This is a genomic window from Pantoea sp. X-Soil-TKNS-1207 (genome assembly GCF_059730485.1).
In genome coordinates, this window is record NZ_AP035958.1 from 518,665 (window position 1) to 632,572 (window position 113,908).

The 113,908-nt window shown below is 56.2% G+C and carries 107 protein-coding genes and 2 tRNA genes (1 of these 109 cut by a window edge); 58 read left to right on the forward strand and 51 right to left on the reverse strand.

Going from position 1 to position 113,908, the window contains the following annotated elements:
* On the reverse strand, window positions 1–635 hold the beginning of the coding sequence (locus tag AC6I8V_RS02275) for an anaerobic C4-dicarboxylate transporter (RefSeq protein WP_497844330.1). 667 nt of this gene lie to the left of the window's left edge; only the first 635 of its 1,302 coding nucleotides appear in the window; it begins with the start codon at window positions 633–635; the stop codon falls past the left edge of the window.
* 120 nt (window positions 636–755) lie between these two features.
* On the reverse strand, window positions 756–2,192 hold the full coding sequence (aspA, locus tag AC6I8V_RS02280) for an aspartate ammonia-lyase (RefSeq protein WP_497844331.1): 1,437 nt from the start codon (window positions 2,190–2,192) through the stop codon (window positions 756–758).
* Between the two features lie 385 nt (window positions 2,193–2,577).
* Here aspA and AC6I8V_RS02285 point away from each other — a divergent pair, with 385 nt between their 5' ends.
* From AC6I8V_RS02285 to AC6I8V_RS02300, 4 genes are all read left to right on the forward strand, one after another.
* Window positions 2,578–3,033, forward strand: coding sequence for an FxsA family protein (locus AC6I8V_RS02285; RefSeq protein ID WP_497844332.1), 456 nt, complete (start codon window positions 2,578–2,580; stop codon window positions 3,031–3,033).
* 189 nt (window positions 3,034–3,222) lie between these two features.
* Window positions 3,223–3,516, forward strand: a complete 294-nt coding sequence (locus AC6I8V_RS02290) for a co-chaperone GroES (RefSeq protein WP_497844333.1) — start codon at window positions 3,223–3,225, stop codon at window positions 3,514–3,516.
* Between the two features lie 35 nt (window positions 3,517–3,551).
* On the forward strand, window positions 3,552–5,201 hold the full coding sequence (gene groL / locus AC6I8V_RS02295; RefSeq protein WP_497844334.1) for a chaperonin GroEL: 1,650 nt from the start codon (window positions 3,552–3,554) through the stop codon (window positions 5,199–5,201).
* 195 nt (window positions 5,202–5,396) lie between these two features.
* Complete coding sequence (locus AC6I8V_RS02300; RefSeq protein WP_497844335.1) at window positions 5,397–5,744, forward strand: DUF4156 domain-containing protein; 348 nt, start codon at window positions 5,397–5,399, stop codon at window positions 5,742–5,744.
* 42 nt (window positions 5,745–5,786) lie between these two features.
* On the opposite strand, the gene epmB is transcribed toward AC6I8V_RS02300, so the two are convergent.
* Entirely contained in the window at window positions 5,787–6,815 is a 1,029-nt protein-coding gene (epmB, locus tag AC6I8V_RS02305) for an EF-P beta-lysylation protein EpmB (RefSeq protein ID WP_497844336.1), read from the reverse strand.
* 41 nt (window positions 6,816–6,856) lie between these two features.
* Between epmB and efp the strand changes: the two genes are divergently transcribed.
* The 3 genes from efp (at window position 6,857) to AC6I8V_RS02320 (ending at window position 7,847) form a co-directional block, all read left to right on the forward strand.
* Window positions 6,857–7,423 (forward strand): elongation factor P, encoded by a 567-nt coding sequence (efp, locus tag AC6I8V_RS02310; RefSeq protein ID WP_084872120.1) that lies wholly within the window; start codon window positions 6,857–6,859, stop codon window positions 7,421–7,423.
* A gap of 54 nt (window positions 7,424–7,477) precedes the next feature.
* Window positions 7,478–7,609 carry an entericidin A/B family lipoprotein gene (locus AC6I8V_RS02315; RefSeq protein ID WP_497844337.1) on the forward strand — a complete coding sequence of 44 codons (132 nt, stop codon included), beginning with the start codon at window positions 7,478–7,480 and terminating at the stop codon, window positions 7,607–7,609.
* A gap of 103 nt (window positions 7,610–7,712) precedes the next feature.
* Window positions 7,713–7,847, forward strand: a complete 135-nt coding sequence (locus tag AC6I8V_RS02320; RefSeq protein WP_497844338.1) for an entericidin A/B family lipoprotein — start codon at window positions 7,713–7,715, stop codon at window positions 7,845–7,847.
* A gap of 43 nt (window positions 7,848–7,890) precedes the next feature.
* Here AC6I8V_RS02320 and AC6I8V_RS02325 read toward each other — a convergent pair whose 3' ends face one another.
* Entirely contained in the window at window positions 7,891–8,415 is a 525-nt protein-coding gene (locus AC6I8V_RS02325; RefSeq protein ID WP_497844339.1) for a lipocalin family protein, read from the reverse strand.
* Between the two features lie 127 nt (window positions 8,416–8,542).
* On the opposite strand from AC6I8V_RS02325, the gene epmA reads away from it, so the two are divergent.
* Window positions 8,543–9,520: an elongation factor P--(R)-beta-lysine ligase gene (gene epmA, locus AC6I8V_RS02330; protein WP_497844340.1), complete on the forward strand. Its 978-nt coding sequence runs from the start codon at window positions 8,543–8,545 to the stop codon at window positions 9,518–9,520.
* 146 nt (window positions 9,521–9,666) lie between these two features.
* Here the strand turns inward: epmA and degS are convergent, their stop codons facing one another.
* The 3 genes from degS to zapG all read right to left on the reverse strand — a co-directional run bounded on the left by degS (window position 9,667) and on the right by zapG (window position 12,696).
* Window positions 9,667–10,728: an outer membrane-stress sensor serine endopeptidase DegS gene (gene degS, locus AC6I8V_RS02335; RefSeq protein WP_497844341.1), complete on the reverse strand. Its 1,062-nt coding sequence runs from the start codon at window positions 10,726–10,728 to the stop codon at window positions 9,667–9,669.
* An 86-nt stretch (window positions 10,729–10,814) separates the two neighbouring features.
* The gene (degQ, locus tag AC6I8V_RS02340) at window positions 10,815–12,188 is read right to left on the reverse strand and encodes a serine endoprotease DegQ (RefSeq protein WP_497844342.1); all 1,374 of its coding nucleotides are present in this window, start codon (window positions 12,186–12,188) and stop codon (window positions 10,815–10,817) included.
* Window positions 12,189–12,294: 106 nt separating this feature from the next.
* Entirely contained in the window at window positions 12,295–12,696 is a 402-nt protein-coding gene (gene zapG, locus AC6I8V_RS02345; protein ID WP_497844343.1) for a Z-ring associated protein ZapG, read from the reverse strand.
* 184 nt (window positions 12,697–12,880) lie between these two features.
* Between zapG and zapE the strand changes: the two genes are divergently transcribed.
* The 5 genes from zapE (at window position 12,881) to sspB (ending at window position 16,539) form a co-directional block, all read left to right on the forward strand.
* Window positions 12,881–14,008: a cell division protein ZapE gene (zapE, locus tag AC6I8V_RS02350; protein ID WP_497844344.1), complete on the forward strand. Its 1,128-nt coding sequence runs from the start codon at window positions 12,881–12,883 to the stop codon at window positions 14,006–14,008.
* Between the two features lie 236 nt (window positions 14,009–14,244).
* Entirely contained in the window at window positions 14,245–14,673 is a 429-nt protein-coding gene (rplM, locus tag AC6I8V_RS02355; protein ID WP_013507644.1) for a 50S ribosomal protein L13, read from the forward strand.
* Between the two features lie 15 nt (window positions 14,674–14,688).
* Window positions 14,689–15,081, forward strand: a complete 393-nt coding sequence (gene rpsI / locus AC6I8V_RS02360) for a 30S ribosomal protein S9 (RefSeq protein ID WP_013507645.1) — start codon at window positions 14,689–14,691, stop codon at window positions 15,079–15,081.
* Window positions 15,082–15,408: 327 nt separating this feature from the next.
* Window positions 15,409–16,050, forward strand: coding sequence for a stringent starvation protein SspA (gene sspA / locus AC6I8V_RS02365; RefSeq protein WP_497844345.1), 642 nt, complete (start codon window positions 15,409–15,411; stop codon window positions 16,048–16,050).
* A 3-nt stretch (window positions 16,051–16,053) separates the two neighbouring features.
* The gene (sspB, locus tag AC6I8V_RS02370; protein ID WP_497844346.1) at window positions 16,054–16,539 is read left to right on the forward strand and encodes a ClpXP protease specificity-enhancing factor; all 486 of its coding nucleotides are present in this window, start codon (window positions 16,054–16,056) and stop codon (window positions 16,537–16,539) included.
* Between the two features lie 38 nt (window positions 16,540–16,577).
* Here sspB and AC6I8V_RS02375 read toward each other — a convergent pair whose 3' ends face one another.
* Window positions 16,578–18,335, reverse strand: a complete 1,758-nt coding sequence (locus tag AC6I8V_RS02375; RefSeq protein WP_497844347.1) for a sulfite reductase subunit alpha — start codon at window positions 18,333–18,335, stop codon at window positions 16,578–16,580.
* A 92-nt stretch (window positions 18,336–18,427) separates the two neighbouring features.
* Window positions 18,428–23,959 (reverse strand): glutamate synthase-related protein, encoded by a 5,532-nt coding sequence (locus AC6I8V_RS02380; protein ID WP_497844348.1) that lies wholly within the window; start codon window positions 23,957–23,959, stop codon window positions 18,428–18,430.
* A gap of 901 nt (window positions 23,960–24,860) precedes the next feature.
* Between AC6I8V_RS02380 and arcB the strand changes: the two genes are divergently transcribed.
* Both arcB and mtgA read left to right on the forward strand, forming a co-directional pair.
* Complete coding sequence (arcB, locus tag AC6I8V_RS02385) at window positions 24,861–27,194, forward strand: aerobic respiration two-component sensor histidine kinase ArcB (RefSeq protein WP_497844349.1); 2,334 nt, start codon at window positions 24,861–24,863, stop codon at window positions 27,192–27,194.
* Window positions 27,195–28,090: 896 nt separating this feature from the next.
* Window positions 28,091–28,813, forward strand: coding sequence for a monofunctional biosynthetic peptidoglycan transglycosylase (mtgA, locus tag AC6I8V_RS02390; protein WP_497844350.1), 723 nt, complete (start codon window positions 28,091–28,093; stop codon window positions 28,811–28,813).
* Between the two features lie 5 nt (window positions 28,814–28,818).
* Here mtgA and npr read toward each other — a convergent pair whose 3' ends face one another.
* The 11 genes from npr to AC6I8V_RS02445 form a co-directional block, all read right to left on the reverse strand.
* A complete protein-coding gene (gene npr / locus AC6I8V_RS02395) occupies window positions 28,819–29,091 on the reverse strand; it encodes a PTS phosphocarrier protein NPr (RefSeq protein ID WP_013507653.1) in 273 nt (90 codons plus the stop codon).
* Window positions 29,088–29,942 (reverse strand): RNase adapter RapZ, encoded by an 855-nt coding sequence (gene rapZ, locus AC6I8V_RS02400; protein WP_343554232.1) that lies wholly within the window; start codon window positions 29,940–29,942, stop codon window positions 29,088–29,090. Before rapZ ends, npr begins: the two co-directional genes overlap by 4 nt.
* A gap of 52 nt (window positions 29,943–29,994) precedes the next feature.
* Window positions 29,995–30,477, reverse strand: a complete 483-nt coding sequence (gene ptsN, locus AC6I8V_RS02405) for a PTS IIA-like nitrogen regulatory protein PtsN (RefSeq protein WP_200864665.1) — start codon at window positions 30,475–30,477, stop codon at window positions 29,995–29,997.
* 171 nt (window positions 30,478–30,648) lie between these two features.
* Entirely contained in the window at window positions 30,649–30,936 is a 288-nt protein-coding gene (hpf, locus tag AC6I8V_RS02410; protein WP_497844351.1) for a ribosome hibernation promoting factor, read from the reverse strand.
* A 21-nt stretch (window positions 30,937–30,957) separates the two neighbouring features.
* Window positions 30,958–32,391, reverse strand: a complete 1,434-nt coding sequence (rpoN, locus tag AC6I8V_RS02415; RefSeq protein WP_497844352.1) for an RNA polymerase factor sigma-54 — start codon at window positions 32,389–32,391, stop codon at window positions 30,958–30,960.
* A 48-nt stretch (window positions 32,392–32,439) separates the two neighbouring features.
* Window positions 32,440–33,165, reverse strand: coding sequence for an LPS export ABC transporter ATP-binding protein (lptB, locus tag AC6I8V_RS02420; RefSeq protein WP_497844353.1), 726 nt, complete (start codon window positions 33,163–33,165; stop codon window positions 32,440–32,442).
* Window positions 33,166–33,170: 5 nt separating this feature from the next.
* Window positions 33,171–33,725, reverse strand: coding sequence for a lipopolysaccharide ABC transporter substrate-binding protein LptA (gene lptA, locus AC6I8V_RS02425; protein ID WP_497844354.1), 555 nt, complete (start codon window positions 33,723–33,725; stop codon window positions 33,171–33,173).
* A complete protein-coding gene (lptC, locus tag AC6I8V_RS02430) occupies window positions 33,694–34,272 on the reverse strand; it encodes an LPS export ABC transporter periplasmic protein LptC (RefSeq protein ID WP_497844355.1) in 579 nt (192 codons plus the stop codon). The genes lptA and lptC overlap by 32 nt, the downstream gene beginning before the upstream one ends.
* Window positions 34,269–34,835 (reverse strand): 3-deoxy-manno-octulosonate-8-phosphatase KdsC, encoded by a 567-nt coding sequence (gene kdsC, locus AC6I8V_RS02435; RefSeq protein WP_497844356.1) that lies wholly within the window; start codon window positions 34,833–34,835, stop codon window positions 34,269–34,271. The genes lptC and kdsC overlap by 4 nt, the downstream gene beginning before the upstream one ends.
* 13 nt (window positions 34,836–34,848) lie before the next feature.
* The gene (gene kdsD, locus AC6I8V_RS02440; RefSeq protein WP_497844357.1) at window positions 34,849–35,829 is read right to left on the reverse strand and encodes an arabinose-5-phosphate isomerase KdsD; all 981 of its coding nucleotides are present in this window, start codon (window positions 35,827–35,829) and stop codon (window positions 34,849–34,851) included.
* Window positions 35,830–35,846: 17 nt separating this feature from the next.
* Window positions 35,847–36,827 carry a calcium/sodium antiporter gene (locus AC6I8V_RS02445; RefSeq protein ID WP_497844358.1) on the reverse strand — a complete coding sequence of 327 codons (981 nt, stop codon included), beginning with the start codon at window positions 36,825–36,827 and terminating at the stop codon, window positions 35,847–35,849.
* A 227-nt stretch (window positions 36,828–37,054) separates the two neighbouring features.
* Between AC6I8V_RS02445 and mlaF the strand changes: the two genes are divergently transcribed.
* From mlaF to murA, 7 genes are all read left to right on the forward strand, one after another.
* A complete protein-coding gene (mlaF, locus tag AC6I8V_RS02450) occupies window positions 37,055–37,870 on the forward strand; it encodes a phospholipid ABC transporter ATP-binding protein MlaF (RefSeq protein WP_497844359.1) in 816 nt (271 codons plus the stop codon).
* Between the two features lie 4 nt (window positions 37,871–37,874).
* Window positions 37,875–38,657 (forward strand): lipid asymmetry maintenance ABC transporter permease subunit MlaE, encoded by a 783-nt coding sequence (mlaE, locus tag AC6I8V_RS02455; protein WP_497844360.1) that lies wholly within the window; start codon window positions 37,875–37,877, stop codon window positions 38,655–38,657.
* A gap of 4 nt (window positions 38,658–38,661) precedes the next feature.
* On the forward strand, window positions 38,662–39,189 hold the full coding sequence (gene mlaD, locus AC6I8V_RS02460) for an outer membrane lipid asymmetry maintenance protein MlaD (protein WP_497844361.1): 528 nt from the start codon (window positions 38,662–38,664) through the stop codon (window positions 39,187–39,189).
* A 19-nt stretch (window positions 39,190–39,208) separates the two neighbouring features.
* Entirely contained in the window at window positions 39,209–39,841 is a 633-nt protein-coding gene (gene mlaC, locus AC6I8V_RS02465; protein WP_497844362.1) for a phospholipid-binding protein MlaC, read from the forward strand.
* Entirely contained in the window at window positions 39,841–40,146 is a 306-nt protein-coding gene (gene mlaB, locus AC6I8V_RS02470; RefSeq protein WP_497844363.1) for a lipid asymmetry maintenance protein MlaB, read from the forward strand. Before mlaC ends, mlaB begins: the two co-directional genes overlap by 1 nt.
* A gap of 115 nt (window positions 40,147–40,261) precedes the next feature.
* Window positions 40,262–40,519 (forward strand): BolA family iron metabolism protein IbaG, encoded by a 258-nt coding sequence (gene ibaG / locus AC6I8V_RS02475; RefSeq protein ID WP_497844364.1) that lies wholly within the window; start codon window positions 40,262–40,264, stop codon window positions 40,517–40,519.
* A gap of 62 nt (window positions 40,520–40,581) precedes the next feature.
* Window positions 40,582–41,841, forward strand: a complete 1,260-nt coding sequence (gene murA / locus AC6I8V_RS02480; RefSeq protein WP_497844365.1) for a UDP-N-acetylglucosamine 1-carboxyvinyltransferase — start codon at window positions 40,582–40,584, stop codon at window positions 41,839–41,841.
* Window positions 41,842–41,923: 82 nt separating this feature from the next.
* Here murA and AC6I8V_RS02485 read toward each other — a convergent pair whose 3' ends face one another.
* Complete coding sequence (locus tag AC6I8V_RS02485) at window positions 41,924–42,151, reverse strand: helix-turn-helix domain-containing protein (protein WP_497845745.1); 228 nt, start codon at window positions 42,149–42,151, stop codon at window positions 41,924–41,926.
* On the opposite strand from AC6I8V_RS02485, the gene AC6I8V_RS02490 reads away from it, so the two are divergent.
* Window positions 42,075–42,308 (forward strand): hypothetical protein, encoded by a 234-nt coding sequence (locus AC6I8V_RS02490; protein WP_497845901.1) that lies wholly within the window; start codon window positions 42,075–42,077, stop codon window positions 42,306–42,308. The two genes, AC6I8V_RS02485 and AC6I8V_RS02490, sit on opposite strands and share 77 nt — an antisense overlap.
* Before the next feature lie 124 nt (window positions 42,309–42,432).
* Here AC6I8V_RS02490 and ispB read toward each other — a convergent pair whose 3' ends face one another.
* Window positions 42,433–43,404, reverse strand: coding sequence for an octaprenyl diphosphate synthase (gene ispB, locus AC6I8V_RS02495; RefSeq protein WP_497844366.1), 972 nt, complete (start codon window positions 43,402–43,404; stop codon window positions 42,433–42,435).
* Between the two features lie 255 nt (window positions 43,405–43,659).
* Between ispB and rplU the strand changes: the two genes are divergently transcribed.
* The 4 genes from rplU (at window position 43,660) to AC6I8V_RS02515 (ending at window position 48,782) form a co-directional block, all read left to right on the forward strand.
* The gene (gene rplU, locus AC6I8V_RS02500; RefSeq protein ID WP_013507673.1) at window positions 43,660–43,971 is read left to right on the forward strand and encodes a 50S ribosomal protein L21; all 312 of its coding nucleotides are present in this window, start codon (window positions 43,660–43,662) and stop codon (window positions 43,969–43,971) included.
* Between the two features lie 15 nt (window positions 43,972–43,986).
* On the forward strand, window positions 43,987–44,244 hold the full coding sequence (gene rpmA / locus AC6I8V_RS02505; protein WP_006121751.1) for a 50S ribosomal protein L27: 258 nt from the start codon (window positions 43,987–43,989) through the stop codon (window positions 44,242–44,244).
* A gap of 245 nt (window positions 44,245–44,489) precedes the next feature.
* Entirely contained in the window at window positions 44,490–45,665 is a 1,176-nt protein-coding gene (gene cgtA / locus AC6I8V_RS02510; RefSeq protein WP_497844367.1) for an Obg family GTPase CgtA, read from the forward strand.
* 240 nt (window positions 45,666–45,905) lie between these two features.
* A complete protein-coding gene (locus tag AC6I8V_RS02515; protein WP_497844368.1) occupies window positions 45,906–48,782 on the forward strand; it encodes an SET domain-containing protein in 2,877 nt (958 codons plus the stop codon).
* A gap of 54 nt (window positions 48,783–48,836) precedes the next feature.
* Here the strand turns inward: AC6I8V_RS02515 and AC6I8V_RS02520 are convergent, their stop codons facing one another.
* The 5 genes from AC6I8V_RS02520 to AC6I8V_RS02540 are packed head-to-tail and all read right to left on the reverse strand — an operon-like array spanning window position 48,837 to window position 53,689.
* A complete protein-coding gene (locus tag AC6I8V_RS02520; protein WP_497844369.1) occupies window positions 48,837–49,253 on the reverse strand; it encodes a hotdog fold thioesterase in 417 nt (138 codons plus the stop codon).
* 3 nt (window positions 49,254–49,256) lie between these two features.
* Window positions 49,257–50,015, reverse strand: coding sequence for a 2,3-dihydro-2,3-dihydroxybenzoate dehydrogenase (gene dhbA, locus AC6I8V_RS02525; RefSeq protein WP_497844370.1), 759 nt, complete (start codon window positions 50,013–50,015; stop codon window positions 49,257–49,259).
* Entirely contained in the window at window positions 50,012–50,866 is an 855-nt protein-coding gene (locus AC6I8V_RS02530) for an isochorismatase family protein (protein WP_497844371.1), read from the reverse strand. Before AC6I8V_RS02530 ends, dhbA begins: the two co-directional genes overlap by 4 nt.
* A gap of 17 nt (window positions 50,867–50,883) precedes the next feature.
* Window positions 50,884–52,500 carry a (2,3-dihydroxybenzoyl)adenylate synthase gene (locus AC6I8V_RS02535; RefSeq protein WP_497844372.1) on the reverse strand — a complete coding sequence of 539 codons (1,617 nt, stop codon included), beginning with the start codon at window positions 52,498–52,500 and terminating at the stop codon, window positions 50,884–50,886.
* Between the two features lie 10 nt (window positions 52,501–52,510).
* The gene (locus AC6I8V_RS02540; protein WP_497844373.1) at window positions 52,511–53,689 is read right to left on the reverse strand and encodes an isochorismate synthase; all 1,179 of its coding nucleotides are present in this window, start codon (window positions 53,687–53,689) and stop codon (window positions 52,511–52,513) included.
* 176 nt (window positions 53,690–53,865) lie between these two features.
* On the opposite strand from AC6I8V_RS02540, the gene fepB reads away from it, so the two are divergent.
* Window positions 53,866–54,831, forward strand: a complete 966-nt coding sequence (fepB, locus tag AC6I8V_RS02545; RefSeq protein WP_497844374.1) for a Fe2+-enterobactin ABC transporter substrate-binding protein — start codon at window positions 53,866–53,868, stop codon at window positions 54,829–54,831.
* On the opposite strand, the gene entS is transcribed toward fepB, so the two are convergent.
* Window positions 54,826–56,076 carry an enterobactin transporter EntS gene (entS, locus tag AC6I8V_RS02550; RefSeq protein WP_497844375.1) on the reverse strand — a complete coding sequence of 417 codons (1,251 nt, stop codon included), beginning with the start codon at window positions 56,074–56,076 and terminating at the stop codon, window positions 54,826–54,828. The genes fepB and entS overlap by 6 nt on opposite strands.
* 148 nt (window positions 56,077–56,224) lie before the next feature.
* Here entS and fepD point away from each other — a divergent pair, with 148 nt between their 5' ends.
* From fepD to AC6I8V_RS02565, 3 genes are read left to right on the forward strand one after another with little or no spacing between them, the layout of a single operon-like run.
* Complete coding sequence (fepD, locus tag AC6I8V_RS02555; protein ID WP_497844376.1) at window positions 56,225–57,214, forward strand: Fe(3+)-siderophore ABC transporter permease; 990 nt, start codon at window positions 56,225–56,227, stop codon at window positions 57,212–57,214.
* Complete coding sequence (gene fepG / locus AC6I8V_RS02560) at window positions 57,211–58,194, forward strand: iron-enterobactin ABC transporter permease (protein WP_497844377.1); 984 nt, start codon at window positions 57,211–57,213, stop codon at window positions 58,192–58,194. The genes fepD and fepG overlap by 4 nt, the downstream gene beginning before the upstream one ends.
* Window positions 58,191–58,991, forward strand: coding sequence for an ATP-binding cassette domain-containing protein (locus AC6I8V_RS02565; RefSeq protein ID WP_497844378.1), 801 nt, complete (start codon window positions 58,191–58,193; stop codon window positions 58,989–58,991). Before fepG ends, AC6I8V_RS02565 begins: the two co-directional genes overlap by 4 nt.
* Before the next feature lie 101 nt (window positions 58,992–59,092).
* Here AC6I8V_RS02565 and AC6I8V_RS02570 read toward each other — a convergent pair whose 3' ends face one another.
* Genes AC6I8V_RS02570 through fes form a run of 3 tightly spaced genes read right to left on the reverse strand, consistent with a single transcriptional unit; the run spans window position 59,093 to window position 64,471 of the window.
* Window positions 59,093–63,010, reverse strand: a complete 3,918-nt coding sequence (locus AC6I8V_RS02570) for an enterobactin synthase subunit F (RefSeq protein ID WP_497844379.1) — start codon at window positions 63,008–63,010, stop codon at window positions 59,093–59,095.
* Window positions 63,003–63,224, reverse strand: a complete 222-nt coding sequence (locus tag AC6I8V_RS02575) for an MbtH family protein (RefSeq protein ID WP_497844380.1) — start codon at window positions 63,222–63,224, stop codon at window positions 63,003–63,005. Before AC6I8V_RS02575 ends, AC6I8V_RS02570 begins: the two co-directional genes overlap by 8 nt.
* Before the next feature lie 35 nt (window positions 63,225–63,259).
* Window positions 63,260–64,471 carry an enterochelin esterase gene (fes, locus tag AC6I8V_RS02580; RefSeq protein WP_497844381.1) on the reverse strand — a complete coding sequence of 404 codons (1,212 nt, stop codon included), beginning with the start codon at window positions 64,469–64,471 and terminating at the stop codon, window positions 63,260–63,262.
* A 252-nt stretch (window positions 64,472–64,723) separates the two neighbouring features.
* Between fes and AC6I8V_RS02585 the strand changes: the two genes are divergently transcribed.
* Window positions 64,724–66,976 carry a TonB-dependent siderophore receptor gene (locus AC6I8V_RS02585; RefSeq protein WP_497844382.1) on the forward strand — a complete coding sequence of 751 codons (2,253 nt, stop codon included), beginning with the start codon at window positions 64,724–64,726 and terminating at the stop codon, window positions 66,974–66,976.
* On the opposite strand, the gene pmrB is transcribed toward AC6I8V_RS02585, so the two are convergent.
* The 3 genes from pmrB to dacB are packed head-to-tail and all read right to left on the reverse strand — an operon-like array spanning window position 66,973 to window position 70,123.
* Window positions 66,973–68,031: a two-component system sensor histidine kinase PmrB gene (gene pmrB / locus AC6I8V_RS02590; protein WP_497844383.1), complete on the reverse strand. Its 1,059-nt coding sequence runs from the start codon at window positions 68,029–68,031 to the stop codon at window positions 66,973–66,975. The two genes, AC6I8V_RS02585 and pmrB, sit on opposite strands and share 4 nt — an antisense overlap.
* On the reverse strand, window positions 68,028–68,690 hold the full coding sequence (gene pmrA, locus AC6I8V_RS02595) for a two-component system response regulator PmrA (protein ID WP_497844384.1): 663 nt from the start codon (window positions 68,688–68,690) through the stop codon (window positions 68,028–68,030). Before pmrA ends, pmrB begins: the two co-directional genes overlap by 4 nt.
* Entirely contained in the window at window positions 68,690–70,123 is a 1,434-nt protein-coding gene (dacB, locus tag AC6I8V_RS02600) for a serine-type D-Ala-D-Ala carboxypeptidase (protein WP_497844385.1), read from the reverse strand. Before dacB ends, pmrA begins: the two co-directional genes overlap by 1 nt.
* Before the next feature lie 246 nt (window positions 70,124–70,369).
* On the opposite strand from dacB, the gene greA reads away from it, so the two are divergent.
* Window positions 70,370–70,846 carry a transcription elongation factor GreA gene (gene greA / locus AC6I8V_RS02605; protein ID WP_497844386.1) on the forward strand — a complete coding sequence of 159 codons (477 nt, stop codon included), beginning with the start codon at window positions 70,370–70,372 and terminating at the stop codon, window positions 70,844–70,846.
* 121 nt (window positions 70,847–70,967) lie between these two features.
* On the opposite strand, the gene yhbY is transcribed toward greA, so the two are convergent.
* Window positions 70,968–71,264: a ribosome assembly RNA-binding protein YhbY gene (gene yhbY / locus AC6I8V_RS02610; RefSeq protein ID WP_497845746.1), complete on the reverse strand. Its 297-nt coding sequence runs from the start codon at window positions 71,262–71,264 to the stop codon at window positions 70,968–70,970.
* Between the two features lie 126 nt (window positions 71,265–71,390).
* Between yhbY and rlmE the strand changes: the two genes are divergently transcribed.
* From rlmE to AC6I8V_RS02695, 17 genes are all read left to right on the forward strand, one after another.
* Window positions 71,391–72,020 (forward strand): 23S rRNA (uridine(2552)-2'-O)-methyltransferase RlmE, encoded by a 630-nt coding sequence (gene rlmE, locus AC6I8V_RS02615; protein ID WP_497845747.1) that lies wholly within the window; start codon window positions 71,391–71,393, stop codon window positions 72,018–72,020.
* 174 nt (window positions 72,021–72,194) lie between these two features.
* Window positions 72,195–74,123, forward strand: coding sequence for an ATP-dependent zinc metalloprotease FtsH (gene ftsH, locus AC6I8V_RS02620; RefSeq protein WP_497844387.1), 1,929 nt, complete (start codon window positions 72,195–72,197; stop codon window positions 74,121–74,123).
* Window positions 74,124–74,209: 86 nt separating this feature from the next.
* Window positions 74,210–75,043 (forward strand): dihydropteroate synthase, encoded by an 834-nt coding sequence (folP, locus tag AC6I8V_RS02625; RefSeq protein WP_497844388.1) that lies wholly within the window; start codon window positions 74,210–74,212, stop codon window positions 75,041–75,043.
* A 6-nt stretch (window positions 75,044–75,049) separates the two neighbouring features.
* A complete protein-coding gene (gene glmM, locus AC6I8V_RS02630) occupies window positions 75,050–76,384 on the forward strand; it encodes a phosphoglucosamine mutase (protein WP_497844389.1) in 1,335 nt (444 codons plus the stop codon).
* A 218-nt stretch (window positions 76,385–76,602) separates the two neighbouring features.
* On the forward strand, window positions 76,603–76,935 hold the full coding sequence (gene secG, locus AC6I8V_RS02635) for a preprotein translocase subunit SecG (RefSeq protein WP_013507698.1): 333 nt from the start codon (window positions 76,603–76,605) through the stop codon (window positions 76,933–76,935).
* A 57-nt stretch (window positions 76,936–76,992) separates the two neighbouring features.
* Window positions 76,993–77,079, forward strand: a tRNA-Leu gene (locus tag AC6I8V_RS02640).
* Between the two features lie 59 nt (window positions 77,080–77,138).
* Window positions 77,139–77,215 (forward strand) — tRNA-Met (locus AC6I8V_RS02645).
* 212 nt (window positions 77,216–77,427) lie between these two features.
* Window positions 77,428–77,880: a ribosome maturation factor RimP gene (gene rimP / locus AC6I8V_RS02650; RefSeq protein WP_497845748.1), complete on the forward strand. Its 453-nt coding sequence runs from the start codon at window positions 77,428–77,430 to the stop codon at window positions 77,878–77,880.
* A 24-nt stretch (window positions 77,881–77,904) separates the two neighbouring features.
* Complete coding sequence (nusA, locus tag AC6I8V_RS02655) at window positions 77,905–79,392, forward strand: transcription termination factor NusA (protein WP_497844390.1); 1,488 nt, start codon at window positions 77,905–77,907, stop codon at window positions 79,390–79,392.
* A 17-nt stretch (window positions 79,393–79,409) separates the two neighbouring features.
* Entirely contained in the window at window positions 79,410–82,103 is a 2,694-nt protein-coding gene (gene infB, locus AC6I8V_RS02660) for a translation initiation factor IF-2 (RefSeq protein WP_497844391.1), read from the forward strand.
* 65 nt (window positions 82,104–82,168) lie between these two features.
* Entirely contained in the window at window positions 82,169–82,576 is a 408-nt protein-coding gene (gene rbfA / locus AC6I8V_RS02665; RefSeq protein WP_208713854.1) for a 30S ribosome-binding factor RbfA, read from the forward strand.
* On the forward strand, window positions 82,576–83,520 hold the full coding sequence (truB, locus tag AC6I8V_RS02670) for a tRNA pseudouridine(55) synthase TruB (RefSeq protein ID WP_497844392.1): 945 nt from the start codon (window positions 82,576–82,578) through the stop codon (window positions 83,518–83,520). Before rbfA ends, truB begins: the two co-directional genes overlap by 1 nt.
* Before the next feature lie 122 nt (window positions 83,521–83,642).
* A complete protein-coding gene (rpsO, locus tag AC6I8V_RS02675) occupies window positions 83,643–83,912 on the forward strand; it encodes a 30S ribosomal protein S15 (RefSeq protein WP_013507704.1) in 270 nt (89 codons plus the stop codon).
* A 308-nt stretch (window positions 83,913–84,220) separates the two neighbouring features.
* Complete coding sequence (pnp, locus tag AC6I8V_RS02680) at window positions 84,221–86,362, forward strand: polyribonucleotide nucleotidyltransferase (protein ID WP_497844393.1); 2,142 nt, start codon at window positions 84,221–84,223, stop codon at window positions 86,360–86,362.
* 129 nt (window positions 86,363–86,491) lie between these two features.
* A complete protein-coding gene (nlpI, locus tag AC6I8V_RS02685) occupies window positions 86,492–87,376 on the forward strand; it encodes a lipoprotein NlpI (protein ID WP_497844394.1) in 885 nt (294 codons plus the stop codon).
* Between the two features lie 105 nt (window positions 87,377–87,481).
* A complete protein-coding gene (gene yrbN, locus AC6I8V_RS02690; RefSeq protein ID WP_100229640.1) occupies window positions 87,482–87,538 on the forward strand; it encodes a protein YrbN in 57 nt (18 codons plus the stop codon).
* 16 nt (window positions 87,539–87,554) lie between these two features.
* The gene (locus AC6I8V_RS02695) at window positions 87,555–89,492 is read left to right on the forward strand and encodes a DEAD/DEAH family ATP-dependent RNA helicase (RefSeq protein WP_497844395.1); all 1,938 of its coding nucleotides are present in this window, start codon (window positions 87,555–87,557) and stop codon (window positions 89,490–89,492) included.
* A 69-nt stretch (window positions 89,493–89,561) separates the two neighbouring features.
* Here the strand turns inward: AC6I8V_RS02695 and AC6I8V_RS02700 are convergent, their stop codons facing one another.
* Window positions 89,562–90,308, reverse strand: coding sequence for an SDR family NAD(P)-dependent oxidoreductase (locus AC6I8V_RS02700; RefSeq protein ID WP_497844396.1), 747 nt, complete (start codon window positions 90,306–90,308; stop codon window positions 89,562–89,564).
* 183 nt (window positions 90,309–90,491) lie between these two features.
* On the opposite strand from AC6I8V_RS02700, the gene AC6I8V_RS02705 reads away from it, so the two are divergent.
* The gene (locus tag AC6I8V_RS02705) at window positions 90,492–91,406 is read left to right on the forward strand and encodes an AraC family transcriptional regulator (protein ID WP_497844397.1); all 915 of its coding nucleotides are present in this window, start codon (window positions 90,492–90,494) and stop codon (window positions 91,404–91,406) included.
* A gap of 5 nt (window positions 91,407–91,411) precedes the next feature.
* Here AC6I8V_RS02705 and AC6I8V_RS02710 read toward each other — a convergent pair whose 3' ends face one another.
* From AC6I8V_RS02710 to ubiU, 3 genes are all read right to left on the reverse strand, one after another.
* Entirely contained in the window at window positions 91,412–92,422 is a 1,011-nt protein-coding gene (locus tag AC6I8V_RS02710) for a luciferase-like monooxygenase (protein ID WP_497844398.1), read from the reverse strand.
* 118 nt (window positions 92,423–92,540) lie between these two features.
* On the reverse strand, window positions 92,541–93,425 hold the full coding sequence (locus AC6I8V_RS02715) for a U32 family peptidase (protein ID WP_497844399.1): 885 nt from the start codon (window positions 93,423–93,425) through the stop codon (window positions 92,541–92,543).
* 9 nt (window positions 93,426–93,434) lie between these two features.
* Window positions 93,435–94,430: a ubiquinone anaerobic biosynthesis protein UbiU gene (gene ubiU / locus AC6I8V_RS02720; RefSeq protein WP_497844400.1), complete on the reverse strand. Its 996-nt coding sequence runs from the start codon at window positions 94,428–94,430 to the stop codon at window positions 93,435–93,437.
* Window positions 94,431–94,635: 205 nt separating this feature from the next.
* Between ubiU and ubiT the strand changes: the two genes are divergently transcribed.
* Window positions 94,636–95,160, forward strand: coding sequence for a ubiquinone anaerobic biosynthesis accessory factor UbiT (ubiT, locus tag AC6I8V_RS02725; RefSeq protein WP_497845749.1), 525 nt, complete (start codon window positions 94,636–94,638; stop codon window positions 95,158–95,160).
* Window positions 95,154–95,660, forward strand: coding sequence for a GNAT family N-acetyltransferase (locus tag AC6I8V_RS02730; protein WP_497844401.1), 507 nt, complete (start codon window positions 95,154–95,156; stop codon window positions 95,658–95,660). Before ubiT ends, AC6I8V_RS02730 begins: the two co-directional genes overlap by 7 nt.
* Here AC6I8V_RS02730 and AC6I8V_RS02735 read toward each other — a convergent pair.
* Window positions 95,644–95,931: a GIY-YIG nuclease family protein gene (locus AC6I8V_RS02735; protein ID WP_497845750.1), complete on the reverse strand. Its 288-nt coding sequence runs from the start codon at window positions 95,929–95,931 to the stop codon at window positions 95,644–95,646. The two genes, AC6I8V_RS02730 and AC6I8V_RS02735, sit on opposite strands and share 17 nt — an antisense overlap.
* Before the next feature lie 99 nt (window positions 95,932–96,030).
* Between AC6I8V_RS02735 and AC6I8V_RS02740 the strand changes: the two genes are divergently transcribed.
* Window positions 96,031–96,480, forward strand: a complete 450-nt coding sequence (locus AC6I8V_RS02740; protein ID WP_497844402.1) for a YhbP family protein — start codon at window positions 96,031–96,033, stop codon at window positions 96,478–96,480.
* Window positions 96,481–96,515: 35 nt separating this feature from the next.
* On the opposite strand, the gene AC6I8V_RS02745 is transcribed toward AC6I8V_RS02740, so the two are convergent.
* On the reverse strand, window positions 96,516–97,037 hold the full coding sequence (locus tag AC6I8V_RS02745; protein WP_497844403.1) for a type 1 glutamine amidotransferase domain-containing protein: 522 nt from the start codon (window positions 97,035–97,037) through the stop codon (window positions 96,516–96,518).
* Window positions 97,038–97,220: 183 nt separating this feature from the next.
* On the opposite strand from AC6I8V_RS02745, the gene AC6I8V_RS02750 reads away from it, so the two are divergent.
* The gene (locus AC6I8V_RS02750; RefSeq protein ID WP_497844404.1) at window positions 97,221–98,261 is read left to right on the forward strand and encodes a permease; all 1,041 of its coding nucleotides are present in this window, start codon (window positions 97,221–97,223) and stop codon (window positions 98,259–98,261) included.
* Here AC6I8V_RS02750 and nrdG read toward each other — a convergent pair.
* Window positions 98,154–98,720 (reverse strand): anaerobic ribonucleoside-triphosphate reductase-activating protein, encoded by a 567-nt coding sequence (gene nrdG, locus AC6I8V_RS02755; RefSeq protein WP_497844405.1) that lies wholly within the window; start codon window positions 98,718–98,720, stop codon window positions 98,154–98,156. The genes AC6I8V_RS02750 and nrdG overlap by 108 nt on opposite strands.
* Window positions 98,717–100,855 carry an anaerobic ribonucleoside-triphosphate reductase gene (nrdD, locus tag AC6I8V_RS02760; RefSeq protein ID WP_497844406.1) on the reverse strand — a complete coding sequence of 713 codons (2,139 nt, stop codon included), beginning with the start codon at window positions 100,853–100,855 and terminating at the stop codon, window positions 98,717–98,719. The genes nrdG and nrdD overlap by 4 nt, the downstream gene beginning before the upstream one ends.
* 271 nt (window positions 100,856–101,126) lie before the next feature.
* Between nrdD and AC6I8V_RS02765 the strand changes: the two genes are divergently transcribed.
* Complete coding sequence (locus tag AC6I8V_RS02765; RefSeq protein WP_497844407.1) at window positions 101,127–103,511, forward strand: beta-N-acetylhexosaminidase; 2,385 nt, start codon at window positions 101,127–101,129, stop codon at window positions 103,509–103,511.
* A gap of 48 nt (window positions 103,512–103,559) precedes the next feature.
* Here the strand turns inward: AC6I8V_RS02765 and ridA are convergent, their stop codons facing one another.
* From ridA to argF, 4 genes are all read right to left on the reverse strand, one after another.
* Window positions 103,560–103,946: a 2-iminobutanoate/2-iminopropanoate deaminase gene (gene ridA / locus AC6I8V_RS02770; RefSeq protein ID WP_497844408.1), complete on the reverse strand. Its 387-nt coding sequence runs from the start codon at window positions 103,944–103,946 to the stop codon at window positions 103,560–103,562.
* Window positions 103,947–104,028: 82 nt separating this feature from the next.
* The gene (gene pyrI, locus AC6I8V_RS02775; RefSeq protein WP_013507722.1) at window positions 104,029–104,493 is read right to left on the reverse strand and encodes an aspartate carbamoyltransferase regulatory subunit; all 465 of its coding nucleotides are present in this window, start codon (window positions 104,491–104,493) and stop codon (window positions 104,029–104,031) included.
* Window positions 104,494–104,506: 13 nt separating this feature from the next.
* Entirely contained in the window at window positions 104,507–105,442 is a 936-nt protein-coding gene (gene pyrB / locus AC6I8V_RS02780) for an aspartate carbamoyltransferase (RefSeq protein ID WP_497844409.1), read from the reverse strand.
* A 245-nt stretch (window positions 105,443–105,687) separates the two neighbouring features.
* Window positions 105,688–106,695, reverse strand: coding sequence for an ornithine carbamoyltransferase (gene argF / locus AC6I8V_RS02785; protein ID WP_497844410.1), 1,008 nt, complete (start codon window positions 106,693–106,695; stop codon window positions 105,688–105,690).
* Between the two features lie 164 nt (window positions 106,696–106,859).
* Here argF and rraB point away from each other — a divergent pair, with 164 nt between their 5' ends.
* Together rraB and miaE are read left to right on the forward strand one after the other, a co-directional pair.
* Window positions 106,860–107,279: a ribonuclease E inhibitor RraB gene (gene rraB / locus AC6I8V_RS02790; RefSeq protein ID WP_497844411.1), complete on the forward strand. Its 420-nt coding sequence runs from the start codon at window positions 106,860–106,862 to the stop codon at window positions 107,277–107,279.
* 61 nt (window positions 107,280–107,340) lie between these two features.
* A complete protein-coding gene (gene miaE, locus AC6I8V_RS02795) occupies window positions 107,341–108,102 on the forward strand; it encodes a tRNA isopentenyl-2-thiomethyl-A-37 hydroxylase MiaE (RefSeq protein WP_497844412.1) in 762 nt (253 codons plus the stop codon).
* Window positions 108,103–108,194: 92 nt separating this feature from the next.
* On the opposite strand, the gene AC6I8V_RS02800 is transcribed toward miaE, so the two are convergent.
* The 4 genes from AC6I8V_RS02800 to pepA all read right to left on the reverse strand — a co-directional run bounded on the left by AC6I8V_RS02800 (window position 108,195) and on the right by pepA (window position 113,830).
* Complete coding sequence (locus AC6I8V_RS02800; RefSeq protein ID WP_497844413.1) at window positions 108,195–108,698, reverse strand: GNAT family N-acetyltransferase; 504 nt, start codon at window positions 108,696–108,698, stop codon at window positions 108,195–108,197.
* 68 nt (window positions 108,699–108,766) lie between these two features.
* Complete coding sequence (locus tag AC6I8V_RS02805; protein WP_497844414.1) at window positions 108,767–111,622, reverse strand: valine--tRNA ligase; 2,856 nt, start codon at window positions 111,620–111,622, stop codon at window positions 108,767–108,769.
* A gap of 5 nt (window positions 111,623–111,627) precedes the next feature.
* Window positions 111,628–112,086 carry a DNA polymerase III subunit chi gene (locus tag AC6I8V_RS02810; RefSeq protein ID WP_084872332.1) on the reverse strand — a complete coding sequence of 153 codons (459 nt, stop codon included), beginning with the start codon at window positions 112,084–112,086 and terminating at the stop codon, window positions 111,628–111,630.
* 232 nt (window positions 112,087–112,318) lie between these two features.
* A complete protein-coding gene (gene pepA / locus AC6I8V_RS02815) occupies window positions 112,319–113,830 on the reverse strand; it encodes a leucyl aminopeptidase (RefSeq protein ID WP_497844415.1) in 1,512 nt (503 codons plus the stop codon).
* Window positions 113,831–113,908: the final 78 nt, after the last annotated feature.

The following is a 113,908-nucleotide window of genomic DNA, read 5'->3' on the forward strand; positions in this document are numbered from 1 at the left end:
CGCAGCCGGACTTCCCCCTTCGCCAGACGTGCCTGATAAACCTCATCATCCTGGAGTTCTTTACCGAGGAAGTTGGTGACGATGGCGGCGCAGAAGATGGCCAGCATCGTCGACGGCAGCGCCACGCCCAGCAGCGTCAGATAGCTGACGCCGCGCGGTTCCAGCAGCGAGGCGAAGAACACCACGGCGGCCGAGAGTGGTGACGCAGTGATAGCGATTTGCGAGGCCACCACGGCGATGGAGAGGGGACGCGAAGGGCGCACGCCCTGTTCTTTCGCAACTTCTGCAATCACCGGCAGGGTGGAAAACGCGGTGTGGCCGGTGCCAGCCAGCAACGTCATAACATAGGTAACCAGCGGCGCAAGGAAGGTGACGTAACGTGGATGGCGGCGCAGCAGACGCTCAGCCAGACTGACCAGATAATCCATGCCGCCCGCGACCTGCATAGCAGCAATCGCTGCGATCACCGCCATGATGATTTCAATCACATCAAAGGGAATCGCGCCCGGTTTCATGCCGCAAAACAGCGTCAGCACCAGCACCCCTAGCCCGCCCGCGAAACCAATGCCGATGCCGCCGAGACGCGCACCCAGCCAGATCGCCAGCAGAACGATCGCTAACTCCACCACCACCATTTGTTTTCACTCCCTGAAGTACGCTGCACCCAGCGGTTATTTAGTTGTAGTCGCCAAAACGAAAAAAGCACGCCCGCATTTTATACGGGCGTGCTTTCCACAACGTGATCTGAAAACGTATTACTGTTCGTTTTCGTCGGTGTAGCGTTTGGCTTTGTAGGCCGGGAACATCAGGTTCTGAATGGAGAAAATATCATCCAGCTCAGCTTCGGTTAGCAGGCCACGTTCCAGCACCACTTCACGGACGCTTTTCCCGGTTTCGGCACAGATTTTCCCGACGATGTCACCGTTGTGGTGGCCAATGTACGGGTTGAGGTAAGTGACGATGCCGATGGAGTTGAAGACATAGGCTTCACACACCGCTTTGTTGGCGGTGATGCCGTTGATGCATTTCTCCAGCAGGTTGTAGCAGGCGTTGGTCAGGATGCTGATGGATTCAAACAGCGCCTGGCCGATAACCGGCTCCATGACGTTGAGCTGCAACTGACCGGACTCGGCGGCCATGGTGACGGTGATGTCGTTACCGATCACTTTGAAGCACACCTGGTTCACGACCTCTGGCACCACCGGGTTCACCTTGGCAGGCATGATGGACGAACCAGCCTGCAATTCAGGCAGGTTGATTTCATTCAGGCCAGCGCGCGGGCCGGAGGAGAGCAGACGCAGGTCATTACAGATTTTCGACAGCTTCACCGCCAGACGTTTCAGCGAGGAGTGCACCATCACGTAAGCGCCGCAGTCAGAGGTGGCTTCAATCAGATCTTCCGCCGGGACGACCGGCAGGTTGCTGACTTCCGCCAGGCGCTGCACGGCCAGCTGCTGATAGCCATCCGGAGTGTTGAGACGCGTACCGATGGCGGTGGCGCCCAGGTTCACTTCCAGCAACAGTTCAGCGGTGCGCAGAATGCTGCGCGTCTCTTCGTTCAGCAGCACGTTAAACGCGTGGAACTCCTGGCCGAGAGTCATCGGTACTGCGTCCTGCAACTGGGTACGGCCCATTTTCAGGATGTTTTCGAATTCCACCGCTTTACGCTGGAAGCCTTCGCCCAGTTGGTTGATGGCGTCGATCAGTTTCAGGATGGAGGTGTAAACTGCAATACGGAAGCCGGTGGGGTAAGCGTCGTTGGTGGACTGACACTTATTCACATGATCGTTAGGATTGAGATACTGGTATTCACCTTTGTGATGGCCCATCAGCTCAAGGCCGATATTTGCCAGCACTTCATTGGTGTTCATGTTGACTGAGGTGCCCGCGCCGCCCTGATAGACGTCAACCGGGAATTGATCCATGCATTTGCCATTGTTCAGTACTTCATCGCAGGCCTGAATAATGGTGTTAGCGATATTGCGCGGAATGGTTTGCAGCTCTTTGTTGGCGAGCGCGGCTGCTTTCTTCACCATCACCATACCGCGAACGAATTCGGGTATGTCGCTGATTTTACTGTTACTAATATAGAAGTTCTCAATCGCACGCAGAGTATGAACACCGTAGTAGGCGTCTGCCGGAACTTCACGCATGCCTAACAGGTCTTCTTCGATACGAATGTTGTTCGCCATGATTACCTTCTTATTATTGCTGCTGAGTGGCTGTCGGGCGCATTCTGAGGCGATCAGAGACGGGCGACGAGTCACGTGCAGGTGATGCAATTATATTGTCGTGGAATACCAGCGCCGACATTTTATCCATCTTCGGTCTGGCGAGCACGATCATATTCTGTCATTACAGAAAAGCCTGTGCACAGATCACTTTACGGGTAATTGCTGCCGTACCGGTAATAACGATATGTGATGCTTGTCACAATTTTAGCTCACCCGGAAAAATTTGGCAGGATCGGTTGAAATCGCCGGTCTAAATGCCCATCTCTTTCTTTACGGCCTCTCGGGTCATCCCATTCTGCTGCCTGGCATGAAGCGAAGCAGCCTCAACTCACAGGAGATATCGGTGCGCTGGTTACCGTTTGTGATTTTTTTTGTTCTGGCCTGGATTGAGATCACGCTTTTCATCCAGGTTGCGCATGTGATGGGCGTCCTGCTCACCATGCTGCTGGTGATTTTCACCTCCTGTATCGGTGTGTCGCTGGTGAAAAATCAGGGTGTGAAAAACTTTATGCTGATGCAGGAGAAGCTGGCGCGTAACGAAAGCCCGGCGGCGGAGATGGTCAAAAGTGTTTCGCTGATCATTTCCGGCTTCCTGCTGCTGTTGCCCGGCTTTTTCACCGATTTCCTCGGCCTGCTGCTACTGTTGCCGCCGGTGCAGAAGCATCTGACGCTGAAGCTGATGCCGCACCTGCGCGTGTGGCGTGGCCCCGGCGCTGGCCCGGACAGCGGTTTCACCGTTGACGGTGAATACGAGCGCAAAGAGAGCGATCGTATCGGTCACGACAAAGATCAGCATTAATACAAGGCGGCGTAAGCCGCCTTTTTGCTGCCTTTTTCGCCATCTGTTACAGAAACGAAAATTTTTTCTGATTTCCCCCTTGAAACGCTCTTTATTAGCCCTAATCTCTTCCACCACGAGGCCGGAAGCCATGCAGCCCGGCGTTCAACCCAAAATGAATGATTGGACTTCTCAAAGGAGAGCTATCAAATGAAAATTCGTCCGTTGCACGATCGCGTTATCGTCAAGCGTAAAGAAGTTGAAGCTAAATCAGCTGGCGGCATCGTTCTGACCGGCTCCGCAGCAGGCAAGTCAACTCGCGGTGAAGTTCTGGCTGTCGGCAATGGCCGCATCCTGGAAAGTGGCGACGTGAAGCCGCTGGACGTGAAAGTGGGTGATCTGGTGATTTTCAACGAAGGTTATGGCGCGAAAACCGAGAAAATCGATAACGAAGAAGTGCTGATCATCTCTGAAAGCGACATTCTGGCGATTGTTGAAGCGTAATTCACTGAACGAAACGAATTTAAGGGATATTTGAAATGGCAGCTAAAGACGTAAAATTCGGTAATGACGCACGCGTAAAAATGCTGCGTGGCGTGAACGTACTGGCAGATGCAGTAAAAGTTACCCTGGGCCCGAAAGGCCGTAACGTGGTTCTGGATAAATCTTTTGGTGCACCGACCATCACTAAAGATGGTGTTTCTGTAGCGCGTGAAATCGAGCTGGAAGACAAGTTCGAAAACATGGGTGCACAGATGGTGAAAGAAGTTGCCTCTAAAGCGAACGACGCAGCAGGCGACGGCACCACCACTGCAACAGTACTGGCTCAGTCCATCGTTAACGAAGGCCTGAAAGCTGTTGCCGCTGGCATGAACCCGATGGACCTGAAGCGCGGTATCGACAAAGCGGTTATCGCTGCTGTTGAACAGCTGAAAGCGCTGTCAGTGCCATGCTCTGACTCTAAAGCTATTGCTCAGGTTGGTACCATTTCTGCCAACTCCGATGAAAGCGTCGGTACCCTGATCGCTCAGGCGATGGAAAAAGTGGGTAAAGAAGGCGTTATCACCGTTGAAGAAGGTACCGGTCTGCAAGACGAACTGGACGTGGTTGAAGGTATGCAGTTCGACCGCGGTTACCTGTCTCCGTACTTCATCAACAAACCGGAAACCGGTGCGATTGAACTGGAAAGCCCGTTCATTCTGCTGGCTGACAAAAAAATCTCTAACATCCGCGAAATGCTGCCGGTGCTGGAAGCCGTTGCCAAAGCTGGCAAACCGCTGCTGATCATCGCTGAAGACGTGGAAGGCGAAGCGCTGGCTACGCTGGTGGTGAACACCATGCGCGGTATCGTGAAAGTTGCCGCTGTGAAAGCGCCGGGCTTCGGCGACCGTCGTAAAGCCATGCTGCAGGATATCGCTATCCTGACTGGCGGTACCGTTATCTCTGAAGAGATCGGTATGGAGCTGGAAAAAGCAGCGCTGGAAGATCTGGGCCAGGCAAAACGCGTAGTCATCAACAAAGACACCACCACCATCATCGACGGTGTGGGTGATGAAGCGGCGATTACCGGTCGCGTAGCGCAGATTCGCCAGCAGGCTGAAGAAGCCACGTCTGACTACGACAAAGAAAAACTGCAGGAGCGCGTAGCGAAACTGGCAGGCGGCGTAGCCGTACTGAAAGTGGGCGCAGCAACTGAAGTTGAAATGAAAGAGAAGAAAGCTCGCGTTGAAGATGCCCTGCACGCAACCCGTGCTGCGGTTGAAGAAGGCGTGGTTGCAGGTGGTGGCGTGGCGCTGGTACGCGTTGCGGCACAGCTGGTTGACCTGAAAGGCGTGAACGAAGATCAGAACGTCGGTATCAAAGTTGCGCTGCGCGCGATGGAAGCTCCGCTGCGTCAGATCGTTTCTAACGCCGGTGAAGAACCGTCTGTGGTTGCCAACAACGTGAAAGCGGGCGACGGTAACTACGGTTACAACGCGCAGACTGAAGAATACGGCAACATGATCGACTTCGGTATTCTGGATCCGACCAAAGTAACCCGTTCTGCCCTGCAGTACGCGGCTTCTGTGGCTGGCCTGATGATCACCACCGAGTGCATGGTGACCGACCTGCCGAAAGGCGACGCACCTGATTTAGGCGGCGGCGCTGGCGGTATGGGTGGCATGGGCGGTATGGGCGGCATGATGTAATTGCCGTTGGCTGCTTAAGTCATCTGAGAACCCCTGATCGGCAACGGTCAGGGGTTTTTCTTTTGCTGGCGAAAGGGTATAAGTAAGGGCGCAATACTTCGGCTTTCCGGGTTTAGGGCAATGAATGTTCAGAAAAAAAGTGCGCTTTTCTGCTACGCTGCCGCCCGACACTGATGATAATAAATGGGGATTACAATGCGGATTAACCTCTTGCTCGGACTGGCAGTCGGTAGTTTACTGCTGGCGGGCTGCAGCAGCTCAACCCAATTGAGCGCCAGCGGCGAGCGCGTGACTTTCGTCGATCAGCAACCGGGCAGCCAATGCCAGCTTCTGGGAAATGTCACGGGTTCACAGAGTAACTGGCTGAGCGGTTCAGGCGGTGAGGGCAGTTCACTGCGTGGCGCAGCTAACGACCTGCGCAACCGCGCGGCGGAAATGGGTGGCAACACCATCTATGGCGCCACCAGCCCAACGCAGAATCTGCTGTCTGCGTTTGCCCCGCTCGACAGCAAAATGAGCGGCCAGGTATACAAATGCCCATAACGGCATAGATACACAAAGATGGCCGCCGATCAGCGGCCATTTTTATTCCTGCCGCAGCTGTAAATCCAGCGGCGTTTTGCTCGGCTCCCCGCCGATTTCGCGTGCCAGCTTCGGCACCATGTAACCCGATACCAGGGTCAGCAATTCACGCATCAGCGCCCGCGCTTCATCGTCCGGCACGAAGAAATGCGCCGCGCCCTGCACCTTATCCAGCACATGCAGGTAATACGGCAGAATGCCGGCATCAAACAGCGCATTGCTGAGATCGGCCAGCTGGTGGGCATTATCATTAACGCCGCGCAGCAGCACGCTCTGATTGAGCAGCGTGACGCCCGCTCGTTTCAGCATCTGCATCCCGTAGCGCAGTTCATCATCGATCTCCTGCGCGTGGTTGATATGGCTCACCATCAGCACCTGCAAACGCGTGTTGGACAGCAGCTGGCACAAGCCTTCGGTGATGCGTGCCGGGATCACCACCGGTAACCGGCTGTGAATGCGCAGACGCTTCAGATGCGGGATTCTCTCCAGCGCCGCAACCAGCCAGGCCAGCTCGTGATCCTTCGCCATCAGCGGATCGCCACCCGAGAAGATAATCTCATCCAGCTCCGGATGGGCGGCAATATAGTCGATGGCGGCCTGCCAGTTGCGTTTATTCCCCTGATTATCCTGATACGGAAAATGGCGGCGGAAGCAGTAGCGGCAGTTAACCGCACAGCCGCCTTTTACCAACAACAGCGCGCGGTTTCTATACTTATGCAGTAAACCCGGCACCACGCTGCTTTGCTCATCAAGCGGGTCGGTGCTGTAACCTGGCGCATCATTGAATTCCTGACGGCTGGTTAACACCTGCAACAGCAGCGGGTCCTGCGCATCGCCGATTTTCATGCGTTGAATGAACGATCGGGGGACGCGCAAGGCAAAAAGTCGCCGCGCCTCAGTGCCTTCGGCCAATTCCGGATGGCGATCGAGAGCTAAAAGTTGCAGTAATTCAGCAGGATCGGTGACAACATCAGCAAGTTGCTGCAACCAATCTTCTCTGGAAGGGGGATTTAGGGTTACAATGTGTGCCATTTTTTTGGCTATTACCAGTTCAATATTTACAGAGGGCCTTTATGGCGACTTATCTTAGCAACGATTTTCGTTCCGGTCTTAAAATCATGTTCGAAGGCGAGCCGTATTCCATCGAATCCAGTGAGTTCGTTAAGCCGGGTAAAGGCCAGGCATTCGCACGCGTAAAAATGCGTCGTCTGCTGACCGGTTCTCGCGTTGAGAAAACCTTCAAATCAACTGACTCTGCCGAAGGCGCAGACGTGGTTGATATGACGTTGCAGTACTCCTACAACGACGGTGACTTCTTCTACTTCATGCACCCGGAAAGCTTTGAGCAGTATCAGGTTGAATCCAAGGTGCTGGAAGACGTGCAGAAGTGGCTGCAGGACAACGCGGATTGTATCGTTACCCTGTGGAACAACAAAGCCATTGCCGTTCAGCCGCCGAACTTTATCGAAGCTGAAGTGATTGAAACCGATCCGGGCCTGAAGGGTGATACCGCAGGTACTGGCGGTAAGCCAGCCACGCTGGCAACCGGCGCTGTGGTTAAAGTGCCGTTGTTCGTGCAGATTGGCGAAGTAGTTAAAGTGGACACCCGCTCTGGCGAATACGTTTCTCGCGTAAAATAATCGTCACATCAGGCGCATCTTCGATGCGCCTTTTTTCTAAGTGAGTTCAGAATAATGAAAAAGTTGGCAAAATTCGTCGCCTTTGCGTTGCTGGTCTCTTCGGCATTAAGTGCCTGCAACACTTTTCACGGCTTCGGTGAAGATGTCTCCCATCTGGGTGGCGCGATTTCACACGCCGCTAAGTAATCGCCAGGACATTTCCTTTTTGCGCGGCTCCACGCCGCAGCGTTGCATATAACAGCTATGCTTTAGAGGCTGTACTTTTACTGCAACCAAAAAGGATATTGTTATGTTAAAGAAAAGTATTGTCGCGATTTTCTCGGTACTGCTGCTTTCCTCTCTGCTTTCTGCCTGTAACACCACCCGTGGTGTCGGAGAAGATGTTCAGGCTGGCGGCAAGGCGATTCAGCGCAGCGCGGAGTAATGTCCAACCGGTGCGAAACGCGGTTTCGTACCGGATTTTCCCTCTATCCCTGTTTTACCCAGATTAACTCCTCCACTGGAAACCCTGCCTGACGGGCCTGCTGCACCAGCTGCTGTTTGATGCTTTCATCCAGTTGCGGCGTGCGCGACAGAATCCACAGATAATGACGATTCGGACCGCACACCAGCGCCCAGCGATACTCTTTATCCAATGCAATAACGTTATAGCCGCCATAGAAGGGGCCAAAGAACGAGACTTTGAGCGCCGCGCGCTGCGGGTCGCCGGTAAAGAAGGCTTTACCTGTACTTTCCTGCCACTGCTGCTTTTGCGCATTGAAACCGCGATTGACCACTTTCAGACCGCCATCTTCGCGCGGGCTGTAGCTGGCGGTGACCTGCTCCAGACCGCGTTCAAAACGATGATCCAGCCGGGCGATTTCATACCACTGGCCGAGATAGCGCTGGCTGTCGAAACCTGTGACCACCGTGACATTTTTCGGCGGCGTGGTGGAACAGGCTACGGAGAGAAAGGCGCTGAGGCTGGCAAACAGGGTTTTCCATGGTGACATCGTGGGATTCCTTTGTGATATTAACTGCTTAAGTATAGACCCGTGCGACGTCAGGTTGCAGGCGCGTTGTTTGCCATCGTCATTACGGGTAGACTTCCACCCCTTATCTGTATAAGGAGTCATCAACATGAGCGAAACGGCAAGCTGGCAGCCGAGCGCACCCATTGCCAATTTGTTGAAACGTGCCGCTATCATGGCGGAAATTCGACGTTTCTTTGCCGATCGCGGCGTGCTGGAGGTTGATACCCCGGCGATGAGCCAGGCGACCATCACGGACATCCATCTGGTACCGTTCCAGACGCGCTTTGTTGGCCCCGGCGCCAGTGAAGGACGCGATCTCTGGCTGATGACCAGCCCGGAATACCATATGAAGCGCCTGCTGGCGGCTGGCAGCGGCCCGATTTATCAGCTGGGTCGCAGTTTCCGCAATGAAGAAGCGGGGCGTCATCACAACCCTGAATTCACCATGCTGGAGTGGTATCGCCCGCACTACGATATGTATCGTCTGATGAATGAAGTCGACGATTTGCTGCAACAGGTGCTGGAGTGCGACAGCGCGGAGTCCCTGTCGTATCAGCAGGCGTTTATCCGTCATCTCGAGCTGGACCCGTTATCTGCGGACAAAGCGCAGCTGCGCGAAGCGGCGGAAAAACTCGGTGATGGTGAGCTGGCGCGTGATGAAGACGATCGCGACACCTTATTGCAGCTGCTGTTTATGCTGGGCGTGGAGCCGAAAATCGGTATCGATAAACCGACCTTCGTCTACCATTTCCCGGCCAGCCAGGCTGCGCTGGCTGAGATCAGCACCGAAGATCACCGCGTGGCGGAGCGTTTTGAGGTTTATTACAAAGGGGTGGAGCTGGCGAACGGTTTCCGTGAGCTGACTGACAGCCGCGAGCAGCGCCAGCGTTTTGAGCAGGACAATCGCCGTCGTGCGGCGCGTGGTCTGCCGCAGCATCCTATCGACACCAATCTGCTGGATGCGCTGGCGCATGGGATGCCTGCCTGTTCTGGCGTGGCGCTGGGCGTGGATCGCTTGATTATGCTGGCGCTGAAAGCCAGCTCGTTGAGTGAAGTGATCGCCTTCCCGGTCGATCGCAGCTGAATCCCCGTCATACTTCAGGCGGCAGGTGCGTTGGCTGTGGCCGCTCACCCCAGTCACTTACCTGAGTAAGCGGCTGGGGATTTTCACCCTTGCCGCCTTCCGGCAGCCTGAATTATTTAGGGAATTAGAAAGAAGTTAATCCCCGCTTAGTTGCCGCTCTGCGGGAATTCCTCGATAGTCACCGGCAGATTCATTTTCTGCTCATTGCGCAGAACCTGCACATTGATGATTGAACCCGGACGAATCTCCGCCACCTGATCCATGGTTTCCTGCGCGGAAACCGCCGGTCTGCCGTTAACGCTCAGCAGCACATCGTTGGCCTGAATCCCGGCATGATCGGCAGGACCACCCGGCGTCACTTCGCTGACGATGATGCCCTGCACCCGATCAAGCGTACTGCCCTGACCATGCAACGGCGGCAGCTCGCGCCCGGTAATGCCGATATAGCCACGGATCACCCGGCCATCACGAATCAGCTTATCCATGATTTTGGTCGCCAGTACGGTCGGAATCGCGAAACCAATCCCTTCCGGCGTCTCGCCATCGTTGCTTTTATCAAACGTCAGGGTATTGATGCCCATCAGCTCGCCCAGCGAGTTGATCAGTGCTCCGCCGGAGTTACCCTGGTTGATGGAAGCATCGGTTTGCAGGAAATTCTGACGACCCGAGGAGCTGAGGCCCACGCGTCCGGTGGCGCTGATGATGCCTTGAGTGACGGTCTGACCAAGGTTGTAGGGGTTACCGATAGCCATCACCACATCGCCAATATGCGGGACGCGTTTCGGGTTAATCGGGATCACCGGCAGATTCGATGCGCTGATTTTCAGCACCGCCAGATCGGTCATGGCGTCGGAACCTACCAGCGTCGCTTCAAAGAAGCGGCCATCCTGCAACGCGACGATAATCTGGTCGGCATTATTGATGACGTGTTTGTTGGTAAGGATGTAGCCTTTTCCGTTCATGATCACGCCGGAACCCAGCGTGGTGATGCCGCGATTGTTGTTGCCATGGGCGCTGCGATTATAGACGTTGACTACCGCAGGCACAGCACGGCGCACACCCGGATTAAAACTGAAGGGTGCTTCATCATCAGAGCTGTCATGTTCAATCAGGGCACTGGTGCCCATGCGGAGTGTTGGGATTGCTGCCAGCAGAATGCCCGCAACAATCAGGCCCATCACCACAGAACGCAAAAGTTTAAGAAACATGGTGTTAGTTTAAGCCGGATAAGATCGCAGGGCAGAATAGCATGAGAAAGGCGGACAAACACCTGCTTGTCCGCCTGTTGCGAGGATTATCGCAATAGCAGGTAAATACTTTCGTCGCCACGCACCACATTCAGCGCCAGCACCGGCGGTTTTGCCTCCAGCACTTTGCGCATTTCCGCCAGGCTCTCCACCCGGTTGCGGTTCACGCCAATAATCACATCATCCTTTTGCAGACCCACCTGCTCAGCCGGTGTGCCTTTGGTGATGGCGTCGACTTTCACGCCTTTATCACCGGTTTTGGTGGCGCCATCGCTCAGGGTTGCGCCCTGCAAGGCCGGAGAGAGCAGCTGCGCACTGGCGGTGCTCTGCGCGCTTTGTTCCAGAGTGACGTCAACGGTGATCGGCTTGCCATCGCGCAGCAGGCCAAGTTTCACCTGCTGGCCCGGCGGTGTGGTACCGATTTTCACCCGCAGTTCGGCAAAGCTGGTGATCGGCTTGTCGTTAATCGAGGTGATGATATCGCCCGCTTTGATCCCGGCTTTTTCCGCCGCCGATTTTGGCAACACTTCAGAGACGAATGCGCCGCGTTGCGCATCCACGTTAAACGCTTTCGCCATATCGGCGGTCATCTCAGTGCCTTTGATGCCGAGCTGTCCGCGTTTGACTTCGCCAAACTGAATCAGCTGCTGCGCGAGATTCATCGCCATGTTGCTCGGGATAGCAAAACCGATACCGATATTGCCGCCGCTGGAGGCCAGAATCGCGGTGTTGATACCAATCAACTCGCCATTAAGGTTAACCAGCGCGCCGCCGGAGTTGCCGCGGTTGATGGCGGCATCGGTCTGAATAAAGTTTTCCAGCCCTTCGAGATTCAGGCCACTGCGACCCAGCGCCGAGATAATACCGGAGGTGGCAGTCTGACCCAGGCCAAACGGGTTGCCAATCGCCACGGCGAAGTCACCCACTTTGAGGGTATCGGAGTCGGCGATTTTCACCTGCGTCAGGTTTTTCGCCCCCTGCACCTGAATCAACGCGATATCGGTTTGCTCGTCATGACCAATCAGTTTTGCGTCATATTCGTTGCCGTCGCTCAGCTGAACGCTGATTTTGTCGGCGCCGTTGACCACATGGTTGTTGGTGAGGATATAACCTTTAGCGGCATCGATGATCACACCGGAACCGAGTCCTTCAAAAGGCTGCGGCTGCTGGTTTTGCCCCGGCATCTGACCAAAGAAGCGTTTCAGCGGCTCAGGCAGATCCTGCCCCTGCGCGTTGGTCTCGGTGCCTTCCACATGCACACTGACCACGGCGGGCAACACTTTTTCCAGCATCGGTGCCAGGCTCGGCAGTGCCTGCCCCTGGATTTGTGCCGGAAGAGTTGCCAGCGCGTTCGGTGCGGCGGCCAGACTCATCCCAATGCTCAAGGCTAATGCGCTTAACAGGCGTGCTGGTTTTTTCATTGCTACAACGCTCTCGCTGTGAAAAGGGGATTAAAAACGTGTGACAGTTGTTTGGGGCAAGGGTTCGGTAAACAAAAAGGGCACAGCGTCGCTGTGCCCCAAAAGATTAATTGCGCGGTGCGCGTTCGCCACGTAACAGGCCGGATGCGCCATCGGAGTAATCGCGCGGGATCTGAACCGGCGCCTGATCGTTATCCGCTTCCGCTTCCGTCAGCTGGTAGGCAAACGGGTTCTTCTCGCCAGGCAGATTAGGCAGCAGGTCGTTAGACCCTTTCGCCATATGCTGGTACAGCTGGCGGTAATCACGCGCCATGTTATCCAGCAGTTCCGCACTGCGTGCAAAATGGTTAGTCAGTTCTTCGCGGTAATCCGCCAGCTCTGCTTTGGATTTTTCCAGTTCATACTGCATGGTGCGCTGTTCGCGCAGTTTCTTGTTGCCAAAACGCATTGCGACCGCGCCGACAATAATGCCAATCACTAAACCAATCAGCCCGTATTCCCAGGTCATAATGACTCCCGTGTAATTTCCGTTGCTTCGTAGGGCATTGCTTCTGTTTCAACTTCAATAGTAGTCACTATACCCGTTAATCTATTGGAAGTGGAACTCTGGAGCGGCATCGCTTAGTGTAGAGCGGCCTAATTTTCGACAACCGACACGTGAATCGGACTTTTTCAGGGACTCTGAGAGAACAATGCAAACCTCATCTCCGCTTGCACGCTATGAGCAGGCGCTGTCGCAGGGCGAATTTCGCCCGGATGACGTACAACGGGAAGCGATTACCCGCTTAGATACCATTCAGCAAGGATTGCTGGCGCGCCAGCAACCGGCGGCGCCGGCCAGCAAAGGTCTGTTTGGCCGTATTTCTAAGCTGATGAATAAAGAGAAAAGCAGTAAAGAAGCGCCGGTGCGCGGCCTGTACATGTGGGGCGGGGTGGGGCGTGGCAAAACCTGGGTCATGGATCTGTTTTTTCAGTCTATTCCTGGCGACCGCAAATTACGTCTGCACTTTCACCGTTTTATGCTGCGCGTGCACGAAGAACTGACGCAGTTGCAGGGGCACAGTGACCCGCTGCTGATTGTCGCCGATCGCTTTAAAGCCGAAACTGACATTCTCTGCTTCGATGAGTTTTTTGTTTCCGATATCACCGACGCCATGTTGCTCGGCACTTTGATGGAAGCGCTGTTTGACCGCGGAATTACGCTGGTTGCCACCTCCAACATTCCGCCAGACGATCTTTATCGCAACGGTTTGCAGCGCCCGCGTTTTTTGCCCGCGATTGAGCAGATTAAGCGCCATTGCGATGTGATGAACGTTGATGCCGGGATTGATTACCGTCTGCGTACCCTGACCTCGGCGCACTTGTGGAATTTCCCGCTTAACGATGCCACCCATGCCGAGATGGAGCGCATGTTCCGTGCGTTGTCAGGTAAAGCGCGCGGCGAGGCGCCGGTGCTGGAGATTAACCATCGCAGTATGCCGACGCTGGGTGTGAATGATGGCGTGCTGGCGATTGATTTCCTCACGCTGTGCGGCGAAGGGCGCAGCCAGCATGATTATATTGAGCTGTCGCGTCGCTTCCACAGCGTGCTGCTGTATGATGTGCCGGTGATGATTTATAAGACGGAAGATCAGGCGCGTCGTTTCCTCGCGCTGGTCGATGAGTTTTACGAACGTCATGTGAAACTGGTGGTGGCAGCGGAGACCTCGCTGTTTGAGATCTACCAGGGCACGCGTCTGAAGTTTGAATATCAGCGCTGCCTGTCGCGTTTACAGGAGATGCAGAGCGAAGAGTATCTGCGTCTGCCGCACTTGCCCTGAGGGCAGTGCAAAAAACCTGACGTGGGGCGTAAAAAAGTTCGATCTTTTATAGCGACTTCTCTATAATCTTGCGACCCCACGTTACGGCAAAGGTTTTTCTTCCCAGGAACCTTTGTGATCCGGTAACTCTACCTGAGGGGGTGGGCTTGCTGGGCGAAATGGTCGTGTGAGCCTCAATCGTTAACATAGCGTTTGGGATTTCACCAACGTGTAACTTTATTTGGGTAAGCTTTTCAATGAAAACTTTTACAGCTAAACCAGAAACCGTCCAACGTGACTGGTATGTTGTTGACGCAACTGGCAAAACCTTGGGTCGCCTGGCGACTGAACTGGCGCGCCGTCTGCGTGGTAAGCATAAAGCGGAATACACTCCGCACGTTGATACCGGTGATTACATCATCGTTCTGAACGCAGAAAAAGTTGCTGTAACTGGCAACAAGCGTAACGACAAGATTTACTATCACCACACTGGTCACATCGGTGGTATCAAGCAGGCGACCTTCGAAGAGATGATTGCCCGCCGTCCTGAGCGTGTGATTGAAATCGCGGTTAAAGGCATGCTGCCGAAAGGCCCGCTGGGTCGTGCTATGTACCGTAAACTGAAAGTTTACGCAGGCAACGAGCACAACCATGCGGCGCAGCAACCGCAAGTTCTTGACATTTAATCGGGATTACAGGCAATGGCTGAAACTCAAAACTACGGCACTGGTCGCCGCAAAAGCTCATCCGCTCGCGTCTTTATCAAGCCGGGTAGCGGTAACATCGTAATTAACCAGCGCTCTCTGGAGCAGTATTTCGGTCGCGAGACTGCACGTATGGTCGTGCGTCAGCCGCTGGAACTGGTTGATCTGGTTGGTAAACTGGACCTGTACATCACCGTTAAAGGTGGTGGTATCTCTGGTCAGGCCGGCGCGATCCGTCATGGTATCACCCGCGCTCTGATGGAGTACGACGAGTCTCTGCGTTCAGAACTGCGTAAAGCGGGCTTCGTTACCCGTGATGCGCGTCAGGTTGAACGTAAGAAAGTCGGTCTGCGTAAAGCACGCCGTCGTCCGCAGTTCTCCAAACGTTAATTGTTGCTGCTTCGGCAGACACAGTTGGCACAGGAAACCCGCTTCGGCGGGTTTTTTGCTTTCTCAGGACAGGGATTGCCGCCACAAAAACGCGAGCTTTACCCGCATTTTGCCTGCAAATCACTTTCCTCGCCCCACAAGCTGCTTAAAATCTGGTAAACTGACTGTCACTTTGCGCCCGCAAGCCGGAGCGTTGTGGGGGTTATTTCTGCCAGGATGGCCGAAAAACGCCGCAAATGCTGGCTGTGTGCGAATCTGATGAGCAGGTGAGTCGCCGTGTGGTTGGCTATTCGCAGTAATTTTTTGTGAACAAACTTGGAGGTTTTCATGGCTGTCGCTGCCAACAAACGTTCGGTAATGACGCTGTTTTCTGGTCCGACTGACATTTTCAGCCATCAGGTACGTATTGTGCTGGCTGAGAAGGGCGTCAGCGTGGAGATCGAGCAGGTTGAAACGGATAACCTGCCGCAGGATCTGATTGACCTCAACCCGTACCGCACAGTGCCTACCCTGGTAGATCGTGAACTGACGCTGTATGAATCCCGCATCATCATGGAATACCTTGATGAGCGTTTCCCGCATCCGCCGCTGATGCCTGTCTATCCGGTTGCCCGTGGCGAAAGCCGTCTGATGATGCACCGCATTGAGCAGGACTGGTACAGCCTGATGCGTATCATTGAAACCCGCACCGGTGCAGAAGCCGATGCTGCGCGTAAACAACTGCGTGAAGAGTTGCTGGCCATTGCGCCGCTGTTCGCACGTACGCCGTTCTTTATGAGCGAAGAGTTCAGCCTGGTTGATTGCTACCTGGCGCCGCTGCTGTGGCGTTTGCCGTCTATGGGTGTTGAACTGGCTGGCGCAGGCTCAAAAGAGCTGAAAGGCTACATGACCCGCGTATTTGAACGTGACTCTTTCCTCGCTTCGCTGACCGAAGCAGAACGTGAAATGCGCCTTCAAGCCCGGGGCTAATCTATGGAAATGTCGCAATTAACCGCCCGTCGTCCCTATCTGCTGCGCGCGTTCTATGACTGGTTGCTGGACAACCAGCTGACGCCGCATCTGGTGGTCGATATCAATCTGCCTGGCGTACAGGTGCCGCTCGAATACGCGCGCGATGGTCAGATTGTGCTGAACATTGCGCCGCGTGCTGTCGGCAATCTTGAACTGGGTAACGATCACGTGCAATTCAACGCACGCTTCGGTGGTGTACCGCGTCAGGTTTCAGTACCGATGGCGGCAATCCTGGCGATCTACGCCCGTGAAAACGGCGCAGGCACCATGTTCGAACCGGAACCGGCTTACGAGCTGGCCGCCCAGGAAGAACTGGAAGGTCAGGAAGAGACCATGATGTCGGTGATTGATGGCGATCGTCCGGATGATGCTTCTGACGAAGACAACTCGCCTGATGACGATCCGCCGCCGCGTGGTGGTCGACCGTCGTTGCGGGTAGTGAAATAAAAAACGGGCCAGATGGCCCGTTTTTTTATGCCCGCGTCTTAGTAGACGTCGCGCAGATAGCGTTTGTCTTTCTTCAGCTGGTCGATGTAGGCCGCCGCGCGTTCGCTGGAAAGGCCACCGAACTGACGCACCACTTCATACAGCGCTGAGTCGACATCTTTCGCCATGCGTGATGCATCACCACACACGTAGAAGTAAGCCCCTTCCTGCAACCAGGCATACAGCTCCGCGCCTTTCTCCAGCATACGGTTCTGCACGTAAATCTTCTCTTCCTGATCGCGTGAGAAGGCCAGATCGAGGTGAGTCAGCAGGCCGCTTTGCTGCCACTCGTTCAGCTCATCCTGATAGATGTAATCGTGTTCCTGATGCTGGTCGCCGAAGAACAGCCAGTTTTTGCCTTCTGCGCCCGTAGACTTACGTTCCTGCAGGAAGGCGCGGAACGGAGCGATACCGGTACCCGGACCGACCATGATCAGCGGCGCATTGTTGTTAGCCGGTACGCGGAACGCTTTGTTCGGCGAAATGAAGATCGCAGGCTTCTCACCACGACGCACACGCTCAGCCAGATAGGTAGAGCACACGCCGTTGCGCGCACGGCCACCGCTGTGATAACGCACTGAGGCGATGGTCAGATGCACCTGATTCGGATGCGCCTTCGAACTGGACGAAATGGAGTAGGCGCGGTGCTGCAACGGACGCAGCATGGCAACCAGTTCCGGCACCGACAGGCTGCGCGTCAGTTCCAGCTGCAACAGATCGAGCGTGTCCTTGCCCCACAGCCACACGCCGAGTGTATCTTTATCGTCGTGCTGCAATACGTGGCGCAGCTCCTGGTTGGTGGTGTTCTGGCCCACCCACTCAATCAGTTTGCGCGACGGCTCGGAAATTTCGAACTGATAAGTCAGCAGATCGCCGAGATTACGGTCAAAGCCCGGCACCGGCGTTTCATAATCGGCATTCAGCTGGGTCAGCAGCAGCGTCACCAGCGCAGGATCATTCACCGGGATTACACCCAGCGCGTCGCCCGCTTCGTACTTTAGTCCGCTGTCCGTCAGGTCGAACTCAAAGTGACGGATATCTTTGCCCGACTGCTCGCCCGAGAGGCGCTTGTTGGTCACCAGCGCTGCGGCGTAGGGGTTCTGTTTGTTGCTGCCTGGGATAACCGGGGCTTCCGGTGCGCTTTCCAGCGCATTGCCGCTGCTGCCCGCGCTGGCGGCGAACTGTGGCATGGCGCCGCCAATCCACTCGCTGGAGGGTTCTTCGTAATCAATGTCGCAGTCGATACGGTCAACCACGCGTTTCGCACCCAGCTGCTCAAGGCGCATATCGATAAATTTACCGGCCTGGCAGAAGCCGTCGTAACCGGTATCGCCAATCGCCAGCACGGCGAAGTGCATCTGCTCCAGACGCGGCGCGGTGCTGGCAGAAATAGCCTGCCAGAACAGCTGGGCGTTATCCGGCATTTCGCCTTCGCCATAGGTCGAGGTGACGATCAACACATGACGCATGGTAGCGAACACATCAATATCCACTTCACCCAGCGCCTGAACTACCGGCACCAGACCTTTGGCACGCGCGGCTTTAGCGGCCGTCTGGGCCAGCGCCTCGGCGTTACCCGTCTGTGAACCGAACAGGATATGCAGCTGAGTGGTGGTGGCAGCACCGGCGCTCGGCGCCGCCTGCTGCTTGTCTTCTAACACCAACAGGCGTGAGTGGAGACCAGCGAGAAAGCCCGCCAGCCAGTATTTCTGCTCACCGTTAAAAGGTGCATCTTCAGGAATGTAAGGAATCTTCATGGGTACTTTTACTCAATCCCGTTCATGTCATGTTCAGCAGCAAGGGAGGCCGGACGGCCTCTCCCACAGTATTTAGGGTACAGATGCAGCTATCAGGATAATTTTCCGACAGCCGCTGCGATTTCCGGCAATGCAGCACGGGCAAACAACTCTTCGAAATCAGGCAGATGGCCCAGCACCTCGCGGTTGCAGGCGTCCTGATAGATGATCCAGCCGTAGGTCGCCAGGCTGTCCATCGAGCGGATGTTGCGTTGCGTCAGTGCAGCTTTGTAATCCGACATACGTTTCGATGCGATCAGGCTCGCCAGTTCGTCATCGTTGTAGTTCTCGATAGCGGCGCGTGCGTGACGTTGCAGCTTGCTCACCAGCGAGAAATCTTCCGTCATCAGCAGGTTACGTACCGCTTTCTCGACTGCCGGATCTTCCACCGAAGTGCCTTTCGGCAGCTTGCTCAGCGCCAGTTGCTGCGCGAAGCTCAGCACGGTGTAGTTATTCAGCAGAACGAACATCTCCAGCGTGTCGGTGGCACCATAAGCCGGTACTGCGCCGTCAGCAATGGTTTTGCCAGCACGCCAGGCGGATTTGAACTTCGCCACCTGATGCGCCGCCAGCGACGTTGACAGTTCTTCCAGCAGATCCTTACGCGATTTGGCCTTCAGAATCTCACCGCCGTCCTGATAAAGCAGCAGCGAACGCGGCATCACATACACGAAGTGCTGACACTCGGTTTCCCAGTTCGCCAGCAGCCAGGCGGCGCGCGGCGAGTTGGTCGCTTCCAGATGCCAGTTCAGCATGGTCAGCACCGCTTGTTTGTGCACTTTCGCCATTTCGTCTTCGTCAGCGATAGAACCAAACAGCACGGAGTCACCCGCCGCGTGTGCTGCCAGCGCACCGTACGGGTCGTACTGGTAGGCAAAACCGCCGCTCATGCCGTTGCCAAAGCCTTTGCCGAAGGTGCCGAGGTTCAGAATGGCACCGTTGGTCATATATTCACAGCAGAAGTCACCCACGCCTTCAACGACGGCGGTGGCGCCTGAGTTACGTACGGCGAAACGGTCACCGGCCTGGCCCTGCACAAACAGACGACCACCGGTTGCGCCAAACAGCGCAAAGTTACCGATTAGCACGTTGCCGTCGCTGTCCTGTGCGCCGCCGCCCGGTGACATCACCACCAGTTCGCCGCCACACTGACCTTTGCCGACGCCATCGTTACAGGTGCCGTAATGTTTCATCTGCATACCGTCGTTGCAGAATGCGCCAAACGACTGACCCGCAGAACCGGAGGTATGCACCAGAACCGTGGCCGGGGCCAGATAACGGCGGCCGCGATCGTCTTTCATCGCCGCCGGGATGGCTGCCAGCTGCTGCGCCGACAGCTCGTGGTTCAGCATACGTTCGATATCGATTGCCAGCTGACCGCCCACGCTCTTGTTACGGTTGTTCAGGGTGATGCCTGCGCCCAGCGCGATTTCACGGCTGCCTTTGGCTACCAGCTGATCTTTCAGCTGCTCAAGCCAGCCATCATCCAGTTCAAAATCTTTTTCCAGATAGACCGGTTTCGCGATCTTCTGCTCTGGCACCACGGTCAGCATGGCGCGCAGATCCAGCTTGCCGACTTCCAGCGGGTGATCCATCAGGTGCAGCAGGTCAGAGCGGCCACGCGCTTCGCGCAGTGAACGCAGACCGAGGCGGGCGAGGAATTCACGCACTTCCTGCGCCACGTTGATGAAATACTGCGCCAGCTGACGCGGGTCGCCATCAAAGGCTTCGGCATTGGTCGTCAGACCGGCCGGGCATTTGACGTTACAGTTTTTCGCCATCACGCATTTCAGCATCATCAGCGCGGTGGTGCCGAACTCGAAGCTATCGCCGCCGAGCAGAGCCGATTTGATTACGTCGCTGCCGGTCTGCTGCGCGCCGGAGCAGCGCAGCTGGACTTTGTCGCGCAGGCCATTGGCACACAGCGCCTGATGGACTTCAGCGATCCCGATTTCAGCCACGCGGCCGGTGTATTTCAGGCTGGTTACCGACGCTGCGCCGGTACCACCGGTGTTGCCGGCGACGTTGATCACGTCTGCGCCCGCTTTCGCCACGCCAACCGCGATGGTGCCGATACCTTCGGACGACACCAGCTTAACGATGACGCGTACGCGCGCGGCTTTACAGTCGTGGATCAGCTGCGCCAAATCCTCGATGGAGTAGGTATCGTGGTGCGGCGGCGGTGAAACCAGCTCAACACCCGGTGTACCGCCACGCGCTGCGGCGATCTCAACCGTCACTTTCGCTGCCGGTAACTGACCACCTTCGCCAGGTTTTGCTCCCTGGCCGATTTTGATTTCCAGTTCTTCCAGCATGGGATCGGCGAGGTATGCCGCCCAGACGCCAAAGCGACCGGATGCCAGCTGTTTGATACGTGACGCGCGGATGGTGCCGTGACGTGAATAGTGTTCGCCACCTTCACCACAGTTACTCATGCCGCCCACCATATTGGTGCCGTGGGCGACTGCCTCGTGCGCCGGGGCGACCAGCGCGCCGTGACTCATCGCACCGGAGGCGAAGGTACGGGTAATTTCGTGCGCAGGCTGAATCTCTTCCAGCGGCAGCGAAGGCAGGGCGGTGAAGATGCGGGACAGATACTCTGCCGCTTTGCCGTAGGCGGTGATATGCAGCGCGCCATTTGCCACGTCGCTGTTTTCGATATCGTCAGCAAAACGGGTTTTCAGCGCGCGCGCCAGCGCCGCCAGACGCTCGCTTTCCGGCTTCAGGCCAGCGATGGCATCAACCAGACGCAGGGTAAACTGGTTCAGGCTGCCTTCCACCGCTTCACATTGCAGACCACGCGTCGCGAAGCCGTTGTTCACCAGCGAATAACGCCCCAGCTTGCGGCCAAATTCGGCTTCGCTGTCAACGTGCGTCAAATCCGCCGGTAAGGCGAGGATGTCGCGCAGCGCGGCCGGACGACGTTTACGTTCGGCGTACATCAGGCTGGAGAACTGACGGTAATCCGGCGTGATGGCGAAGCTATCGATGACGTCGTTCGGGATACGCTCAAAGCTGCTGTCTTTAAAGGCTTCGGCTTTGATATTGAAGGCGTTATCCAGCTTGGCCAGCGTCATCAGACGGATAAAGTTGTCCTCTTCGCGTGCTTTATCAGCAAAACGAATCGGCTGCTCCGTCATATCAATAAAGGTACGCACCGCGATGGTGCCGTAGGAGTGACCGGCGCCTTCAGCACGTTCTTTAAACAGGCCGAGCAACGGCACTTCCGCTTCACCCTGGATTTTCAGCGAGCTTTGATGCCAGTCCACCGCCATTTGGGCGATAGCCGGGAAGCCTGCGCCGCCAACCGGGGTTTTGATATTCGGGAAATATTTTTTCAGCACCGGATCTTCGGTATCAAGGAAGTTCGGTTCGAAGAATTCACCGCAGCTGTAACTTTCTACGGTACACAGGCCCACTTTGCCCATGGTTTTCATCAGCGCTTTTTCTGCGGCTTTGGCATAGCGTTTAAAGGCTTTGTTACCTTCTTCGCCTTCACCAAACTTCTCTTCGGCACGCATCTGCACGCCGAGCGGATAGATGGCGGACGCGCCAAAGCCCAGCGCAGCTGCGATATGGTGTGAAGAGATGCTTTGTCCGCTTTCAACGACCAGCGAAACATCCAGGCGCAGACCTTCCTGCACCAGACGCTGGTTGATGGCGGAAACCATCAGCAGCATCGGGATTGCCGCATGAGTCGAGGAAATATGGCGGTCAGTCAGCACGGCGATGCCGCCCTGCTGGCGGGCAAAATCCACAACCTGTTGCGCCAGGTCGTCAATGGCTTTTTCCAGCGCCGCGGCGTTGGCGGCACGGCTGACGATGTCTTTGCCGATCACCGGCTCATACAGCATTTCGAAGCGCTGGTAGGGCGCGACTTTCTGCTCGCGCAGACGCAGCATATCAAGGTGCGTCAGGATCGGCGTAGGCACCACAATCTGCTGGCCTTTGCTGCGGCCCAGATGCGGTTTGGCACCCAGCGCCACGCGCAGCGTCATGCCGTCCGCTTCACGAATGGAATCGAGCGGCGGGTTGGTCACCTGCGCAAAGCGCTGTGAGAAGTAGTGCGCCATGCCGCCTTCATGATCGGACAGGCCGTTGATGGCGTTGCCGTAACCCATGGCCGAGATCTTCTCAGCGCCGGTTTGCAGCATCGGGTCCATCATGAATTTGAAGCTTTCCTGGTTGTAGTAGTAGGCCACAAAACGCTGATAGGTTTTGAGGTCGCCGCGGTAGCGCAGCGGTGAGCCGAGGATCTCCGCCGGGACTTCCGGCAGGTCCTGCAGGCTGATACGCGCAGCGCTCAGCAGGGCAGGGTAATCTTTCTCAGCGGCCAGTTTTTCCAGCGCTTCAACGGTGGTGTAGGAGCGTTTTTCTTTGTGATCGTAATACAGCATACCGCCCGCTTCGATACGACCGCGGCGCAGGACGCTCTCTGGCGGGAAAGCAATCTGACCCGCTTCTGACATGGCACCGATATATTCGGCGGTCTCGACGGAACGCAGCGGACGCAGACCGAGACGGTCCAGACGCGCGCCGATCACTTCGCCGTTACCAAAGATCAGGGCAGCCGGGCCATCGTTCTTCTCTTCATACAGGGAGAAGTATTCCAGCATGGCGCGCACCTCGGTGGAGAGCGAAGTATCGTTCTCCCAGGCGGGCGGCATCATGGAGACCACGGCGTTGATCAGGTCGAGATTATCTTCCATCAGACGGCTGTGGATGCTCTGGTCAAGACGTGAGCTGTCTGACTGACCTTTCGGACGCACGATTTTCTTACCGCGCGCCAGCGCCAGTGCCGATTCGGCAATGCGGTTTTTACGATCGGTGTTCAGTTCACCGTTGTGCGCCATCAGGCGGAACGGCTGCGCCATGGTGGTGTGCGGATCGGTGTTGGTGGAGAAACGGGTATGGAAGAACAGCCCGCGCACCTGATGATCCGCATCGGTCAGATCTTTGAAGTACGGGATCACTTCATTGGAGTTGAGACGGGCTTTAAACACCTGGGTGCGCGAGGAGAGCGACAGCGGATAGAGGCCGCCAAATTCGCTTTCAGTGAACGCCTGCGCCTCAATGTCCAGCAGCGCACGATAGATGCGTTGCTCAAATTCGTTTTGGCTGGTGATGTCCTGCGGGGCAGCAAACACCCATTGCACGATCGGCAACTGGAATTGCAGCGCGGCCGGGCGCGTTACGCTGCCGTCGAGCGGCATGTCGCGTTTCACCAGCACCGGGAAGTTATAGGCTGCCAGCGTCTCTTCAACCAGACGCTCCGCATTGGCGCGCAGTTCGGCATCTTTCGGTACAAAGAAGTTACCGACGCCGAAACGGCCTGCTTCCAGCGCCTGACCGGTGATTTTGCGGAAGAAGTGCAGGGAAAGGTCGACGTTTACGCCCGCGCCATCGCCCACGCCTTCTGCGGACATCCCGCCACGGTGCGGCACTGTGCACAGTGCGCTATGCGCCATCTGCAGGATCTCATGAGTCTGCTCGCCGTCCTTACGGGTAATGAAACCTACACCACAGCTATCACTGCCAGCTGATGGGTCATACAAGCCATAGGGATAAGGTTTTTGAGTGGACATTGAGGGTCTCCTTAAACTGCTTTTGACATTACCTGCATTATTTCAAGCACAGAGCACTCTGAGTCAGCTCACAGGCGCTGTATCAATTTCTACTCGCTCGGCAATGAGCGGGCGTCGCAACACCGAGCATTTCCTCTCAAGAAACAGTATGGACGTCCTTGATGAGCTGCTCTTAAATCCGGGTCTCTTAACTGGAGATAACTTGCATCTAGAGGGAGTCTTCTTGCTGCATAGATATGCCGAGACACTGGCCCGACAGGAAAGCTTCCAGCGGAATTCCAACTTATCGGGAAAGCGTACTCAGGTCAAATAGCCAGCTTTATTGAGGGTAATATGCTTTTTTGTGGGTTAATTATATGATTTTTATCGTTTATTTTCGCAAATAGTTGTCAGTGTGCACCCACACAAACCCGCAGGAAGTGTGAGCCGTCTCACTGTGGTGCAGCCATCATATTGCTGCACCATGCTGGGGATAGATAAGTTTTCAGCATAAAATGCTGTACGGACCACTTCATGCACAGGATGTATCTGTTTTTCTTATGGCGTCATATTTGAATCAGAAGGGGGGGTGTCATTAGTAAAATTAATCATGCCGGGCGTGCTTAAAACATCGCTTAAGTTGAATGGATATGCAAAAAGGAACAGCAACCATCGGACAATATGGCTGCCAGGGTATTGATTCGCACGGGGTGCTGAGAAATGGCCCGCAAAAGCGCGGCCCACCAGATTATTCAGTTGGCAGAATTAGTCAAGCGCTTTACGCATAAACGCATGAACGTCGGCGAAATCGTCGCGTCATGCACCATAACAGGGCAAAACCCCGCTGATATGGCGCGGCCAACGGGCGCGTATTGCAGATATTTACGCTATCATGAGCCAGATTTCGTTCAGGGAGCGTGTAATGAAACAGATTCGTCTTTTAGCGCAGTACTACGTTGATTTGATGGTCAAACTGGGGCTGGTGCGGTTCTCGCTGCTGCTGGCTTCGGCGCTGGTGGTGCTGGCGATGGTGGTGCAGATGGCTGTCACCATGGTATTGCGTGGTCATGTTGAGAGCATCGACGTGGTGCGCTCGGTATTCTTTGGTCTGCTGATTACCCCCTGGGCGGTCTATTTTCTGTCGGTGGTGGTTGATCAACTGGAAGAGTCGCGCCAGCGCCTGTCACGGCTGGTGGACAAGCTGGAGGAGATGCGCACGCGCGACCTCGAACTGAATCAGCAGATGAAAGAAACCATTACCCAGCTCAACCAGGAGATCACCGATCGTATTAAAGCCGAGCAGGCGCGCGAGCAGGTGATGGATAAGCTGCGTGAAGAGATGGCGCGTCGTGAGCAGGCGCAGATCGAACTGGAACAACAATCCTCCTTCCTGCGCTCCTTCCTTGATGCATCGCCAGATCTGGTGTTCTACCGCAATATCGACAAGCAATTCTCCGGCTGTAACCGCGCCATGGAACTGCTGACCGGCCTGAGCGAAAAACAGCTAATTGGCCTGACGCCGCGTGATATCTACGACGAAGATGCCGCCACCAAGGTGCTGGAAACGGATGAGAAGGTGTTCCGCCATAATGTGTCGCTGACGTATGAGCAGTGGCTGCAATATCCCGACGGTCGCAAAGCCTGTTTTGAAATCCGTAAGGTGCCGTATTACGACCGCGTAGGGAAACGCAGTGGCCTGATGGGCTTCGGACGCGATATTACCGAGCGTAAGCGCTATCAGGACGCGCTGGAGAACGCCAGCCGGGAGAAGACCACCTTTATCTCAACCATCAGCCACGAGCTGCGTACGCCGCTTAACGGCATCGTAGGGCTGAGCCGCATCCTGCTGGATACCGATCTCAACCAGGAGCAGCTCAAATACCTGAAAACCATCCATGTGTCGGCCATTACGCTGGGCAATATCTTTAATGACGTGATTGAAGTGGACAAAATCGAGCGCCGCAAAGTGCAGCTTGATAACCAGCCGCTCGATTTCACCGGTTTCCTCGCCGATCTGGAGAACCTCTCCGGTCTGCTGGCGCAGCCGAAAGGGCTGAAGTTTGTGATGGCGCCGGAGCTGCCGCTGCCGCATAAAATTTCTGCCGACGGCACGCGCCTGCGTCAGATCCTGTGGAACCTGATTGGCAACGCCGTGAAGTTTACCCAGCAGGGCGAAATCGTGGTGCGCGTGGCTTATCGTCAGGATGAAACCCTGCGCTTTGAAGTGGAAGACTCCGGGATGGGGATTCCGCAGGAGGAGCAGGACAAAATTTTCGCCATGTATTACCAGGTCAAAGATCAGAACGGCGGTAAGCCAGCCACCGGCACCGGTATCGGGCTGGCGGTGTCACGACGCCTGGCACAGGCCATGGGCGGCGATATCAGCGTACGTAGCGTCCAGGGGCAGGGTTCCTGCTTCATTGTGGAGATCAAGGCGCCTCGCGTTGCTGAGGAGGTTGAGGATGACAACCTCGACGACCATATGCCGCTGCCAGCGTTGCATGTGCTGCTGGTGGAGGATATTGAGCTGAACGTGATTGTGGCGCGTTCGGTGCTGGAGAAGCTCGGTTGCAGCGTGGAGGTGGCGATGACCGGCACCGCTGCGCTGGAGATGTTCGATCCGCAGGAGTTTGACCTGGTATTGCTGGATATCCAGCTGCCGGATATGACTGGCCTTGACGTGTCGCGCGCTATTCATCAGCGCCATACCGGCGAGATGCTGCCGCCGCTGGTGGCACTGACCGCCAACGTACTGAAGGACAAAAAAGAGTACCTCGACGCCGGGATGGATGATGTGCTGAGCAAGCCGCTGGCGGTTCCGGCTCTGACCGCAATGATTAAAAAGTTTTGGGATTATCAGGCTGACGCCGATGCGCCGGTTGCGATGCCGGCGGAAGAGAAAACCCTCGCGCTGCTCGATGTGCCGATGCTGGAGCAATACATCGAGCTGGTGGGGCCGGGGCTGATTACCCAAAGCCTGGCGATGTTTGAAAAGATGATGCCAGGTTATCTCGACGTGCTGGATTCCAACATGATGGCGCGTGACCAGAAAGGCATTGCCGAAGAGGGGCATAAAATTAAAGGTGCCGCCGGTTCGGTTGGTTTGCTGCATTTGCAAAAGCTGGCGAAACAGATTCAGTCGCCGGAACTGCCAGCGTGGTGGGACAACGTGCAGGAATGGATTGATGAGCTAAAACAGGAATGGCAGCACGACGTTAATGTTTTACGTGAGTGGGTAGCAGCGCGGGAAAAGTAACGGGATTTAGAAAAAAATGACCCCAGTCGAAACCGGGGTGCGCGAATACTGCGCCAACACCAGGGAAATGGGCACTGCTGCTATTATTTGAGGTCTATCCTGAGCAACAGCGTGGTATTGGTTAACGCTTCAAAACCACCTTAGCAAATTCATCACAACTTGTGACAAGATTCATTAAATTGTGTGATGTTGAGCAGCGTTTAAATACAGAAAACATTAATTTGCTGACACAGTCAAGCAAGGAATCAATTTCTTTGCTTCATTGCATTAATTTTGACCAAATGTTCTGTTTTCTGTGCGGATTTAACGTGTTGACGCGGCTGAAAAACCCGGCAACCACAATGAAAGTCTGTTTGCAGCAAAAAATCAGGCTTTTTTTATGGTAACCCCATGAAATATGGCGTGAATAGGGCTGAAATCATCAGGTTATCCAAAACGTTTTGGAAACCATCAGCAGAAAGTTCCAGATCAAGGTTTTAGTGTGAGATGTAAACCAAATGCTATGAGAAATGCTTAACCAGAAGCGGCCAGCAGAGCAGACTATCTGGTGCGAATTTACACATTTTTTTCAGAATACTCTCGCTTATCAATGAGCCAGTTCAAACACAATGAAATGTTAATGTTAAGCATCGTGAATCATTTCATGTGGGCCATATCACATTAGGTTAAGTGTTCATAAGGAAGTCTTCTGATGAGAATTCAGCCATGGAACCGATTCCTTTACGGCGGAAGTGCTTGATGTATTTGGCTCTATTAAAGGAACGTTGGTTGCGCAGGGAATGACTCTGTATGACAAACCAACGGGCCATTGGGTTAAATTTAGCGATCGAGGGCAGACGAGTGCTATCGTGACCTGAGTGATTGATTAATACAGGGAACAGGTAAGAGAAAATTTCATGAGTAAGAATAAAGGGAAACTGTGGCAACGCATTAAAGTCCTGATAGCGAAATGCCTGATTGCCTGGCTGGGTCTGTGGCTGGCGGGGATCCTGTTATTTTCCTTTCTCCCGGTCCCTTTTTCCGCGGTGATGGTGGAACGGCAGCTGGGCGCCTGGCTGACCGGACGCTTTGACTACGTCGCCCATTCGGATTGGGTCAGCATGGATGAGATCTCGCCGTGGATGGCGCTGGCGGTTATCGCTTCCGAAGATCAGAAGTTCCCGGTTCACTGGGGATTTGACGTTCAGGCCATTCAGTCGGTGCTGGATAATGATGGCGATGAACGGATGCGCGGCGCTTCCACGCTGTCGCAGCAAACCGCGAAGAACCTGTTCCTGTGGGACGGACGCAGCTGGATGCGTAAAGGGCTGGAAGCCGGGCTGACGGTGGGGATTGAAACCGTGTGGACGAAGCGACGGATTCTGACGGTTTATCTGAATATCGCCGAATTTGGCGACGGGGTGTTTGGTGTGGAAGAGGCGTCGCAGCGTTATTTTCACAAACCCGCCAGCCGTCTGACGATGTCAGAAGCGGCATTGCTGGCGGCGGTGCTGCCCAATCCGATTCGTTTCCGCGCCGACGCACCCTCAGGCTACATTCGTCAGCGCCAGCAGTGGATTTTGCGCCAGATGCGTCAACTGGGCGGGGAAGGTTTTCTTAACCGCTACAAATTGCACTGAAGCCGTCAGTCTTCATCGAAGCCCGCTTCAAATAACTCGATCACCGCCGCCAGCGCCTGGGTCTCTTCCGGGCCGCTGGCTTCAATCTCAATATGACCGCCTTTGGCTGAATCAAGCATCAGCAGCGCAATGACGCTGCTGGCTTCGGCTTCCGTACCCGCTTCATTACGCAGCAGCACTTCAGCGTCGAAACTCTGCACCAGTTCAAACAACTTCATGGCCGGGCGCGCGTGCATACCCAGCTTGTTACGAATCTCAACGGTTTGCTTCACGGTCATGATTTGCGTTTTTCCAGGGTGCGATGACGGGACTGCACATTTTTACCACGCGAGCGGAAGTAGTCGGCCAGCTGTTCGGCGATGTACACCGAACGGTGCTTACCACCGGTACAACCGATTGCTACGGTGAGATAGCTGCGGTTATTGGTCTCCAGCATCGGCAGCCACAGCTCAAGATAGCTGCGTGTCTGGTAGATAAAGTTATGCACCTCGGTATGCCGATCGAGAAAGGCCGCAACCGGACGATCGAGACCGGTCATGGGGCGCAGTTTAGGATCCCAGTGCGGGTTGGGCAGAAAACGCACGTCGAAGACGTAATCGGCATCAATCGGAATGCCATGTTTGAAGCCAAAGGATTCAAACACCATGGTCAGCTCGCGCTCACGTTTGCCCAGCAGGCGCGTGCGCAGCATTTCAGCCAGCTCATGCACTGACATTTCAGAGGTGTCGATGATCAGATCGGCACGCGAGCGCAGCGGCTCCAGCAGATCGCTCTCTTCATCGATTGCGCTCTCCAGTGACAGGTTTTTACTGGATAGCGGATGCAGGCGACGGGTGTCGCTGTAGCGGCGAATCAGGGTATTGCGATCGGCATCGAGAAACAGCAACTGCGGCGAAAAGGAGTCCGGCAGATTATTGAGAGCAGTTTCAAAAATCTCCGGCGATTCGGGCATGTTGCGCACGTCAATGCTGACGGCGGCAGAGATATTGCGTTCGGTTAACGTATTGGCCAGTTCCGGCAATAGCACTACTGGCAGGTTATCAACACAGTAAAAACCCATGTCCTCAAGTGCACGTAACGCGACTGATTTTCCTGAGCCTGACCGACCGCTGACGATCATCAGCACCATCACATTTCTCCCGTTTTAAACCGGCACTTAGGCCGGTAAAAGTGTCTCTCGCTTAAGGATGGTCTTCCTGAGCTTCTGTGATAATGGCATACAGTTCTTCATCGCTCTGCGCGGCGCGCAGACGACGGCAGACTGTTTTATCCGCCAGGCGTTTTGCCACCAGCGATAGCGTATGAAGATGGGTTTTGCACTGGTCTGCCGGCACCAATAGCGCAAACAGCAGGTCTACCGGTTGATTGTCGACCGCATCAAAGGCGATCGGCTGATCGAGGCTGATAAACACGCCTACGGCGCGCAGAGTATCTTCCTCCAGCTTGCCATGTGGAATGGCAATGCCGTTGCCAATACCGGTACTGCCCATGCGTTCACGGGTGAGGATTGCTTCGAAAAGCGTCTGGTGAGGCAGATTGAGCTGCTTCGCTGCCAGCTCGCTGATAATTTCCAGCGCACGTTTTTTACTCTGGCAGTGTACGCCGCTGCGGGTGCAGTCCAGCGTGAGGACCGAGCTCAATTCCAGTGTCAGATCGTTGTTCATCATCGTTTCACTTGCGAGTTCACATAGCCGCGAGGATCACCCACTTTACCCCGATGTCGGGAAAAATGCAGTCTCCTGTTGGCGCTTGCGCAGATGACAAAACGGGGCGGTCAGCCCGCCCCATTCTGTGCTCTGAGTGCCGAACCGGTCAGCACCCTGCAAGCGTGAAGGTTAGTGTTTTTTCAGTTTGTCTTTATGTTTAGTCAATTGACGGGCGAGCTTATCGATCAATCCGTCAATGGCCGCGTACATGTCTTCCGCTTCCGATGTCGCATGCAACTCTCCACCGTTCACATGTAACGTTGCATCAGCAATCTGCGTTACCTTCTCCACTTTCAGAACAATATAGACCTGATTGATACGATCAAAATAGTGTTCCAGTTTGGCAAATTTGCTATTTACAAACTCGCGCAGCGGTTCGGTAATCTCAACATTCAGTCCGGTAAGGTTTATCTGCATAGGTCTTCCTTCTCAATACGTTCAAACCAGCTGCTTGCGCTGATTCGAGGGCGGGATGGACAAAGACTCGCGATACTTAGCAACCGTACGGCGGGCCACCATGATGCCCTGTTCAGATAACATGGAGGTCAGTTTGCTGTCGCTCAAGGGTTTTGCGGGGTTTTCCGCAGAGATCAATTTTTTCACCAGTGCACGAATCGCCGTTGATGAGGCTTCGCCGCCACCTTCGGTATTAACATGGCTGGAGAAAAAATATTTCAGTTCAAAAATGCCACGCGGACTGTGTAAATACTTCTGCGTGGTAACGCGGGAAATGGTGGATTCATGCATATCCACGGCCTGAGCGATATCCGCCAGCACCATTGGACGCATGTACTCCTCACCCTGCTCAAAAAACGCCTGCTGCTGCTCGACGATACAACGTGTCACTTTCAGCAGCGTGTCGTTGCGGCTCTCCAGGCTCTTAATTAGCCACTTGGCTTCCTGTAAATTACTGCGGATAAACTGGCTGTCACTGTCATTACGCGCCGCACCGCCCATGGCCGCATAATGCTGATTGATTTTGAGTCGTGGCACGCTATCGGCATTCAGTTCCACCGTCCAGCGTATCCCGATTTTACGTACCAGCACATCGGGGATGACATATTCGGGTTCGCTGGTGTTAACCGACTGTCCCGGACGTGGATCGAGTGACTGAATCAGCAACATCGCGTCTTTCAGCACGTCTTCTTTCAGACGCGTCACACGCATCAGGCTGCGGAAATCGTGATTAGCCAGCAGGTCGAGATGCTCGCTGACGATTAAGCGCGCCTCAGCCAGCATCGGGGTCTCGGCCGCATATTGCGACAGCTGCACCAGCAGACAGTCGCGCAGATCGCGTGCGCCAACACCCACTGGATCGAAACGCTGTACGCGTTTCAGCACCGCTTCAACTTCTTCCAGCGTCAGTTCTTCATCGCCGATGCTGTCGCAAATATCCTGAACCGTGACGGTGAGATAACCGGTGTCGTCGATGGCATCGACAATCGACGTGGCAATGGCGCGGTCGGTATCGGTGAAAGGGGTCAGTTCAACCTGCCACATCAGGTAATCCTGGAGCGACTGTGTCGTTTCCCCCTGATATACCGGCAGTTCATCATCCTGATAATCCGTGCCGGTCCCGGAAGGCGTCCCGGCGGTGTAGATCTCATCCCAGGTCGCATCGAGCGGCAGTTCTTCCGGCATGTCCTTTTGCTCAAGCGCTTCACGGGTGTCGAGCGCTTCATTTTCCTGATATTCGCGAGCGTCTACTTCTTCATGTACATCTGATTGTTCAAGCAGCGGATTGCTTTCCAGCGCAAGCTGTAATTCCTGCTGGAGTTCAAGCGTAGAGAGTTGCAGCAAGCGGATTGCTTGCTGCAACTGGGGTGTCATCGCCAGCTGTTGGCTGAGCCTGAGTTGCAAACCTTGCTTCATAATCCGGATTGAATTTCCTAAGCAAACGTCGGGTGTTACGACACCTTATCAGAGTCTGAACTCTTCGCCCAAATAAACACGCTTAACCTGCTCATCTGCAAGTATTTCATCGGGCGTGCCGTGAGCGATCAAATGCCCCTGGCTGACGATGTAAGCGCGTTCACAAACGGCAAGGGTTTCGCGCACGTTGTGGTCGGTGATCAGAACGCCCAGCCCGCTATCGCGCAGATGCTCAATGATTTTTTTGATATCAATAACGGAGATGGGGTCCACACCAGCAAAAGGCTCATCCAGCAGGATGAATTTGGGGTTGGCGGCCAGTGCACGGGCAATTTCCACACGACGGCGTTCACCGCCGGAGAGCGCCTGGCCCATGCTGTCGCGCAGGTGCTCAATGTGAAACTCTTCCATCAGCTCGTTGGCGCGATCCTGACGCTGCTCCTCGGTGAGATCTTCACGGATTTGCAGTACCGCCATCAGGTTGTCATAGACGCTCAGACGGCGGAAGATCGACGCTTCCTGTGGCAGATAACCAATGCCACGGCGTGCACGGGCATGCAGCGGCAGAATGCTGATGTCTTCATCGTCAATCACGATACGGCCGGCATCGCGCGGCACAATGCCCACCACCATGTAGAAGGTGGTGGTTTTACCGGCCCCGTTTGGACCCAGCAGGCCGACGATCTCGCCGGATTTAACCTGCAGGCTAACGTCTTCTACCACGCGGCGGCCTTTGTAGGCTTTCGCCAGGTTTTCAGCGATCAGTGTGGCCATAGAAATCAGTTACTCTTTTTTTGGCTCTGGGACGAACCGTTTTTATCCTGCAACTGCGACGGCACCAGCACGGTGGTCACGCGTTTGTTCTGGCCCTGACTGTAGGCCTGCATTTTCTGCTCTTTCACCAGATAGGTGATGCGATCGCCTTTGATGTTGCTATCCAGCTGCTCAATGTAGGCGTTGCCGGTCAGCTCAACGAAGTCATTAGCCAGCTCGTAGTGTAGCTTGGCGGCATGACCCTGCACCGGCTTACCGTTGTCCTGCATTTGATAGAAGGTGGCGGGATTGCCCCAGGCATCGACAATGGTTTTTTTGCTGTCGCCACCAGGACGGGTTACCACCACTTTGTCAGCGGTGATTTTGATGGAACCCTGAGTAACGATGACATTGCCGGTAAAGGTGGCGACATTACCTTGCAGATCCAGTGCCTGATTGGCGGAATCAATATTAACGGGTTTGTCCGAGTCTCCCGTCAACGCCAGCGCAGGAAGGCTGGTTGCTAACAGGGCGCTGACCAGCAGTAACTTAAGGCTGTTTTTGTGCATTTTGGATTTCATATGAGGATTTGACCTTTTCAATCAACTCGGCATTTTTTGTCCGTAAGTTGCCGCGCATCTTCATGCCGGTAGAGTTAAAACTGCGGCCATAAAGGGTGACCTGATCGTCCGACGTGACATCCTGAGTAACAAGATTCACCACCGCATTATCGGTTTTGATGCGTTGCAGCTCCGAATCCTGCGTCAGCGTGTTCACTTCAACGTGGCCGTAAAGATAAAGCATACGATCTTTGGTGAGCTTTGCCTTATCGGAGCGAACAGACCAGGTCGGGACTTTGTTCACGTCGTAAGTTGTCATCACCGGATTATCGAACCAGCTCAGTTCATCGGCATCAAAGTAGGTCACTTTATCCGAAATCAGTTTATAGGCCAGCGCACCCTGTGGGTTGTACACCACGGTGTTTGATTTTTCGCTGGTATAGGTTGGCTCCTGCTCGTTGGTTGCCACCGGCGTTTTGCTTTCATCCTGGTTGGTAAGATTCCAGCCAATCAGCACCAGAGCGATTAAGGCCAGAATCAGCGTTATCCAACGCCTGCTTTTACTCATACTGATTGCCCTTTGGCATCCTCAAATTTGTTCTGCGCCATTAAGATCAAATCGCACAGTTCACGGACCGCGCCGCGTCCACCGGCAATGCGGGTGACATAATGCGCGCGCGGCAGCAGAATCGGGTGTGCATCGGCAACGGCAACGCTCAGACCCACGCGCGCCATCACCGGCCAGTCGATAAGATCGTCGCCGATATACGCGACCTGTTCGGCTGATAATGACAGTTTATCCAGGAGTTCCCGCCAGGCCAAAAGCTTATCCGATTGTCCCTGGTAAAGATGCGTAATGCCGAGGGTTTTGCAGCGATCTTCCATCAATTTAGCATTGCGGCCGGTAATAATAGCGACTTCAATGCCGGAGGTCAGCAGGCAACGAATGCCATAGCCATCGCGCACGTTGAAGGCTTTCAGTTCCTCGCCGCTGTTGCCCATATAAATCAGGCCATCCGACATCACACCATCAACATCACAAATCAGCAGACGAATCTGTGCCGCGCGCGCCATTACTTCTGCGCTTACCGGACCATAGCAGGTTTCCACCGCAGCCGTTTCAACACTCATATTCTTTTCCTGTTCAGACCACGCCGGCGCGCAGCATGTCATGCATATGTACCACACCGAGCAGGCGATCGTCATCGGCCACCAGCACTGCGGTAATGTTTTTGTTTTGCATCAGATTAAGGGCATCCACCGCCAGCATATTCGGGCGAACGCGGATACCGCCGCGCGTCATCACATCCTGGATGCTGGCTGACTGAAAATCGATGCCCATATCAAATACGCGACGCAAGTCACCATCAGTAAAAATACCTTCGATTTTCATCAAATCGTCGACGATCACCGTCAGGCCAAGATTTTTACGGGTGATCTCAAGCAAAGCGTCGCGCAGTGAGGCATCACGCGATACGTGGGGGATCTCATTGCCGCTGTGCATGATGTCGCTGACATGCAGCAACAGTTTACGACCCAGCGCGCCGCCTGGATGGGACAGGGCGAAATCTTCCGGCGTAAAGCCGCGTGCTTCGAGTAACGCGACGGCCAGCGCATCGCCCATCACCAGCGTCGCCGTGGTGCTGGTGGTGGGCGCCAGGCCAAGCGGGCAGGCTTCCTGCGGAACTTTTACGCACAGATGCACGTCCGCCGCCCGGCCCATGGCGCTTTCGGCGCGGCTGGTGATACAGATCAGCTGTACTTTCTGTCGTTTCAGTACCGGGACCAGCGCAAGGATTTCGTTTGACTCGCCGCTGTTGGAAATGGCGATCACCACATCATTGGTACTGACCATACCCAGATCGCCGTGACTGGCTTCAGCAGGATGAACAAAGAACGAAGGCGTCCCGGTGCTGGCAAAGGTTGCCGCCATTTTCTTGCCAATATGGCCCGATTTGCCCATCCCCATCACCACCACTTTACCCCGGCAGGCAAAGATCATTCTGCAGGCGTGCGAGAAGTCGTCGTTGATATATTGATCGAGCTGCTCCAGCCCCTCACGTTCGATGCGCAGCACCGCTTTGCCTGCCTGCTGAAAGTCAAATTCCGGTTGCTGATGTGACATGGTCAGTCTGTCCTTTATTAACTTGCGATAAACATGGGGCTAAGCCACAGCCAGCACACCCACAGGATAAATCCAACTAACAACAGCGCGCCTGCCGCCCGGCCAATACGGCGGCTGCGTTGCAGGCACAGCAGGGCGAACAGCACGCTGACGCCGAGCATTACCCAGTAATCACGCGCAAAAGCATGGGGATCAATGCTGCCCGGATGAATCAACGCGGGCAGACCCAACACAATTGCCAGGTTAAAAATGTTGGCGCCAATCAGATTGCCGATGGCGATATCATCCTCGCCTTTCATCGCGCCAGCGATAACGGTGGCCAGCTCAGGCAGGCTGGTGCCAACGGCGATCAGCGTCAGGCCCATCACCAGTTCGCTTACGCCAAAATAGTCGGCGAAGGCGGTCGCGTTATCGATCACCATGCGGGTCGACATCGGCAGGATCAGTAAGGCCACCGCCAGCCACAGGAAGGCCACGGTGTTACCGGTTTCATCACGCGGCAGTTCCGCCAATTGTTCACGCGTCAGGGTGTCGTTGTTTTCGCGTTCGGCCCGGCGCGCAATGCGGATCACCACCAGCAGATAAACCAGCGCGATCAGCAGCAATGCGATGCCATCGAGGCGGCTGAGATGATTATCAAACAACATGATGCCGCTCAGCAGTGAGACCAGCAGCATTAACGGGAGTTCGCGGCGAATCAGGTTGGAATGTACGGTTAAAGGATGCAGCAATGCTGCGCCACCAAGAATTAATAAAATGTTGGTGATGTTCGAACCCAGCGCGGTGCCCACCGCCAAATCCATCTGTCCATGCTGCGCCGCCGAGAAAGAAACGATCAATTCTGGGAGCGAGGTGCCGATGCTGACCACGGTCATGCCGATGATTAAGGGAGGGATTCCAAAGGATCGACTAAGGATCGCGGCACTGAATACTAATCTGTCGGCACCGTAAGCCAGTAAAATCAATCCGATAAACAGCAGGGCAGTGGCTACGAACATGAAAAATCCTTGATGGATATGTGTGTCGGCACACCTTGTCCGACGGGTAAAAACATTAGCGCGTGGAAACAGGCGCTGATTTTGACTGTCTGAGAGGCAAAAGTAAATTTTAAGGCGGTTTTCGCCACGCCGGGTGGGTAAGTTTCTGTAAAACTCTCGTGCATCGCAGGCTTACAGGCTACCATCCCCGGACACGATAACGCCCGATCCGCATTAAAGAGGTAAAGATGATCCAGCAGCAAACGAATCTGGTTGAGGTTCGTGGCGTGAGCTTTTCGCGCGGAGATCGCACCATCTTCGACGACATTTCATTAACTGTGCCTGCGGGTAAAGTCACCGCTATTATGGGACCGTCCGGCATTGGCAAAACCACTCTGCTGCGTCTGATTGGCGGCCAGCTGCACCCCGATAAAGGTGAAATCTGGTTTAACGGTGAAAACATTCCTGCGCTTTCCCGCCGCAGATTGTATGAAGTGCGTAAAAAAATGAGCATGTTGTTCCAGTCCGGAGCACTTTTCACCGATCTCAGCGTCTTTGATAACGTCGCCTGGCCGCTGCGTGAACATACGCAATTACCCGCGGCGCTGCTGCATAGCACGGTAATGATGAAGCTGGAAGCGGTGGGACTGCGTGGTGCAGCCCAGCTGAAACCGGCAGAACTCTCCGGCGGGATGGCTCGCCGTGCGGCGCTGGCGCGTGCGATCGCGCTGGAGCCGGATCTGATCATGTTTGACGAGCCGTTTGTCGGCCAGGATCCGATCACCATGGGCGTGCTGGTAAAATTGATCGATGAACTGAACCATTCGCTGGGCGTAACCTGCATTGTGGTTTCGCATGATGTGCCAGAGGTCTTGAGCATTGCCGATCATGCCTATATTGTTGCCGGGCAAAAAATTATTGCGCAGGGCAGCGCGCCGGAATTGCGGAAAAATCCCGATCCCCGCGTGCGCCAGTTTATAGAGGGTCATGCGGATGGCCCGGTGCCGTTCCGCTTTCCGGCGGGGGATTACCTCGCCGATTTGACCCACGCAGGGAGAACTTAAGCTGATGTTGTTACAGGCACTGGCGTCACTCGGTCGTCAGGGGATAAATACCTGTGCGGCGTTTGGCCGGGCAGGACTGATGCTGTTTCATGCGCTGGTAGGTAAACCGGCGTTCCGGAAACACGCACCGTTGCTGATTAAGCAACTCTACAGCGTGGGCGTAATGTCTCTGCTGATCATCATGGTATCCGGGCTGTTTATCGGCATGGTCCTGGGGTTACAGGGCTATCTGGTCCTGACGACCTACAGCGCGGAAACCAGTCTGGGCATGTTGGTGGCGCTGTCGCTGCTGCGTGAACTCGGCCCGGTCGTCACCGCGCTGCTGTTCGCCGGGCGCGCCGGTTCGGCGCTGACCGCAGAAATTGGCCTGATGAAAGCCACCGAACAGCTCTCCAGCATGGAAATGATGGCGGTTGATCCGCTGCGCCGTGTGGTGTCGCCGCGCTTCTGGGCGGGCTTTATCAGTATGCCGCTGCTGGCGCTGATCTTCACCGCGGTGGGCATTGCTGGCGGGGCGCTGGTGGGCGTCAGCTGGAAAGGTATCGATCCGGGTTTCTTCTGGTCCGCGATGCAAAACGCCGTGGATTTCCGTACTGATGTCATCAACTGCATTATTAAAAGCGCCGTGTTCGCCATTACGGTGACATGGATTGCGCTGTTTAACGGCTATGATGCCATCCCGACGTCGGAAGGGATTAGTCGGGCGACGACGCGTACCGTGGTGCATGCTTCACTGGCGGTACTCGGTTTGGATTTTGTGCTGACAGCACTGATGTTTGGGAAATAAAGCAATGCAAAGCAAGAAAAACGAAATCTGGGTAGGCGTCTTCATGCTGCTGGCTCTGCTGGCGCTGCTGTTTCTCAGCCTGCGTGTCGCCGACCTGAAATCGCTGGGTACTGAACCCACCTGGAAGCTATATGCCACTTTCGATAATATCGGCGGCCTGAAAGTCAGCTCGCCGGTCAAAATTGGTGGCGTGGTGATTGGCCGCGTGACGGACATTACGCTGGATGACAAAACCCTGTCGCCGCGAGTCACCATGGCGATCAGCGATCAATACACGGACAAAATCCCGGATACCAGTTCACTGGCGATTCGCACCCAGGGATTATTGGGCGAGCAGTTCCTCGCGCTCAATCTGGGCTTCGACGACCCGGATCTTGGCTCCGCCATGCTCAAAGATGGCGGCACGCTACGTGATACCAAGTCGGCGCTGGTGCTGGAAGATCTGATCGGCCAGTTCCTGTATAAAAGCGGCGACAACAAAAACGATAACAAACAACAGGGTGCGGAGAGCGCGCCTGCAGCAACGGAATAACCCTGAGAGGTAAAACACGATGTTTAAACGTTTACTGATGATTGCCATGCTGGCTATCGTTCCACTGGCCGCGACGGCAGCGGACCAGAGCAATCCCTATAAACTGATGAATGAAGCGGCGGCGAAAACCTTTACGCGCCTGAAGAACGAACAGCCGAAGATCAAGCAGGATCCAAACTACCTGCGCGATATCGTGCGTCAGGAACTGCTGCCGTATGTGCAGATTAAATACGCGGGTGCGCTGGTGTTAGGCCGTTACTATCGCGAAGCGACACCGGCGCAGCGTGATGCTTACTTCTCTGCCTTTGGTGATTATCTGGCCCAGGCATATGGTCAGGCGCTGGCGCTGTACCACGGTCAGACTTACCAAATCCAGCCAGAGCAGCCGGTTGGCGATGCCAACATTGTGGCGATTCGCGTAACCATCGTCGATCCGAACGGCCGCCCGCCGGTCCGTCTCGATTTCCAGTGGCGTAAAAACAGCCGTACCGGCGACTGGCAGGCTTACGACATGGTGGCGGAAGGTATCAGCATGATCACCACCAAACAGAATGAGTGGAGCGATCTGCTGCGTACCAAAGGCATTGATGGCCTGACCGCGCAGCTGAAAACCTCAGCGGCACAGCCAATCTCTCTGGATAAGCAGCAATAATGAGCGAACCGTTACGCTGGCAGCGCACTGCCAGCACGCTGGCCCTGAGCGGCAAGCTGGACCGCGACACGCTGCTGGCGTTATGGCAGCAGCGTGAAACCGCGATGGTGGATATCGACACCATCGATGTGGCCGCGCTGGACAGAGTGGATTCGGCAGGTCTGGCGCTGCTGGTGCATTTACGCGAAATTGCACGCGCCCAGGGCAGCACACCGCACTTCAGCGGCATCAACGATAAACTTCAGTCACTGATTACGCTCTATAACCTGCAGCAGATTATTGTTTCTGCTGAAAAAGTAGCCTGATTATTGTCTGGTCTGAGAAAGCCCCTGATTTTTTCAGGGGCTTTTGCGTATTTAAGAGTCAGACGCTTTCCTCTAAGATGTCTGCCTTATTATTATTAACTTGAAGCAAAGAGCGATGGAAAATAGTGAAGTTCAGGCGGTCCTGATGCAGGCGCTGCAATTAGAAGAAGTACATGTTCTCAGCAACGACGGCAGCCACTTTCAGGTGATTGCGGTGGGTGAGATGTTCGGCGAGCTGAGCCGGGTGAAAAAACAGCAGGCTGTCTATGCGCCACTGATGGAATACATTGCGGATAATCGCATTCATGCCGTTTCCATTAAAACTTATACTCCTGCCGAGTGGGCGCGCGACCGTAAACTTAACGGTTTCTAAGCGCTGGCTGTGGTGCGCCCGCGCTGGCGGGCCTGTTTGATTGATAATTGAGAACCGTGTTAATGGACAAATTTCGTGTGCAAGGCCCCACCCGTTTGAGTGGTGAAGTGACCATTTCCGGGGCGAAGAACGCTGCGCTGCCGATTCTGTTTGCAGCGCTGCTGGCCGAAGAGCCGGTAGAGATTCAGAATGTGCCGAAACTGCGTGACATCGATACCACCATGAAGCTGCTGAGCCAGCTTGGTGCGAAAGTCGAGCGCAATGGGTCGGTGCACGTTGATGCGCGCGAAGTTAATGTCTTCTGTGCGCCTTATGATCTGGTGAAAACCATGCGTGCTTCGATCTGGGCGCTGGGTCCGCTGGTGGCGCGCTTTGGTCAGGGACAGGTTTCGCTGCCAGGTGGTTGCGCCATCGGTGCACGTCCGGTCGATCTGCATATTACCGGCCTTGAGCAGCTGGGTGCAGAGATCAAACTGGAAGAGGGCTATGTCAAAGCCTCGGTAAACGGTCGCCTGAAAGGCGCGCACATCGTCATGGACAAAGTGAGCGTGGGCGCCACTGTGACCATTATGAGCGCAGCGACGCTGGCTACCGGCACGACAGTGATTGAAAACGCCGCGCGTGAGCCGGAAATTGTCGATACCGCCAACTTCCTTAACACCCTGGGTGCCAAAATCAGCGGCGCAGGCAGCGATAAAATCACCATCGAAGGCGTTGAACGTCTTGGTGGGGGTGTCTACCGCGTGCTGCCGGACCGTATCGAGACCGGGACCTTCCTGGTTGCTGCGGCGATTTCGGGCGGCAAAGTGCTGTGCCGCAACACGCAGCCAGACACGCTGGATGCCGTGCTGGCCAAACTGCGTGATGCCGGAGCCGATATCGAAACCGGCGCAGACTGGATCAGCCTCGACATGCACGGTAAACGCCCGAAAGCGGTTAACGTGCGCACGGCGCCACACCCAGGTTTCCCGACTGACATGCAGGCGCAGTTCACGCTGCTCAACCTGGTGGCTGAAGGCACTGGCGTGATCACCGAGACCATCTTCGAAAACCGCTTCATGCACATCCCTGAACTGATTCGTATGGGCGCCCATGCTGAGATTGAACTTAACACCGCGATTTGCCACGGTGTTGAGAAGCTGTCAGGCGCTCAGGTGATGGCAACCGATTTGCGTGCGTCCGCCAGCCTGGTTCTGGCAGGCTGCATCGCGGAAGGCACCACGCTGGTTGATCGCATCTATCATATCGACCGTGGCTATGAGCACATCGAAGACAAGCTGAAAGCGATGGGTGCGAATATCGAACGCGTTAGCGGCGAATAATTCTTACCCAGGCTTACTTATATGAAAAACCAGCCGCCTAATCGCGGCTGGTTTTTTTTGCGCTAAAGGATCGTCAATTGCATTATTCAGGATCCTTTGACGATGTTACCCGCCCTCGACGATCCAGCATGCAGCATGTCTCTGGATCATAGTAGCGGCTCGGCCAGATCTCCGAAGGATGAATATCCAGCGCCTTAGCAATCAACCTCTCGCCTTTCGGCCAGGGTCGGACTATGGCATTTGACAACGTCGATGAACTCAGCCCGCATCGGCGAGACAGCTCCGCCATCGTGAGCCCTTTTTTACGCAACCTGGCAATGATATCGGCCGAATGCCAGTCTTTTCTCCTTATGCGCATAATGCCCTCCTTGTCCATGCTATTGACCCTTCCTGCGGGTGAATATGACTTTTCTGCGCGGGAATATCTGGAAAAACTGGCGTATTTTATAGCAAATACTTTCCAGTAGTTTCCAGTAAGTGTTCGATAAAATTTGCGGCTGCTTGATGTTTCGCAAAAAATTTGTAAGCGATGAAAACGAAGGAGGGGAAAAAGCAGAGGTGGGAGAGGGGCCAGTACTGGCCCCGCCGGGATTAAAAATCGCGTTGTACGGACATGTGGGCCAGCGCTTCGAGGGCGCTACGCCACGGGGTTTCCGGCAATATTTTCAGCGCGTCGATGGCTTTATCGGCCTCTTCTTCGGCACGCTGGCGCGTCCATGCCAGCGAACCGCACTGTTGCATGGCTTCCAGCACCGGTTCCAGCAGATGGCGACCGTTGCCTTCTTCAATGGCACGGCGAATCATCTGCGCCTGCTCCGGCGTACCATGATGCATCGCATGCAGCAGCGGCAGCGTCGGTTTGCCTTCGCTCAGGTCATCGCCGGTGTTTTTACCCAGGGTCTCGCCATCGGCGCTGTAATCCAGCAAATCATCAATTAACTGGAAAGCGGTGCCAATATAGCGTCCATAATCCTGCAACGCTTTTTCCTGTGCCGGGCTGGCCTCTGCCAGGATCGCCGACGCCTGCGAAGCGGCCTCGAACAGGCGGGCGGTTTTGCTGTAGATCACCCGCATGTAATTCTCTTCAGTGATGTCCGGATCGTTTACGTTCATCAACTGCAAGACTTCACCTTCGGCGATCACATTCACCGCTTCCGACATCAGCGCGAGGATCTTTAAGGATCCCATGCTGGTCATCATCTGAAAGGCGCGGGTATAAATAAAATCACCGACCAGCACGCTGGCGGCGTTACCGAACGCGGCGTTAGCGGTGGCTTTTCCACGGCGCATATCGGATTCATCCACGACATCGTCATGCAGCAGCGTGGCGGTGTGGATAAATTCGATCAGCGCCGCGTTGGTGATATGGAGCGAACCCTGGTAATTCAGTGCTCGCGCCGACAGCACGGCGATCATCGGACGGATGCGTTTGCCACCACCGCTGATGATGTAGTAACCCAACTGGTTAATCAGTGAGACATCTGAATTCAACTGGTCGAGGATGGTCTGGTTGACGGCCGCCATGTCCTGCGCGGTTAGTTCGTTTATCTGTTCTAAGTTCATTCGTCTGTTCAGCTATGACTCGTTTCTCGGCATGGTAAGCGCTTTTACCCAGCGTGAGTTCAGGTAATCTGTTACTGATTGTACTTGAAAAATCGGGTTGAGAAACGTTTGCATTCATCCTGCGCTTTTTTTCTGCAAGAGTGTGCAAAGTGGACTTGTCTTCTTCTGGAGATTTGCGTAGAATTCGCGCCCTATTGTGAATATTTATCGCGCCGCCTGATGAACAGAAAGGCATGCGCAGAAGCGGAGTTTTATATGTACGCGGTTTTCCAAAGTGGTGGTAAACAACACCGAGTAAGCGAAGGTCAGACCGTTCGCCTGGAAAAGCTGGACATCGCAACCGGTGAAACCATCGAGTTTGATCAGGTTCTGATGATTGCAAATGGCGAAGACGTGAAAATCGGCGCGCCACTGGTTTCAGGCGGTGTGATCAAGGCAGAAGTTGTTGCTCACGGTCGTGGCGAGAAAATTAAGATCGTTAAGTTTCGTCGTCGTAAGCACTACCGTAAGCAGCAAGGCCACCGTCAGTGGTTCACTGATGTGAAAATCACTGGCATCAGCGCCTAAGAGGAGATCTGACAAATGGCACATAAAAAGGCTGGTGGCTCGACTCGTAACGGTCGTGACTCCAACGCAAAACGTCTGGGTGTTAAGCGTTTCGGTGGTGAATCTGTTCTGGCAGGTAGCATCATCGTTCGTCAGCGTGGTACCAAATTCCACGCGGGTAACAACGTAGGCTGTGGTCGTGACCACACCCTGTTTGCTACCGCAGACGGCAAAGTGAAATTCGAAGTTAAAGGTCCGAACAACCGTAAATACATCAGCATCGTTGCTGAGTAAGGTTGTCGTGACGCAGACGGTTAACGTCTGAACGTACGAATAAAAGGCCCCGCAGCTTTGCGGGGCTTTTTACATTCTGCTGCGGCGCGCGTTAAGCCAACGCACTTACGCAGATTGCTGTACAATTTATGTACACATGGCATTGCCAATCCTGTATTATCCGCCGCCGGTCAGCGCAGAAGACCCTGGCGGACCTGTTCGTAGCCAGAAGCCTGCCGCGAACGACAGTGTGACGGAGAGAGAAAATGAAGTTTGTTGATGAAGCGACGATCCTGGTGGTCGCGGGTGACGGCGGTAATGGTTGCGTGAGCTTCCGCCGCGAAAAATACATTCCGAAAGGTGGCCCGGACGGGGGTGACGGCGGCGATGGCGGCGACGTATATCTGCTGGCTGACGAAAACCTCAATACCCTGATCGATTATCGTTTCGAGAAATCTTTCCGTGCTGAGCGTGGCCAGAATGGCCAGAGCCGTGACTGTACCGGCAAACGCGGTAAAGACATCATCGTTAAGGTGCCAGTAGGTACCCGCGTGATTGACCAGGGCACCGGTGAAACGCTGGGCGATATGACGCGCCATGAGCAGAAGCTGATGGTCGCCAAAGGCGGCTGGCACGGCCTGGGCAACACCCGTTTTAAATCCTCGGTTAACCGTTCACCGCGTCAGAAAACCATGGGTACGCCGGGCGAGAAACGCGACCTGCAGCTGGAGCTGATGCTGCTGGCCGATGTGGGTATGCTTGGCTTGCCTAACGCCGGTAAATCGACCTTTATTCGCGCCGTATCTGCGGCGAAACCGAAAGTGGCGGATTATCCGTTTACCACCCTGGTACCGAGCCTCGGCGTGGTGCGTATGGACAGCGAAAAGAGCTTCGTGGTTGCCGATATCCCAGGGCTGATTGAAGGCGCTGCGGAAGGTGCCGGTCTCGGTATTCGCTTCCTGAAGCACCTTGAGCGCTGCCGTGTATTGCTGCACCTGATCGACATCGCCCCGATTGACGAGACTGATCCGGTAGAAAACGCCCGCATCATCCTCGGCGAGCTGGAGAAATACAGCGATAAGCTGTACCAGAAGCCACGCTGGCTGGTGTTTAACAAGACCGACCTGCTGAGTAAGGAAGAAGCGGAAAGTCGCGCTAAAGCGATTGCAGAGGCTCTGGGTTGGGAAGACAAATACTACCTGATCTCCGCTGCCAGCCGCGACGGCGTCACAGACCTGTGCTGGGATGTGATGAGCTTCATCATCGCTAATCCGAAGGAAGCGGAAGAAGAAGAGAAGCAGCCGGAGAAAGTGGCCTTCATGTGGGATGATTATCACCGTGAAGCCATGGAAAATGCTCAGGAAGTGGAAGAAGACGAAGAGTGGGATGACGACTGGGACGAGGATGACGACGAAGGCGTCGAAATCATTTATCAGCGTTAATCTGCCTTAACTCATCCCTTCAGGGACGTGCCTCCTCCTGGCGCGTCCCTTCATCAAAAACCTCCCAACACAATTAACCCATCCCCCTGCGAAAAACCGGGCGGCAGACTTTGCTCGCCACGTTCATTTTTTGTGCCTGAGACGTCGTTTCGGTACGCGTTATTGGTGCTAGCATGGCATCGCCAGAATAAGGATCAGGACGATCCGGCGATCACATGAATGTATTTAAAAGGAACATAAATGCGCTCTGTTGAAAGGTTAACGCTTCCTGCCCTCTCCGCCATCCCGGCATTAACGCCGGTATCCGAATCTGTGCTGGTTCAGCATATCGCCTTTATTAACCAGACACCCGTTGCTGGCCCACAGCTCGCTTCTCCTGGCGTTCCCGCTATCGCCGTAAAACAGGAACCGATGCAGGAGGATGAGATCGAGGTCGATCTTTATCACAAGCGCCGACAGGGCAAAATATCGTTCCTGCTGAATATACATGACAGGCTGGAAGCCTACGGAATAAAGCACGGTCCGCTACGGGAGGAACTCATCCATATAGATGCGGACAGGCTGGAAATAAACAGCGCTGATAAAAAGATCCTGCCAAAAAGAATGCGAGATTCTGTTACCCGGCAGATACGAAAAATAGTTAAGGCCCTTCAGGAAGGTAAGCCGGAAAATGCAGGAACAGGTTTTTATCATATATATTTTGACGAAGAGAGTTCTGAACTAGGCTTTGGCTTAAAGGCTGCAAGAACCATAAACACAGGTGAGGTTCTGCCGGATTTATATGGCGGTTTTGTTCTGAGGAACAGCGCTGAATGTGATGAGATGTATGCAGAAAGTGATAATAGCTTTCCGGCCTGTTTGTATGAAACTAAAGGGTTCAGGCCCCGATCGAAACTGAATTCCCGACGGAAGCCGGTAAATGTTTTTAGTGGCGTCGCCGGGAATTTGAAATATACCGATCTGACGCTGGTTAACACGGCCTCGGTCCGGGGTGAAAAAGTCATTGCTTCTGATAAAAACAATTTAATGGCTATCCGGGCGGATGGGGGGGGTATTGTTTATATGGCGGTTCGTGAAATAAAAGAAGGCGAGCTGTTACTTATAAATTATGGTCCCCGCTACAAAATGAAACAACATCAGCCGCCACTGGTGAAGACAGAAGCTAATGATATTTCTGCGGAAGCGCCATGTTCAGAAGCACTTCCCGACGGATTATGCTGGCTGGCGGAAAATATTGACCGGGCAGATAGCTGGGTTGATGCCAGCTTTGAAGTGTTGCCGCAGCTGATAGCATTATCAGAAACCTTTCGTCATCAGGATGCACTGCTGGTTATTACCAAAAAAGAGAGTGAGAATACGCAGCAGGGCAATATGGTTATTTCTGTTATCGACTCCTGCGGTGGCGAGTACCTTGATCATCAAGCGGTAATAAACACCCGCCGCAATTTAGCCGTTATTGAATTTGTACCGCATGAAAATCATTACAATGCTCTCTGGTCTCCGGTGGGGAATGTCAGCTTTACGCTGGAAGATCAGGTATACAGAGTGGATACTAAGAAAAAAAACAGAAACCGGGTAAAAAACATTGGAAAGACGGGTTTCTGCATGACCGATGCCGCGGCGTTTGCGTTATTCAAAGGAAGAAAAGATAAAACCCTTCGGGGAAAACCTTTCACAGATACGATGGTTACCGGTATCTATGGTTATGAATTACGGCAGGATATAAAGCATGTCATACAAAACCTGCCGCAAACGAACCGGCAGTTAACAGAATGCCTGGAAGAAAAAATACAGAGTATAAAATCATTTGAAAAAAATGAGATTGCCGGGTTGGCTGCAATCAGCCAGGAAGACAGTGATCATTTTTTAGAAACAGAAAAAACACCACCTGGAAAAAAGAATAAAATCACGGCTGAAATTTTAATAAAATTTAAAAATCTGCCACCGGCAGAGAGAAACCGGACAGGTTTTATCAACAAACATCAGCTTGTACCCCGTACAGCAATGAAATACATAACAGCCGATGGCAAGCTGACATTGCGAGGAGAGCAAATGATTTTACTTGCACAAGGTCATGTGTTCTCGAATCCGAAAAAGACCATTATTGAATGGCAGAATAAAACTGATGAAGAGCGGGCGAAACCTGGTGCAAAAGAAGAACTGGCAATAAAAAACAATGTTCGTTTTGAAGCTATTGATTCAATGCTTGTTTTTCAGGGGGGCAGTAACCGAGGGCTAAAATTCCTCGAAAGATTAAAAGTCCGTGCTCGCAACCAAATAGAGGAAAAAAATAACTTTTTACCCGCGCATATGAAAGAACTGAAAGCGTTATTGGTTACAAGCAGTTCTGAATTATCTCAGGCGTGTTTGCTGGAATTTTGCAAAAGAAATAATCTTGATGAAAACAAGCTGCATTATTATTTCAGAGAGAATAAGTTTACCGCGCATGGCCGGGCTGTGCTTAACCGGCAGCCAGGTAAAGATGACAGGATAACCGCAGACATTATCAGAGAATGGATGGCGATGGGGGATGCCCGTAAAGATTACGGCGCGAAGAAGGCTTTTTGTAAGAGAAATAATATAAGTCGTTTTACTTTGCAGTTTTATGCCACCACGAATGGCCTAAAAGCGGCTGGTGAGAAAATCCTGCAAGTCGAACAGCAACATGAAGAAATTATGGACGCAATGTTAAAATGGGCCTCTCTCAGCCAGAAGGAACGTAATAAAAGAAACGCTATTGAGAAATTCAGTAAGCAACACAAAATAAAATATGAGGCTTTCCGCCAAAAAGTGCTGGTCAAAGGGATCTTTAAAGATAAAGGAAAAATTTTTTTACTGGAACGAGGGATGACCAGCGAGGAAATCTTTAACTTAACCGGAAGTAGCGAAGAGTATGTTCGACCTTATTCTTTTAAAAAAATCACGCTGGATATCATTGACGGCTACCGAAATTCATCCCTGGGACATAACCCGCAGGCATTTAACAAATATTGCAAAGATGTTGGTTTTGAAGAACATCGACTTATTCGCTATATCAGCGTAAATGGCAAGCTGACGCTCAGAGGTAAAGCCAAATATAAGAAAAAAGCAGGCAACGGCGTCGATGATGCGGTGTAACCGCTTTTTATTAACGGTGAGCACCGGAGTGCTCACCGACATTAAGCCGCCGGGTTAACCCAGTACCGCCACCGTCAGACGTGCACTACAGCACAGCTGATCGCGTCCATTGCGAATCTCAATCTGCCAGCTCTGATTACGTTTGCCGAGATGCAGCGGGCGGCAAATACCGCGCACCTCACCGCTGCTGACCGCGCGATGGTGACTGGCGCTCACCTCAATCCCCACCACGCTTTTTCCCTCTTCGATGCTGAGGTAGCCAGCAATCGATCCCATCGATTCCGCCAGCACCACCGAGGCGCCGCCGTGCAGCAGGCCAAACGGTTGATGGGTGCGGGCATCGACCGGCATGGTGGCTTCGAGGTAATCCTCGCCAATCACGGTAAACACAATCCCGAGATGCGCCACCAGCGAGTTTTCACCCAGCTTATTCAGCGCATCCAGGTCAATTGAACGTTTCCAGATTGCCATGCATCAGGCTCCCAACGTTGCGCCGCCGTCCACCACGATGTCCTGCAACACCACATGGCTGGCAAGATCGGAGGCCAGGAACAGAATATTGGCGGCGATCTCCTGCGGTTTGGCGATCTTACGCAGCGGGATCCCCAGTTTATATTGATCCTGGAAGCCGTTGATCATCTCCTGCTCCGCTTCCGGCGTATGCCACAGGCTGCGCTGCATATCGGTATCGGTCGATCCCGGCGAGACGATATTACAACGTACGCCGAGCGGGGCCATTTCCAGACCAACGGTCAGACACAGGCTGCGCAGCGCGGCTTTCGACGCACCGTAAGCAGACATCCCCACGCGCGGAGCATGGGCCGCGTTGGAGGCGATGGTGACGATGGCGCCCGCACGCTGCTGACGGAACACCGGCAGCGTCTGCTGGAACATATTGAAGGCGCCGCCGGCATTAACCGCCAGGCACGCCTGCCAGTCTTCAAACGCCAGTTCTTCGGTGCTGCCGATACGCAGGATCCCGGCGCCATTCACCAGCACATCGAGGCGCGGCTGATCCGCCAGCAGACGCTGGCAGACCGCTTTCACCTCGGCTGCATCCGCCACGTTCATCACCTGGCAGGCAAACGGATAATCCGGCTGATCAAAACGCAAATCGAAGCCGATCACCTGCGCGCCCGCCTGATGGAAGGCCAGCGCCGTATGGTAGCCAATACCTTTACCGGCACCGGTTACCCAGACAATTTTCCCACTGAAATCAAACGGCAAACTCATTTGGCCTGCTCCCGTGACAGCAGCGACCACCAGCCATCAATGCTGGGATTCTTCGCCAGGCTGACGAAATCGATATCGCTGTGCACCTGACGCCAGCGTGCCGCCAGCGCCATCACGCGCACCGAATCGAGGCCGTAATCAATCAGGTTCTCATCATCCTCCGGCACATCGTCATCTTCCAGCAGCGGCAGGATCAGCGCGCGCAGATCGTCTTTGCTCAGCGGCAGCGGCATCAAATCGGCGGTCATCACCACTTTACCGCTACGACCGGCGGTATAAGTCAGCGCCATCAGATGTTCTTCGCGCGTGAAGTCAGCCAGCGCATCGGCCACCATAAACGGCTGGATGTTGCGCATAAAGGCGTCGGTGGCGGTGGTCAGGCAGCCGATGTGGGCATACACGCCGGTGATGATCAGCTGATCGCGCCCCATCTCCTGTAGGATCGACTCCAGCGGCGAACGATGGAAAGCGCTGTAACGCCATTTGGTCAGAACCTGGTCATTCTGATCCGGTGCCAGGGCAGCCACGATCTTCTGCTGCTCGGGATGTTTATTCAGACCCGGTCCCCACATGTCATTCAGCAGCGCGCGATCGGCATCGCTCTGTTCATTGGGTTGCGCGGTATAGAACACCGGAATGCCCTGCGCTTTGCAGTAAGCACGCAGACGCGCGATGTTCTCGACAACCTGATTCACCAGCGGGCTGTTTTCACCCCAAAAGTTGAGGAAATAGGCCTGCATATCGTGGATCAGCAATGCTGCGCGCTGTGGCTCCAGCGTCCATTTCACTTTGTTGGCAGGCAACTCAGCGGTGGTCGGCAGCGAATAAGAGGTCAGTTTTGGAATAGCCATAAAATCTCCGGAACAGGTCAGGCTTGTGCTTGTTGGTCGGCAAGCTGTTGGCGTAAACGTTTTTTATCCACCTTGCCAACTGGCGTCAGCGGCAGGGCGTCTACGCAGGTAATACGATCGGGTAATTTGAACTCGGCCACGCCCAGTTCGCGCAGATGACGACGCAGCGCCACCGGCTTAATCGGCTGACTGGCGACAATAAAGGCACAGCTTTTTTCGCCCATCAGTTCATCATCCATCGACACCAGCGCGGCGTGGATCACATCCGGGTGGCGCTGCAACAGGTTCTCGATCTCCTCCGCCGCGATCTTTTCGCCGCCACGGTTGATCTGATCTTTCTCGCGTCCCTGGACGGTGATATAGCCCTGCGAGTCGATCGCAATCAGATCGCCGGAGCTGTAGAAACCGTTCGCATCGAAGCTGGCGGCGTTATGCTCCGGGCTGCGGAAGTAGCCACGGAAGGTATAAGGCCCGCGCGTCATCAGACGGCCAACTTCACCGCTCGGCAGCGGGTTACCGGCTTCATCGGCGACCCACACTTCGTCGTCCTCAGAAATCGGGCATCCCTGCGTGGTGAGAATGGTTTTCTCGTCGTCATCGAAACGCGTGTAATTCACCAGGCCTTCAGCCATGCCAAACACCTGCTGCAACTGGCAGCCAATTTCCTGCTGGATACGGGCGGCGAGGGTTTCGCCCAGTTTGGCGCCGCCAACCTGCATACGCTCCAGCGAGGCCAGCTGCTTATTGCTGCCCCATTCCTGAATCGCCTGCAACCACAGGCTTACCGCCGGTGGCACCAGGCCGGTATCGGTGATCTGATGTTTTTCGATCAGCGGAAAACAGAGCGTGGCGCTGGGATCGGCTGCCAATACCACCTTGCCGCCGGTGTAAAACACGCCAAGCGCACCCGGTGAGCTCATCGGGAAGTTGTGCGCCGCGGGCAGCGCCACCAGATAACAGGTGCGCTCGGTCACGGCGCAAATCTCCACGCTGCCACGAATACTGTAATAGTAATCATTGTGGGTGCGGGGGATCAGTTTGGGCGTGCCGGTGCTGCCGCCAGACAGCTGGAAGAATGCCACCTCATCACTGGCGCTCGGCGTTGGCGTAAAGTCGCCAGCCGCTTCGGCCAGCAGGGCTTCGAGGGTGTTTTCTGGCTGGCTGTCATTGCGCAGCACCACCTGATGCAGCGCGGGATGGGCGCGGCACAGCGTATCGATAAAGCTGTCATCGGCAAACAGCGGATGGCTGCGGTCGGCGATCAGCAGCGCCGGTTCGATCTGGCTGGCATAGGCCGTCAGCTCAGTACGCTGATGGCTGAATAATGCGTTGACCGGGGCGACGCCGATTTTGAACAGGGCAAACAGCGTCAGGTAGAAATCGGCTACGTTGCCGAGCTGAACCAGCGCGGTGTCGCCGCTTTTCAGGCCGCGACGTTGCAGCGCTGCTGCGAGGTTGTCGGTCAGCACAGCCATTTCGCGGTAGCTGATCTGACGGTCGCCGTCGATCACGGCGATGGCATCATTGTGCTGCTGACGCGCCAGGATGTCGGTCATCGGCACATCCAGCCAGTAGCCTTTTTCGCGATAACGTGCGGCCAGATCGTCCGGCCAGCGATTATAGGGAATACTCATGGTCTTTCCTTTATTGCAGTCCAAAGGCGCGCAACATGGTATCCAGCTTCACGCCAGTTTCGCGCCATTCCGATTCGGGTTGGGAGTCGGCAACGATGCCCGCGCCAGCGAACAGACGCACGCGCGTGTCGTGCACCGTTCCGCAGCGGATGGTGACGACCCATTCGCCGTTCCCCTGCTCATCGCACCAGCCGACAATGCCGCCAAACAGCTGGCGATCAAAAGGTTCCAGCGTCTGAATCAACTGCTGCGCATGATGATGCGGGAAGCCGCTCAGCGCCGGGGTGGGATGCAGCAGGCTGGCCAGCGACAGCGCATTTTCGCGTTCGTCCTGTACCTCGCCATCAATCTGGGTAGCGAGATGCCATAGCGTGGAAGTGGTAATCAGCGAAGGCACTGTCGGCACCGACAGCAGGCGGCTGCGTGGTTGCAGCGTATCGCGCATCGCGTCGGTCACCAGCTTATGTTCGTATCGATCTTTGCTGGAGTTCATCAGGGTTTCGCCGGCTGCGCGGTCACGCAGAGCGTCGCTATCGCGACGGGCGGAGCCGGCGAGGGGGCAAGAGCTGAAATCACGCCCCTGCTTACGCAGCATCAGTTCCGGGCTGGCACCCAGCAGCACGCCACCCTGCGGCAACGGCAGATGGAAATGGTAGCTGTTGGGATTGAGCGCCATCACCCGCTGCATCAGCGCAGCGCTGTCCACCGGCTGTTCTGTGACGATATCCATCAGTCGCGACAGCACCACTTTGTCGAGTTCGCCGCGCTGGATGGCCGCCACTGCATCGGCCACCATGCCGGTAAAAATGTCGTGATCCGGCAGCGCCGAACGACGACGCACCTGCGGCAACGCGCTGAGCTCGGCGGGTAAGGTGGCCAGCAGATCGCCACGCGCAAAGGTCTGATATGACTCGGGGATAAACAGGGCAGCAGGCTGGCTGACGTCAAACGGGATCGCGCCAACCAGAACGGGCTTTTCGATACCCTGCTTTTTCGCCGCCGCGAAATGCTGACGCAGCTGTTGCTGAAAATCACCTTGTAAGTTGGCGGCATCCTGAACCGGCTCGGTCAGGGTGGTGTAACACCCTTGTGTCGCCAGGCTGCGCCAGGGGGAGGTAAAGAGGAATCCGCGGCACAGTGCGGAAAAATCCTTCAACCAGGCATTTTCAAACGTGGAAGATTCCACCATAATTTTCACCTTTAAATGATAAGATTATTAAGAATGATTATCATTTTTATTATGGCCCTGTAACCTACGTCTAATGCGCTAAAGAGTCAATCAGAACGCGGGACTTCCTGCGTCAGAATGCGTAATCAGAGTAGTCTGCGGGGGGCGCGCTTAAGCTAAATGGTGGACCAGAACTTATGAATAAATGCGGTTTATGGGGCGTCTGCGCCCTGTTGTTCATTTTCCAGACTTTCAACAGCATCGCGCGGGCCGATCAGGGCTGGCCACGCACCATTCACAGCGAGCAGGGCACCCTAACCCTGGACAAAGCGCCGCAGCGCATTGTCTCCACCAGCGTCACCCTCACCGGGTCCCTGCTGGCGATCGATGCACCGGTGATCGCCTCCGGTGCCACCGCGCCGAATAGCCGCTTCACCGACGATCAGGGCTTCTTCCGCCAGTGGGGCGAGGTGGCGAAACAGCGCGGTGTGAAACGTCTGTATATCGGCGAGCCAAACGCTGAAGCGGTCGCGGCTGAAGCGCCAGACCTGATCATCGTGAGCGCCACCGGTAACGATAAGGCCATCAATCTGGTGAGCCAGCTCTCCGCCATTGCCCCCACGCTGGTGGTCAACTATGACGATAAAAGCTGGCAGGATGTGGTCACGCTGCTGGGTAACGCCACGGGCCATGAGACGCAGGCAGCGCAGCGCGTCAAAGCCTTTGACGATCGCGAAGCGGCGCTGAAAAAAAGTATCACGCTGCCGCCGCAGCCGGTCTCCGCCATGGTGTGGAACGGTGATGGCCGTGCTGTGAACCTGTGGACCGCCGCTTCAGCGCAGGGCAAATTGTTGCAGCAGCTCGGTTTCACCCTGGCGACGCCGCCAGCCAGCGTTCAGCAGAGCCATAGCATGGGCCAGCGCAAAGACATCATTCAGCTGTCGGGTGAAAACGTCGCCAGCGGGCTGACCGGGCACAGCTTCCTGCTGTTCGCTGCCGATGATAAAACCCGCCAGTCGGTGCTGAGCAATCCGTTCCTCGCGCAGAACGCGGCGGTAACGCAGCAGCAGGTGTACGCGCTGGGCGCGGATACCTTCCGTCTCGACTACTACAGCGCCAACAATCTGCTGGCGCGTCTGGAAAAACTGTTTGTGAAGTCATGATGCCTCTTCCGCCAGCGTCGCTGCTGGCGGTTGATAACGGCGTAAACGTCCCATCAGTAACCACATCAGCACGCCCAGCAACGCCGCGCCGCAACCAAACATCGTCGCGGCCTGCTGCGGCAGCAGCCAGGAACCCATCGCCCCAATCATCGCCGCACCCAGCGCATCGCCGGTGACATTCTGCGCCGTCCATAAACTGTTGATACGCCCCAGCAGATGGTCCGGCGTTAATCTCTGAATCATCGCGTATTGCACCAGGCTATTGATCGAACTGAAGTAGCCGAAGGCCACCAGGCAGAGCAGGGCGAGCTGAAAATTCGGCATCAGGCCGAACAGCCCGAGCGCGATAAAAGCGACAATCGCGCTGCTGAGCACCAGCAGACCGGGGCGTGCGGCCTGCGCCAGGCGGCCGCTGGTCAATGCGCCGATGGCTGCGCCGAGCGGCACGGCGGCGAACATCAGGCCCAGCCGGTCGGCACTCACTTCCCAGTGCGGCGCCAACGCCGGATAGAGCACGCGTACCGCGCTGGCCAGCGTCACCAGCGCTCCAATCAGCGCCGCCATCCCGACCTGCGGGCTGGCAAACAAAAATTGCACGCCGGTCGCCAGCGATTTCAGCGGATGTTCACGCGGCTGCGGCGGTGGCGGCAGGATCGGCAGTTGCAGGATGGTCAGCACCGTCAGCAGCGTTCCCGCTGCCGCCAGGCCGTAGTTCCAGACCACGCCGCCGCTGGCAATCACCATGCCGGCAATCGCCGGTGACAGAATCGACCCGAAGCGTACCGTCAGCATGGTGATGGCGCCCGCCTGCATCAGGTTTTCGCGCCCGACCAGCGCCGGTGTTGCTGCCAGCAGCGCGGTAACGCCAATCGCCCCGAAGAAACCATCCCAGAAACCCAGCAGATAAACGGCGACCAGCGAAGGTTCAGGCAGGGCGGCGTTGATCGCCAGCCCGACAAACCCAAGGCCGCAGGTGGAACGTGCGAAGACAATCAGCTTTTTCCGTTCATAGCGATCCGCCAGCACACCGCCGGTGAGCAGGCCGATAAACATCCCGGCCGCCGCCAGAGTGACGGCCAGTCCCACCAGCAGGGAAGAGTGAGTCATGTGCTGAATCTGCACCGGCACCGCCACGGCCAGCATCCCGAGCGCAACAATTGAGATAAAACGCGCAATAAACACCGCGCGAAACGCCGGGTGGGATTTAAGCAGGGAGAGATCGATAAAGTGGGAGGGTTTGTTCATATCTTTGCCTTTTAACAACAATTTTCCGCATCGTCCGCGCGGCGAGTCATGATAACATGGATAAATACGAGTAATAACGATAACAAATATCATTATCACATTTACCCTACGCACGCACGACGTTGAAAAGTAGAAGGTTCAGAACGCTATGCGCCAGATCCGTGCAATGGCAGGCTCAGGGATTCTGCTGTTGTTCCTTATTGCGCTCAGTTTAATGCTGGGGGCGAAATCCATTCCGTTTTCCGATGTTTATCATTCGCTTACCACCTCCTGTAGCAGTGCGGAGTGCGTCATCGTGCGTGATGCGCGCCTGCCGCGCACTCTGGCCGGATTGCTGGCTGGCGTGGGGCTGGGGCTGGCGGGGGCGCTGATGCAAAGCCTGACGCGCAACCCGCTGGCGGATCCTGGTATCCTGGGCGTCAACGCCGCCGCCGGTTTCGCCGTGGTGTTGGGCATTGCGCTGTTTGGCGCTGATTCCCCGCTGGATTGGCTCGGTTTTGCCTTTGGTGGCGCGCTGCTTGGCTCGCTGCTGGTGGCGCTGACCGGCGCGATCGGCGGCGGCCGCGTCAACCCGGTGCGTTTAACCCTCGCGGGAGTGGCGCTGGGCGCGGTACTGGACGGGCTGACCTCCGGCATCTCGCTGCTCAATCCCGACATCTATGACCATCTGCGTTTCTGGCACAGCGGTTCGCTGGATATCCGCAACTTCACTATTCTGCGTACGCTTTTTCCTGCCGTCGTCATTGGCAGCATCGTGGCGTTTTGCCTGTCATCGGCGCTGAACAGCCTGAGTATGGGCGGCGATATGGCCACCGCGCTCGGCACCCGCGTAGCCCGCACGCAACTGCTGGGACTGCTGGCGATTGCGCTGCTCTGCGGCGCGGCCACCGCGGCAGTGGGGCCGATTGCCTTTATCGGCTTGATGACGCCGCATCTGGCGCGCTGGCTGGTGGGCAATGACCATCGCTGGCTGCTACCCGCAACGGCGCTGGTGACACCCATTCTGCTGCTGGCGGCGGATATTCTTGGCCGTCTGCTGGTGCCCGGCGAGCTGCGCGTTTCCATCGTGACCGCCATGCTCGGCGCGCCGATGCTGATTGTGCTGGTGCGCCGTAAATCAGGGCAGGGTGGCTTATGACGCGGCGCGTAATGATGCACGCCCTGTGGCTGCTGCTGAGCTGTGGGTTGATCGCCTTTCTGGCAATCACGCGCGGCGCGTTGCCGATCAGTGGCGAACAGATCTGGCAGATGTTACTGGGCCAGGGTGCCAGCAACGTAAAACTTATCGTACTGGAGTGGCGTCTGCCGCGCGTGCTGATGGCGCTGCTGGTAGGCGCGGCGCTTGGCGTCAGCGGGGCGATTTTCCAGTCGCTGCTGCGTAATCCGCTCGGCAGCCCCGATATTCTCGGCTTTAACACCGGCGCTTACAGCGGCGTGCTGGTGGCGCTGGTGCTGTTCAATCAAAACGCCCCGGCGATGACGGCGGCGGCGCTGGTGGGCGGCATCGCCACCGCCGCGCTGGTTTATCTGTTTGCGTGGCGCAACGGCGTGGCGACCTTCCGTTTGATTATCGTCGGTATCAGCGTGCGGGCGCTGCTGATGGCGCTCAACAGCTGGCTGATTATCAGCGCTTCGCTGGATGCGGCGCTGAGCGCTGGCTTGTGGAGCGCCGGATCGCTTAACGGCATCACCTGGACGAAAACGCCGCCGGTGATTGCGGCGCTGCTGCTGGCGTTGCTGCTGGTGGCGCTGCTGGCGCGGCGTATGCGTTTGCTGGAAATGGGCGATGACACCGCCTGCGCCCTTGGCGTGCCGGTGGAGCGCAGCCGCCTGTGGCTGATGCTGCTGGGCGTGGTGCTGACGGCGGCTTCGACCGCGCTGGTCGGGCCGATTTCGTTTGTGGCGCTGCTGGCGCCGCAGATTGCCCGCCGTCTCGGCGGCGGCGTGAAAGGCGCTCTGCCGCTGGCGGCGCTGTGCGGCGCGCTGCTGCTGCTGGCGGCGGATTTCGCCGCTCAGCATCTGTTCCTGCCTTATCAATTGCCGGTTGGCGTGATTACCGTCAGCCTCGGCGGCCTTTATCTGATTGCTTTACTGGTGCGGGAGGCACGACGCCAATGACCGAACACTCTTCACGTCTCTATGGCGAAGGGCTGACGCTGGGTTACGACAAAAAGGTGGTGGCGGAAAATCTGTCTGTGGCGATCCCGGAAGGGGAGCTGACGGTGATTATCGGTCCCAACGCCTGCGGCAAATCAACGCTGCTGCGCACCCTGAGTCGCCTCAATGCGCCGCTGAAAGGCCAGGTATATCTGGATGGCGAGGCGATCGCGCGCTATCCCACCAAAGAGGTGGCGCGTCGTCTGGGCCTGCTGCCACAAAGCTCCAGTGCGCCAGCGGGGATTAACGTCACCGAACTGGTGGCGCGCGGTCGTTATCCGCACCAGTCGCTGTTTGGCCGCTGGCGTGACGAAGATGAAGCGGCGGTGCAGCAGGCGATGCTGGCGACCGGCGTAGCGGATCTCGCGCAGCAGCCGGTGGATACCCTGTCAGGCGGCCAGCGCCAGCGGGTGTGGATCGCCATGGTGCTGGCACAGCAGACGCCGCTGCTGCTGCTGGATGAGCCGACAACCTGGCTGGATATTACCTATCAGATTGAATTGCTTGAACTGATGCAGGATCTCAATCAGCAGCACGGCCGCACGCTGGTGGTGGTGCTGCATGACCTGAACCATGCCTGCCGTTATGCCACGCACCTGATTGCGATGCGTCATGGACGGATTATTGCCGAAGGAAAACCGGCCGAGATTGTCACCCCGGCGCTGATTGAGCAGGTGTATGGGTTGCGTTGCGTGATTGTGGAAGATCCGGTGGCGCATACGCCAATGATTGTGCCGCTGGGGCGTCCAGCGGCGTAATGCCTGTGCGCTGATTGGCCCGGTCGGGATAAATCCCGACCTGTAGGGTGCGCATTGATGCGCACCTGGCGGAAGACCGCACGGAACCTATCTCCCCTGGCTCACATCTCCGCTAACAACCGTTGCAGCAGCGGTCCAATCTGCTCAAACATCCTCGGTGAAATGATATCGACGTGGGCGCAATCCATCGGCCACACGTCCAGCTCGCCGACATATGGCGCCCAGGCACGACGGGCATCCTGGCCTGGCTGCTGCGTCTGTTCGGCCAGGAACAGCGTGGCGCGACCGGCGAATTGCGCGCTGCGTGCCGTCGCCAGCAGGCGTACCGAGCTGGCGTAGTTGGCTTCGATGGTATCGAACATCGCCTGCATCTCTTCACCGGCCTGATGGCGCTGCGCGGCGATAAACTGCTCGCGTTCACGATTCACCTCGTCCAGCACCGCCGGATCCAGCACGTTCTCGCCCCGCTTTTCATCCCAGTTCTGGGTTTCCGGCGGCCAGGTATCCAGCAGGCCAAGGAATGCCACCTGTTCACCGGCCGCCTCCAGGCGTGCCGCGATACCCTGCGCCAGGGTGCCGCCAAGCGAGTAGCCGAGGAAATAGTAAGGGCCGTGCGGCTGTGCTTCGCGCAAAGTACGCAGATGGGCATCGCACACCGCGTCCAGATGCGCGCTCTGGTTCAGCGGGCTGGCGGTGTCCGGCGACTGAATGCCGATCAGCGACCAGCGCGGGTCGAGATAGCGTTGCAGGATGCTGAACTGCCAGGCAAAGCCAGACGCCGGATGGAAGCAGAACAGCGTCGGCCCGTGGCTCTGCCGCAGCGGCAGCACCGCTTCGAAACCAGCCTGCTGATGAGACTGCGCATCGCTGAGCAGCGCCGCCAGTTTTTCGACGCTGGAGGCCACCATAATCTGCCCGACCGATACCGGCTGTTGCAGCTCGCGGCGCAGCTGAGCGGCAAGGCGCATCGCCAGCAGGGAGTGGCCGCCAAGCGCGAAGAAATCATCCTGCGCGCTGATGCTGTCGCGCGCCAGCAACTGACAAAATGCCGCCGCCAGCTGGCTTTCCAGCCCGGCATGGGGTTCACGTCCGGCGCTGGCCGTGGCGGCCTGCGGCAGCGGCAGGGCTTTGCGATCCAGTTTACCGTTGCTGCTGAGCGGGAAAGCCTCCAGCTGGACAATCGCCACCGGCACCATATGGGCGGGCAGCTGTTGCGCCAGCGCGCTGCGCAGCGCTTCGCTATCAATCGCATGGTCGGCAACCACATAACCGACCAGCTGACGGGCATCGCCCTGCGCCGCTGCGCCGCCCAGCACCACCGCGTGCGTTACCGCCTGCTCAATGCCAGGTTGCGCGCTCAACACATGATCGATCTCATTCAGTTCAATGCGCTGGCCGCGAATTTTTAACTGATCGTCGCTGCGGCCGAGGTACTCCACCGCGCCGTTGTCCAGCCAGCGCGCCACATCGCCCGTACGATACATACGCTCGCCGTTTCCGGCCGGGTCAGCAACAAAACGGCTGGCGGTGAGATCGGGGCGGCCCAGATAGCCGTGCGCCAGCTGAATGCCGGTCAGATAGAGATCGCCCGCTACGCCCGGCGGCACCGGTTGCAGACGGGCGTCAAGAATACGCAGCCCGGTGTTCCATACCGGCCAGCCAATCGGTACGCTGGCCCCTTCCACCGCCGCCAGCGCCTCGCCAAAGGCCGGATACCAGCTGACATCCACCGCTGCTTCGGTGGGGCCATACAGATTATGTAACGGCACCTGGGTGAGCTGTTCCCATTCGCGCGACAGATCGGTCGGCAGCGCTTCACCGCTACAGAAGACGCGGCGCAGGCTGGCGCAGCTGTTGATCGCCGCCTCATCCTGCAACGCAGCAACAAACGCCGCCAGCATCGAAGGAACGAAGTGGGTGGTGGTCACCTTGTGTTGCGCGAACAACTGTTGCAGGGCTTCCGGGTCGCGATGCGCCTCCGGCGGCGCCATCACCAGCTGCGCACCGACCAGCAGCGGCCAGAAGAATTCCCATACCGAGACGTCAAAGCTGCTCGGGGTTTTTTGCAATACCACATCGTCGGCTTGCAGCGGATAGTGATCCTGCATCCACAGCAGACGGTTTACGATCGCCTCATGCCCGACCAGCACCCCTTTGGGACGTCCGGTGGAACCCGAGGTATAGATGATGTAAGCGCCATCCTGCGGTTGCGGCGCGCTGGCCGGGGCAGGGGCGTCCAGCGTGGCGGACAGGGCATCGAAATGCAGCTGGTTCACGTCGGCAATGGCGGCGAAACGCGTCGACAGCGAGGCGGAGGTGATCAGCGTTTGTGGCTCGGCATCCTCCAGCATCAGTTGCAGACGTTCGTCGGGATAACCGGTATCGAGCGGCAGATAAGCGGCACCAAGCGAGACAATGGCCTGCAACGCCAGCGACAGCTGGACCGAACGCGGCAACGCCACGGCGACGATAGCGCCGCGCTGCACACCGGCAGCGCTCAGCTGCTGCGCCAGCGCAAACACCTGCTGCTGCATCTGACGGTAGCTCAGCTGATGCTGGGCATCGGTCAGCGCCGGGGCATCCGGCGTCCGAGCCGCCTGCTGCGCCAGCAGCGATGCCAGGGTGGCGGCAGGCAGCGGATGGGCGGTGTGGTTAATGTCTGCCAGCTGGCGATGTTCTTCCGTCGTCAGCAGATCCAGCTCGCCACAGGGGCGCTGCGGCGCAGCCGCCAGCTGGGTCAGCAATAAGGCGAAACGGCTGGCGTGGCGTTGCAGCGTCGCCAGGCTGTAGCGTTCGGCGTTAGCCAGCAGCTCCAGCGTCAGCTCGCCCCGCTCGCTGATATAGATGGCGATTTCCAGATCGCGGACCGGGCCGGAAGCCAGCTGATGGGTAATCCCCTCCACCCCGGCGAAATCCAGCTGATAGTCAAACATCTTCAGGTTGATCACCGGGCCATACAGCGGATCGCCATCGCCGAGACGGCCAAGATCGCGCTGCACCTGTTCGGCGTCGTAACGCTGATGACGGCGCATCTTCTTCACTTCACCTGCCAGCTGGGTCGCCAGCGCGGCCAGCGGTTGGGCCGGATCGTAATGGATCGCCATCGGCAGCACGTTAATCACCGGGCCGGTAGCGCACAGCGCGGCAGAACCGATGCGGCGCATAAAGATGAAGCCGGCGGAGAAGTCGTTTTGTCCGCTCAGGCGCGCCAGCCATAACCCGACCAGCGCGAAAGCAAGATCGGCGGCGCTGTGCTGCGGATGCTGGCTGACCAGCGTCTGGAAAGTGGCGTGATCCAGCGTCAGCGCGTGACGCAGCAGATCGGTGCTGGCGCTCTGACCGGCCAGCGGCTGTGGCGACAGTGAGGCTGGCGCAGGCAGCGTCGCGCCTTTTTCGCGCCAGAACTGGCGGTCGCGCGCGTAGGAGGAGGATTGCTGATAGCGCTGATACTCCTCCACCACTTCGCTAAACGGGATAAATGGCGTCGGTTCCGGCGCCTGCTGGCGCGCCAGGGCGCTGTACAGGTTAGCGATGCGGCGCGTCAGGGCGGTGAAGCTGAAGCCATCCACCACCAGATGATGGTAACGCTGATACCAGAACCAGTGCTGCTCGCCGAGACGGAACAGGCAGTGGTGATACAGCGGCGCGCCGCTCAGCACGCGCAGATCGCCGTTCATATCGGCCCGCATCCGCGCGCGGGTGGTTGCGGCCGGATCGGCTTCCGTGCGCAGATCGATCAGCTGCGGCTGGCTAAAGTTTTGCGCCTGCGGCCATTGCAGCGCTTCACCGTCCACTTCGCCAAACGCCATGTTTAGCGTATCCGCTTCCTGCATCCCGGCGATGATCGCTTTTGTCAGCAGCGCGCTGTCGATGTCGCCATGTAATTCAATAAAGTGAGCCACCGCGTAGGCGTTGTGGTGGCGGGAAAGCTGGTCAGCAATCCAGATGCCGGGCTGCGCGGCCACCAGGGGCAGGGTTTGCTGTTCGGTATGGGGTCGATTCATCAGGGATTCAGACATTGTCGCTCCGGTTTGTGTCCTGCGTAACTGGGCGAATATCGTGCCAGTTCTGTTCCAGCCAGCTCATACAGGCGGGCTGCGGCTGCGGGCCATATACGGGCTGCCAGCCGGCGGGAAGGGCGCTGAACGCGGGCCATAAACTGTATTGTTGCTGCGGGCTGCGCAGCACCAGACAATCCTGCTGCGGATCGTCGAAGGGATTGCGATGTTCCATGTCGGCTCCTGCCCGTTACGTTGGGCGAGATGAATTTATGTCGGGGTACGCCACAGTGCCTGCAAGCCATCAAGCAGACCGCCACGCCAGCACAGCGCATCGTGTCCACCTTCCACCGGCTGGTAATCAACCTGATAACCGGCGGCTTGTAACTTCTGTTGTAGTTGCTGATTCGCCTGCAAAATCAGGCCTTCACGGTTGCCTGCTTCCAGCCAGAAGCGCAGCGGCTGGCGCGGTGCCAGACCCTGCTCCAGCTGCTGCAACAGCCAGCCATAGGCGTTTCCGCGCTCCGGCCACCAGAAGGAACCTGACAGGCTAAGCGCATTGCCAAAGCGTTGCGGCCAGTGCAGGGCGGCGTAGACCGACGCCAGGCCACCGAAACTTTGTCCGGCGACCACGGTGCTCGCTGCCTGTTGTTGATGCGGCGCCCACTGGGCGACCTGCGGCAGCAGTTCTTCCTGCAACGCCTGCCAGAACAGGGCATTACAGGGCAATTCGCGGCTGCGATGTTCGCGATCGATGATGTCGATAAACAGATAGACGGCGGCGGGCAGTGCCCCTGCATCGGTGAGTTGTTGCAGCGGGCCGGCAATCGGCATGTTGTGCACCCAGAACTGACCATCAAGCAAAATCGCCAGCGGACGTTGCTGCGGTTCCGCATCCCCGGTGCAGTACAGCCAGACGGTGCGGCTGTTGCCGAGCAGGGCGCTGTCCCAGCGATAGGTTTGCAGGGTGACGGGCGAGGCATTGCCTTCATCAATGGCGCGCCATACCTGCTGATTGGGGGCTTGCGGCAGATGCAGGGGTGAAACGCCCATGCCACGTCCGCCAGACCAGCCGCGCAGCGTATTGAGCGGATCGGGCTGGGCAGTGGGGAATTTGTCGCGCCACCAGTTGCGCAGGGCGTGCATGTCCGCTTCGCCGGAGAAATCGGTGGCATGTTGATCCGGCATCAGGCAGTAGCTGCCGCGCCAGTTGGCTGGCAGGGTGGTTTGCCAGTACCAGACATCGCTATTCGCCACCCGCACCAGCGATTGCGGCGGCCGACGCTGGTGGTGATCGGTGACGCCGGTGACGTTGATCCATACCCGCTGGGTAGATGACTGCGCTTCGCTGCCCTGCGGATCGCGCCAGAAGAAGGTGACCAGACACTGGCCATCGATCTCCTCCTCAATACGGGGGATGCCTTTCCGTTGCTGCTCCTGCCACCAGGCTTCACTGCCGGTTACATCATTTAGCCAGGTCATAGGTGCTGCCAGTCGCCGTTTACATAAGAAAAGTTATACAAAGGTAATAAATAATACTATTGATAATTATTTGCATTTGCAATAGTGTGTTTCCGCTCAAAAAGAGCACGCTCGTTCCGCCTGTCACCTTTCCCCTTGCGGAAGGGATGAGCAACGGATGGCACTGCCAGGTCTGGAACAGGGCGACGATAAGGACAGGGATATTCACACCGGCGCGCCAGTGACCTTTTCTGGCAATCCAGGAACGAAAAAATGACAAAATATTCGCGTTTATCATTAGCTATTCTGATTGAACTGGGATTACTCTCAGGCAGTGCCTGGGCAGCAGAAACCTCCAGCACGACGACTTCCAACACAGACGCCAATTCCCAGAACGGCGGCACCATGATGGTGACCGCCCAGCAGCAGACGCTGCAAGCTCCCGGTGTTTCCACCATTACCGCTGATGAAATCAAAAAGCATCCGCCAGCGCGCGATGTGTCCGAAATCATCCGCACTATGCCGGGCGTTAACCTGACCGGTAACTCCACCAGCGGCCAGCGCGGCAACAATCGCCAGATCGATATTCGTGGTATGGGTCCGGAAAATACCCTGATCATGGTTGATGGTATGCCGATCACCAGCCGTAACTCGGTACGTCTTGGCTGGCGTGGTGAGCGTGACACTCGCGGTGATACCAACTGGGTGCCGCCGGAAATGATCGACCATATTGACGTGATTCGTGGTCCGGCTGCGGTGCGCTACGGCAACGGCGCGGCGGGCGGCGTGGTGAATATCATCACCAAAAAATATAACGATCAGCAGTGGCATGGTTCCTGGAACACCTATTTCAACGCACCGGAACACAAGGAAGAAGGGGCGACCAAGCGCACCAACTTCAGTCTTGAAGGGCCGCTGGGCGATGATTTTAATTTCCGCTTGTACGGCGGCTTAGCCAAAACCCAGGCCGACGCTTACGATATCAACGAAGGTCATGCGGCACCGCGTACCGGTACCTATGCCGGCAGCTATCCGTCTGGACGCGAAGGCTCAGTCAATAAAGATATCAATGCGTTGCTGAGCTGGACCTTTGCACCGATGCAGACCCTCGAGTTGCAGGGTGGCTATAGCCGTCAGGGCAACCTGTATGCCGGCGATACCCAGAACACCAACACCAGCGCGTTGGTGAAAAGCCTGTATGGTGATGAAACCAACCGTCTGTATCGCCAGAATATCTCGCTGAAGTGGACGGGTGCCTGGGACAACGGCGTCAGCACCAATAGCTACGCGCGCTACGAGAAAACCCGTAACACCCGTATCAATGAAGGTCTGGCAGGCGGTACTGAAGGTATCTTCTCCAACGATGGTTTTAACACCATCCAGCTGGACGACATCCTGCTGCACAGTGAAGTCAGCATTCCGTTTGAGTGGCTGATTAACCAGACCGCAACGCTGGGTACCGAATGGAACCAGCAGAGCATGAAGGACCCTTCATCTACCACGCAGGCGGCAAACTACGGCAACGTGCCGGGCATCTCGAACACCGGGCGTAGTCCGTATTCACAGGCTGAGATCTTCTCGCTGTTCGCCGAAGACAACATGGAGGTGACTGACAGCACCATGTTGACGCCGAGCCTGCGTTTCGATCATCACTCGATTGTCGGCAACAACTGGAGCCCGTCACTGAACCTGTCGCAAGGATTGGGTGACGACTTCACGCTGAAGATGGGTATCGGTCGTGCTTATAAAGCACCAAGCCTGTATCAGACCAACCCGAACTACCTGCTGTACAGCAACGGCCAGGGTTGTGCCGACAGCGCCGGTGCCTGCTATCTTCAGGGTAACAAAGACCTGAAAGCAGAAAACAGCATCAACAAGGAAGTGGGACTGGAGTGGAAACACGAAGGTTATCAGGCCGGTCTGACCTGGTTCCGCAACGATTATCGCAACAAGATCGAAGCAGGCTATGTCCCGACGGGCACCGCATCAAACGGCACCACGGATATCTATAAGTGGGAAAACGTACCGAAAGCCGTGGTGGAAGGGCTGGAAGGGACCGTCAATGTGCCGTTCTCTGACACCGTGATGTGGAATAACAACTTCACTTACATGTTGCAGAGCAAGAACAAAGAGACTGGCGATCGTCTGTCGATCATCCCGGAATATACGCTGAACTCGACGCTGAGCTGGCAGGCCACAGAGGATCTCTCTTTGCAGACCACCCTGACCTGGTACGGCACCCAGACGCCGAAGAAGTATGACTACAAAGGCCAGCCAGTAACCGGCACTGCGACCGATAAAGTCAGCCCTTACTCAATCATTGGGATGAGCGGCACTTACGAGGTCACTAAGTACGCCAGCGTTACTCTGGGCATCGACAACCTGTTCGATAAACGCCACTTCCGTGAAGGTAATGCCCAGACCACCGGCAACGCCACCACCGGCGCTTATCTGTACGGTGCGGGTGCTAACACCTACAACGAATCAGGCCGTACTTACTATATGAGCCTCAATACTCACTTCTAATTGAGGTGATGAGGTAAACGGCAGCGGGCAATCAGCCCGCTGCCATCTTCCCGGTTAATCAACTCCAGACTTCCGCGATGCATCTGTACGATGCGCAGCACGATATTCAACCCTAAACCACTGCCGCCGTAGCGCTGATCGCGACGCCGGAATGCTTTGGTTAACTCTTCCGCCGCACTGGCTTCAATCCCCGGCCCCTGATCCCACACTTCCAGGATTACCTGCTGCTGCTCCTGACGTAAAAACACCTTCACTTCACTGCCTTCCGGGCTGTAGCGCGAGGCATTTTCCAGCAGGTTGCGCAGCATCAGACGCAGTAAAACCGCTTCGCCCTGTTGTGGAACATCCTCACCCTGCGGCCAGCGCAATTGCTGCTGGCGCTGGTCGTAAAGCTCGGCCATCTCCGGATGGAGCGGCTGCATGATGTCGCGCAGCCAGTGCAACTGCTGGTAATGACCGCTCGCCAGCGCCTGACCGGCGCGCGACAGCATCAGCAGCTGTTCGACGGTGTGCATCAGTTGATCGATACGCGCCACCAGCATTTCGCTTTGCGGCACGTTCTGCTGTTGCAGCAGCTCCAGATGCAGACGCAATCCGGCGAGCGGCGTGCGTAACTCGTGGGCGGCATCGGCGGTGAACAGACGCTCCTGTTGCAGGGTGTGGTCGAGGCGCAACAGCAGCTGGTTAATCGAGGTGGTGACCGCCACGACCTCTTCCATGTCGGAGTTGAGTGGCAACGGCGTCAGGTTATCGGCAGAGCGGTGGGCGAGGCTGTTTTGCAGCGACTTTAACGGGCGGATAATCCAGTTGATGGCCCAGAAGGAGAACAGCAGCGTCAGGCACACCATCACCAGCGAGGGCAGCAGCAGCGAGGCGATGGCTTCGCGGATCTCATTTTCAACGTGATCGTTGCGCGCTTTGGCGGAGAGGGTTTCATTCACCAGAAAACCAATCTGCTCGCGGCTTTCATGCCATAACCAGATGGCGCTCATCACCTGGCAGGTGAGCAGAATCAGCGCCAGCATGATCAGTAAGCGCTGGCGCATACTGTTCATTCGCGCACTTCCAGCCGGTAACCGACGCCACGCACGGTTTTGATGCGATCCTTGCCGAGTTTGCGGCGCAGATTGTGAATATGCACTTCCAGGGTGTTCGATCCGGGATCGTCGTTCCAGCTGTAGAGATCCTGTTGCAGCGTTTCGCGATGCACATTCTGCCCGACCCGCATCAGCAGACGAGTCAGCAACGCGAACTCTTTCGGCGTGATTTCCAGCGGCTGGTTTTCCAGCAGCACCTGCTGAGAACTGAGGTTGAGGGTGAGGTCGCCCTGCTGCAACAGATTATCGCTATGGCCCTGATAGCGGCGAATCAGGGCGCGCACGCGCGCCTGCAACTCAACCAGCGCAAAGGGTTTCACCAGATAATCATCGGCACCGGCATCCAGCCCGTCGACCCGATCCTCCAGCGCATCACGCGCAGTGAGGATCAGCACCGGGACATTGATGCCGTCGCGCCGCCACTGACGCAGCAGCGCCGCGCCGTCCCGATCCGGCAGGCCGAGATCCAGCACGATCAGGCTGTACTGGCCGCTGCGCAGCAGCGCGTTGCTCTCGGCAGCGCTGGCGGCACAGTCCACGGCGTAACCCTGGGCGCTCAGTGCCTGGGCCAGGCCCGATTGCAGCAGCGCATCATCCTCAACGATTAACAGTTTCATCAGTTGTTCTGGTAAATGTCCTTGTAGAGGCGGCTTTCGAAACGCACCAGCGGAATGCGGCGCGTTTTCTGATCTTCCGGGGGAACCGCATAACCGGAAAGATACTGCACAAAGGCCACGCGTGCGCCACTGGAGGTGGTGATAAATCCTGCCAGATTATATACGCCCTGCAATGAGCCGGTTTTCGCCGAGACTTTGCCATCCAGCCCCGCTTCATGCAGGCCGCCACGATATTGTAGCGTGCCGTTATAGCCCGCCAGCGGCAGCATCGAGATGTAATCCAGCGTCGAATCGTTTTTCGCGATGTACTGCAACACCTGCATCATGGTGTCTGGCGCGATCAAATCATGACGCGACAGGCCGGAGCCGTCCACCTGAATGCTGTTGCCGAGATCGACGCCCGCTTTTTCGCGCAGAATACGACGCACGGCATCAGACCCGGCGCGGAAGGTGCCCGGTACGTTGAAGTAATGATGGCCGATAGTACGGAACACGGTGTCGGCAATCATGTTGTCCGATTTCTTCAGCATGGTGTGCAGCAGATCATGCAGCGGCGCGGATTGCGTGGAGGCCAGCACCGTGCCCGGCGATGTCACCTGCGTCTGGCGGACCAGATGGCCGCTGTAATCAATATCAGCCGCGCGCAGTTCATCCTTGAGGATTTCGCCCGCCCAGGCGGCGCCATCCTGTACCGCAAAAGCCAGCGGCAGCGGTTCGGCGCGCTGGCGCATACAACCGGTCAGCGTATAGCGATTCAGTTCACCCGGCACCACATCCAGCTCGCAATATTGTCCGTCGCCGCTGTTGCGGCCAAGGGTACGCACCTGGCTGAACATATGCGCCGGATAATAGGAGGCGATACGAATAAAGGCGTTATCACCGGGGGTGTTGGCGCTGTAGAGCGACACCGAGAAACAGTTTTTATCCACGATGGCGGCACCTGGCGGGGCACTGAAGCACTGCGTCAGGTCATTCCATGGCCAGCCTGGCGCCATATCGTGGCTGGCGAACACCGAGGTGTCGATCACCAGGTTGCCTTTGATATGGGTGATGCCCTGCTTTTTCAGGGAGGCGACCATATTGCGCAGATCCTGGCGGCCCAGGGTGGGATCACCCGCAAAACGCGCCACCAGATCGCCATTCAGCGTGCCATCGCTGACTGCGCCTTTGGTCTCCAGCGTGGTCTGAAAGCGGAAGTCAGGGCCAAGTTCCAGCAGGGCTGCCAGCGCCGTCACCACTTTCATGGTACTGGCGGGGAGCGCCATCTGTTTGCCGTGAAAGTCGATTATCGGGGTTGATGCGCCCACTTTTTGTACCAGCAGCGCCAGGTTTGCGCCGTCTGGCAGATACTGCATGTATTCCTCTACGGGGGCTGCTTGTGCCTGCAGCATAAACGCACAGGTTAATCCGGTAACAAGTCGTGAAAATCGCATAATCTCGCGTTAACTGACGGGTGAGGGCGTCAATACTACGTCCCCGGACGGTGCAAAGTAAACGATGACCCACAGGGAACTCTGGGGTAAAATACGTATCAAAATGCAAAACCAATCCTGACCCGGAACGCTTTCCGGGTCAGGATTCTTTTGCTTGTGAAATGAGGTAACGCGCCGCAGAAGCTGTTTTCTGCTGTCACCGGTCAGGATGACGCCGTTAACCAGGAAAGATGACGAGGAGCCAAAATGAATCAGATTCCGATGACGTTGAAAGGCGCTGAAAAGCTGCGCGAGGAGCTGAACGAACTGAAAACCGTTAAGCGTCCGCGCATCATCGCCTCTATCGCCGAAGCCCGTGAGCACGGCGATCTGAAAGAGAATGCCGAATACCATGCGGCCCGCGAGGAACAGGGTTTCTGCGAGGGACGTATTCAGGAGATCGAAGCTAAGCTCTCCAATGCACAAATCATTGATATTACGCAGATGCCGAAAACCGGTCGGGTGATTTTTGGTGCGACCGTGCAGGTGCTGAACGTCGATACCGACGAAGAATCAACCTACCGTATCGTGGGCGATGACGAAGCCGATTTTAAACAGAATCTGATTTCAGTGAATTCGCCGATGGCGCGTGGCCTGGTGGGTAAAGAAGCGGATGATGTCGCCATCATCAAAACCCCTGGCGGTGATGTGGAATATGAGATCCTGAAGGTGGAATACCTTTAAGATATTGCATCGCTTTGAAATGCGTTGCTGCATATTGTAAAGAAAGGAAAAAGGCCGCATAGCGGCCTTTTATCCCATGCAGGAGCATGTCACTTTCTTTGCCCGGCTCGGCCAGAAGCCTTTATGAACGAGGCAGAGAAATTTTACGCTCCTTTGCAGGACGATACAGCACCAGCGTTTTGCCGATGACCTGTACGTTGCACGCTTTAGTTTCGCGGACGATAGCCTCAACGATCAGCAGCTTGGTTTCACGATCTTCCGAGGCAATTTTCACCTTGATCAATTCGTGATGTTCGAGCGCCTGTTCGATCTCGGCGAGCACGCCTTCAGTCAGGCCGTTACCACCCAGCATAACAACGGGTTTCAGCGGATGGGCGAGGCCTTTCAGGTGCTGTTTTTGTTTGGTACTCAGATTCATCGTATTTTTTTGCTTACTTAGGGATTGAAAACGGTTCATTCTACCGCCATCTCGGGTATATCGCCAAATCAACGCACCAACTGCGTGCTGATTTATCGCTACGATGACGATTTAATTGGAAAAATTATGACGGGTAAAAAGCGTTCGGCCAGTTCCAGTCGCTGGCTTCAGGAACACTTTAGCGATAAATATGTGCTCCAGGCACAGAAAAAAGGGTTGCGTTCGCGCGCCTGGTTTAAACTTGAGGAAATACAGCAGGGTGACAAGCTTTTCAAACCCGGTATGACAGTGGTAGATCTGGGTGCTGCACCCGGTGGCTGGTCGCAATATGTGGTACAACTGATTGGCTCGGGTGGCCGTATTATTGCCTGTGACCTGCTGCCAATGGACCCGATTGTCGGTGTTGATTTTCTGCAAGGCGATTTTCGTGACGAAGCAGTTTTGAAGACGCTACTGGAACGCGTTGGTGACGAAAAAGTGCAGGTGGTCATGTCGGACATGGCGCCCAACATGAGTGGTACACCCGCAGTTGATATTCCACGTTCGATGTATTTGGTAGAATTGGCGCTCGAAATGTGTCGGGATATCCTGGCCCCAGGCGGCAGTTTTGTGGTGAAAGTGTTTCAGGGAGATGGCTTCGATGAATACCTGCGGGAAATTCGCTCCCTGTTTACGAAAGTGAAAATTCGTAAGCCGGATGCTTCGCGCTCACGTTCGCGCGAAGTGTACATTGTGGCGACAGGGCGCAAACTATAACCAGACGTACAGGAATCAAAGCAAGGCGACAAATGCGTTTACACCGATGAGAATTCTGAGATTCAGGGTAAACAAGCAAAATCATCAGCGCCGCGATTCCAGGTATGAAGGATATATAGTACCCTACGCTGTCTGTTAACACCGTTGTAATATGAGGTTAATCCCTTGAGTGACATGGCGAAAAACCTGATTCTCTGGTTAGTCATCGCGGTCGTGCTGATGTCAGTATTCCAGAGCTTTGGGCCCAGCGAGTCGAATGGCCGTAGGGTTGATTATTCAACCTTCCTGTCGGAAGTGAACCAGGATCAGGTCCGCGAGGCACGTATTAACGGGCGTGAGATTAACGTTACCAAAAAAGACAGTAATAAATACACGACCTATATTCCTGTCAACGATCCCAAGTTACTCGATAACCTGTTGACCAAAAACGTCAAAGTCGTCGGTGAACCGCCGGAAGAACCGAGCCTGCTGGCGTCGATCTTCATCTCCTGGTTCCCGATGCTACTGCTGATTGGCGTATGGATCTTCTTTATGCGTCAGATGCAAGGCGGCGGCGGGAAGGGCGCGATGTCCTTCGGCAAGAGCAAGGCGCGTATGCTGACCGAAGACCAGATCAAAACCACCTTTGCTGATGTGGCCGGTTGTGACGAGGCCAAAGAGGAAGTGGGTGAGCTGGTAGAGTATCTGCGTGAACCGAGTCGTTTCCAGAAGCTGGGCGGTAAGATCCCGAAAGGCGTACTGATGGTGGGTCCGCCGGGTACCGGTAAAACCCTGCTGGCGAAAGCGATCGCCGGTGAAGCGAAAGTGCCTTTCTTTACTATCTCCGGTTCTGACTTCGTTGAAATGTTCGTGGGTGTGGGTGCATCTCGTGTGCGTGACATGTTCGAACAAGCGAAAAAAGCGGCTCCGTGCATCATCTTTATCGATGAAATCGATGCGGTGGGTCGTCAGCGTGGCGCCGGTTTAGGCGGTGGTCACGATGAACGTGAACAGACGCTGAACCAGATGCTGGTTGAGATGGATGGTTTTGAAGGCAACGAAGGCATTATCGTTATCGCTGCAACTAACCGTCCTGATGTACTTGACCCTGCGCTGCTGCGTCCAGGCCGTTTTGACCGCCAGGTTGTGGTTGGTCTGCCGGACGTTCGTGGTCGTGAGCAGATCCTCAAAGTGCATATGCGTCGCGTGCCGCTGGCAACCGACATTGATGCCGCCATTATCGCACGTGGTACGCCGGGCTTCTCCGGTGCTGACCTGGCGAACCTGGTGAACGAAGCTGCGCTGTTTGCTGCACGTTCTAACAAGCGCGTCGTATCAATGGTTGAGTTCGAGAAAGCTAAAGACAAAATCATGATGGGTGCGGAACGTCGCTCCATGGTGATGACTGAAGCGCAGAAAGAATCGACCGCTTACCACGAAGCAGGCCACGCGATTATTGGTCGTCTGGTGCCGGAACACGATCCGGTGCATAAAGTGACCATCATTCCGCGCGGTCGCGCGCTGGGTGTGACCTTCTTCCTGCCGGAAGGCGATGCTATCAGCGCCAGCCGTCAGAAACTGGAAAGCCAGATTTCTACCCTGTACGGCGGTCGTCTGGCCGAAGAGATCATCTACGGCGTTGAGCACGTATCGACGGGCGCATCTAACGACATCAAAGTGGCCACTAACCTGGCGCGCAACATGGTGACACAATGGGGCTTCTCCGAGAAACTCGGTCCGCTGCTGTACGCAGAGGAAGAGGGTGAAGTGTTCCTGGGCCGTTCTGTCGCGAAAGCCAAGCACATGTCTGATGAAACGGCGCGTATTATCGACCAGGAAGTTAAGCACCTGATCGACAGCAACTATCAGCGTGCACGCCGCATTCTGGGTGAGAACATGGACATCCTTCACGCGATGAAAGACGCGCTGATGAAGTATGAAACCATCGATGCACCGCAGATTGACGACCTGATGGCGCGTCGCGAAGTACGTCCGCCAGCTGGCTGGGAAGACCCAGGCAGCAACAACTCTGACAGCAACGGTTCGCCGAAGGCGCCACGTCCGGTTGATGAACCGCGTACGCCGAATCCTGGCAACACCATGTCGGAGCAGTTCGACAAATAAGAGGCGCAAATCCTCAACAAAAACCCCGGCCGGTCCGGGGTTTTTTACATCCCGCAGTTAAGTGATTCCTCAAGGAGATTCTCACCATGAAGTTGTACGCCCGTGATTCCCATCTCGATCTGTCGTTTCCCCATGTGATGGGTATTTTGAATGTCACGCCGGACTCCTTCTCCGATGGTGGTAAGCATAACTCGCTGGTGGATGCGCTGACGCACACCAATGAGATGGTCAACGCAGGCGCGACCATCATTGATATCGGTGGCGAATCAACGCGTCCTGGTGCGGATGAAGTGAGCGTTGAAGAGGAACTGGCACGCGTCATCCCGGTTGTTGCAGCTATCGCTCAGCGTTTCGAAGTGTGGATTTCCGTGGATACCTCAAAAGCTGAAGTGATCCGGGAAGCGGGGCGAGTGGGCGCTCACATCATCAATGATATTCGTTCGTTGTCGGAGCCTGGCGCGTTACAGGCGGCAGCGGAAACCGGTCTGCCGGTGTGTCTGATGCATATGCAGGGCGAACCGCGCACCATGCAGCAGGCACCGCAGTATCAAAACATCATCAGCGAAGTGGACACTTACTTCACTGAACAGATTGCCCGTTGCGAGGCGGCGGGGATTAAAAAAGAGAATCTGCTGCTCGACCCAGGCTTCGGTTTCGGTAAGAATCTCAGCCACAACTATGAACTGCTGGCTGATCTCAGCCATTTTCACCACTTCGGCCTGCCGTTGCTGGTGGGAATGTCGCGTAAATCGATGATTGGTCAGTTGCTGAATGTCGGTCCGGCACAGCGTCTGACCGGCAGCCTGACCTGTGCGGTAATCGCCGCCATGCAGGGCGCACACATTATTCGCGTGCATGACGTGAAAGAAACCGTTGAGGCGATGCGCGTCGTTGAAGCGACACGGAGAGCAAAAGGATAAAAAGGCATGAGTGATCGTAAATATTTCGGTACAGATGGTATTCGCGGCAAAGTGGGTGAAGCGCCAATCACCCCCGATTTCGTCCTGAAACTGGGCTGGGCGGCAGGCAAAGTGCTGGCGCGTCACGGTTCGAAGAAAGTGCTGATTGGCAAAGATACGCGTATTTCAGGCTACATGCTGGAATCAGCACTGGAAGCTGGCCTGGCGGCTGCGGGGCTGTCTGCGGCTTTCACCGGCCCGATGCCAACCCCGGCGATTGCCTATCTGACGCGTACCTTCCGTGCCGAAGCGGGCATCGTGATTTCCGCCTCGCACAATCCGTTCGACGACAACGGCATCAAGTTTTTCTCCGCGGAAGGCACCAAATTGCCGGACGAAGTCGAAGAAGCGATTGAGCTGGAGATGGAAAAACCAATCACCTGCGTGGAATCGGCCGAACTGGGCCGCGCCAGCCGGATTGTCGATGCGGCGGGCCGTTACATCGAATTTTGCAAAGGCACCTTCCCCAGCGAGCTGAGCCTGAACGGGTTAAAAATCGTGGTGGATTGCGCTAACGGCGCCACTTACCACATCGCGCCTAACGTGCTGCGCGAACTCGGCGCGACGGTGATTGCTATCGCCACGCAGCCTGATGGCATGAACATCAATAAAGAGTGCGGCGCAACCGACCTGAGAATGCTGCAACAGCGTGTGCTGGAGGAGAAGGCTGACCTGGGTCTGGCTTACGACGGCGATGGCGACCGCATCATGATGGTCGACCATTTGGGGAGTAAGGTCGATGGCGATCAGATTCTCTACATCATTGCGCGTGAAGGCCTGCGTCAGGGGCAGCTGCGCGGTGGCGTTGTTGGCACGCTGATGAGCAATATGGGCCTGGAACTGGCGCTGAAGCAGCTTGGCATCCCGTTTACCCGCGCCAAAGTGGGCGACCGCTACGTGCTGGAGAAAATGAAGGAGAAGGGCTGGCGTCTGGGGGCGGAAAACTCCGGCCATGTCATTCTGCTGGACAAAACCACCACCGGCGACGGCATCGTGGCAAGTTTGCAAGTGCTCACTGCTATTGTACGCAACCATATGAGCCTGCACGATTTGTGTAGCGGCATGAAGATGCTGCCCCAGGTGCTGGTCAATGTACGCTTTAGCGGCAGCCATGATCCTTTGCAGAGTGAGGCGGTCAAAGCAGCCAGCGCTGAGGTGGAAAAAACGCTGGCGGGCCGTGGCCGTGTGCTGCTGCGCAAATCCGGTACTGAGCCGCTGATTCGTGTGATGGTGGAGGGCGAAGATGAAGCCCAGGTCACCGCGCTGGCGCATAAAATTGCTGACGCGGTGAAGGCGGTTTAAGCCTGTTACAGGCGGCAAGAAATTTCTCTTTCCGCCTGTAAAATCACCACGATGGCGCTTTTTTCCGCAATCGGTGAGGTTGGTGAAAATTGCACTTGCAGAGGTATGCGCCATTGGTTAGTATTCACACCCGCTTCTGATGGGTGATGACGAGACTCCCCATCGATACTGGTTGAAGCTTTAACTGTGCGGATTACGCGCAAGGAAACAGGTTGATTATGTACGAAGCTCTTTTGGTAGTTTTCCTTATTGTGGCACTGGGCCTTGTAGGTCTGATCATGCTGCAACAAGGTAAAGGCGCTGATATGGGAGCATCATTTGGTGCAGGCGCTTCTGCGACGCTGTTTGGTTCTACCGGGTCTGGTAACTTTATGACTCGCATGACCGCAGTGCTGGCAACGCTGTTCTTCATCATCAGTCTGATTCTGGGTAATCTGAACACGAATAAAACTTCCAAAGGAAGCGAGTGGGAAAATCTGACTGCGCCGGCGAAATCTGAACAGACTCAGCCAGCAAAACCGGCAACCCCGGGCAACGATATCCCGCAGTAAAGTAGTAAGATCGTCAACGCTTGCAGTGCGACATAGTAGCGTCGCAGTCAGTGAAGTGCCGAGGTGGTGGAATTGGTAGACACGCTACCTTGAGGTGGTAGTGCCCGATTGGGCTTACGGGTTCAAGTCCCGTCCTCGGTACCAAATCTCAGTATGACTTGCATTTAATGCATGTTCGGCGTAACATTCGCCACGTTTTCGGACGCGGGGTGGAGCAGCCTGGTAGCTCGTCGGGCTCATAACCCGAAGGTCGTCGGTTCAAATCCGGCCCCCGCAACCACTTTCCCTTAGAGTTCTTTTTCAAATATACTGTATGCATCGACGGACGCATCCTCAGTGGATTTTGAGAAAAAATTCTTCTGGATTGTGCTCCGAGCCGCATCGCGGCGTACAGGGTCCAGTCACAAAAAGCCCCGAATTTTCGGGGTTTTTTGTTATCAGGAAATCGAAACACTGGGCTATAGGCCCTTTTTTTATGTCTTGGGGGTGGGCTTGTCCACATTAGAGCAAAAATTGACAGAGTTGATCTCTGCTCCGGTAGAAGCGCTTGGCTACGAATTGGTCGGTATCGAGTTCGTTCGTGGTCGCACATCAACCTTGCGGATCTATATTGATAGTGAAGACGGTATCAATGTTGATGATTGCGCCGATGTCAGCCACCAGGTCAGCGCTGTGATGGATGTGGAAGATCCCATCACGGTCGCTTACAACCTTGAAGTTTCCTCACCGGGTCTCGACCGTCCTCTTTTCACTGCTGAACACTACAATCGTTTCGCGGGTGAAGAGGTGAGCCTGGTACTGCGCATGGCCGTACAGAACCGCCGCAAATGGCAGGGCATCATTAAGTCTGTCGAAGGCGAAATGATCACGGTAAACGTTGAGGGTAACGATGAAGTGTTCGCGCTGAGCAACATTCAGAAAGCGAACCTGGTCCCCCACTTTTAAAAGTCCGGATTGAGGCTAACCAGGATGAACAAAGAGATCTTAGCTGTAGTAGAAGCCGTTTCTAACGAAAAAGCCCTGCCGCGTGAGAAAATCTTCGAGGCGCTGGAGAGCGCTTTGGCCACTGCGACCAAGAAGAAGTATGAGCAGGAAATCGACGTACGTGTCAGCATTGACCGTAAAAGTGGCGATTTCGATACTTTCCGTCGCTGGCAGATTGTCGACGAAGTAACGCAGCCGACTCGCGAGATCACGCTGGAAGCAGCCCGCTACGAAGATGAAGCATTCAATCTGGGCGAATATGTTGAAGATCAGATTGAATCGGTCACCTTTGACCGTATCACCACTCAAACCGCGAAGCAGGTTATCGTGCAGAAAGTGCGTGAAGCTGAGCGCGCGATGGTGGTGGATCAGTTCCGCGAGCAGGAAGGCGACATCATCACTGGCGTGGTGAAGAAAGTGAACCGCGACAACATCACGCTGGACCTCGGCAGCAATGCTGAAGCCGTTATCGTGCGTGAAGATATGCTGCCGCGTGAAAACTTCCGCCCAGGCGACCGTATTCGCGGCGTGCTGTATGCCGTCCGCCCGGAAGCGCGTGGCGCGCAGCTGTTCGTTACCCGTTCTAAACCGGAAATGCTGATCGAACTGTTCCGCATTGAAGTACCGGAAATTGGCGAAGAAGTTATCGAGATCAAAGCAGCCGCTCGTGATCCTGGCTCTCGCGCTAAAATCGCGGTGAAAACCAATGACAAACGTATCGATCCGGTGGGCGCCTGCGTAGGTATGCGCGGTGCACGCGTTCAGGCCGTTTCCAGCGAACTGGGCGGCGAACGTATCGATATCGTGCTGTGGGACGACAACCCGGCACAGTTCGTGATTAACGCCATGGCCCCGGCTGATGTGGCGTCAATTGTGGTGGATGAAGATAATCACACCATGGATATCGCTGTTGAAGCTGGCAATCTGGCTCAGGCGATCGGCCGTAACGGCCAAAACGTGCGTCTGGCTTCCCAGCTGAGCGGTTGGGAACTGAACGTAATGACCGTCGATGACCTGCAAGCCAAACATCAGGCTGAGGCCCACGCGGCCATCGATATGTTCACCAAACATCTCGACATCGACGAAGAGTTCGCCACCGTACTGGTGGAAGAGGGCTTCTCTTCTTTGGAAGAGTTGGCATATGTACCGATCAACGAGCTGCTGGAAGTTGATGGTCTGGATGAAGACACGGTAGAAGCCCTGCGTGAACGAGCAAAAAATGCGTTAACTACCCTGGCACTGGCGAAAGAAGAGAGCCGTGGCAATCAGGAACCTGCTGAGGATCTTCTGAATCTCGACGGTCTGGATCGTGCTATGGCTTACCGCCTGGCGGCGATCGGCGTTTGCACGCTGGAAGATCTTGCCGAGCAAGGTGTCGACGACCTGACAGATATCGAAGGGCTGGATGATGAGAAAGCCGGCGCGCTAATCATGGCCGCGCGTAATATCTGCTGGTTCGGCGATGACGCATAATTACAGGAAGGAACAGCATGACAGATGTAACCGTAAAATCGCTGGCCGCCGAAATTCAGACTCCGGTAGATCGCCTGGTACAGCAATTTGCTGATGCGGGGATCCGTAAGTCTGAGGACGACGCGGTAACCCAGCAAGAGAAAGAGACCCTACTGTCCCACCTGAATCGTGAACATGGTCAGGCCGGATCGAGCAAACTGACGCTGCAACGTAAAACCCGCAGCACCTTGAATATTCCAGGCACCGGGGGTAAAAGTAAGTCGGTGCAAATTGAAGTCCGCAAAAAGCGTACCTATGTGAAAGGGGATGCGGAAGCTGAGCAACAGGCTCAGGCTGAAGCAGAAGCCGAGGCGCAGCGTGAAGCGGAAGAGAAGGCGCGTCGCGAGGCTGAAGAGAAAGCCCATCGCGAAGCTGAACAGAAAGCGCAACGTGAAGCCGAAGAAAAAGCCAAGCGCGAAGCCGCTGACAAGGCGAAGCGTGAAGCAGCGGAAAATGAGAAAGTGACTAATCAACCAACCGACGAAATGACCAAGGCTACGCAATCTGACAAAGCCCGTCGTGAAGCTGAAGCCGCAGAACTGAAGCGTAAAGCTGAAGAAGAAGCACGCCGTAAACTCGAAGAGAACGCGCGCCGTGTGGCCGAAGAAGCCCGCCGTCTGGCAGAAGAAAAATCTGCCGAGTGGGAAAAACCCGACGTAGAAGACACCAGCGACTACCACGTAACGACCTCAACCCATGCCCGTCAGGCAGAAGATGAGAACGACCGTGAAGTTGAAGGTGGTCGTAGCCGTACCCGTACCACTAAAGCCGCGCGTCCTGCCAAGAAAGGCAACAAGCATTCTGAAGCCAAAACTGACCGTGAAGAAGCGCGTGCCGCTATTCGTGGTGGTAAAGGCGGTAAGCATCGCAAACCAAGCTCCCTGCAGCAGGGCTTTAACAAGCCAGCCCAGGCAGTGAACCGCGATGTTATTATCGGTGAAACCATCACTGTTTCAGAACTGGCTAACAAAATGGCTGTGAAAGGTTCCCTGGTCATCAAAGCGATGATGAAAATGGGCGCCATGGCGACCATTAACCAGGTTATCGATCAGGAAACAGCACAGCTGGTCGCGGAAGAGATGGGTCACAAAGTGATCCTGCGCCGTGAGAATGAGCTGGAAGAAGCGGTGATGGACGATCGTGATACCGATGCTGCGCAGGAAAGCCGCGCACCGGTAGTGACCATCATGGGTCACGTTGACCACGGTAAAACTTCACTGCTGGACTACATCCGTTCAACTAAAGTCGCTTCTGGCGAGGCCGGTGGTATTACCCAGCACATCGGTGCATACCACGTTGAAACTGACAACGGCATGATCACCTTCCTGGATACCCCGGGCCACGCCGCGTTTACCGCGATGCGTGCGCGTGGTGCGCAGGCAACGGATATCGTTATCCTGGTCGTTGCAGCAGACGATGGCGTAATGCCACAGACCATCGAAGCGATCCAGCATGCGAAAGCGGCGAAAGTGCCGGTTGTCGTTGCTGTGAACAAAATCGATAAACCTGAAGCCGATCCGGATCGCGTTAAGAACGAGCTGACGCAGTACGGCATCATCCCGGAAGAGTGGGGCGGCGAGAACATGTTCGTCAACGTCTCTGCGAAAGCCGGTACCGGTATTGATGACCTGCTGAATGCGATTCTGCTGCAGGCGGAAGTGCTGGAACTGACCGCTATCCGTGAAGGTATGGCGAGCGGCGTGGTGATTGAATCGTTCCTCGACAAAGGTCGTGGTCCGGTTGCCACCGTTCTGGTGCGTGAAGGTACCCTGAACAAAGGCGACATCGTGCTGTGCGGCTTCGAGTATGGCCGTGTGCGTGCGATGCGTGACGAGCTGGGTCGTGAAGTCCTGGCTGCGGGTCCGTCCATTCCTGTGGAAATCCTCGGCCTGTCGGGCGTACCGGCTGCCGGTGACGAAGCCACCGTGGTCCGCGACGAGAAGAAAGCGCGTGAAGTCGCGCTGTATCGTCAGGGTAAATTCCGCGAAGTGAAACTGGCGCGTCAGCAGAAGTCCAAGCTGGAGAACATGTTCGCCAACATGACCGAAGGCGAAGTGTCCGAGCTGAACATCGTACTGAAATCCGACGTACAGGGTTCTGTGGAAGCGATCTCCGACTCCCTGCTGAAACTCTCCACCGACGAAGTGAAGGTGAAGATTATCGGTTCGGGCGTAGGTGGTATCACCGAAACCGACGCCACGCTGGCAGCAGCGTCCAACGCGATTATCCTTGGCTTCAACGTGCGTGCTGATGCTTCTGCTCGTCGCGTTATCGAAGCGGAAAGCGTCGACCTGCGTTACTACTCCGTCATCTATAACCTGATCGACGAAGTAAAAGCGGCGATGAGCGGTATGCTGGCTCCGGAATACAAACAGCAGATCATCGGTCTGGCTGAAGTTCGTGATGTGTTCAAATCACCGAAATTCGGTGCGATCGCGGGCTGTATGGTTACCGAAGGCAACATCAAACGTCACAACCCGATCCGCGTTCTGCGCGACAACGTTGTTATCTATGAAGGCGAGCTGGAATCCCTGCGTCGCTTCAAAGACGATGTCAACGAAGTGCGTAACGGCATGGAGTGTGGTATCGGCGTGAAGAACTACAACGACGTTCGTGTCGGCGACATGATCGAAGTCTTTGAAGTGATTGAAGTTAAACGCACCATCGATTGATCATCATCTGATGTGTTGCAATTTGGGAGGCCATTGGCCTCCCGAATTATTTGGGAGAAATAATCATGGCGAAAGAATTTGGTCGCCCACAGCGCGTTTCACAGGAATTGCAGAAAGAGATCGCAATCATCCTGCAGCGCGAAATCAAAGATCCTCGTCTCGGTATGATGGTCACGGTTTCCGGTGTTGAAGTGTCCCGCGATCTGGCTTATGCCAAAGTGTTTGTCACTTTTCTGAATGATAAAGACGAAGAAGCAGTGAAACACGGTCTGAAGGCGCTGAAAGAGGCTTCAGGCTATATTCGTACGCTGCTCGGCAAAGCGATGCGTCTGCGTATCGTGCCTGAACTGACCTTCTTCTATGACAACTCGCTGATCGAAGGTATGCGTATGTCAAACCTGGTCACCAACGTTGTCAAAAATGATGCTGAGCGCCGTGGCGATCATGCAGCGGACGACGACAAGGAGGATTGATGAGTCGTCCTCGTCGTCGCGGTCGCGACGTGCATGGCGTATTGCTGCTGGATAAGCATCAGGGCGCGTCCTCCAATGACGTGCTGCAAAAAGTAAAACGCATTTTTAATGCCAACAAAGCGGGCCACACCGGCGCGCTTGATCCGCTCGCAACCGGAATGCTGCCCATCTGCCTCGGCGAAGCCACCAAGTTCTCGCAATATCTGCTGGATTCGGATAAGCGTTACCGCGTGATTGCCCGCCTTGGCGAGCGCACCGATACCTCCGACGCCGACGGCAGCGTGGTGCAGACGCGTCCGGTCACCTTTAGCCAGGCCGATCTGGATGCCGCACTCGATAGCTTCCGTGGCGACACGTTGCAGGTGCCATCGATGTTCTCCGCGCTGAAGCATCAGGGTCGCCCGTTGTATGAATATGCTCGTCAGGGCATTGAAGTTGAACGTGAAGCGCGTCCGATTACCGTGTATGAACTGCTGTTCATTCGCTGGGAAGGCGATGATCTTGAGCTGGAAATTCACTGCTCGAAAGGCACCTACATCCGCACCATTATCGACGATCTCGGTGAGAAGCTCGGCTGTGGCGCGCATGTAACCATGCTGCGTCGTTTGCAGGTTTCCCGTTATCCGGCGGAGAAAATGGTGACGCTGGAGCAGTTGCAGGCATTGCTTGAACAGGCCAATGCGGCGGAGATGGCGCCAGCCGATCTGCTCGATCCGCTGCTGTTGCCGATGGATAGCCCGGCGGAAGATTTCCCGGAAGTGAATCTGCCCGCTGCGATTGCGGCGTATTTCAAGCTGGGCCAGCCGGTGCAGGCCGCGGATGTACCCGCTGCCGGTTTGGTGCGCGTCACCGAAGGTGAAGCACGTAAATTTATCGGTATGGCGGAAATTGATGACCAGCAGCGCGTGGCTCCGCGACGTCTGGTGGTGGAGTTTCCGCAATAATGCGCCTGGCCCAACGGGGCATTTGCGTTGCTGTTGGGCGAAGAGTAGAATAGCGCGGCTTTAAAGCGGGCTGCTGAATTAGAGATCGGCACCCATACATTCATTTTTAACTGGAGTTTATTATGTCTCTAAGCGTAGAAGCTAAAGCAGAGATCGTTGCCAAATACGGTCGTGGTGCTAACGACAGCGGTTCAACTGAAGTTCAGGTTGCTCTGCTGACTGCTCAGATTAATCACCTGCAGGGTCACTTCTCTGAGCACAAAAAAGACCACCACAGCCGTCGCGGTCTGCTGCGCATGGTATCCCAGCGTCGTAAGCTGCTGGACTACCTGAAGCGTAAAGACGTTGCACGCTACACCAGCCTGATCGAAAACCTGGGTCTGCGTCGCTAAGTCTGAAGAATCTGATCAAGGGTGTAGCGCAGACAGTATGCAAAAAAACGCATCTGACGATCAGATTTGTGCGAGTTTCGCGAAAAGGGGGCCTTTACGGCCCCTTTTTTCGAGCAATCGGCAGCAATCCGGTCCAAACTCATGTATTGTTGCTGAGAGTGATCTTTGCTTGCAGAGGTTCGCGCGGCTAATGAGAGGCTTTACCGCAGGGGCGGTTAAGGTTGTCATTAGTCGCGAGGATGCAACTGAAGATCGGTAATCCCCGGCGGGCCTGAGATGGGTCTGCCCCGACGTTAAGGACTTTTATTTTGCTGAACCCGATCGTACGCAAATTCCAATATGGTCAGCATACCGTCACGCTGGAAACCGGCATGATGGCGCGCCAGGCCACTGCCGCTGTGATGGTGAGCATGGACGACACTGCGGTTTTCGTAACCGTTGTTGGCCAGAAAAAAGCTAAAGCCGGTCAGGACTTTTTCCCGCTGACCGTGAACTACCAGGAGCGTACTTACGCTGCTGGCCGCATTCCGGGTAGCTTCTTCCGTCGTGAAGGCCGTCCGAGCGAAGGCGAAACCCTGATTGCGCGTCTGATTGACCGCCCGGTTCGTCCGCTGTTCCCGGAAGGCTTCGTTAACGAAGTTCAGGTTATCGCTACCGTGGTTTCTGTGAACCCGCAGGTTCACCCGGATATCGTGGCAATGATCGGCGCATCCGCTGCGCTGTCTCTGTCTGGTATTCCGTTCAGCGGCCCGATTGGCGCTGCGCGCGTTGGCTACATCAACGATCAATACGTGCTGAACCCGACGGCTGACGAACTCAAAACCTCTCGCCTGGATCTGGTGGTTGCCGGTACCCAGAATGCGGTGCTGATGGTTGAATCTGAAGCAGACATCCTGACGGAAGAGCAGATGCTGGGTGCGGTGGTATTTGGCCACGACCAGCAGCAGATTGTTATCGAAAACATCAACGCGCTGGTTGCTGAAGCGGGCAAACCGCGTTGGGACTGGCAGCCAGAAGCCGCTAACGATGCGCTGAATGCGCGCGTAGCTGCGCTGGCAGAAGCACGTCTGAGCGATGCTTACCGCATCACCGACAAGCAGGAGCGTTACGCGCAGGTTGGCGTCATCAAAGACGAAACCATCGCTGCACTGCTGGCGGAAGATGAAAGCCTGGACGACGCTGAAATCGGCGACATCCTGCACAGCCTTGAGAAAAATGTTGTTCGTACCCGTATTCTGAACGGCGAACCGCGTATCGATGGCCGTGAAAAAGACATGATTCGTGGTCTGGACGTGCGTACTGGCGTGCTGCCGCGTACCCATGGTTCTTCACTGTTCACGCGTGGTGAAACGCAGGCGCTGGTTACCGCGACCCTGGGTACCGCACGTGATGCGCAAAGCCTGGACGAGCTGATGGGCGAACGCTCTGACAGCTTCCTGTTCCACTACAACTTCCCTCCGTACTCCGTAGGTGAAACCGGTATGGTCGGCTCGCCGAAGCGTCGTGAGATTGGTCACGGTCGTCTGGCGAAACGCGGCGTGCTGGCAGTGATGCCGAAACAGGAAGATTTCCCGTACACCGTACGTGTGGTGTCTGAAATCACTGAATCAAACGGCTCCTCTTCTATGGCTTCTGTGTGTGGTGCTTCTCTGGCACTGATGGACGCGGGTGTGCCGATCAAAGCCGCCGTTGCGGGTATCGCGATGGGCTTGGTGAAAGAAGACGAGAAATTTGTTGTTCTGTCTGACATCCTGGGTGACGAAGATCACCTCGGCGACATGGACTTCAAAGTAGCCGGTAGCCGTGAAGGTGTGACCGCGCTGCAGATGGACATCAAAATCGAAGGGATTACCCGCGAGATCATGCAGGTTGCACTGAACCAGGCTAAGGGTGCGCGTCTGCACATTCTGAGCGTGATGGAACAGGCTATCAGCACACCGCGTCAGGAAATCTCTGAGTTCGCACCGCGTATTTACACCATCAAGATCAATTCCGACAAGATCAAGGATGTGATTGGTAAAGGCGGTTCAGTTATCCGTGCGCTGACCGAAGAGACCGGCACCACCATCGAAATCGAAGATGATGGCACCGTGAAGATCGCAGCGACCGATGGTCTGAAAGCGAAAGAAGCAATCCGTCGTATCGAAGAGATCACCGCAGAGATCGAAGTGGGCCGCATTTACACTGGTAAAGTGACCCGTATCGTTGATTTCGGTGCCTTTGTTGCGATTGGCGGCGGCAAAGAAGGTCTGGTACACATCTCTCAAATCGCGGATAAGCGCGTTGAGAAAGTGACTGACTATCTGCAGATGGGCCAGGAAGTTCCGGTTAAAGTACTGGAAGTGGACCGTCAGGGCCGTGTGCGTCTGAGCATCAAAGAAGCGACAGAGCAGAAACCGCAGGCGGAAGAAACTGCAACCGCTGCGACCGATGCGTCTGACGCCGAGTAAGCGTTTCCTGATTAGCCTCTCCCTGCCTGGCGGGGAGGGGTGTTTGTATCATCGCGAGGGCGGGAATCCTTGTGCACAGCAGGCGGATGACAGGATGGTTATCCCAATGTTTGTATTCGGGAGTGGGAAATGAAGCCTTTTTTGCGCTGGTGTTTTGTTGCGACAGCTATCACGCTGGCAGGATGCAGCAACTCCAATTGGCGTAAGAACGAAGTTCTGGCAGTACCTTTGCAGCCCACACTGCAGCAGGAAGTGATTCTGGCGCGAATGGAACAAATTCTTGCCAGTCGTGCCCTGACCGATGATGAACGCGCACAGCTATTATATGAGCGTGGAGTGTTGTATGATAGCTTAGGTCTGCGAGCACTGGCGCGGAACGATTTTTCGCAAGCGCTGTCTATCAGACCGGATATGCCTGAAGTATTTAACTACCTCGGCATATATTTAACGCAGGCAGGCAATTTTGATGCTGCCTATGAAGCGTTTGATTCTGTACTTGAGCTTGATCCAACTTACAACTATGCGCATTTAAACCGTGGTATCGCCCTCTATTACGGCGGTCGATACAAGTTAGCGCAAGATGATCTGCTGGCGTTTTATCAAGACGATCCTAACGATCCTTTCCGCAGTCTGTGGCTCTATCTCGTTGAACACGAAATGGACGCTGCTAAGGCCAAAGTCACGCTAAAACAGCGTTACGACAAAGCGGTCCGGGACCAATGGGGATGGAATATTGTCGAGTTCTACCTGGGCGACATCAGTGAAAAAACATTGATGGAACGTCTCAAGGCGGACGCAACGGATAACACCTCGCTCGCTGAACATCTCAGTGAAACCAACTTCTATTTAGGTAAGTACTACCTAAGTCTGGGGGAGAAGGACGACGCGAAAGCGTTGTTCAAACTGGCGGTGGCCAACAACGTCAACAACTTTGTTGAACACCGATACGCATTGTTGGAACTGGCGCAACTCGGCCAGGCACAAGACGATTTATCAGAATCTGACCAGCAATAGCTGACGAACTTTTATTGCCTGAATTACCCGTTAAGTCATCATCTTCCGGGATGAGGGCTTTTCTGTTCGTCGAAACTTCTAATTTGAGCCGGTTCACACTTTTCGATGAAAATGACTGAAAATTTTCATGACGAGTTATGTAGACTGGCCGCCGCAATCTAAGAGGCACGTGTACTACATGACTGATATTCAAACCACTTTTGCTGATCTGGGCCTTAACGAATCCATCCTGTCTGCTCTTAACGACATGGGTTACGTCAAGCCGTCACCGATCCAGGCCGAGTGCATTCCGCACCTGCTGGCTGGCCGTGACGTGCTGGGTATGGCACAGACCGGTAGTGGTAAAACTGCAGCGTTCTCTCTGCCGCTGCTGAACAACATTGATCCAAACCTGAAAGCACCGCAGATTCTGGTGCTGGCACCGACTCGTGAGCTGGCGGTGCAGGTTGCTGAAGCAGCCACCGAATTCTCTAAACATATGCGTGGCGTAAACGTGCTGGCCCTGTACGGCGGCCAGCGTTATGACGTGCAGCTGCGCGCACTGCGTCAGGGCCCACAAATTGTGGTGGGCACCCCGGGTCGTCTGCTCGACCACCTGAAACGCGGTACCCTTGATCTGTCTAACCTGCGTGGCCTGGTGCTGGATGAAGCCGACGAAATGCTGCGCATGGGCTTTATTGAAGACGTTGAAACTATCATGGCGCAGATCCCGGAAGGTCATCAGACCGCTCTGTTCTCTGCCACCATGCCGGAAGCGATTCGTCGTATTACTAAGCGTTTCATGAAAGATCCGCAGGAAGTGCGCATTCAGTCCAGCGTCACTACCCGTCCGGACATCTCTCAGTCTTACTGGACCGCTTATGGCCGTAAAACTGATGCACTGGTTCGTTTCCTCGAAGCGGAAGACTTCGATGCCGCGATCATCTTCGTGCGTACCAAAAACGCTACGCTGGAAGTGGCCGAAGCGCTGGAGCGCAGCGGTTATAACAGCGCCGCTCTGAACGGTGACATGAACCAGGCACTGCGTGAGCAGACGCTGGAGCGCCTGAAAGATGGTCGTCTCGACATCCTGATCGCGACTGACGTGGCAGCGCGTGGTCTGGACGTAGAACGTATCAGCCTGGTTGTTAACTACGACATCCCGATGGACGCAGAATCTTACGTTCACCGTATCGGTCGTACCGGCCGTGCTGGTCGTGCTGGCCGCGCGCTGCTGTTCGTTGAGAACCGCGAGCGTCGTCTGCTGCGCAACATCGAACGCACCATGAAGCTGACCATTCCGGAAGTTGAACTGCCGAACGCAGAACTGCTGGGTGAGCGTCGTCTGGCCAAATTCGCCGCAAAAGTACAGCAGCAGCTGGAAAGTAGCGATCTGGACATGTACCGCGCACTGCTGAGCAAAATGCAGCCGGAAGAAGAACTGGATATGGAAACTCTGGCCGCAGCACTGCTGAAAATGGCTCAGGGTGAGCGTCCGCTGATTGTACCGGCTGATGCACCGCGTCCGCAGCGTCGTGAATTCCGCGATCGTGACGATCGTCGTGATGGCCGTGACAGCCGCGACTCACGTGATTCACGCGGTCCGCGTGAAAGCCGTGATGGCGACCGTCCGCGTCGTGAGCGTCGTGATGTTGGCGAAATGCAGCTGTATCGCATTGAAGTGGGCCGTGATGATGGCGTTGAAGTACGTCATATCGTGGGCGCTATTGCTAACGAAGGCGACATCAGCAGCCGTTACATCGGTAACATCAAGCTGTTTGGTACTCACTCCACCATCGAGCTGCCGAAAGGTATGCCGGGCGAAGTGCTGCAGCATTTCACCCGCACGCGTATTCTCAACAAACCGATGAATATGCAGCTGCTGGGCGATGCACAGCCGCACGAGCGTGGTGAGCGTAGCGAACCACGTCGTAGCGGTGGTCGTGACTTCGGCGGCGAGCGTCGTGGCGGCAACCGTGAAGGTGCGCGTGAGCCAGGTCGTGAAGGCGGTCGTCGTTTCTCCGAGCGTCGCGAAGGTGGCCGTGAAGGCGGACGCTTCAGCCGTGAAGGTGGCCGTGGCCCGCGTCGTGAAGACGGTGCAGCCGCAGCAGCCGCTCCGCGTCGTCGTGACATCTAAGCCGTGATGGCTAAATAGTAAAATGGGACGCCTCGGCGTCCCATTTTTTTATCCTCAGTAAACCCAGCGTTACACCCCACCGGCAATCAGCACCCGCTCGCCGCTGACATACGCCGACTCTTCCGACGCCAGAAACAGCGCCACCTGCGCCACATCCTCCGGCAGGCCGAAACGCCCCAGCGGGGTTGCCGCCAGCAATTGGGCTTTCAGTTCCGGATGCATTTTTTTCGCCGCCAGCAAGCCTTCGGTCAGAATGATGCCGGGTGCCAGTGCGTTGACGCGGATATTCCGCGGGCCAAACTCACGCGCCAGTCCCTGCGTCAGCGTATCAATCGCGCCTTTGGTCGCCGCCCACAACACCGAACCTGCCGTGCTGCGCTGGCTGTTGAGCGCACTCAGGTTAATGATGCAGCCACCGCGAGCCGGAAAATGCTGCACCGCCTGCTGGCAAACCATCAGCGTGCCGAGCAGATTGACATTCAGCTGCTGCTGCATCTCAGCCACACCCAGCGCCGCAAAGTCACCGTGATGAAAAATACCCGCGTTATTGACTACAATGTCTGGCGCGCCAAAATGCGCAATGCTGGTGGTAAACAGCCTTGCCACATCGGTTTCGCGTGAGATGTCAGCCTGCACCGCCACAGCCTCGCTGCCCAGCGCACGAATATCGGTGACGACATCGGCTGCGCCCACTTCATCCTGGCGATAGTTCACCACTACCCTGGCACCGGCCGCCGCGAAAGTCATGGCGATGGCGGCACCAATGCCTTTCGAAGCGCCCGTCACCAGCGCAATTTTGCCTTCAAGAGCTTTCATCGTGTCTCTCCACCTGGGAAATCGGGGAAGTCTAAGAATGCTCTGTCCATACAATCTATAGGTAGCGCAATCCTGCAAGCTTTTTGCACGATCCTGCAAATCTCAGTCGCAGGGGCTAGGCGCAGCGCAGGCGACGGGGGAGAATGGCGGCTCAGTGATTTCTCATTGCGGAGCGCCTAACGCATGATTCATCAGGAACAGTGGCAGCAGCTGGTGGCGATGATTGCCCGCCACGCACCGGCCGATGGTCGCCATCATAGCGCCATCGACTTTCTCTCCTTTGGCCGTAGCTCAAAACCAACCAGCCTGGCGCATGTCGCGACCTGGGCCAGCTTCGCGCTGGTGGCGCAGGGACAAAAAGCGTTACAGATGGGCGATGACGTGATGCATTACGGTGCGGGCGATCTGCTGCTGGTGACGCTGGATATGCCGGTGCAGTCCTGCGTGGTGCTGGCGACGCCGGAGAAACCCAATCTGGGCGTGGGTATCACCATCAATGAAACCCGGCTAATGCGCTATCTCGAGCACTTCCCGCTGCATCAGATTGGCGTGGTCGCGGCGAATGAACGCGGCATCACCGTACATTCGGTGGCGCCACCGCTGGTGGACGCGGTGATTCGCCTGATCGAACTGCTGGATCAACCGCAGGATATTCCCGCGCTGGCCCCGTTGATTGAACAGGAAATTTTCTATCGCCTGCTAACCGGGCCGGAAGGGCCGCGCATTCTGAATATGGCGCTGGCGGAACGTCCGGGCAACAAAGTGGCGCGCGCCGCACGCTGGCTGCGGGAAAATTTTCATCAGCCGCTGAAGATGGACCAGCTGGCGAGCAGCGTAGGCATGAGCATTTCGTCACTGCATCACCATTTCAAGGCGGTCACCGCCATGACGCCGATGCAGTATCAAAAGCAATTACGCCTCAATGAAGCGCGTCGGCTGATGTTGATGGAAAAGCTGGATGCCGGTACGGCAGGCTATCGGGTAGGGTATCAGAGCGCTTCGCAATTCAGCCGCGAATACAGTCGTTTTTACGGTCAGTCGCCGGGGCGGGATATTCGTCAAATCGCGGTGGGAGCCGAAGCGTACCCACCGCAATAGCCTTATTACAGCGAGCGGGCGGCTTCCATCGCCAGCGCGAAGGAGCGCAGACGTGCCTGCGGATCGAAAATCTGGCCATTCACCATAATTTCATCCGCCTGGGTTTCACGCAGCAATGCCGCGAGGCCGTGGCGGACTTTATCGCTATCCCCGACGATGGACATGCTCAGCGCCTGCTGCACGCCATACTGCTCCGACGGCGACCACAGGTTGTCCATATTCTCCACCGGCGCCGGCAGCGGGCCGGGCTTGCCGCGACGCAGATTAATAAACTGCTGCTGCATCGAGGTGAAGAGGAAGCGGGCATCGCGTTCGCTATCGGCTGCGACCACGTTCACGCACGCCATCGCGTACGGTTTTGCCAGACGCGCCGAGGGCTGGAATTTTTCGCGATACAGATGCAGCGCCTGCAACAGCAAATCAGGGGCAAAGTGCGAGGCGAAGGCAAACGGCAGGCCGAGCTGCGCCGCCAGCTGCGCGCTGTAGAGGCTGGAGCCAAGCAGCCAGACCGGAATTTTTAAGCCAAGGCCCGGCACCGGCTGTACGGGCGGATGCTCGCCGGTTTCGGCATCAAACCAGTTAATCAGTTCGGTGACATCGTCAGGGAAGCTATCGGCCTGCGCGCTGGAAAGATGGCGACGCAGCGCCAGCATGGTGCGCTGATCGGAACCCGGCGCACGGCCCAGTCCGAGATCGATACGGCCAGGATAGAGTGATTCCAGGGTGCCAAACTGTTCAGCGATGACCAGCGGGGCATGGTTTGGCAGCATAATGCCGCCTGAGCCGAGACGCAGGGTTTCGGTATTGGCAGCCAGATAGCCAATCAGCACCGAGGTTGCGGCGCTGGCGATGCCGGTCATATTGTGGTGTTCAGCGAGCCAGTAGCGGTGAAAACCCAGGGCTTCAGCCTGACGGGCCAGCGCCAGCGAATTGTGGAATGCATCGCGTGGCGTTGATCCCTGCGGAATAGGAGCCAGATCCAGCACGGACAGGCGAACAGTTTTTTTCTCAGACATGGGCACTCCAGAATAAGTATGGCGCAGGTGTTTATGAAGCCTGCGCCATCCAGTATTACGCATCAGTACCCATATTAAAACTGCTAATAACGACAGGAATATAGCCGGAACGTGCCTTTCAGCGACCTGTATCCAGCGCCATTCCGGCGAGGCGTCGCCAGTAACCGTTACTGTCACTGCCGCGTGCCACCATCAAGGGTGCTTCGCCCGCTTCATTGGCGCGGAAACGATCCACATCCTCCAGCGTGCTTTCGTCCTGCGGCGATAAACGCACGATATCCACCCAGTTGTGCATCCCCGCCAGATCGTTACCGAGGTTATAGCAGTAGCCACTCATGGTCTGAATGCCGTTCAGCACGAATACCTGCTGGCCCTCCTGCGACAGGACGCGGCGTCCGTTGGGATAGTCGATGCAGCAGGTCTGGCAATCATCTTTCGCGCGATTCTCAGAGCGTGCGGTAAAGCAGCGTGCGGAAAGCGCCAGCGGAAGATTGCCGTAGCCCAGCACCTCCACCTCAAAATGATCGCGCACGCCGGCGACATCGCACTGCTGCAACAACTGAATCAGCCAGTCGCGCGACATCTCCACCGGCATACACCAGCGCGTCATGCCCTCTTTCAGCAGCAGCTGAAGCGTTTGCGCGTTATAGACGTTAAGCGTGGGACCGGCGACAAACGGCAGCTGACGTTCGGCGGCCATATTCACGGTGCCGATATCGTTGGCTTCGATCAAAAACTCACCGTTTTCCACATAACGACGCAACTCTTTTAACTCAGACGGCGATTGCAACAGCGCCAGCGTGCTAATCACCACCTGTTTACCCTGCTGCGCCAGCGCGCGGCCCATCTCCATCCACTGCGCAAAAGGGGTCGCGCGACGTTTGCTGCATACCGCTTCGCCGAGATAGACGATCTCCGCGCTGCATTGCGCGGCGCGCTGATAAAAGTTTTCCAGTTTGTCGCAGGGCCAGTACCACAGCACCGGTCCGATTGCGTATTTCATGCTGCCTCCTTACTGCCAGTCGCGATGGTAAGCACCCAGCGTGGTCTGGCTACCTTCAGAAAGTTCACCCAGCGCCTGCATCCACGGCGCCTGCACGGCGAATTGCTCCGGCGCGGCGATACAGCGATCGATCGCCTGACGCCACACCCGCGCCACCTGCGCCACATATGCCGGGCTGCGCTGGCGGCCTTCAATTTTCACCGAGGCAATCCCGGCACGCAGCAGGTCCGGCAGCAGCGATAGCGTGTTGAGGCTGGTGGGTTCTTCCAGTACGTGGTAGCGCTGGTTGTCGACTTCATAGCGGCCTTTACACAAGGTGGGATAACCGGCGCTTTCCTCCGGTCCGTAGCGGTCAATCAGCACTTCATTCAGGCGAGACTCCATGCCATTCGGCGTCTGCTGCCAGCGCACGAACTTCGCGGGCGAACAGGCGCCGGCGCTGTTGGGCGACTCACCGGTCAGCCATGACGAGAGATAGCAACGGCCTTCGGCCATGATGCACAGGCTGCCAAAGGCGAACACCTCCAGCGGCACCGGCGTATCGCGCGCCAGCTGTCTCACCTGATGCAGCGACAGCACACGCGGCAGTACCACGCGATGCAGCTGGAAATGACGGTGATAAAAGCGGATGGCTTCCAGGTTAGTGGCCGAGGCCTGCACCGACAGATGACGCTCCACCTGCGGATAGTGCTTAGTGGCATATTCCAGCGTGGCGATATCGGCAAGGATCAGCGCATCCGCGCCATTTTGCGCAGCGATATCAATCGCCTGCTGCCAGCGATTCATGCCATCAGGATGGGCGAAAGTGTTGATCGCCACATGCAGCTTGCGCCGATGCTGGTGCAGAAAACGCGCCGCTTCAGCCAGTTTTTTGTCGGTAAAATTGAGGCCAGCAAAGTGGCGGGCATTGGTATCGTCTTTCAGGCCGACATAAACGGCATCGGCACCATGCTCCACCGCCGATTTCAGCGCGGGTAAATTCCCCGCCGGGCACAGCAGTTCCATACATTTTCCTCCCCCGGATTCTGAACGGCGTTGAGTGTAGGTAAGCCCACGTAGCGGGATGTTGATTTAAGGCAGTGAAACCGCCAATGGTGATGCAGTATGGGGATTTTTTGCACAATCAGACTGCGAATTCCTTGATCTCAGTGGAGGCGAAGCCAAAGGGATGTGGCAAAATAGGTAAAATTTTCTGAAGGGAGTGCAGCTTGTGTTTACTCGCTTACGCGGCTTGATTGTTGAAAAAGGGCCAGAATTCTTAGCCTTACCGGTATCATTGACCCCTTTCGCGCTGAAAAAAGCCGTTTTGCAACAACTCCTAAACTGGCAATTTCGCCATGCTTTGGCTGAAGGTGAGTTAAACTTTCTCGAAGGGCGCTTCCTGGGGATTGAAATTGGCGATGTTAATTTACGCTGGATCACTACCCTGCAGGACGGTCGCCTGACCGTTTCGCGCGACACCGAGGCTGATGTCTGGTTTCGCGGCGAAGCCAACGATTTGTTGCTGGTGGCAGCACGCAAAGCGGACCCCGACATGTTGTTTTTTCAACGCCGACTGGTGATTGAGGGTGACACGGAGCTGGGACTGGAGGTGAAAAACCTGATGGATGCCATTGAACTGGATGCCATGCCCACGCCGTTGCGAACGGGATTGCAGCAGCTGGCTGCCTTTGTTGAGGCAGGAATGAAACAGGACGCGAAGGCCACTGAGTCGCGCGCGGGGATCTCATGTTGATTCGTACTGAAATTGGTGTCGATGCGGCCAGCATCGATAGCCTGTTAAAGCGCTGTTTTGCCAGCGCCGCCGAAGCGGAACTGGTTCAGCAGTTGCGTGAAGATGGTTTGCTGACCCTCGGCGTGGTCGCCACCGATGATGAAGGCCAGGTATTGGGCTATGCCGCTTTCAGTCCGGTGACCTTGCAGGGCGAAGATCGCGGCTGGGTTGCTCTGGCACCGCTGGCGGTTGACGAAACAGTACGCAAGCAGGGTATCGGCAAGCAGCTGGTGTATGAAGGGCTGGATGCGCTGAACGAATTTGGTTACAGCGCGGTGGTGGTGCTGGGCGACCCGGCTTACTACAATGCCTTTGGTTTCGAACCGGCAGCGCGTCACGGTTTACACTGTCGCTGGACCGGGACAGAAGCCGCGTTCCAGGTTTATAAACTGGCCGACACCGCCTTTGAAGGGGCAGAAGGGCAGATCGAGTTTGCCGAACCTTTCAATCGTTTCGCGTAAACCAGGCGCTCAGGCTGGGCGGTTGCTGCGCCACCAGTTGCAGCTTCTGCGCCCGGCTTAACTGCTTAACCTGATACTCAAGACGTGATGCCGCAGCCCGATCGCCGGCATCACAAAAAAACACCAGCGTCAGCGGGCCTTTGCCGCGTAACGATCGCGCGCCCCGTCCCTGTTGATGCTGCTGTAAACGCCGGTTCACGTCCGTCGTGATGCCGGTGTAAAGCTGACCTGCGGCGGTTTGCAGCATATACAGCTGCCAGCCCTGCTCCATATCACTAACCTCGGAAAAATCGCTGGCAGGCAGTGTAGCGCGCATCATGCGTTGCCGCTATCGGTCAGCACAGGCCCACGGCCTGCAGGGAGTTTGATTGTGTCCGACCATTCCCATCTGATGCGCTACCTGAAGAAACAACATGCGCTGTCGCTCTGTGCGACGGACGGTGACGATCTCTGGTGCGCCAACTGCTTCTATGTGTTCGATGAGTCCCGCATGGTGTTCTGGCTGATGACTGAGCCGGATACCCGTCATGGTCAGCTGATGCTGGCCAATCCGCGTATTGCTGGCACGGTCAACGGCCAGCCGAAAACCGTGCTGCTGATTAAGGGCGTGCAGTATCGCGGTTACATTCAGCGGCTGAGCGATGAGGCGGAGCAGCAGGCGCGTCACGCCTATCAGAAACGTTTCCCGATTTCGCGCGCAGTCACTGCGCCGCTGTGGGAGATTGTGCTGGAGGAAGTGAAGATGACCGATAACGCGCTGGGCTTCGGCAAAAAGATCGTCTGGCAGCGTGATGAGGCACATTCCGTAGCGGCACAATAAATCGCGCCGCTACGAGTTAGTGCTGGCCTAAGCCATCAGGCGGCGTTAAGAATCCGCAAAGCCTCACGGTTAAAGGCTGGCAGGTCATCCGGCGTGCGGCTGGTCACCAGCTTGTCATCATCAACCACGACTTCTTTGTCGTAGAAGTCGGCACCGGCATTACGCAGGTCGATGGCGATGGCTTTTACGCAGGTCATCTTGCGGCCACGCACGCCATTGGCGCTGATCAGCAGCTGTGGCCCGTGGCAGATAGCGAACACCGGTTTCCCGCTGGCGACAAACTCTTTGGTAAAGTTGACGAAGCGATCGTCACCGCGCAGGGTATCGGGTGAATGGCCGCCGGGCAGCAGCAGGGCATCGAACTCTGCAGCATCGACATGATCAATATCCTTGTCGATTTTGACTGCCGCTTTGCCCTGTTTACCTTTAACCGTTTTACCGGCTTTCGTCTCAATGGTGACCACTTCGTGGCCCGCTTTGGTGTACGCTTCGGCCGGTGAGGTAAACTCTGAGTCTTCAAATTCATCGGTAATCAATACCGCAATCTTCTTGCTCATTTCTCTCCTCCTTGTCATTACCTGGATGTCTCATTAAGTGTGGTTGCCCGACCACAAAACGCAAGCCGATCACTTTTACCGTGATTTTGCATGGAAAAAATCGTTAACCTGATAAACACTCAGGTTAATCCGCCGTGCCGTCCGGCGCGGCATCGTTATTCAGACTGAATACGGAACCCCGCAATGACTCAACTCACTTCTGCTGTCCCGGCAACGCGCTTTGCCTGGTGGAAACCGCTGCTGTTTTTGCTGGTGGTGATCATTGGCCTTTGGTACGTGAAATGGCAGCCTTATTACGGCAAAGCCTTCACCGCTGCCGACACCCACTCCATCGGCAAATCGATTCTTGCCAATGCGGCGGCTGCCCCGTGGCGGGCGGCGCTGGATTACGCCATGGTCTATTTTCTCGCGGTGTGGAAAGCGGCGGTGCTCGGCGTGCTGCTGGGGTCGCTGGTGCAGGTGCTGATCCCGCGTAACTGGCTGCTGCGTCTGATGGGGCAGAATCGCTTTGGCTCCACGCTGGTCGGAACCGGGTTGGGATTGCCGGGTATGATGTGCACCTGTTGCGCGGCACCGGTTGCGGCGGGGCTGCGTCAGTCGCAGGTCTCCAGCGGCGCTGCGATGGCGTTCTGGCTGGCAAACCCGGTGCTGAATCCGGCCACGCTGATCTTTATGGGCTTCGTGCTGGGCTGGCAGTTTGCGGCGATCCGACTGGTGGCGGGCATTATCATGGTGCTGGGCATTGCCTGGCTGGTGCAGCGCAGCGTACCGCAAACCGTGGCTGCGCCCGCGGCAGCTGTGGCGTCAGCGCAGCCGGAGGCTCCTTTTCTGCAACGCTGGTTGCGCGTGCTCTGGCGTCTGTTCTGGAACACTATCCCGCTGTATGTGGCGGCGGTGCTGCTGCTCGGCGCAGCGCGCGTCTGGCTGTTTCCCCACGCCGATGGCGCAGTAGGCAACACGCTGTTTTGGGTGGTGGTAATGGCGGTGGCGGGGTGCCTGTTTGTCATCCCTACGGCGGCAGAGATTCCGATTGTGCAAACCATGCTGCTGGCGGGGATGGGCATCGCGCCTGCGCTGGCGCTACTGCTGACGCTGCCCGCCGTCAGCGTCCCCTCGTTACTGATGCTGCATCGGGCTTTTCCGGCACGCGCGCTGTGGATCGCCCTGCTGGGGGTGATCGGCAGCGGGATCGTCATCGGCGTGCTGGCCCTCGGGGTGGCGTAAATACCAGATGTTCTGATTGCGGCTGCCGCGCCACAGCAGCCGCGCATCTTTCTCCGCTTCGATAAAACGCCCATCAATCAACACGTCGATCTCCGCCACCACGGCCCGCTGCGCATCCGTCAGCTCGGCCAGCTGATAGCCTGTCCACAGCCAGATATCCTTGTCCGGGCACTCGCGTCGAACCCGTTTCACCAGACGACGGATATGCGGCACGTTGTGAGGGTGCAGGGGATCGCCGCCGCTCAGCGACAACCCCTGGCGCGGGATACGCCGATCCTGAAGATCGGCGATAAGCTGCTCCTCCATCGCCAGCGTAAATGGCTCGCCGGAATCCAGTCGCCAGGTGCTCTGGTTGTAGCAGCCGCGACATTGATGCTCGCAGCCAGCGACAAACAGCGTGCAGCGGGTGCCCGGTCCGTTAACGATATCGACATCGTAATAGCGATGGATGCGCATCATCCCAGCTGTCCCGTATCCAGATGTTTAACGCGGCGCTGCACCTCTTCCTGCTTACCGGCATTGAACGGGCGCGCATCCGGGCTACCCAGATAGCCGCACACGCGGCGCGTGACCGAGACGCGCGCCGGGTCGTGATTGCCGCAGCACGGGCAGGTAAACCCTTTGCTGGTACAGCTGAATTCGCCGCTAAAGCCGCACTCGTAGCATTCATCAATCGGCGTATTGGTGCCGTAGTAGGGCACGCGGTCGTAGCTGTAATCCCAGACATCTTCCAGCGCTTTGAGGTTGTGCTGGATATTGGGGTACTCGCCGTAACAGATGAATCCGCCGCTGGCGATCGGCGGATAGGGCGCTTCAAAATCGATTTTGTCGTACGGATTGACCTTCTTCTCCACGTCGAGGTGGAAGCTGTTGGTGTAGTAACCTTTGTCGGTGACGCCGGGCACCACGCCAAACTCGGCGGCATCGAGGCGACAGAAACGATCGCACAGATTTTCGCTCGGCGTGCTGTAGAGGCTAAAGCCGTAGCCGGTTTCCGCTTTCCAGGCATCCACCGCCTGGCGCAGATGCGCCACAATCGCCACGCCTTTTTCACGCAGATAAGCGGCATCGTACGGATGTACTTCATTGCCGCTCAGCGCGTTCAGGGTTTCGTGCAGGCCAATGTAGCCGAGGGAGATTGAGGCGCGGCCATTACGGAAAATCGGTCCGACGTCATCATCGGCGTTGAGGCGCACGCCACAGGCACCTTCCATGTAGAGAATCGGCGCCACGCGCGCTTTGGTTTTTTCCAGCCGGGCGATACGCGTCATCAGGGCGCGTTTCGCTAATGCCAGGCGTTCATCCAGCAGCGACCAGAAGCGCGCTTCATCGCCCCCGGCTTCCAGCGCGATGCGCGGCAGATTGAGGCTGATGACGCCGAGATTATTCCGTCCCTCATGGATCTGCTCGCCATTCTCCTCGTAAACGCCCAGGAAGCTGCGGCAGCCCATCGGCGTCTTAAACGACCCCGTAACCTTCACCACCTGATCGTAGTTGAGGATATCGGGATACATACGCTTGCTGGCGCACTCCAGCGCCAGCTGCTTGATATCGTAATTCACATCGCCAGCGCGGCGGTTGAGTCCTTCGCGGATGGCAAATACCAGTTTGGGAAAAACCGCGGTTTTATGATTTTTGCCCAGACCAGCAATGCGGTTGCGCAGGATCGACTGCTGGATCAGGCGTGCCGCCCAGCTGGTGCCAAGGCCAAAACCAAAGGTGACGAACGGCGTTTGCCCGTTGGCGGTATGCAGCGTGTTGACTTCATACTCCAGCGACTGGAAGGCGTCGTAGCACTCTTTCTCGGTGCGGGCGCGGGCGTAAGCCTCGGTATCGGCAACCTGCCACTGTTCAGCCACCGCCCGGTGTTTGTCGAGGCTGAGAGTGACGAAAGGCGCCAGCACTTCATCGATGCGATTGATGGTGGTGCCGCCATAGATGTGGCTGGCGACCTGGGCAATGATCTGTGCGGTGACGGCCGTGGCGGTCGCGATCGATTTTGGCGGCTCGATCTCGGCATTGCCCATTTTGAAGCCGTTGGTCAGCATACCGTGCAGATCGATCAACATGCAGTTAAACATCGGGAAGAAGGGCGAATAGTCGAGATCGTGGTAGTGGATCTCACCGCGCTCATGCGCCAGCACCACATCACGCGGCAGGATCTGTTGTTGTGCGTAGTGTTTGGCCACGATGCCGGCCAGCAAATCGCGCTGGGTGGGGATCACCTTGCTGTCTTTGTTGGCGTTTTCGTTCAGCAGGGCGGCATTGGTTTGCTCAACCAGGCCGCGAATGGCGTGATGCAGCTTGCCACGCTGCTCGCGAGCCAGATCGCGATCGTGACGATATTCGATATAGGCGCGCGCCAGCTGCGGCCACGGGCCGCTCATCAGTGTCTCTTCCACCGCGCACTGGATGTCACGAATATCTACTTCGGCGCGTGCCGCCAGCTGCTGACTCACCTCCGCCGCCACCTGTGCGCACCAGGCGGCATCGTTAACCTGCGCGGCACGGGCCGCAGCCTGTACGGCGGTTGCAATCCGCTGTTCATCAAACGGCACTTTGCAGCCGTCACGCTTAATCACTACCGTTGCCATCTTCCCTCCGTGAAACTACATATTGCGATTGTTATGGAGTTTAAACGCTATATGTGGTGTTTTACCGGGAATTAATTGCCTCGTTATTGACCTACAGCAAAGAAGCGACAGGGAAGAATGAAAGCCGCGCAACCGTAAAGGGTAGCTAAACTGAAAAAGTTTTAACGCGCCCATACTTCCGACTGCCGCAACTTGATTTGCGTCGCGAATTAGGTTTAATGGGCGTTTTGCTTAGTTTGGTCCGTCATTTTTCCCTACAAGGATGCCCTCCATGCCTCTGCAACGAACGCTGCTTGCCTGTTGTTTATCCCTGAGTTTTTCCGCATTGGCGACCCCAGCGGGCGATTTGCCGCTGATGCCCTGGCCGCAACATGTTGAACAACCGCACAGCGGTGGCGCTTATCAACTGACGCCGCAGCTGACGTTGCAAATCTCTGGCGATCATCTGGAAGGCGCTGAAGCGCGCTGGCTGGGACGCATTGCGCGCCAGACCGGCTGGCCGCTGCTGCCGTCAGCCAGTGCTGATGAAAAGGCAACCATTCGGATCCATATCGCGGATGCGGTGGACCCGTTGCCGCAACCGGACAGCGACGAAAGCTACCATCTGGTGGTGAACGGCGATGGCGTGCTGCTGGAGGCCCATACCCGCTTCGGCGCCATGCGCGGCATGGAGACGCTGTTGCAGCTGATTGAAAACGGCGAAAGCGGCACCGTCATTCCCTACGTCACCATCGATGACAAACCGCGTTTTGCGTGGCGTGGTTTGCTGATCGACTCCGCGCGGCACTTTATGCCGGTGGAGACCATCAAACGTCAGATCGACGGCATCGCCGCCGCGCGGATGAACGTGTTCCACTGGCATCTGACCGATGATCAGGGCTGGCGGTTTGCCTCCAGCCATTACCCGCAGTTGCAGGAGAAAGCCAGCGATGGCCGTTATTACACTCAGCAGCAGATGCGCGACGTGGTGCAATACGCCACCCAGCGCGGTGTGCGCGTGGTGCCGGAAATCGACCTGCCGGGTCACGCTTCAGCGATCGCCGTGGCGATGCCGGAATTGATCAGCGCGCCGGGGCCGTACCCGATGGAGCGGGGCTGGGGAGTATTTAAGCCGCTGCTCGATCCGAGCAACGAAGCGGTTTTCACCTTTATCAACACGCTGGTGGGGGAAGTGGCGGCGATCTTCCCGGATCCCTATCTGCATATTGGCGGTGACGAAGTGGATCCTTCGCAGTGGAACGACTCGCCCAAAATTCAGCAGTTTATGCGCGATCATGGCCTGAAGGATGCCCATGCGTTGCAGGCCTGGTTTAATCAGCGAGTGGAGAAAATCCTCGAAGCCCATCAGCGGCACATGGTGGGCTGGGACGAAATTTATCATCCCGATCTGCCGCGCAGCATCCTGATCCAGTCGTGGCAGGGGCAGGACGCTCTCGGCGAGGTGGTGAAAAATGACTATCGCGGCATCCTCTCTACCGGCTTTTACCTCGATCAGCCGCAACCGGCGGCTTACCACTACCGTAACGAACCGTTCCCACAGGGACTGAACGGGCAGGATCAGTTGCAGGCGGACGAGCAGGCGCAGAGCTGGCAGTTCACCATGCCGCGTCTGAAGGGCAGTGCGGTGAAGGGCAGCTTCACCCTGATTGAGGGTAAAGAGGGCTGGCGTGGCTTTATCGATTTCAGCGGTAAGGCTCGCCGTCTGGTGAGCGATGTGAACTGGCTGTCGCCGAATCAGGTAACCTTCCGCGTCGACACCTGGATGGGAGAGGTGCAGCCGGTGGTGACGCTGACGGAAAACCGTCTGACCGGTTATATGCTGGTGGGGAATGTGCGTTATCCCACCGAAGGGAGCCGTCTGGCGCAGACGCCCGACGGAATCGCCCCTTCACTGCCGACGCCGCAGCAGCTCAGCAACAATCTCAGGGGGGGCGAAGCGGCGCTGTGGGCGGAGAACGTTAACAGCCAGATCATTGATACCAGGCTGTGGCCGCGCGTGTTTGTGGTGGCTGAACGGTTGTGGTCGGCGCAGGACGTGAACGACAGCGACAACATGTATCAGCGCCTGAGCGCGATTGATCGCTGGGGCACGGTATCGGTGGGCCTGCAACAGCATCAGCAGGCGGAGGTACAGATGATGCGCCTGGCGAACAGCACCGACATCACGCCGCTGCGCGTGCTAAGCGAAGTGCTGGAACCGGCGCAGTATTACACGCGCCAGCACCTGAAATTCCAGGCGGGCCACTATAACTATTTCGAGCCGCTTAACCGTCTGGCCGATGTACTGCCTGCGGAGAGTGAAGCGATACGTTTGCTGGATAAACAGGTGGATGCGCTGATCGCCAACCGCGGCAATCATCAGGCAGCGAATGCGATCCGCCAGCAATTGCAGCGCTGGCTGAGTAATAGCGATCGGGTGATGCCGCTGACGCTGCACAACTATCAGCTGCGCGCGCTACAGCCGCAGGTGCAGCAGGTGGCGGAACTGAGCCGTATGGGGTTGGATTTGGTGGCGGCGCTGGAACGTAATCAGGCTTATGGTGCGGGAGAAATGGCGCAGATGCATACCAGACTGGATGCCGCGGCGCAGGTGCAGGATGAAACCGTGCTGGCTTTAGTGCGGCCGCTGGAGAAGCTACTTCGTTCGTTTAAGTAGGGTGTCCCCTCTCCCGCTTGCGGGAGAGGGGGCCGCAAATCCTGACGATCAACGGCGAACAGCGATCGCTTCGATCTCGATCTTCACATCTTTTGGCAGACGCGCGACTTCAACGCAGGAGCGTGCCGGGAAGCTGGCGTTATGTTCGGTGAAAAATGCTTCATAGGCGGCGTTCACGGTGGCGAAGTCGTTCAGGTCTTTGACAAACACCGTCGTCTTCACGATATCGCCCACTTTCAGGCCAGCAGCTTCAACAATCGCCTTCACGTTTTCCAGCGACTGACGCGCCTGAGCTGACACATCCTCAGCCACCGCGCCGGTTTGCGGATCCACCGGAATCTGGCCGGAAGTGATGATCATGCTGCCGAGATCCACGCCCTGCACATAAGGGCCAATCGCTGCCGGTGCTTTTTCAGTACTGATTTCGCGAGACATTGTTTCTCCTTGAGAATGTGCGCCACCGGCAGTCACCGGCAGCGGGAAAATATCGACCCCATTATAGGGACGATGTCGGCGATTACCAGTGACCGAGCACCACATGGTGCGCGAACTCTTTCTCGCAATATTTACACTTCAGGTGTACTTCGTTGTCGCGCTTTTTCACCGCAAAACTGGAGAACACCGGCTCGCTGCGGCTGATGCAGTTACCGTTCGGGCAGGTCAGGACGCGCTCAATACGATCCGGCAGCGTCGGGGCGATCTTCGCCACCACTTCATACTCGTCGATGCGGTTCACCGTGGCGTGCGGCGCATACACCGCCAGCTGGTTGATCTGATCGTCGGTGAGGAAGGTGTTCTCGATCTTGATCAGATCCTTACGCCCCATTTCGCCAGAAGGCAGATTGAGGCCGATGGTGATGCGCTGATCGGTTTCTGTCAGGCGAAACAGCGACAGTAGCTTAAAGCCTACCTGCGCCGGGATATGGTCAATCACCGTGCCGCGTTTAATGGCTTCAACCTGCAATTTATTATCGTGTGTCATGCTGTTTTCCTCCTTACAGGGCCAGATCGCGATTCAGTACCAGCGCCAGCAGCGCCTGGCGGGCGAAGATGCCGTTGCCGGCCTGCTGGAAGTACCAGGCGTGCGGCGTGCTGTCGACATCGGTGGTGATCTCATCAATGCGCGGCAGGGGATGCAGGACCTTCATGTTGTCGCGGGCGCCGACCAGATCGCTGGCGCGCAGAATAAACTGTGCTTTGACGTTGGCGTATTCCGATGGATCGAGACGCTCTTTTTGTACGCGCGTCATATACAGGATATCCAGCTCTGGCATCACTTCTTCAATGCTGTCATGGCGTGACCAGCTGATGTTCTGCTCGTCCAGCATATCGGTGATATAAGACGGCATCGCCAGCGCATCCGGGGCGATAAAGAAGAAACGGTTGCCATCAAACTTCGCCAGCGCCTGCGTCAGGGAGTGCACGGTGCGGCCATACTTCAGGTCGCCGACCATCGCCACATTCAGGTTATCCAGGCGATTCTGGGTTTCGCGAATGGTGAACAGATCCAGCAGGGTTTGGGTCGGATGCTGGTTCGCGCCGTCGCCGGCGTTCAGAATCGGTACGCCGCCGGAAAACTCGGTGGCGAGACGCGCGGCGCCTTCCTGAGGGTGGCGCATCACAATCGCATCAACATAGGTGCCAATCACCGAAATGGTATCGGCGAGAGTTTCGCCCTTTTTACCGAGCGAGGTGTTGCTGCCATCGGCAAAACCCACCACCGAGGCGCCGAGGCGATGCATAGCGGTTTCAAACGACAACCGGGTGCGCGTTGAGGCTTCAAAGAAGCAGCTGGCGATCACGTTGTGCTTCAGCAGCTCCGGCTGCGGATGCGCTTTCAGCTGCGCGGCGGTATGCAGTACCAGCTCCAGCTCATCGCGGTTGAGATCGTTAATTGAAATAATATGCTTACGATATAGCGGGTTGGCCATAGCTCTCTCCTCTGCGCTGCCGGATTACAGACAAAAAAAAGCCCCTGCTTAAGGGGCTTTTTTTGCGATCGATTGATGACGGAAAGAAACAGGTGCGCCGCCTGCTTTCAGGCGTAACTGAACGTCAAATTGTGCGCTGCACTGTTGCATGCTTCCTCCCGGCAAATTGGGGCGCATTATACGCATTCACTGATTTGCATCAAGCAAAAATCGCACGCGGGGTAATCGTTTGCGGGGCGATACTATCAGGGCTGCCCAAGTGTCGCGACCATCACCGCTTTGATGGTGTGCATCCGGTTTTCTGCCTGGTCGAACACAATGCTGTGCTGCGATTCAAACACCTCATTGCTGACTTCCATGCCGTCGTTCAGACCGTACTGCTCGGCCATCTGACGTCCCAGCGTGGTTTGATCGTCGTGGAAAGCAGGCAGGCAATGCAGGAACTTCACCTGCGGATTGCCGGTCAGCGCCAGCATCGCGCTGTTTACCTGATACGGGCGCAGCAGGGCGATACGATCGGACCATACCGATTTGTCTTCGCCCATCGATACCCATACGTCAGTGTAGATGAAATCGGCACCCTGTACGCCTGCGGCGATCTCTTCCGTCAGGGTAATTTTACCGCCGGTTTTCTGCGCCGCCGCACGGCACTGCTCCACCAGATGCGCCTCCGGCCAGCAACCTTTCGGCGCCACCAGGCGCAGGTCCAGACCCACCAGCGCTGCCGCTTCCAGCATACTGTTACCCATGTTGTTGCGGGCATCGCCAACGTACACCAGCGTCATTTCGTTCAGCGATTTTTGCGGCAGATGTTCCTGCATCGTCAGCAAATCGGCCAGCAGCTGGGTGGGATGGAATTCGGTCGTCAGGCCGTTCCACACCGGCACGCCAGCGTGCTCAGCGAGGGTTTCCACCAGCGCCTGGCCGTAGCCGCGATACTGAATACCGTCATACATGCGGCCCAGCACGCGTGCGGTATCTTTCATCGACTCTTTATGGCCGATCTGGCTGCCGCTGGGGCCGAGGTAAGTGACGTTAGCACCCTGATCGTAAGCGGCAACTTCGAAAGAGCATCGGGTACGGGTCGAGTCTTTTTCGAAGATGAGCGCAATGTTTTTGCCTTTCAGGTACTGCGTTTCTGCGGCATTTTTCTTAGCGTTTTTTAATTCACCTGCCAGACTTAACAGGTAATCGATTTCTGCTGGGGTGAAGTCCAGCAATCTCAGGAAATGGCGTTGATTCAGCTGACTCATACAGCGCTCCATGTGACCAACATAAATGAATTAAAATTCAATCTAACCGTATGAATATGCATTTTCAACCCCGACGTTAAGAAACTTTCCGTTTTGTGTAGTGGCGCGCGAGGCAGTGTGGGAAAATAATTGCATCATTGCCGAACATTTTTGAGGATATCCCCATGGCATACGAAGCATTGCTGGATGAGCAGCGCGAAGAGACGCGGTTAATCATTGATGAATTACTGGAAGATGGCAGCGATCCGGACGCGCTGTACACCATCGAGCATCATCTCTCCTGCAACAATTTTGACTCGCTGGAAAAGGTCGCGGTTGATGCATTCAAACTCGGCTACGAAGTCTCCGAGCCTGAGGAGCTGGAACTGGAGGATGGCAGCACGGTGATGTGTGTCGACATCCTGAGCGAAGCCGCGCTGAAACCTGAGCTGATCGATGCGCAGGTTGAGCAACTGGTCAATCTGGCGGGTAAATACAACGTCGATTACGACGGCTGGGGCACCTATTTTGAGGACCCGGATGCCGAAGACGAAGATGACGATGGCGAGTTCGTCGACGACGACGATGACGGTGTGCGTCACTAAGGATTAACGGGCGGCGGCAATCGCCGCCCGGATTGGATTCCCCGTAACACAAAGAAAGCCGATGAATTACGCTCCGCTGTTAGAACCTATCCATCAATTTCTGCACTGCCGCACGCCCCAGGCGTGGATCGACGAGGCGCGCAAACCGGAAAACCTGACGCTACTGCTGACTGACCACATGGTATGCGAGCTGAAAGCGGCGCAAACCGCCGTCTGGCTGATCCGCAAATATGTGGCCGATAAACCGAGTGGTGACGCCATTCTGGCGTGGCTCAAGCCGTATGAAGATTTTATCTTTGGCGAGGATCACGACAGCAACTTTATCAACGCCCACAAGAGCCTGACCAAAAGCATCATCGTGCGCAATGAACTGCCGTGGGCCGATGATCTGGTGGAAAAGATGGTGCTGCTGATCAAAGAAGAACTGCACCATTTTTATCAGGTGTGGGAAATCATGCAGGCGCGCGGTCTGCCGTATCGCAAAATCACCGCCAGTCGTTACGCCAAAGGGCTACTGCGCGAGGTCACCACCCACGAGCCGGATACGCTGGTGGATAAGCTGATTTGCGGAGCTTACATTGAGGCGCGTTCCTGCGAACGTTTTGCCAGCCTGGCGCCGTATCTGGATGAACAGCTGGAGAAGTTCTATATCTCGCTGCTGCGTTCTGAAGCGCGTCATTACCAGGATTATCTGGCGCTGGCGGCGCAGATTTCACCGAAGGATATCGCGCCACGCGTGCGTGCGATTGGTGAGGCGGAAGGGCGTCTGATTAGCGAACCGGATAGCGAGCTGCGATTTCATAGCGGCGTACCGGCGTTTTAACTGAAAGGGATGTGAGCGGTTATCAGTCAGGTCAGCATAAATGCTGATCCTACGTAGGGTCGCCATTCATGGCGACCTGATTAAATTGTGCATCACAGCGTGCGCAACATGCGCACTTCACAATCCACATGTCCGGTGCAGCCCATCGCGTCATCAATCAACACAAACCCGAGTGATTCATACAACTTAATCGCCCGCGTCAGGCTGCCGGTGGTTTCCAGATAACAGCGGCGAAACCCCTGCTGGCGCGCGTAATCCATCGCCCGCAGCGCCAGATCGCGCGCCAGGCCGAAGCCGCGTACCTCCGGCAGGAAATACATCTTCTGCAATTCACAAATATCCGGTGCGCTACATGCCAGCGGCGCAACGCCGCCGCCGCCCAGAACTTTACCCTGATGCTCGACGATCCAGTAGGCGCTGTTCGCCTCGCTGTACAACTCGAACAGGCGATCCAGGTTGGGATCGGACACGGTATAGCCTTTATCAGCGGTCAGGCCAAACTCGGCAGACACGTCGCGGATCACCTGCGCAATCAGCGGATTATCTGCCGCGGCAATCGGACGCACCTGAAGATTCAGTGGGGTGACGGTGGTCATTATCATCTCATCCGGTATAAAAAAGCCGGGCAGTGCCCGGCTTCGATTAAGCAGTTGGCCTGAAGCGATTACAATGCCGCAATCACGCCCTGCTGTTCAATCAGTTTTGCTTTCGATTGTTCCAGCTCCGCTGCACGCTCGCGCTCTTTCGCCACTACCGCTTCCGGTGCGCGTGCGACAAAGCCTTCGTTCGCCAGCTTGGTCTGGATCTTCTCGATCTCAACATCCAGCTTGGTCAGCTCTTTCGCCAGACGATCCAGCTCCGCTTCCTTGTTGACCAGATCGGCCATCGGGATCAGCAGCTCAGCGCCTTCAACAATCTTGGTCACCGATACCGGGCCTTTCTCGCCCGCAGGCAGAATGGTCAGGCTTTCCAGACGCGCCAGACGCGACAGGAAGTTGCGGTTCTCTTCCACGCGACGCAGCGCCGCCGGTGAGCAGTCACGCAGCAGCACGTCGAGCGGTTTGCTCAGCGCGATGTTCATTTCGGCGCGGATATTACGCACCGCCACAATCGCCTGCTTCATCCACTCGATATCCGCCTGCGCCACCGCATCTTCTTTCGCCGCGTCATACTGCGGGAACGGTTGCAGCATGATGGTATCGTCGCTGATGTTTTTCAGCCCCTTCACGCGCTGCCAGATGGTTTCGGTGATAAACGGAATGATCGGATGCGCCAGACGCAGCAAGGCTTCCAGCACGGTCACCAGCGTATTACGCGTACCGCGCAGTTCCGCTTCGCTACCGCTGTTCATCACCGGCTTGGTCAGCTCCAGATACCAGTCGCAGAACTGGTTCCAGGTGAAGTCATACAGCAGGTTGGCCGCGATATCGAAACGATAGCTATCCAGCGCCTCACGGTAGGCTTTCACCGTGCTGTTGAATTCAGTCAGAATCCAGCGATCCGCCAGCGACAGCTTCATTTCGCCGCCGTTCTGACCACAATCCTGATCTTCGGTGTTCATCAGCACGAAGCGGCTGGCGTTCCACAGCTTGTTACAGAAGTTGCGATAGCCTTCGAGACGCTTCATATCCCAGTTAATGTCGCGGCCGGTTGAGGCCAGCGCTGCCAGGGTAAAGCGCAGGGCATCGGTGCCGGAAGGCACGATCCCGTCCGGGAACTGCTTCTCGGTACGCTTGCGGATTTTGTCGGCCAGCTGCGGCTGCATCATGTTGCCGGTACGTTTTTCCAGCAGATCTTCCAGCGAAATGCCGTCAACCATATCCAGCGGATCGATGACGTTGCCTTTCGACTTGGACATTTTCTGCCCTTCTTCGTCGCGGATCAGACCAGTGATATACACGGTCTTGAATGGCACCTGCGGCTTGCCGTCTTCATCTTTCATAAAGTGCATGGTCAGCATGATCATGCGGGCAATCCAGAAGAAGATGATGTCGAAACCACTCACCAGCACGCTGGTTGGATGGAAGGTGCGCAGCGCGTCGGTGTTCTCCGGCCAGCCCAGCGTGGAGAAGGTCCACAGGCCGGAAGAGAACCAGGTGTCCAGCACGTCGTCGTCCTGGCGCAACGCCACATCGGCGGCGAGGTTGTTTTCCTGACGCACTTCTTCCTCGGTGCGACCGACATACACGTTGCCGTGATTGTCGTACCACGCCGGAATGCGGTGACCCCACCACAGCTGACGGGAGATACACCAGTCCTGGATATCACGCATCCAGGAGAAGTACATGTTTTCGTACTGCTTCGGTACAAACTGGATGTCGCCGTTTTCAACCGCTTCCACCGCCACTTTCGCCAGCGGGGCCGTGCGCACATACCATTGGTCGGTCAGCATCGGCTCGATCACCACGCCGCCACGGTCGCCGTAAGGAACGGTCAGATCGTGGGGTTTGATCTCGTCCAGCAGGCCGAGGGCATCCACGGCAGCGACGATAGCTTTACGTGCGGCAAAACGCTCCATGTTCTGGAACTGGGCCGGGATTTCGTTGCTATACACATCGGTTTCTTCGCCGTTGGTATCCAGCACTTCAGCCGTGGCACGGATATCGCCGTCAAAGGTCAGGATGTTGATCATCGGCAGCGCGTGACGACGACCCACTTCGTAGTCGTTGAAGTCGTGCGCCGGGGTGATCTTCACGCAACCGGTGCCTTTCTCCATATCGGCGTGTTCATCGCCAACGATCGGAATACGACGGTTCACCAGCGGCAGGATCAGTTCTTTGCCGATCAGATCTTTATAACGCGGATCTTCCGGGTTCACGGCCACGCCGGTATCGCCCAGCAGGGTTTCCGGGCGGGTGGTGGCGACCACCAGGTAATCTTTACCTTCGGCGGTTTTAGCGCCATCCGCCAGCGGGTAGCGGATATGCCACATCGAACCTTTGGTTTCGCGGTTTTCCACTTCGAGGTCAGAAATGGCGGTACGCAGTTTCGGATCCCAGTTCACCAGGCGTTTGCCGCGGTAAATCAGGTTCTCTTTGTACAGGCGAACAAACACTTCTTTTACGGCATTGGAAAGCCCTTCATCCATGGTGAAGCGCTCACGTTCCCAGTCAACGGAGTTGCCGAGGCGACGCATCTGGCGGGAGATATTGCCGCCGGATTCCGCTTTCCACTGCCAGATTTTATCGATAAAGGCTTCACGGCCGTAATCCTGACGCGTTTTGCCTTCTTCAGCCGCGATCTTGCGCTCAACCACCATCTGCGTGGCGATGCCCGCGTGGTCGGTACCGGCCTGCCACAGGGTGTTTTTGCCCTGCATACGCTGGTAGCGAATCATGGTATCCATGATGGTTTGCTGGAAGGCGTGACCCATATGCAAGCTGCCGGTGACGTTCGGCGGCGGGATCATGATGCAAAAGCTTTCCTGGCTGGTATCACCATTCGGTTTAAAGTAGCCCTGCTGTTCCCAGTGCTCGTAGAGCGGCTGCTCGATATCTTGCGGGTTATATGTCTTTTCCATTTCTGCTATGTCGTTTGCGGCTGAGGTGGCGTCGCCGTATTCAATTGGAAACCAACGCTGCGATACGCTTTGTAGCGGTCACGCGCCAGTTGTTTCTGGGATTCTTCGTAAGGAACGAAGTCTATCACTTCATGGAAAGCAGTAGCAAAATCTGCGAACTGCGGCAGCAGGCTGATCAGCAAATCGCGCGGCGAACTCCCGCGACGTTGCGGCCAGGCCAGCTCGACCGGGGCGCCATAACGCGGCCCTTCACCGGCCAGGTTGTGCGGCACAAAGGCATTCGCCGGGCGCTGCCATAGTGCTTCGTCCAGACGATTGGCCTGCTGCTCGTCGTTGCAGGCAATCAGGATGCGTTTGCCGTCACGCCAGCGTGCTTCGGCCAGATCGCACACCAGCGCTTCAATGGCGCTCAGGCCGTCGCTGGCAGTATCGGACTCCATCACATAAAAGGTGGCGTTCTTCATGGCGGACTCAATTCCATAAATGACATTGGGGCGCATTGTGCGCCCCGCAAGTGTCGTGCGGTTTTTGCTACGGTCGGTATAAATGCCGCCATCAACCCTGTGCGATTTTTAATACGGTCGGCATAAATGCCGACCCTACACCCGTAGGGTGCGCATTTATGCGCACCGTTTCAATGACCGCAGGGTGGTTATCGCATTTATGCGCACCGCTTCAACCATGGCGCGTTTCCGCTTAATCGTCGCCGTTCAGGCCTGCGCGATTCAGCAGGAACTGTGACAGCAGCGGAACCGGACGGCCGGTCGCGCCTTTGGCCTTGCCGGAACGCCAGGCGGTGCCGGCGATATCCAGGTGCGCCCAGTTAAATTTGCGCGCAAAGCGAGCCAGGAAGCACGCGGCGGTGATGGCACCCCCCGGACGACCACCAATGTTCGCCATGTCGGCAAAATTGGATTCCAGCTGCTCCTGGTACTCATCGGCCATTGGCAGACGCCAGGCGCGATCGCCGGACTGCTCCGAAGCGCCAATCAGTTCGTGCGCCAGCGGATTGTGGTTCGACATCAAACCGCTGACATGATGACCCAGCGCAACCACGCAGGCTCCGGTCAGGGTGGCAACATCAATCACCACTTCCGGCTCGAAGCGCTCAACGTAGGTCAGCGCATCGCACAGCACCAGACGGCCTTCGGCATCGGTATTCAGCACTTCCACCGTTTGGCCGGACATGGTGGTCAGCACATCGCCCGGACGCATAGAACGGCCATCCGGCATGTTTTCACAGCCTGCCAGCACGCCCACCACGTTCAGCGGCAGATTCAGCTCCGCCACCATGCGCATCACGCCGTACACGGACGCCGCGCCGCACATGTCGTACTTCATTTCGTCCATGGCTTCGGCGGGTTTAATCGAGATACCGCCGGAGTCGAAGGTCAGGCCTTTACCGACCAGCACAATCGGACGTTCTTCCGGATCGCTGCTGCCTTTGTATTCAATCACCGACATCAGCGACTCATTTTGCGAGCCAGCACCCACCGCCAGATAGGCATTCATGCCCAGCTCTTTCATCTGTTGTTCACCGATGACACGGGTGGTGACATTTTTGCTAAACGCATCGGCAAGCTGACGCGCCTGTGACGCCAGATACGCGGCGTTACAAATATTTGGCGGCATATTGCTGAGGTCTTTGGCGGCTTTAACCCCGGAGGCGACAGCCAGACCGTGCTGAATCGCGCGCTCGCCGCTGGTCAGTTCACGGCGCGTCGGCACGTTGAACACCAGCTTGCGCAGCGGGCGGCGCGGCTCGACTTTATTGCTTTTCAGCTGGTCAAAATTGTAGAGCGCCTCTTTGGACGTCTCGACCGCCTGGCGCACTTTCCAGTAGGTATTGCGGCCCTTCACATGCAGTTCGGTCAGGAAGCACACCGCTTCCATCGAGCCGGTATCATTCAGCGTGTTAATGGTTTTCTGAATCACCTGCTTGTACTGACGCTCATCCAGCTCGCGCTCTTTTCCGCAGCCAATCAGCAGGATGCGTTCGGAAAGAATATTCGGCACATGGTGCAGCAGCAGTGTCTGGCCGACTTTGCCTTCCAGCTCACCGCGGCGCAGCAGGGCGCTGATGTAGCCATCGCTGATCTTATCGAGCTGCTCGGCAATCGGTGAAAGACGACGCGGTTCAAAAACCCCAACTACAATGCAGGCGCTGCGCTGTTTTTCCGGGCTACCGCTTTTTACACTGAACTCCATGCACTCTCCTGAATCTTAAAGACAACGGCCTTTGCTGTCGTTAGAATGTAGCGCGCTCGTAACGCATTAATTTGTTGC

Bases quoted from the DNA above. Each gene is read 5' to 3' on its own strand.
- aspA (WP_497844331.1), bottom strand. From the start codon at position 2,192: ATGGCGAACAACATTCGTATCGAAGAAGACCTGTTAGGCATGCGTGAA.
- AC6I8V_RS02290 (WP_497844333.1), top strand. From the start codon at position 3,223: ATGAAAATTCGTCCGTTGCACGATCGCGTTATCGTCAAGCGTAAAGAA.
- groL (WP_497844334.1), top strand. From the start codon at position 3,552: ATGGCAGCTAAAGACGTAAAATTCGGTAATGACGCACGCGTAAAAATG.
- AC6I8V_RS02300 (WP_497844335.1), top strand. From the start codon at position 5,397: ATGCGGATTAACCTCTTGCTCGGACTGGCAGTCGGTAGTTTACTGCTG.
- epmB (WP_497844336.1), bottom strand. From the start codon at position 6,815: ATGGCACACATTGTAACCCTAAATCCCCCTTCCAGAGAAGATTGGTTG.
- efp (WP_084872120.1), top strand. From the start codon at position 6,857: ATGGCGACTTATCTTAGCAACGATTTTCGTTCCGGTCTTAAAATCATG.
- AC6I8V_RS02315 (WP_497844337.1), top strand. From the start codon at position 7,478: ATGAAAAAGTTGGCAAAATTCGTCGCCTTTGCGTTGCTGGTCTCTTCG.
- AC6I8V_RS02320 (WP_497844338.1), top strand. From the start codon at position 7,713: ATGTTAAAGAAAAGTATTGTCGCGATTTTCTCGGTACTGCTGCTTTCC.
- AC6I8V_RS02325 (WP_497844339.1), bottom strand. From the start codon at position 8,415: ATGTCACCATGGAAAACCCTGTTTGCCAGCCTCAGCGCCTTTCTCTCC.
- epmA (WP_497844340.1), top strand. From the start codon at position 8,543: ATGAGCGAAACGGCAAGCTGGCAGCCGAGCGCACCCATTGCCAATTTG.
- degS (WP_497844341.1), bottom strand. From the start codon at position 10,728: ATGTTTCTTAAACTTTTGCGTTCTGTGGTGATGGGCCTGATTGTTGCG.
- degQ (WP_497844342.1), bottom strand. From the start codon at position 12,188: ATGAAAAAACCAGCACGCCTGTTAAGCGCATTAGCCTTGAGCATTGGG.
- zapG (WP_497844343.1), bottom strand. From the start codon at position 12,696: ATGACCTGGGAATACGGGCTGATTGGTTTAGTGATTGGCATTATTGTC.
- zapE (WP_497844344.1), top strand. From the start codon at position 12,881: ATGCAAACCTCATCTCCGCTTGCACGCTATGAGCAGGCGCTGTCGCAG.
- rplM (WP_013507644.1), top strand. From the start codon at position 14,245: ATGAAAACTTTTACAGCTAAACCAGAAACCGTCCAACGTGACTGGTAT.
- rpsI (WP_013507645.1), top strand. From the start codon at position 14,689: ATGGCTGAAACTCAAAACTACGGCACTGGTCGCCGCAAAAGCTCATCC.
- sspA (WP_497844345.1), top strand. From the start codon at position 15,409: ATGGCTGTCGCTGCCAACAAACGTTCGGTAATGACGCTGTTTTCTGGT.
- sspB (WP_497844346.1), top strand. From the start codon at position 16,054: ATGGAAATGTCGCAATTAACCGCCCGTCGTCCCTATCTGCTGCGCGCG.
- AC6I8V_RS02375 (WP_497844347.1), bottom strand. From the start codon at position 18,335: ATGAAGATTCCTTACATTCCTGAAGATGCACCTTTTAACGGTGAGCAG.
- AC6I8V_RS02380 (WP_497844348.1), bottom strand. From the start codon at position 23,959: ATGTCCACTCAAAAACCTTATCCCTATGGCTTGTATGACCCATCAGCT.
- arcB (WP_497844349.1), top strand. From the start codon at position 24,861: ATGAAACAGATTCGTCTTTTAGCGCAGTACTACGTTGATTTGATGGTC.
- mtgA (WP_497844350.1), top strand. From the start codon at position 28,091: ATGAGTAAGAATAAAGGGAAACTGTGGCAACGCATTAAAGTCCTGATA.
- npr (WP_013507653.1), bottom strand. From the start codon at position 29,091: ATGACCGTGAAGCAAACCGTTGAGATTCGTAACAAGCTGGGTATGCAC.
- rapZ (WP_343554232.1), bottom strand. From the start codon at position 29,942: ATGGTGCTGATGATCGTCAGCGGTCGGTCAGGCTCAGGAAAATCAGTC.
- ptsN (WP_200864665.1), bottom strand. From the start codon at position 30,477: ATGAACAACGATCTGACACTGGAATTGAGCTCGGTCCTCACGCTGGAC.
- hpf (WP_497844351.1), bottom strand. From the start codon at position 30,936: ATGCAGATAAACCTTACCGGACTGAATGTTGAGATTACCGAACCGCTG.
- rpoN (WP_497844352.1), bottom strand. From the start codon at position 32,391: ATGAAGCAAGGTTTGCAACTCAGGCTCAGCCAACAGCTGGCGATGACA.
- lptB (WP_497844353.1), bottom strand. From the start codon at position 33,165: ATGGCCACACTGATCGCTGAAAACCTGGCGAAAGCCTACAAAGGCCGC.
- lptA (WP_497844354.1), bottom strand. From the start codon at position 33,725: ATGAAATCCAAAATGCACAAAAACAGCCTTAAGTTACTGCTGGTCAGC.
- lptC (WP_497844355.1), bottom strand. From the start codon at position 34,272: ATGAGTAAAAGCAGGCGTTGGATAACGCTGATTCTGGCCTTAATCGCT.
- kdsC (WP_497844356.1), bottom strand. From the start codon at position 34,835: ATGAGTGTTGAAACGGCTGCGGTGGAAACCTGCTATGGTCCGGTAAGC.
- kdsD (WP_497844357.1), bottom strand. From the start codon at position 35,829: ATGTCACATCAGCAACCGGAATTTGACTTTCAGCAGGCAGGCAAAGCG.
- AC6I8V_RS02445 (WP_497844358.1), bottom strand. From the start codon at position 36,827: ATGTTCGTAGCCACTGCCCTGCTGTTTATCGGATTGATTTTACTGGCT.
- mlaF (WP_497844359.1), top strand. From the start codon at position 37,055: ATGATCCAGCAGCAAACGAATCTGGTTGAGGTTCGTGGCGTGAGCTTT.
- mlaE (WP_497844360.1), top strand. From the start codon at position 37,875: ATGTTGTTACAGGCACTGGCGTCACTCGGTCGTCAGGGGATAAATACC.
- mlaD (WP_497844361.1), top strand. From the start codon at position 38,662: ATGCAAAGCAAGAAAAACGAAATCTGGGTAGGCGTCTTCATGCTGCTG.
- mlaC (WP_497844362.1), top strand. From the start codon at position 39,209: ATGTTTAAACGTTTACTGATGATTGCCATGCTGGCTATCGTTCCACTG.
- mlaB (WP_497844363.1), top strand. From the start codon at position 39,841: ATGAGCGAACCGTTACGCTGGCAGCGCACTGCCAGCACGCTGGCCCTG.
- ibaG (WP_497844364.1), top strand. From the start codon at position 40,262: ATGGAAAATAGTGAAGTTCAGGCGGTCCTGATGCAGGCGCTGCAATTA.
- murA (WP_497844365.1), top strand. From the start codon at position 40,582: ATGGACAAATTTCGTGTGCAAGGCCCCACCCGTTTGAGTGGTGAAGTG.
- AC6I8V_RS02490 (WP_497845901.1), top strand. From the start codon at position 42,075: ATGGCATTTGACAACGTCGATGAACTCAGCCCGCATCGGCGAGACAGC.
- ispB (WP_497844366.1), bottom strand. From the start codon at position 43,404: ATGAACTTAGAACAGATAAACGAACTAACCGCGCAGGACATGGCGGCC.
- rplU (WP_013507673.1), top strand. From the start codon at position 43,660: ATGTACGCGGTTTTCCAAAGTGGTGGTAAACAACACCGAGTAAGCGAA.
- rpmA (WP_006121751.1), top strand. From the start codon at position 43,987: ATGGCACATAAAAAGGCTGGTGGCTCGACTCGTAACGGTCGTGACTCC.
- cgtA (WP_497844367.1), top strand. From the start codon at position 44,490: ATGAAGTTTGTTGATGAAGCGACGATCCTGGTGGTCGCGGGTGACGGC.
- AC6I8V_RS02515 (WP_497844368.1), top strand. From the start codon at position 45,906: ATGCGCTCTGTTGAAAGGTTAACGCTTCCTGCCCTCTCCGCCATCCCG.
- AC6I8V_RS02520 (WP_497844369.1), bottom strand. From the start codon at position 49,253: ATGGCAATCTGGAAACGTTCAATTGACCTGGATGCGCTGAATAAGCTG.
- dhbA (WP_497844370.1), bottom strand. From the start codon at position 50,015: ATGAGTTTGCCGTTTGATTTCAGTGGGAAAATTGTCTGGGTAACCGGT.
- AC6I8V_RS02530 (WP_497844371.1), bottom strand. From the start codon at position 50,866: ATGGCTATTCCAAAACTGACCTCTTATTCGCTGCCGACCACCGCTGAG.
- AC6I8V_RS02535 (WP_497844372.1), bottom strand. From the start codon at position 52,500: ATGAGTATTCCCTATAATCGCTGGCCGGACGATCTGGCCGCACGTTAT.
- AC6I8V_RS02540 (WP_497844373.1), bottom strand. From the start codon at position 53,689: ATGGTGGAATCTTCCACGTTTGAAAATGCCTGGTTGAAGGATTTTTCC.
- fepB (WP_497844374.1), top strand. From the start codon at position 53,866: ATGAATAAATGCGGTTTATGGGGCGTCTGCGCCCTGTTGTTCATTTTC.
- entS (WP_497844375.1), bottom strand. From the start codon at position 56,076: ATGAACAAACCCTCCCACTTTATCGATCTCTCCCTGCTTAAATCCCAC.
- fepD (WP_497844376.1), top strand. From the start codon at position 56,225: ATGCGCCAGATCCGTGCAATGGCAGGCTCAGGGATTCTGCTGTTGTTC.
- fepG (WP_497844377.1), top strand. From the start codon at position 57,211: ATGACGCGGCGCGTAATGATGCACGCCCTGTGGCTGCTGCTGAGCTGT.
- AC6I8V_RS02565 (WP_497844378.1), top strand. From the start codon at position 58,191: ATGACCGAACACTCTTCACGTCTCTATGGCGAAGGGCTGACGCTGGGT.
- AC6I8V_RS02570 (WP_497844379.1), bottom strand. From the start codon at position 63,010: ATGTCTGAATCCCTGATGAATCGACCCCATACCGAACAGCAAACCCTG.
- AC6I8V_RS02575 (WP_497844380.1), bottom strand. From the start codon at position 63,224: ATGGAACATCGCAATCCCTTCGACGATCCGCAGCAGGATTGTCTGGTG.
- fes (WP_497844381.1), bottom strand. From the start codon at position 64,471: ATGACCTGGCTAAATGATGTAACCGGCAGTGAAGCCTGGTGGCAGGAG.
- AC6I8V_RS02585 (WP_497844382.1), top strand. From the start codon at position 64,724: ATGACAAAATATTCGCGTTTATCATTAGCTATTCTGATTGAACTGGGA.
- pmrB (WP_497844383.1), bottom strand. From the start codon at position 68,031: ATGAACAGTATGCGCCAGCGCTTACTGATCATGCTGGCGCTGATTCTG.
- pmrA (WP_497844384.1), bottom strand. From the start codon at position 68,690: ATGAAACTGTTAATCGTTGAGGATGATGCGCTGCTGCAATCGGGCCTG.
- dacB (WP_497844385.1), bottom strand. From the start codon at position 70,123: ATGCGATTTTCACGACTTGTTACCGGATTAACCTGTGCGTTTATGCTG.
- greA (WP_497844386.1), top strand. From the start codon at position 70,370: ATGAATCAGATTCCGATGACGTTGAAAGGCGCTGAAAAGCTGCGCGAG.
- yhbY (WP_497845746.1), bottom strand. From the start codon at position 71,264: ATGAATCTGAGTACCAAACAAAAACAGCACCTGAAAGGCCTCGCCCAT.
- rlmE (WP_497845747.1), top strand. From the start codon at position 71,391: ATGACGGGTAAAAAGCGTTCGGCCAGTTCCAGTCGCTGGCTTCAGGAA.
- ftsH (WP_497844387.1), top strand. From the start codon at position 72,195: ATGGCGAAAAACCTGATTCTCTGGTTAGTCATCGCGGTCGTGCTGATG.
- folP (WP_497844388.1), top strand. From the start codon at position 74,210: ATGAAGTTGTACGCCCGTGATTCCCATCTCGATCTGTCGTTTCCCCAT.
- glmM (WP_497844389.1), top strand. From the start codon at position 75,050: ATGAGTGATCGTAAATATTTCGGTACAGATGGTATTCGCGGCAAAGTG.
- secG (WP_013507698.1), top strand. From the start codon at position 76,603: ATGTACGAAGCTCTTTTGGTAGTTTTCCTTATTGTGGCACTGGGCCTT.
- nusA (WP_497844390.1), top strand. From the start codon at position 77,905: ATGAACAAAGAGATCTTAGCTGTAGTAGAAGCCGTTTCTAACGAAAAA.
- infB (WP_497844391.1), top strand. From the start codon at position 79,410: ATGACAGATGTAACCGTAAAATCGCTGGCCGCCGAAATTCAGACTCCG.
- rbfA (WP_208713854.1), top strand. From the start codon at position 82,169: ATGGCGAAAGAATTTGGTCGCCCACAGCGCGTTTCACAGGAATTGCAG.
- truB (WP_497844392.1), top strand. From the start codon at position 82,576: ATGAGTCGTCCTCGTCGTCGCGGTCGCGACGTGCATGGCGTATTGCTG.
- rpsO (WP_013507704.1), top strand. From the start codon at position 83,643: ATGTCTCTAAGCGTAGAAGCTAAAGCAGAGATCGTTGCCAAATACGGT.
- nlpI (WP_497844394.1), top strand. From the start codon at position 86,492: ATGAAGCCTTTTTTGCGCTGGTGTTTTGTTGCGACAGCTATCACGCTG.
- AC6I8V_RS02695 (WP_497844395.1), top strand. From the start codon at position 87,555: ATGACTGATATTCAAACCACTTTTGCTGATCTGGGCCTTAACGAATCC.
- AC6I8V_RS02700 (WP_497844396.1), bottom strand. From the start codon at position 90,308: ATGAAAGCTCTTGAAGGCAAAATTGCGCTGGTGACGGGCGCTTCGAAA.
- AC6I8V_RS02705 (WP_497844397.1), top strand. From the start codon at position 90,492: ATGATTCATCAGGAACAGTGGCAGCAGCTGGTGGCGATGATTGCCCGC.
- AC6I8V_RS02710 (WP_497844398.1), bottom strand. From the start codon at position 92,422: ATGTCTGAGAAAAAAACTGTTCGCCTGTCCGTGCTGGATCTGGCTCCT.
- AC6I8V_RS02715 (WP_497844399.1), bottom strand. From the start codon at position 93,425: ATGAAATACGCAATCGGACCGGTGCTGTGGTACTGGCCCTGCGACAAA.
- ubiU (WP_497844400.1), bottom strand. From the start codon at position 94,430: ATGGAACTGCTGTGCCCGGCGGGGAATTTACCCGCGCTGAAATCGGCG.
- AC6I8V_RS02730 (WP_497844401.1), top strand. From the start codon at position 95,154: ATGTTGATTCGTACTGAAATTGGTGTCGATGCGGCCAGCATCGATAGC.
- AC6I8V_RS02735 (WP_497845750.1), bottom strand. From the start codon at position 95,931: ATGGAGCAGGGCTGGCAGCTGTATATGCTGCAAACCGCCGCAGGTCAG.
- AC6I8V_RS02745 (WP_497844403.1), bottom strand. From the start codon at position 97,037: ATGAGCAAGAAGATTGCGGTATTGATTACCGATGAATTTGAAGACTCA.
- AC6I8V_RS02750 (WP_497844404.1), top strand. From the start codon at position 97,221: ATGACTCAACTCACTTCTGCTGTCCCGGCAACGCGCTTTGCCTGGTGG.
- nrdG (WP_497844405.1), bottom strand. From the start codon at position 98,720: ATGATGCGCATCCATCGCTATTACGATGTCGATATCGTTAACGGACCG.
- nrdD (WP_497844406.1), bottom strand. From the start codon at position 100,855: ATGGCAACGGTAGTGATTAAGCGTGACGGCTGCAAAGTGCCGTTTGAT.
- AC6I8V_RS02765 (WP_497844407.1), top strand. From the start codon at position 101,127: ATGCCTCTGCAACGAACGCTGCTTGCCTGTTGTTTATCCCTGAGTTTT.
- ridA (WP_497844408.1), bottom strand. From the start codon at position 103,946: ATGTCTCGCGAAATCAGTACTGAAAAAGCACCGGCAGCGATTGGCCCT.
- pyrI (WP_013507722.1), bottom strand. From the start codon at position 104,493: ATGACACACGATAATAAATTGCAGGTTGAAGCCATTAAACGCGGCACG.
- pyrB (WP_497844409.1), bottom strand. From the start codon at position 105,442: ATGGCCAACCCGCTATATCGTAAGCATATTATTTCAATTAACGATCTC.
- argF (WP_497844410.1), bottom strand. From the start codon at position 106,695: ATGAGTCAGCTGAATCAACGCCATTTCCTGAGATTGCTGGACTTCACC.
- rraB (WP_497844411.1), top strand. From the start codon at position 106,860: ATGGCATACGAAGCATTGCTGGATGAGCAGCGCGAAGAGACGCGGTTA.
- miaE (WP_497844412.1), top strand. From the start codon at position 107,341: ATGAATTACGCTCCGCTGTTAGAACCTATCCATCAATTTCTGCACTGC.
- AC6I8V_RS02800 (WP_497844413.1), bottom strand. From the start codon at position 108,698: ATGACCACCGTCACCCCACTGAATCTTCAGGTGCGTCCGATTGCCGCG.
- AC6I8V_RS02805 (WP_497844414.1), bottom strand. From the start codon at position 111,622: ATGGAAAAGACATATAACCCGCAAGATATCGAGCAGCCGCTCTACGAG.
- AC6I8V_RS02810 (WP_084872332.1), bottom strand. From the start codon at position 112,086: ATGAAGAACGCCACCTTTTATGTGATGGAGTCCGATACTGCCAGCGAC.
- pepA (WP_497844415.1), bottom strand. From the start codon at position 113,830: ATGGAGTTCAGTGTAAAAAGCGGTAGCCCGGAAAAACAGCGCAGCGCC.